The 108147-nt window shown below is 60.5% G+C and carries 121 protein-coding genes and 1 pseudogene (1 of these 122 only partly in view); 58 read left to right on the forward strand and 64 right to left on the reverse strand.

The features are described from left to right. Window positions 1-201 (forward strand): hypothetical protein (locus CAF90_RS29615; RefSeq protein WP_218191700.1); only part of this gene is annotated, 201 nt, incomplete at its 5' end. A 215-nt stretch (window positions 202-416) separates the two neighbouring features. On the opposite strand, the gene infA is transcribed toward CAF90_RS29615, so the two are convergent. The 3 genes from infA to aat all read right to left on the reverse strand — a co-directional run bounded on the left by infA (window position 417) and on the right by aat (window position 2194). Continuing rightward, window positions 417-635 (reverse strand): translation initiation factor IF-1, encoded by a 219-nt coding sequence (gene infA / locus CAF90_RS00010; RefSeq protein ID WP_002553999.1) that lies wholly within the window; start codon window positions 633-635, stop codon window positions 417-419. A gap of 112 nt (window positions 636-747) precedes the next feature. After that, entirely contained in the window at window positions 748-1455 is a 708-nt protein-coding gene (locus CAF90_RS00015; RefSeq protein ID WP_007958178.1) for an arginyltransferase, read from the reverse strand. Between the two features lie 58 nt (window positions 1456-1513). Then, window positions 1514-2194: a leucyl/phenylalanyl-tRNA--protein transferase gene (gene aat / locus CAF90_RS00020; RefSeq protein WP_085602530.1), complete on the reverse strand. Its 681-nt coding sequence runs from the start codon at window positions 2192-2194 to the stop codon at window positions 1514-1516. A gap of 521 nt (window positions 2195-2715) precedes the next feature. Between aat and CAF90_RS00025 the strand changes: the two genes are divergently transcribed. From CAF90_RS00025 to cysG, 6 genes are all read left to right on the forward strand, one after another. After that, entirely contained in the window at window positions 2716-5124 is a 2409-nt protein-coding gene (locus CAF90_RS00025) for a DNA translocase FtsK (protein WP_045121862.1), read from the forward strand. Window positions 5125-5202: 78 nt separating this feature from the next. Then, complete coding sequence (lolA, locus tag CAF90_RS00030; protein WP_007958184.1) at window positions 5203-5823, forward strand: outer membrane lipoprotein chaperone LolA; 621 nt, start codon at window positions 5203-5205, stop codon at window positions 5821-5823. A gap of 24 nt (window positions 5824-5847) precedes the next feature. Then, the gene (locus CAF90_RS00035; RefSeq protein WP_064597723.1) at window positions 5848-7170 is read left to right on the forward strand and encodes a replication-associated recombination protein A; all 1323 of its coding nucleotides are present in this window, start codon (window positions 5848-5850) and stop codon (window positions 7168-7170) included. After that, on the forward strand, window positions 7170-7547 hold the full coding sequence (crcB, locus tag CAF90_RS00040) for a fluoride efflux transporter CrcB (protein ID WP_085602532.1): 378 nt from the start codon (window positions 7170-7172) through the stop codon (window positions 7545-7547). Before CAF90_RS00035 ends, crcB begins: the two co-directional genes overlap by 1 nt. Before the next feature lie 12 nt (window positions 7548-7559). After that, a complete protein-coding gene (gene serS / locus CAF90_RS00045; RefSeq protein ID WP_007958190.1) occupies window positions 7560-8840 on the forward strand; it encodes a serine--tRNA ligase in 1281 nt (426 codons plus the stop codon). Next, window positions 8841-10235 (forward strand): siroheme synthase CysG, encoded by a 1395-nt coding sequence (cysG, locus tag CAF90_RS00050; RefSeq protein ID WP_085602534.1) that lies wholly within the window; start codon window positions 8841-8843, stop codon window positions 10233-10235. 45 nt (window positions 10236-10280) lie between these two features. Here the strand turns inward: cysG and CAF90_RS00055 are convergent, their stop codons facing one another. The 8 genes from CAF90_RS00055 to CAF90_RS00090 form a co-directional block, all read right to left on the reverse strand. Beyond that, a complete protein-coding gene (locus tag CAF90_RS00055) occupies window positions 10281-11282 on the reverse strand; it encodes a glutathione S-transferase family protein (protein WP_085602536.1) in 1002 nt (333 codons plus the stop codon). 91 nt (window positions 11283-11373) lie between these two features. Then, window positions 11374-12375 carry a glycosyl transferase family protein gene (locus CAF90_RS00060; RefSeq protein WP_085602538.1) on the reverse strand — a complete coding sequence of 334 codons (1002 nt, stop codon included), beginning with the start codon at window positions 12373-12375 and terminating at the stop codon, window positions 11374-11376. Next, window positions 12372-12707, reverse strand: a complete 336-nt coding sequence (locus CAF90_RS00065) for a TusE/DsrC/DsvC family sulfur relay protein (protein WP_085602540.1) — start codon at window positions 12705-12707, stop codon at window positions 12372-12374. Before CAF90_RS00065 ends, CAF90_RS00060 begins: the two co-directional genes overlap by 4 nt. Further along, a complete protein-coding gene (gene tusB / locus CAF90_RS00070) occupies window positions 12704-12997 on the reverse strand; it encodes a sulfurtransferase complex subunit TusB (protein ID WP_085602542.1) in 294 nt (97 codons plus the stop codon). The genes CAF90_RS00065 and tusB overlap by 4 nt, the downstream gene beginning before the upstream one ends. Next, window positions 12997-13353, reverse strand: a complete 357-nt coding sequence (gene tusC, locus CAF90_RS00075; protein WP_085602544.1) for a sulfurtransferase complex subunit TusC — start codon at window positions 13351-13353, stop codon at window positions 12997-12999. Before tusC ends, tusB begins: the two co-directional genes overlap by 1 nt. 1 nt (window position 13354) lies before the next feature. Beyond that, window positions 13355-13747 carry a sulfurtransferase complex subunit TusD gene (gene tusD / locus CAF90_RS00080; RefSeq protein WP_045121864.1) on the reverse strand — a complete coding sequence of 131 codons (393 nt, stop codon included), beginning with the start codon at window positions 13745-13747 and terminating at the stop codon, window positions 13355-13357. Window positions 13748-13847: 100 nt separating this feature from the next. Beyond that, entirely contained in the window at window positions 13848-14549 is a 702-nt protein-coding gene (locus tag CAF90_RS00085; RefSeq protein ID WP_007958213.1) for a YoaK family protein, read from the reverse strand. Window positions 14550-14573: 24 nt separating this feature from the next. Next, on the reverse strand, window positions 14574-14903 hold the full coding sequence (locus tag CAF90_RS00090; RefSeq protein ID WP_007958215.1) for a DUF6388 family protein: 330 nt from the start codon (window positions 14901-14903) through the stop codon (window positions 14574-14576). Window positions 14904-15038: 135 nt separating this feature from the next. Between CAF90_RS00090 and CAF90_RS00095 the strand changes: the two genes are divergently transcribed. Next, a complete protein-coding gene (locus CAF90_RS00095; protein ID WP_007958217.1) occupies window positions 15039-15389 on the forward strand; it encodes a hypothetical protein in 351 nt (116 codons plus the stop codon). 62 nt (window positions 15390-15451) lie between these two features. Here the strand turns inward: CAF90_RS00095 and CAF90_RS00100 are convergent, their stop codons facing one another. After that, entirely contained in the window at window positions 15452-15877 is a 426-nt protein-coding gene (locus tag CAF90_RS00100) for an N-acetyltransferase (protein WP_085602546.1), read from the reverse strand. A 137-nt stretch (window positions 15878-16014) separates the two neighbouring features. Here CAF90_RS00100 and CAF90_RS00105 point away from each other — a divergent pair, with 137 nt between their 5' ends. The 4 genes and pseudogenes from CAF90_RS00105 (at window position 16015) to CAF90_RS00120 (ending at window position 19112) form a co-directional block, all read left to right on the forward strand. Next, window positions 16015-16452, forward strand: coding sequence for a hemerythrin domain-containing protein (locus tag CAF90_RS00105; RefSeq protein WP_085602548.1), 438 nt, complete (start codon window positions 16015-16017; stop codon window positions 16450-16452). A gap of 223 nt (window positions 16453-16675) precedes the next feature. Further along, window positions 16676-17311, forward strand: a complete 636-nt coding sequence (locus tag CAF90_RS00110; RefSeq protein ID WP_085602550.1) for a lytic polysaccharide monooxygenase auxiliary activity family 9 protein — start codon at window positions 16676-16678, stop codon at window positions 17309-17311. Between the two features lie 40 nt (window positions 17312-17351). After that, window positions 17352-18377, forward strand: a pseudogene (locus CAF90_RS00115) (chitinase); the annotation flags it as partial. Between the two features lie 144 nt (window positions 18378-18521). Further along, entirely contained in the window at window positions 18522-19112 is a 591-nt protein-coding gene (locus CAF90_RS00120; RefSeq protein WP_074688922.1) for an NUDIX domain-containing protein, read from the forward strand. Here CAF90_RS00120 and CAF90_RS00125 read toward each other — a convergent pair. Continuing rightward, window positions 19109-19624, reverse strand: a complete 516-nt coding sequence (locus tag CAF90_RS00125; RefSeq protein WP_085602553.1) for a methylated-DNA--[protein]-cysteine S-methyltransferase — start codon at window positions 19622-19624, stop codon at window positions 19109-19111. The genes CAF90_RS00120 and CAF90_RS00125 overlap by 4 nt on opposite strands. 136 nt (window positions 19625-19760) lie before the next feature. Here CAF90_RS00125 and ggt point away from each other — a divergent pair, with 136 nt between their 5' ends. From ggt to CAF90_RS00140, 3 genes are all read left to right on the forward strand, one after another. Next, window positions 19761-21488, forward strand: coding sequence for a gamma-glutamyltransferase (ggt, locus tag CAF90_RS00130; protein WP_085602555.1), 1728 nt, complete (start codon window positions 19761-19763; stop codon window positions 21486-21488). A 66-nt stretch (window positions 21489-21554) separates the two neighbouring features. Then, window positions 21555-22088, forward strand: coding sequence for a cysteine hydrolase family protein (locus CAF90_RS00135; RefSeq protein ID WP_085602557.1), 534 nt, complete (start codon window positions 21555-21557; stop codon window positions 22086-22088). A gap of 109 nt (window positions 22089-22197) precedes the next feature. Beyond that, entirely contained in the window at window positions 22198-23217 is a 1020-nt protein-coding gene (locus CAF90_RS00140) for a lysozyme inhibitor LprI family protein (RefSeq protein ID WP_085602559.1), read from the forward strand. 9 nt (window positions 23218-23226) lie between these two features. Here the strand turns inward: CAF90_RS00140 and CAF90_RS00145 are convergent, their stop codons facing one another. Continuing rightward, window positions 23227-23868, reverse strand: a complete 642-nt coding sequence (locus tag CAF90_RS00145) for a TetR/AcrR family transcriptional regulator (protein WP_041475350.1) — start codon at window positions 23866-23868, stop codon at window positions 23227-23229. 124 nt (window positions 23869-23992) lie between these two features. On the opposite strand from CAF90_RS00145, the gene CAF90_RS00150 reads away from it, so the two are divergent. After that, the gene (locus CAF90_RS00150) at window positions 23993-24451 is read left to right on the forward strand and encodes a GNAT family N-acetyltransferase (RefSeq protein WP_085602561.1); all 459 of its coding nucleotides are present in this window, start codon (window positions 23993-23995) and stop codon (window positions 24449-24451) included. 122 nt (window positions 24452-24573) lie between these two features. Further along, a complete protein-coding gene (locus CAF90_RS00155; protein ID WP_085602563.1) occupies window positions 24574-25188 on the forward strand; it encodes a hypothetical protein in 615 nt (204 codons plus the stop codon). Between the two features lie 52 nt (window positions 25189-25240). Here the strand turns inward: CAF90_RS00155 and CAF90_RS00160 are convergent, their stop codons facing one another. Continuing rightward, window positions 25241-25786, reverse strand: a complete 546-nt coding sequence (locus CAF90_RS00160) for a hypothetical protein (protein WP_085602565.1) — start codon at window positions 25784-25786, stop codon at window positions 25241-25243. Between the two features lie 77 nt (window positions 25787-25863). Continuing rightward, window positions 25864-26160, reverse strand: a complete 297-nt coding sequence (locus CAF90_RS00165; protein WP_085602567.1) for a hypothetical protein — start codon at window positions 26158-26160, stop codon at window positions 25864-25866. Window positions 26161-26335: 175 nt separating this feature from the next. Between CAF90_RS00165 and CAF90_RS00170 the strand changes: the two genes are divergently transcribed. Further along, window positions 26336-27781 (forward strand): SulP family inorganic anion transporter, encoded by a 1446-nt coding sequence (locus CAF90_RS00170; RefSeq protein ID WP_085602569.1) that lies wholly within the window; start codon window positions 26336-26338, stop codon window positions 27779-27781. Window positions 27782-27907: 126 nt separating this feature from the next. Here the strand turns inward: CAF90_RS00170 and CAF90_RS00175 are convergent, their stop codons facing one another. Then, window positions 27908-28432 (reverse strand): carboxymuconolactone decarboxylase family protein, encoded by a 525-nt coding sequence (locus CAF90_RS00175; protein WP_085602571.1) that lies wholly within the window; start codon window positions 28430-28432, stop codon window positions 27908-27910. A 134-nt stretch (window positions 28433-28566) separates the two neighbouring features. Between CAF90_RS00175 and CAF90_RS00180 the strand changes: the two genes are divergently transcribed. After that, complete coding sequence (locus CAF90_RS00180; RefSeq protein ID WP_085602574.1) at window positions 28567-29388, forward strand: AraC family transcriptional regulator; 822 nt, start codon at window positions 28567-28569, stop codon at window positions 29386-29388. 3 nt (window positions 29389-29391) lie between these two features. Here CAF90_RS00180 and CAF90_RS00185 read toward each other — a convergent pair whose 3' ends face one another. Further along, window positions 29392-30285: a DMT family transporter gene (locus tag CAF90_RS00185; RefSeq protein WP_085602576.1), complete on the reverse strand. Its 894-nt coding sequence runs from the start codon at window positions 30283-30285 to the stop codon at window positions 29392-29394. Window positions 30286-30374: 89 nt separating this feature from the next. Here CAF90_RS00185 and CAF90_RS00190 point away from each other — a divergent pair, with 89 nt between their 5' ends. After that, window positions 30375-31706, forward strand: coding sequence for a PLP-dependent aminotransferase family protein (locus CAF90_RS00190; protein WP_085602578.1), 1332 nt, complete (start codon window positions 30375-30377; stop codon window positions 31704-31706). Between the two features lie 55 nt (window positions 31707-31761). Further along, window positions 31762-32145: a c-type cytochrome gene (locus CAF90_RS00195; protein WP_085602580.1), complete on the forward strand. Its 384-nt coding sequence runs from the start codon at window positions 31762-31764 to the stop codon at window positions 32143-32145. Window positions 32146-32197: 52 nt separating this feature from the next. On the opposite strand, the gene CAF90_RS00200 is transcribed toward CAF90_RS00195, so the two are convergent. After that, entirely contained in the window at window positions 32198-33082 is an 885-nt protein-coding gene (locus CAF90_RS00200) for a LysR substrate-binding domain-containing protein (protein WP_085602582.1), read from the reverse strand. A 160-nt stretch (window positions 33083-33242) separates the two neighbouring features. Between CAF90_RS00200 and CAF90_RS00205 the strand changes: the two genes are divergently transcribed. From CAF90_RS00205 to CAF90_RS00215, 3 genes are all read left to right on the forward strand, one after another. After that, window positions 33243-34544, forward strand: coding sequence for an FAD-binding oxidoreductase (locus CAF90_RS00205; protein ID WP_085602584.1), 1302 nt, complete (start codon window positions 33243-33245; stop codon window positions 34542-34544). Window positions 34545-34595: 51 nt separating this feature from the next. After that, a complete protein-coding gene (locus CAF90_RS00210) occupies window positions 34596-35684 on the forward strand; it encodes a polyamine ABC transporter substrate-binding protein (RefSeq protein WP_085602586.1) in 1089 nt (362 codons plus the stop codon). A gap of 102 nt (window positions 35685-35786) precedes the next feature. Further along, window positions 35787-36122: a hypothetical protein gene (locus CAF90_RS00215; protein WP_007958271.1), complete on the forward strand. Its 336-nt coding sequence runs from the start codon at window positions 35787-35789 to the stop codon at window positions 36120-36122. A 74-nt stretch (window positions 36123-36196) separates the two neighbouring features. Here CAF90_RS00215 and CAF90_RS00220 read toward each other — a convergent pair whose 3' ends face one another. After that, the gene (locus CAF90_RS00220) at window positions 36197-36559 is read right to left on the reverse strand and encodes a hypothetical protein (RefSeq protein WP_085602588.1); all 363 of its coding nucleotides are present in this window, start codon (window positions 36557-36559) and stop codon (window positions 36197-36199) included. Between the two features lie 268 nt (window positions 36560-36827). On the opposite strand from CAF90_RS00220, the gene CAF90_RS00225 reads away from it, so the two are divergent. Further along, window positions 36828-37304, forward strand: coding sequence for an Hcp family type VI secretion system effector (locus CAF90_RS00225; protein WP_085602590.1), 477 nt, complete (start codon window positions 36828-36830; stop codon window positions 37302-37304). 61 nt (window positions 37305-37365) lie between these two features. On the opposite strand, the gene CAF90_RS00230 is transcribed toward CAF90_RS00225, so the two are convergent. Further along, window positions 37366-37806: a phage infection protein gene (locus tag CAF90_RS00230; RefSeq protein WP_085602592.1), complete on the reverse strand. Its 441-nt coding sequence runs from the start codon at window positions 37804-37806 to the stop codon at window positions 37366-37368. Between the two features lie 126 nt (window positions 37807-37932). Then, window positions 37933-38502, reverse strand: coding sequence for a chorismate mutase (locus CAF90_RS00235; RefSeq protein WP_085602594.1), 570 nt, complete (start codon window positions 38500-38502; stop codon window positions 37933-37935). Between the two features lie 66 nt (window positions 38503-38568). On the opposite strand from CAF90_RS00235, the gene CAF90_RS00240 reads away from it, so the two are divergent. The 4 genes from CAF90_RS00240 (at window position 38569) to CAF90_RS00255 (ending at window position 41634) form a co-directional block, all read left to right on the forward strand. Beyond that, the gene (locus CAF90_RS00240) at window positions 38569-38895 is read left to right on the forward strand and encodes a low molecular weight protein tyrosine phosphatase family protein (RefSeq protein ID WP_085602596.1); all 327 of its coding nucleotides are present in this window, start codon (window positions 38569-38571) and stop codon (window positions 38893-38895) included. Window positions 38896-38952: 57 nt separating this feature from the next. Then, entirely contained in the window at window positions 38953-39513 is a 561-nt protein-coding gene (locus tag CAF90_RS00245) for a nucleotidyltransferase family protein (RefSeq protein ID WP_170929400.1), read from the forward strand. Between the two features lie 116 nt (window positions 39514-39629). Next, the gene (locus CAF90_RS00250; RefSeq protein WP_085602601.1) at window positions 39630-40985 is read left to right on the forward strand and encodes an MATE family efflux transporter; all 1356 of its coding nucleotides are present in this window, start codon (window positions 39630-39632) and stop codon (window positions 40983-40985) included. 91 nt (window positions 40986-41076) lie between these two features. Continuing rightward, complete coding sequence (locus CAF90_RS00255) at window positions 41077-41634, forward strand: YceI family protein (protein ID WP_085602603.1); 558 nt, start codon at window positions 41077-41079, stop codon at window positions 41632-41634. A 6-nt stretch (window positions 41635-41640) separates the two neighbouring features. On the opposite strand, the gene CAF90_RS00260 is transcribed toward CAF90_RS00255, so the two are convergent. Next, window positions 41641-41868 (reverse strand): YXWGXW repeat-containing protein, encoded by a 228-nt coding sequence (locus CAF90_RS00260; protein ID WP_039767335.1) that lies wholly within the window; start codon window positions 41866-41868, stop codon window positions 41641-41643. 182 nt (window positions 41869-42050) lie between these two features. Here CAF90_RS00260 and CAF90_RS00265 point away from each other — a divergent pair, with 182 nt between their 5' ends. Next, complete coding sequence (locus tag CAF90_RS00265; RefSeq protein ID WP_085602605.1) at window positions 42051-42737, forward strand: GNAT family N-acetyltransferase; 687 nt, start codon at window positions 42051-42053, stop codon at window positions 42735-42737. 71 nt (window positions 42738-42808) lie between these two features. Here CAF90_RS00265 and CAF90_RS00270 read toward each other — a convergent pair whose 3' ends face one another. Beyond that, entirely contained in the window at window positions 42809-43249 is a 441-nt protein-coding gene (locus tag CAF90_RS00270) for a hotdog fold domain-containing protein (protein WP_085602607.1), read from the reverse strand. A 160-nt stretch (window positions 43250-43409) separates the two neighbouring features. On the opposite strand from CAF90_RS00270, the gene CAF90_RS00275 reads away from it, so the two are divergent. Beyond that, window positions 43410-44036, forward strand: coding sequence for a TetR/AcrR family transcriptional regulator (locus tag CAF90_RS00275; RefSeq protein ID WP_085602609.1), 627 nt, complete (start codon window positions 43410-43412; stop codon window positions 44034-44036). Window positions 44037-44229: 193 nt separating this feature from the next. On the opposite strand, the gene CAF90_RS00280 is transcribed toward CAF90_RS00275, so the two are convergent. Continuing rightward, a complete protein-coding gene (locus CAF90_RS00280) occupies window positions 44230-44862 on the reverse strand; it encodes a TetR/AcrR family transcriptional regulator (RefSeq protein ID WP_085602611.1) in 633 nt (210 codons plus the stop codon). Between the two features lie 100 nt (window positions 44863-44962). On the opposite strand from CAF90_RS00280, the gene CAF90_RS00285 reads away from it, so the two are divergent. After that, a complete protein-coding gene (locus CAF90_RS00285; protein ID WP_085602614.1) occupies window positions 44963-45547 on the forward strand; it encodes an NAD(P)H-dependent oxidoreductase in 585 nt (194 codons plus the stop codon). A gap of 18 nt (window positions 45548-45565) precedes the next feature. On the opposite strand, the gene CAF90_RS00290 is transcribed toward CAF90_RS00285, so the two are convergent. Together CAF90_RS00290 and CAF90_RS00295 are read right to left on the reverse strand one after the other, a co-directional pair. Next, entirely contained in the window at window positions 45566-46684 is a 1119-nt protein-coding gene (locus CAF90_RS00290) for a P1 family peptidase (RefSeq protein WP_085602616.1), read from the reverse strand. Between the two features lie 39 nt (window positions 46685-46723). After that, window positions 46724-47827 (reverse strand): polyamine ABC transporter substrate-binding protein, encoded by a 1104-nt coding sequence (locus tag CAF90_RS00295; protein ID WP_085602617.1) that lies wholly within the window; start codon window positions 47825-47827, stop codon window positions 46724-46726. A 112-nt stretch (window positions 47828-47939) separates the two neighbouring features. On the opposite strand from CAF90_RS00295, the gene CAF90_RS00300 reads away from it, so the two are divergent. Continuing rightward, on the forward strand, window positions 47940-48713 hold the full coding sequence (locus CAF90_RS00300; RefSeq protein ID WP_085602619.1) for a helix-turn-helix transcriptional regulator: 774 nt from the start codon (window positions 47940-47942) through the stop codon (window positions 48711-48713). Window positions 48714-48719: 6 nt separating this feature from the next. Here the strand turns inward: CAF90_RS00300 and CAF90_RS00305 are convergent, their stop codons facing one another. After that, on the reverse strand, window positions 48720-49661 hold the full coding sequence (locus CAF90_RS00305; RefSeq protein WP_085602621.1) for a class I SAM-dependent methyltransferase: 942 nt from the start codon (window positions 49659-49661) through the stop codon (window positions 48720-48722). 188 nt (window positions 49662-49849) lie between these two features. On the opposite strand from CAF90_RS00305, the gene CAF90_RS00310 reads away from it, so the two are divergent. Both CAF90_RS00310 and CAF90_RS00315 read left to right on the forward strand, forming a co-directional pair. After that, window positions 49850-50263 (forward strand): response regulator, encoded by a 414-nt coding sequence (locus tag CAF90_RS00310; protein ID WP_085602624.1) that lies wholly within the window; start codon window positions 49850-49852, stop codon window positions 50261-50263. 63 nt (window positions 50264-50326) lie between these two features. After that, the gene (locus tag CAF90_RS00315) at window positions 50327-50995 is read left to right on the forward strand and encodes an HAD family hydrolase (protein WP_085602627.1); all 669 of its coding nucleotides are present in this window, start codon (window positions 50327-50329) and stop codon (window positions 50993-50995) included. Here CAF90_RS00315 and CAF90_RS00320 read toward each other — a convergent pair. Further along, on the reverse strand, window positions 50989-51648 hold the full coding sequence (locus tag CAF90_RS00320) for an isoprenylcysteine carboxylmethyltransferase family protein (protein WP_085602629.1): 660 nt from the start codon (window positions 51646-51648) through the stop codon (window positions 50989-50991). The two genes, CAF90_RS00315 and CAF90_RS00320, sit on opposite strands and share 7 nt — an antisense overlap. A 132-nt stretch (window positions 51649-51780) precedes the next feature. Here CAF90_RS00320 and CAF90_RS00325 point away from each other — a divergent pair, with 132 nt between their 5' ends. Further along, complete coding sequence (locus tag CAF90_RS00325) at window positions 51781-52698, forward strand: pyridoxal-phosphate dependent enzyme (protein WP_085602631.1); 918 nt, start codon at window positions 51781-51783, stop codon at window positions 52696-52698. Window positions 52699-52806: 108 nt separating this feature from the next. After that, window positions 52807-53406 (forward strand): DinB family protein, encoded by a 600-nt coding sequence (locus CAF90_RS00330; protein WP_085602633.1) that lies wholly within the window; start codon window positions 52807-52809, stop codon window positions 53404-53406. Here CAF90_RS00330 and CAF90_RS00335 read toward each other — a convergent pair. Both CAF90_RS00335 and CAF90_RS00340 read right to left on the reverse strand, forming a co-directional pair. After that, window positions 53321-54247, reverse strand: a complete 927-nt coding sequence (locus tag CAF90_RS00335) for a LysR substrate-binding domain-containing protein (protein ID WP_085602635.1) — start codon at window positions 54245-54247, stop codon at window positions 53321-53323. The two genes, CAF90_RS00330 and CAF90_RS00335, sit on opposite strands and share 86 nt — an antisense overlap. A gap of 63 nt (window positions 54248-54310) precedes the next feature. Next, window positions 54311-55204, reverse strand: coding sequence for a LysR substrate-binding domain-containing protein (locus CAF90_RS00340; protein WP_085602637.1), 894 nt, complete (start codon window positions 55202-55204; stop codon window positions 54311-54313). Between the two features lie 112 nt (window positions 55205-55316). Between CAF90_RS00340 and CAF90_RS00345 the strand changes: the two genes are divergently transcribed. Genes CAF90_RS00345 through CAF90_RS00355 form a run of 3 tightly spaced genes read left to right on the forward strand, consistent with a single transcriptional unit; the run spans window position 55317 to window position 57569 of the window. Continuing rightward, complete coding sequence (locus CAF90_RS00345; protein WP_085602639.1) at window positions 55317-56339, forward strand: aldo/keto reductase; 1023 nt, start codon at window positions 55317-55319, stop codon at window positions 56337-56339. After that, window positions 56336-57133 (forward strand): SDR family NAD(P)-dependent oxidoreductase, encoded by a 798-nt coding sequence (locus CAF90_RS00350; RefSeq protein WP_085602641.1) that lies wholly within the window; start codon window positions 56336-56338, stop codon window positions 57131-57133. The genes CAF90_RS00345 and CAF90_RS00350 overlap by 4 nt, the downstream gene beginning before the upstream one ends. A gap of 25 nt (window positions 57134-57158) precedes the next feature. Further along, window positions 57159-57569, forward strand: a complete 411-nt coding sequence (locus tag CAF90_RS00355) for an SRPBCC family protein (RefSeq protein WP_085602643.1) — start codon at window positions 57159-57161, stop codon at window positions 57567-57569. Window positions 57570-57706: 137 nt separating this feature from the next. Here the strand turns inward: CAF90_RS00355 and CAF90_RS00360 are convergent, their stop codons facing one another. Next, the gene (locus CAF90_RS00360; RefSeq protein WP_085602644.1) at window positions 57707-59101 is read right to left on the reverse strand and encodes a HAMP domain-containing sensor histidine kinase; all 1395 of its coding nucleotides are present in this window, start codon (window positions 59099-59101) and stop codon (window positions 57707-57709) included. After that, window positions 59079-59762 (reverse strand): response regulator transcription factor, encoded by a 684-nt coding sequence (locus CAF90_RS00365; RefSeq protein ID WP_007952956.1) that lies wholly within the window; start codon window positions 59760-59762, stop codon window positions 59079-59081. Before CAF90_RS00365 ends, CAF90_RS00360 begins: the two co-directional genes overlap by 23 nt. Window positions 59763-59952: 190 nt before the next feature. Between CAF90_RS00365 and CAF90_RS00370 the strand changes: the two genes are divergently transcribed. Both CAF90_RS00370 and CAF90_RS00375 read left to right on the forward strand, forming a co-directional pair. Further along, window positions 59953-60261, forward strand: a complete 309-nt coding sequence (locus tag CAF90_RS00370; RefSeq protein WP_085605082.1) for a hypothetical protein — start codon at window positions 59953-59955, stop codon at window positions 60259-60261. A gap of 193 nt (window positions 60262-60454) precedes the next feature. Continuing rightward, the gene (locus CAF90_RS00375) at window positions 60455-61393 is read left to right on the forward strand and encodes a hypothetical protein (protein WP_085602646.1); all 939 of its coding nucleotides are present in this window, start codon (window positions 60455-60457) and stop codon (window positions 61391-61393) included. Window positions 61394-61558: 165 nt separating this feature from the next. Here the strand turns inward: CAF90_RS00375 and CAF90_RS29055 are convergent, their stop codons facing one another. Further along, window positions 61559-62581: a hypothetical protein gene (locus tag CAF90_RS29055; protein ID WP_139834497.1), complete on the reverse strand. Its 1023-nt coding sequence runs from the start codon at window positions 62579-62581 to the stop codon at window positions 61559-61561. A gap of 48 nt (window positions 62582-62629) precedes the next feature. Next, a complete protein-coding gene (gene uppS / locus CAF90_RS00380; RefSeq protein WP_170929399.1) occupies window positions 62630-63382 on the reverse strand; it encodes a polyprenyl diphosphate synthase in 753 nt (250 codons plus the stop codon). A gap of 310 nt (window positions 63383-63692) precedes the next feature. On the opposite strand from uppS, the gene CAF90_RS00385 reads away from it, so the two are divergent. The 4 genes from CAF90_RS00385 to hcnC all read left to right on the forward strand — a co-directional run bounded on the left by CAF90_RS00385 (window position 63693) and on the right by hcnC (window position 67450). After that, on the forward strand, window positions 63693-64232 hold the full coding sequence (locus tag CAF90_RS00385; protein ID WP_085602650.1) for a hypothetical protein: 540 nt from the start codon (window positions 63693-63695) through the stop codon (window positions 64230-64232). 245 nt (window positions 64233-64477) lie between these two features. Next, window positions 64478-64792, forward strand: a complete 315-nt coding sequence (gene hcnA, locus CAF90_RS00390) for a cyanide-forming glycine dehydrogenase subunit HcnA (protein WP_085605085.1) — start codon at window positions 64478-64480, stop codon at window positions 64790-64792. Beyond that, the gene (gene hcnB, locus CAF90_RS00395) at window positions 64789-66198 is read left to right on the forward strand and encodes a cyanide-forming glycine dehydrogenase subunit HcnB (protein WP_085602652.1); all 1410 of its coding nucleotides are present in this window, start codon (window positions 64789-64791) and stop codon (window positions 66196-66198) included. Before hcnA ends, hcnB begins: the two co-directional genes overlap by 4 nt. After that, window positions 66191-67450: a cyanide-forming glycine dehydrogenase subunit HcnC gene (hcnC, locus tag CAF90_RS00400; RefSeq protein ID WP_085602653.1), complete on the forward strand. Its 1260-nt coding sequence runs from the start codon at window positions 66191-66193 to the stop codon at window positions 67448-67450. Before hcnB ends, hcnC begins: the two co-directional genes overlap by 8 nt. A 157-nt stretch (window positions 67451-67607) precedes the next feature. Here hcnC and CAF90_RS00405 read toward each other — a convergent pair whose 3' ends face one another. Then, window positions 67608-69416 carry a monovalent cation:proton antiporter-2 (CPA2) family protein gene (locus CAF90_RS00405; RefSeq protein WP_085602655.1) on the reverse strand — a complete coding sequence of 603 codons (1809 nt, stop codon included), beginning with the start codon at window positions 69414-69416 and terminating at the stop codon, window positions 67608-67610. 164 nt (window positions 69417-69580) lie between these two features. Here CAF90_RS00405 and CAF90_RS00410 point away from each other — a divergent pair, with 164 nt between their 5' ends. Then, window positions 69581-70495 carry a LysR family transcriptional regulator gene (locus tag CAF90_RS00410; protein ID WP_039767273.1) on the forward strand — a complete coding sequence of 305 codons (915 nt, stop codon included), beginning with the start codon at window positions 69581-69583 and terminating at the stop codon, window positions 70493-70495. Here CAF90_RS00410 and CAF90_RS00415 read toward each other — a convergent pair. From CAF90_RS00415 to CAF90_RS00435, 5 genes are all read right to left on the reverse strand, one after another. Further along, entirely contained in the window at window positions 70485-71255 is a 771-nt protein-coding gene (locus CAF90_RS00415) for a substrate-binding domain-containing protein (RefSeq protein ID WP_085602657.1), read from the reverse strand. The two genes, CAF90_RS00410 and CAF90_RS00415, sit on opposite strands and share 11 nt — an antisense overlap. Before the next feature lie 10 nt (window positions 71256-71265). Then, complete coding sequence (locus CAF90_RS00420) at window positions 71266-72558, reverse strand: MFS transporter (protein ID WP_085602659.1); 1293 nt, start codon at window positions 72556-72558, stop codon at window positions 71266-71268. Window positions 72559-72701: 143 nt separating this feature from the next. Then, a complete protein-coding gene (locus tag CAF90_RS00425) occupies window positions 72702-73862 on the reverse strand; it encodes a M48 family metallopeptidase (protein ID WP_256578409.1) in 1161 nt (386 codons plus the stop codon). Then, the gene (locus CAF90_RS00430) at window positions 73792-74838 is read right to left on the reverse strand and encodes a M48 family metallopeptidase (protein WP_085602663.1); all 1047 of its coding nucleotides are present in this window, start codon (window positions 74836-74838) and stop codon (window positions 73792-73794) included. The genes CAF90_RS00425 and CAF90_RS00430 overlap by 71 nt, the downstream gene beginning before the upstream one ends. A gap of 24 nt (window positions 74839-74862) precedes the next feature. Continuing rightward, a complete protein-coding gene (locus CAF90_RS00435) occupies window positions 74863-75459 on the reverse strand; it encodes a LemA family protein (protein ID WP_039767265.1) in 597 nt (198 codons plus the stop codon). Window positions 75460-75663: 204 nt separating this feature from the next. Here CAF90_RS00435 and CAF90_RS00440 point away from each other — a divergent pair, with 204 nt between their 5' ends. Then, on the forward strand, window positions 75664-75972 hold the full coding sequence (locus CAF90_RS00440) for an RcnB family protein (protein WP_007952935.1): 309 nt from the start codon (window positions 75664-75666) through the stop codon (window positions 75970-75972). Window positions 75973-75980: 8 nt separating this feature from the next. On the opposite strand, the gene CAF90_RS00445 is transcribed toward CAF90_RS00440, so the two are convergent. Next, the gene (locus tag CAF90_RS00445; protein WP_085602665.1) at window positions 75981-77057 is read right to left on the reverse strand and encodes a sensor domain-containing diguanylate cyclase; all 1077 of its coding nucleotides are present in this window, start codon (window positions 77055-77057) and stop codon (window positions 75981-75983) included. A gap of 160 nt (window positions 77058-77217) precedes the next feature. Here CAF90_RS00445 and CAF90_RS00450 point away from each other — a divergent pair, with 160 nt between their 5' ends. Next, entirely contained in the window at window positions 77218-77556 is a 339-nt protein-coding gene (locus tag CAF90_RS00450) for an FKBP-type peptidyl-prolyl cis-trans isomerase (protein WP_007952931.1), read from the forward strand. 72 nt (window positions 77557-77628) lie between these two features. Here CAF90_RS00450 and CAF90_RS00455 read toward each other — a convergent pair whose 3' ends face one another. From CAF90_RS00455 to CAF90_RS00480, 6 genes are all read right to left on the reverse strand, one after another. Continuing rightward, entirely contained in the window at window positions 77629-77919 is a 291-nt protein-coding gene (locus CAF90_RS00455) for a hypothetical protein (RefSeq protein ID WP_256578410.1), read from the reverse strand. A 43-nt stretch (window positions 77920-77962) separates the two neighbouring features. Next, a complete protein-coding gene (locus CAF90_RS00460) occupies window positions 77963-78202 on the reverse strand; it encodes a pyocin S6 family toxin immunity protein (protein ID WP_085602667.1) in 240 nt (79 codons plus the stop codon). A 15-nt stretch (window positions 78203-78217) separates the two neighbouring features. Further along, on the reverse strand, window positions 78218-79441 hold the full coding sequence (locus tag CAF90_RS00465) for a colicin E3/pyocin S6 family cytotoxin (RefSeq protein WP_085602669.1): 1224 nt from the start codon (window positions 79439-79441) through the stop codon (window positions 78218-78220). A 209-nt stretch (window positions 79442-79650) separates the two neighbouring features. After that, window positions 79651-79932, reverse strand: coding sequence for a hypothetical protein (locus tag CAF90_RS00470; RefSeq protein WP_085602671.1), 282 nt, complete (start codon window positions 79930-79932; stop codon window positions 79651-79653). A 9-nt stretch (window positions 79933-79941) separates the two neighbouring features. After that, window positions 79942-80313: a DUF6124 family protein gene (locus CAF90_RS00475; protein WP_085602673.1), complete on the reverse strand. Its 372-nt coding sequence runs from the start codon at window positions 80311-80313 to the stop codon at window positions 79942-79944. Window positions 80314-80748: 435 nt separating this feature from the next. Further along, on the reverse strand, window positions 80749-81849 hold the full coding sequence (locus CAF90_RS00480; RefSeq protein WP_085602675.1) for a cytochrome P450: 1101 nt from the start codon (window positions 81847-81849) through the stop codon (window positions 80749-80751). Between the two features lie 79 nt (window positions 81850-81928). Here CAF90_RS00480 and CAF90_RS00485 point away from each other — a divergent pair, with 79 nt between their 5' ends. Further along, a complete protein-coding gene (locus CAF90_RS00485) occupies window positions 81929-82690 on the forward strand; it encodes a helix-turn-helix transcriptional regulator (protein WP_085602677.1) in 762 nt (253 codons plus the stop codon). Here the strand turns inward: CAF90_RS00485 and CAF90_RS00490 are convergent. After that, a complete protein-coding gene (locus CAF90_RS00490; RefSeq protein ID WP_085602679.1) occupies window positions 82687-83430 on the reverse strand; it encodes an SDR family NAD(P)-dependent oxidoreductase in 744 nt (247 codons plus the stop codon). The genes CAF90_RS00485 and CAF90_RS00490 overlap by 4 nt on opposite strands. A gap of 262 nt (window positions 83431-83692) precedes the next feature. On the opposite strand from CAF90_RS00490, the gene CAF90_RS00495 reads away from it, so the two are divergent. Together CAF90_RS00495 and CAF90_RS00500 are read left to right on the forward strand one after the other, a co-directional pair. Further along, window positions 83693-84913 (forward strand): putative DNA modification/repair radical SAM protein, encoded by a 1221-nt coding sequence (locus CAF90_RS00495; RefSeq protein WP_085602681.1) that lies wholly within the window; start codon window positions 83693-83695, stop codon window positions 84911-84913. Next, window positions 84910-85749, forward strand: a complete 840-nt coding sequence (locus CAF90_RS00500; protein ID WP_085602683.1) for a TIGR03915 family putative DNA repair protein — start codon at window positions 84910-84912, stop codon at window positions 85747-85749. Before CAF90_RS00495 ends, CAF90_RS00500 begins: the two co-directional genes overlap by 4 nt. Window positions 85750-85801: 52 nt before the next feature. On the opposite strand, the gene CAF90_RS00505 is transcribed toward CAF90_RS00500, so the two are convergent. From CAF90_RS00505 to CAF90_RS00525, 5 genes are all read right to left on the reverse strand, one after another. After that, entirely contained in the window at window positions 85802-86821 is a 1020-nt protein-coding gene (locus CAF90_RS00505) for a branched-chain amino acid aminotransferase (RefSeq protein ID WP_085602685.1), read from the reverse strand. A gap of 236 nt (window positions 86822-87057) precedes the next feature. After that, the gene (lpdA, locus tag CAF90_RS00510) at window positions 87058-88431 is read right to left on the reverse strand and encodes a dihydrolipoyl dehydrogenase (RefSeq protein ID WP_085602687.1); all 1374 of its coding nucleotides are present in this window, start codon (window positions 88429-88431) and stop codon (window positions 87058-87060) included. 4 nt (window positions 88432-88435) lie between these two features. After that, window positions 88436-89716, reverse strand: coding sequence for a dihydrolipoamide acetyltransferase family protein (locus tag CAF90_RS00515; RefSeq protein WP_085602689.1), 1281 nt, complete (start codon window positions 89714-89716; stop codon window positions 88436-88438). After that, window positions 89717-90775 (reverse strand): alpha-ketoacid dehydrogenase subunit beta, encoded by a 1059-nt coding sequence (locus CAF90_RS00520; RefSeq protein WP_007952909.1) that lies wholly within the window; start codon window positions 90773-90775, stop codon window positions 89717-89719. A 1-nt stretch (window position 90776) separates the two neighbouring features. Beyond that, the gene (locus CAF90_RS00525; RefSeq protein ID WP_007952906.1) at window positions 90777-92012 is read right to left on the reverse strand and encodes a 3-methyl-2-oxobutanoate dehydrogenase (2-methylpropanoyl-transferring) subunit alpha; all 1236 of its coding nucleotides are present in this window, start codon (window positions 92010-92012) and stop codon (window positions 90777-90779) included. Window positions 92013-92197: 185 nt separating this feature from the next. Here CAF90_RS00525 and bkdR point away from each other — a divergent pair, with 185 nt between their 5' ends. Next, a complete protein-coding gene (bkdR, locus tag CAF90_RS00530) occupies window positions 92198-92686 on the forward strand; it encodes a Bkd operon transcriptional regulator BkdR (RefSeq protein WP_085602691.1) in 489 nt (162 codons plus the stop codon). Between the two features lie 14 nt (window positions 92687-92700). Here the strand turns inward: bkdR and CAF90_RS00535 are convergent, their stop codons facing one another. Both CAF90_RS00535 and CAF90_RS00540 read right to left on the reverse strand, forming a co-directional pair. After that, on the reverse strand, window positions 92701-93561 hold the full coding sequence (locus CAF90_RS00535; protein WP_085602693.1) for a tyrosinase family protein: 861 nt from the start codon (window positions 93559-93561) through the stop codon (window positions 92701-92703). A 127-nt stretch (window positions 93562-93688) separates the two neighbouring features. Further along, a complete protein-coding gene (locus tag CAF90_RS00540; RefSeq protein WP_085602695.1) occupies window positions 93689-94552 on the reverse strand; it encodes an MBL fold metallo-hydrolase in 864 nt (287 codons plus the stop codon). A 98-nt stretch (window positions 94553-94650) separates the two neighbouring features. Here CAF90_RS00540 and CAF90_RS00545 point away from each other — a divergent pair, with 98 nt between their 5' ends. From CAF90_RS00545 to CAF90_RS00555, 3 genes are read left to right on the forward strand one after another with little or no spacing between them, the layout of a single operon-like run. Next, complete coding sequence (locus CAF90_RS00545) at window positions 94651-94989, forward strand: helix-turn-helix transcriptional regulator (RefSeq protein ID WP_007952897.1); 339 nt, start codon at window positions 94651-94653, stop codon at window positions 94987-94989. A gap of 38 nt (window positions 94990-95027) precedes the next feature. After that, window positions 95028-96272, forward strand: a complete 1245-nt coding sequence (locus CAF90_RS00550) for an FAD/NAD(P)-binding oxidoreductase (protein WP_085602697.1) — start codon at window positions 95028-95030, stop codon at window positions 96270-96272. Between the two features lie 9 nt (window positions 96273-96281). After that, on the forward strand, window positions 96282-97082 hold the full coding sequence (locus CAF90_RS00555) for a sulfite exporter TauE/SafE family protein (RefSeq protein WP_085602699.1): 801 nt from the start codon (window positions 96282-96284) through the stop codon (window positions 97080-97082). A gap of 47 nt (window positions 97083-97129) precedes the next feature. Here the strand turns inward: CAF90_RS00555 and CAF90_RS00560 are convergent, their stop codons facing one another. The 7 genes from CAF90_RS00560 to CAF90_RS00590 all read right to left on the reverse strand — a co-directional run bounded on the left by CAF90_RS00560 (window position 97130) and on the right by CAF90_RS00590 (window position 104382). Next, complete coding sequence (locus tag CAF90_RS00560) at window positions 97130-98410, reverse strand: TRAP transporter large permease (RefSeq protein WP_085602701.1); 1281 nt, start codon at window positions 98408-98410, stop codon at window positions 97130-97132. Then, window positions 98410-98937, reverse strand: coding sequence for a TRAP transporter small permease (locus CAF90_RS00565; protein WP_085602703.1), 528 nt, complete (start codon window positions 98935-98937; stop codon window positions 98410-98412). Before CAF90_RS00565 ends, CAF90_RS00560 begins: the two co-directional genes overlap by 1 nt. A gap of 78 nt (window positions 98938-99015) precedes the next feature. Next, on the reverse strand, window positions 99016-99987 hold the full coding sequence (locus tag CAF90_RS00570) for a TRAP transporter substrate-binding protein (protein ID WP_085602705.1): 972 nt from the start codon (window positions 99985-99987) through the stop codon (window positions 99016-99018). A 61-nt stretch (window positions 99988-100048) separates the two neighbouring features. Next, window positions 100049-100942 (reverse strand): SMP-30/gluconolactonase/LRE family protein, encoded by an 894-nt coding sequence (locus CAF90_RS00575; protein ID WP_085602707.1) that lies wholly within the window; start codon window positions 100940-100942, stop codon window positions 100049-100051. A 47-nt stretch (window positions 100943-100989) separates the two neighbouring features. After that, window positions 100990-101814 (reverse strand): NAD(P)-dependent oxidoreductase, encoded by an 825-nt coding sequence (locus tag CAF90_RS00580; RefSeq protein ID WP_085602709.1) that lies wholly within the window; start codon window positions 101812-101814, stop codon window positions 100990-100992. 149 nt (window positions 101815-101963) lie between these two features. Continuing rightward, window positions 101964-103259, reverse strand: a complete 1296-nt coding sequence (locus tag CAF90_RS00585; protein WP_085602711.1) for an OprD family porin — start codon at window positions 103257-103259, stop codon at window positions 101964-101966. Between the two features lie 172 nt (window positions 103260-103431). Continuing rightward, entirely contained in the window at window positions 103432-104382 is a 951-nt protein-coding gene (locus CAF90_RS00590; protein WP_085602713.1) for a polysaccharide deacetylase family protein, read from the reverse strand. Window positions 104383-104578: 196 nt separating this feature from the next. Here CAF90_RS00590 and CAF90_RS00595 point away from each other — a divergent pair, with 196 nt between their 5' ends. Together CAF90_RS00595 and CAF90_RS00600 are read left to right on the forward strand one after the other, a co-directional pair. After that, window positions 104579-106234, forward strand: coding sequence for an MFS transporter (locus CAF90_RS00595; protein WP_085602716.1), 1656 nt, complete (start codon window positions 104579-104581; stop codon window positions 106232-106234). Beyond that, the gene (locus tag CAF90_RS00600) at window positions 106231-107373 is read left to right on the forward strand and encodes an HlyD family secretion protein (RefSeq protein WP_007952890.1); all 1143 of its coding nucleotides are present in this window, start codon (window positions 106231-106233) and stop codon (window positions 107371-107373) included. Before CAF90_RS00595 ends, CAF90_RS00600 begins: the two co-directional genes overlap by 4 nt. 2 nt (window positions 107374-107375) lie before the next feature. Here CAF90_RS00600 and copD read toward each other — a convergent pair whose 3' ends face one another. Then, window positions 107376-108147 carry the 3' portion of a copper homeostasis membrane protein CopD gene (gene copD / locus CAF90_RS00605; RefSeq protein WP_085602718.1) on the reverse strand. Its footprint extends 86 nt past the window's final position, so the window shows 772 of its 858 coding nt (coding positions 87-858); the start codon falls outside the window, past its right edge; the stop codon is at window positions 107376-107378.

Genomic DNA, 108147 nt, shown 5'->3' on the forward strand with positions numbered 1-108147 from the left:
GAGCTAACGCTCATCGTGTTGCGTGGTGAGGAGCGGGGGCTCTTGATCTGGCTTTTGCTTTGGCTTTTGATTTTGATTTTTTGCCCCTTCGGCAGGCCGAGCGGAGGTGTTCATCAGGGGGTAGGCGCGCAGCGCCGTGCGGCGAAGCCGCATACATCGAGAGGAGGTGCAGCGAAGCAAACCGTAGGCGATGCCCCCTGATGGACACCGTAGCGAGGGAACACTGAGCCTAAGCGAAGTGCCGTACGCCGGGGCTCAGCCTTTTTGGTTACTTTTTCGGCGTTTGGAAAAAGTGACCCGCCGTAAGGGCGGAACCCTAAGAAGCCGTTACCGCAGCAACGGATATACACCCAAAACCAAAAAACACACAGATACAAAAACGCCCGGCATATGCCGGGCGTCTTGTATTGACTTGATTAGCGAGCGCGGTAAGTAATACGCCCTTTGCTCAAGTCATAGGGCGTCAGCTCGACGCGCACTTTGTCACCGGTAAGAATACGAATGTAGTTCTTGCGCATCTTGCCGGAAATATGCGCGGTTACGACGTGCCCATTTTCCAACTCCACACGAAACATGGTGTTGGGCAGGGTGTCGACGACAGTGCCTTCCATTTCGAAGCTGTCTTCTTTCGACATGCAGTAAAGCCCTCGGTATCCAATGAATGGCCCGGTGCAACTGCGCCAGGCAAAAGCGGCGTGCATTGTGCCCGAAAAATGGGGTTTACGCCAAGGGGTTTAGGGTTTGCGTTTAGTTCAGGATGACCCAGCGCTGATTGATCAGCAGTTCGATAGGCCGATATTGGGTCTTGTAGTTCATCTTTTTGCAGTTTTTGATCCAGTAACCCAGGTACACCGCCTCAAGCCCCAGGCGCTGGGCTTCGGCGATTTGCCAGAGGATCGCGTAGCGCCCGAGGCTGCGGCGTTCTTCCTGCGGTTCGTAAAAGGTGTAGACCGCCGACAGGCCGTTGGGCAGCAGATCGGTCACGGCAACTGCGAGCAACCGTCCGTCGAGCCGGAACTCGTAAAAGCGTGAGAAGGGCAGGTCGCGTACCAGAAAAGTCGAGAATTGATCGCGGCTCGGCGGGTACATGTCGCCGTCGGCATGGCGCTGTTCGATGTAGCGCTGATAGAGGTCGAAGTACTCTTCGCTGAACGCCGGCTTGACCGGGCGCACCTGCAAATCGATGTTGCGCTTGAAAATGCGTTTCTGCTGCCGGTTGGGGTTGAACTGCGCCACAGGAATGCGCGCAGGCACGCAGGCATTGCAGTTCTGGCAATGCGGGCGGTACAGGTGATCGCCGCTGCGACGAAAGCCCATTTCTGACAGGTCTGCGTAGACATGCACATCCATGGGCTGGCTCGGATCGAGAAACAGGGTCGTCGCCTGTTCCTCGGGCAGATAACTGCAAGAGTGAGGCTGAGTGGCATAAAACTTCAACCGCGCCAACTCGGTCATGATCAACCCTCAAGGGTAAGCTGGTGAATTAAGTGTAAGCCACGCGCGCAAAAGTCGCTCAGCAAACCCAGGTCGCATGATGGGGTTGATCGAGGTGCCGGGCCAGATATTCAGCGAATGCAGAGCGGGAAATCGCCCGGGCGCCAAGGCTGTGAAGGTGGTCGGTCGGCATCTGGCAGTCGATCAGCACGAAACCCGCTTCTTTCAGATGTTGCACCAGCGTGGCAAAGCCGTACTTGGAAGCATTGTCCGCGCGGCTGAACATCGACTCGCCGAAGAACAGTTGCCCCATCGCCAGGCCGTACAGGCCGCCGACCAGTTCGCCCTCATCCCAGACTTCCACCGAATGGGCAAAGCCGCGTCGATGCAATTCGATATAGGCGTCCTGCATCGCTTCGGTGATCCAGGTGCCATCGGCGTATTCCCGGGGAGCGGCGCAGGCGTGGATTACGGCGTCGAAATCCTGATCGAAGGTCACTTGATAACGCTGTTTGCGCATCAATTTGCCGAGGCTGCGCGAGACGTGCAGTTCGTCGGGAAAAAGCACGGTGCGCGGATCCGGCGACCACCAGAGAATCGGCTGACCTTCGGAAAACCATGGAAAGCAGCCGTGACGATAAGCCTGGATCAAGCGATCGGCGGAAAGGTCACCACCGGCCGCCAGCAATCCGTTGGGATCGCGCATGGCCTTTTCCAGTGGCGGGAAAGTCAGTGAATTGCGTTGTAACCAAGTCAGCATGGCGTCCAGGCTTGCAGAAGGGGAGGGCGGTGGGCGCTGGGCCCGCGGTAAAGTGTGCCGGGAAATGACGCGAATGTCCTCCGTTGCAGTGCGGCTTTTGCGTAGCTGCAACTTGAGCATTCGGATGCGGTCGTAATCGGGCGTTGCGCCTTTGCGGGCAAGGTTGCCGATGCCAATGTGTGGCACTCAGGGGAAATGAGGCGCGAATGCTTCGCTACGTTCATCAAATACACCTCATAAGCCTTTGTCACAAAAGGTAATGCATGCTCAAATTGGACGCCGGGTGTTGTGCGTTTGGCTATGCTTGAACCTGGGCCTGGAAGCATGGCATCGAACGCGCAAACCCGTACAATGCCGGGCTGTTACAGAATATCCGCCGCGTGCCGTGTTTATAAAAGGCGGGGCGCAGTGTTAAAAGTAGTCTCCGTTGCGCCCGTCAATTTTTTTACCTGCCTGGATTGGGCAGTTTTTTATCGTCATTCAATAGATGGACGCGCCTCTGGCGCAGGAAAAGAAGCGTTTTGAAGAAATCCACGGAAGCACCAAAAACAGTCGTTCCGCTCTGGCGTCAACAGTTGCACTACCGGCTCAAGGAAGGTGCATTGATCGCCATCGGCGCCTTGTGCCTGTTCCTGATGATGGCGTTGCTGACCTACGGCAAGGACGATCCGGGCTGGAGCCACAACAGCAAGATCGACGACGTGCAGAACTTCGGCGGTCCGGCGGGCTCCTACAGCGCCGACATCCTGTTCATGGTGCTGGGTTACTTCGCGTACATCTTCCCGTTGCTGCTGGCGATCAAGGCGTATCAGATCTTCCGTCAGCGTCACGAGCCGTGGCAGTGGAGCGGCTGGCTGTTTTCCTGGCGCCTGATCGGCCTGGTGTTCCTGGTGTTGTCCGGTGCCGCGCTGGCGCACATCCATTTCCATGCTGCCACCGGTTTGCCGGCTGGCGCCGGTGGTGCGCTGGGCGAAAGCCTTGGTGATCTGGCCCGCAATGCCCTGAACATTCAGGGCAGCACATTGCTGTTCATCGCACTGTTCCTGTTCGGTCTGACAGTGTTCACCGACCTGTCGTGGTTCAAGGTGATGGACATCACCGGCAAGATCACCCTCGACCTGTTCGAACTGTTCCAGGGCGCGGTCAACCGCTGGTGGTCGGCGCGCACCGAGCGCAAGCAACTGGTCGCGCAACTGCGTGAAGTCGACGATCGCGTGCACGACGTGGTTGCACCGACGGTCACCGACAAGCGCGAGCAGGCCAAGGTCAAGGAACGTCTGATCGAGCGCGAGCAGGCTCTGAGCAAGCACATGTCCGAGCGCGAGAAACAGGTGCCGCCGGTCATCGCGCCGGCCCCGGTCAAGGCGCCGGAGCCAAGCAAGCGCGTGCAGAAAGAGAAGCAGGTGCCGTTGTTCGTCGACAGCGCCGTGGAAGGCACCTTGCCGCCGATCTCGATTCTCGATCCTGCAGAAAAGAAACAACTCAATTATTCGCCTGAATCCCTGGCGGCGGTCGGCCACTTGCTGGAGATCAAGCTCAAGGAATTCGGCGTCGAAGTCACCGTGGATTCGATTCACCCCGGCCCGGTCATTACCCGTTACGAAATCCAGCCTGCTGCGGGCGTGAAGGTCAGCCGTATCGCCAACCTGGCGAAAGACCTTGCACGTTCGCTGGCCGTGACCAGCGTGCGGGTGGTCGAAGTAATTCCGGGCAAGACCACGGTCGGTATCGAGATCCCCAACGAAGACCGCCAGATCGTGCGCTTCTCCGAAGTGCTGTCGACGCCTGAGTACGACAACTTCAAATCGCCGGTCACCCTGGCCCTGGGCCACGACATCGGCGGCAAACCGGTCATCACCGACCTGGCGAAGATGCCTCACCTGCTGGTGGCTGGTACCACCGGTTCCGGTAAGTCGGTGGGCGTGAACGCGATGATCCTGTCGATCCTGTTCAAGTCCGGTCCGGACGACGCCAAGCTGATCATGATCGACCCGAAAATGCTCGAACTGTCGATCTACGAAGGCATTCCGCATCTGCTGTGCCCGGTCGTGACCGACATGAAGGACGCCGCCAACGCCCTGCGCTGGAGCGTTGCCGAGATGGAGCGTCGCTACAAGCTGATGGCGAAGATGGGCGTGCGAAACCTGTCCGGCTTCAACGCCAAGGTCAAGGAAGCCCAGGACGCCGGCGAGCCGCTGAGCGATCCGCTGTACAAACGCGAAAGCATCCACGACGAAGCACCGCTGCTGCAGAAACTGCCGACCATCGTCGTGGTCGTGGACGAATTCGCCGACATGATGATGATCGTCGGCAAGAAGGTAGAAGAACTGATCGCCCGTATCGCGCAGAAGGCGCGTGCGGCCGGTATCCACCTGATCCTCGCGACCCAGCGGCCGTCGGTGGACGTGATCACCGGTCTGATCAAGGCCAACATCCCGACGCGGATGGCGTTCCAGGTATCCAGCAAAATCGACTCCCGGACCATCATCGACCAGGGCGGCGCCGAACAACTGCTTGGTCACGGTGACATGCTCTACATGCCGCCGGGCACCAGCCTGCCGATCCGTGTTCACGGCGCCTTCGTGTCCGACGATGAAGTTCACCGGGTGGTGGAAGCCTGGAAACTGCGCGGCGCACCGGAATACAACGACGACATCCTCAATGGTGTCGAAGAGGCGGGCAGTGGTTTCGAAGGCAGCAGCGGCGGTGGTGACGGCGACGATCCGGAAGCCGACGCGCTGTACGACGAAGCCGTGCAGTTCGTGCTGGAAAGCCGTCGCGCCTCCATCTCCGCTGTACAGCGCAAGCTGAAGATCGGCTACAACCGTGCCGCGCGCATGATCGAAGCCATGGAAATGGCCGGGGTCGTGACGTCGATGAACACCAACGGTTCCCGCGAAGTCCTGGCCCCTGGCCCGGTACGCGACTGATTCGATACCCTGATCCAAATGCAATGGACGGTGCATGAAGCGCCGTCCACTTTCCCACGAGTATTCAAGAGGACTCCCATGCGTCTTATCCGCATGTTGCTGCCGGTACTGGCTCTGACCACCCTCACGGCTCACGCCGATGACAAGGATGTGGCTCGCCTGACCCAATTGCTCGAAACATCCAAGACCCTGACTGCCAATTTTTCCCAGCTGACCCTCGATGGTAGCGGCACCCAGTTGCAGGAAACCACCGGCGACATGACGCTGCAGCGTCCGGGCCTGTTCTACTGGCACACCAATGCGCCAGCCGAGCAGACCATGGTGTCCGACGGCAAGAAAGTCACCCTGTGGGACCCGGATCTGGAACAGGCCACTATCAAGAAGCTCGATGAGCGCCTGACCCAGACGCCAGCCTTGTTGCTGTCCGGCGACGTTTCGAAGATCAGCCAGAGCTTCGACATCAGCGCGAAAGAGGCGGGCGGCGTGATCGACTTCACCCTGAAGCCGAAAACCAAGGACACCCTGTTCGACAGCCTGCGCCTGTCGTTCCGCAACGGTCTGGTCAATGACATGCAACTGATCGACAGCGTCGGCCAGCGCACCAACATCCTGTTTACCGGTGTGAAGGCCAACGAAGCGGTCCCGGCATCGAAGTTCAAGTTCGACATCCCGAAGGGTGCCGATGTGATCCAGGAATAAACACAGAGGTTTCAACGGTACGTGATGGATCTGTTTCGCAGTGCACCGATTGCCCAGCCACTGGCCGCCCGTTTGCGGGCGACCAATCTGGATGAGTACGTCGGTCAGGAACACGTGCTCGCTCGCGGCAAGCCTTTGCGCGAAGCGCTGGAGCAGGGTGCCCTGCATTCGATGATCTTCTGGGGCCCGCCGGGCGTGGGCAAGACCACGCTGGCGCGGTTGCTGGCGGAAGTTTCGGATGCGCACTTCGAAACGGTCTCGGCGGTGCTGGCCGGGGTCAAGGAGATCCGTCAGGCGGTGGAAATCGCCAAGCAGCAGGCCGGCCAGTACGGCAAGCGCACGATCCTGTTTGTCGACGAAGTTCACCGCTTCAACAAGTCTCAACAGGACGCCTTCCTGCCGTATGTTGAAGACGGCACGCTGATTTTCATTGGCGCCACCACCGAAAACCCTTCGTTCGAACTGAACAACGCATTGCTGTCGCGGGCACGGGTCTACGTACTCAAGAGCCTCGACGAAGCGGCGTTGCGCAAACTGGTGCACCGCGCGCTCACCGAAGAGCGTGGTCTGGGCAAGCGTCATCTGACTCTCAGCGATGAAGGCTTCCAGATGTTGCTGTCCGCCGCCGACGGTGATGGCCGGCGCCTGCTGAACCTGCTGGAAAACGCCTCGGACCTGGCCGAAGACCACAGCGAGATGGGCACCGAGCTGCTGCAAAGCCTGCTCGGCGACACTCGCCGGCGTTTCGACAAGGGCGGCGAAGCGTTCTACGACCAGATTTCCGCGCTGCACAAATCGGTGCGCGGCTCCAATCCGGACGGCGCGTTGTACTGGTTTGCGCGAATGATCGACGGCGGCTGCGATCCGCTGTACCTGGCTCGGCGCGTGGTGCGCATGGCCAGTGAAGACATCGGCAACGCCGACCCGCGCGCACTGAGCCTGTGCCTGGCCGCGTGGGAAGTGCAGGAGCGTCTCGGCAGTCCGGAAGGTGAGTTGGCAGTGGCTCAGGCCATCACCTATCTGGCCTGTGCGCCGAAAAGCAACGCGGTGTACATGGGCTTCAAGACCGCGCTGCGCGCCGCCGCCGAACACGGTTCGCTGGAGGTGCCGCTGCACCTGCGCAATGCGCCGACCAAATTGATGAAGCAATTGGGCTACGGCGACGAATACCGTTATGCCCACGACGAACCGGACGCCTACGCGGCCGGCGAAGACTATTTCCCGGAAGAACTCGACCCGATTCCGTTCTACCAACCGGTGCCCCGTGGCCTGGAGTTGAAGATCGGCGAAAAGCTCAATCACCTTGCCCAACTTGATCGTTTAAGCCCCCGGCAGCGGAGAAAATAGTGGTTCCATTGATCGTTGCAGTCTCCGTCGGCGGGATTGCCGGCACCTTGTTGCGCTTCGCCACCGGCAATTGGGTCAACGCCAATTGGCCGCGGCACTTCTATACCGCGACGCTGGCCGTTAATATCGTGGGCTGTCTGCTGATTGGCGTGCTGTACGGCCTGTTTTTGATACGCCCGGAAGTACCGATCGAGGTACGTGCCGGGTTGATGGTCGGCTTCCTCGGGGGGCTGACGACTTTTTCATCCTTTTCACTGGATACGGTGCGCCTGCTGGAAAGCGGGCAAGTGCCGCTGGCCCTGGGCTATGCGGCCATCAGCGTATTCGGCGGGCTGCTCGCGACGTGGGCCGGCCTGTCCCTGACCAAACTTTCATAACGAGAAACCGACATGCTCGATTCCAAACTGTTACGTAGCAACCTTCAGGACGTAGCGGACCGCCTGGCTTCCCGTGGCTTTGCCCTGGATGTCGCGCGCATCGAAGCGCTGGAAGAACAGCGCAAGACCGTCCAGACCCGCACCGAAGCACTGCAGGCTGAGCGTAACGCGCGTTCCAAATCCATCGGTCAGGCCAAGCAGCGCGGCGAAGACATCGCGCCGCTGATGGCGGACGTCGAGCGCATGGCGGGCGAACTGAGTGCCGGTAAAGTCGAGCTGGACGCGATCCAGACCGAACTGGATTCGATCCTGCTGGGCATTCCGAACCTGCCGCACGAATCGGTACCGGTCGGCGAAGACGAAGACGGCAACGTCGAAGTCCGCCGCTGGGGCACGCCGACCGCGTTCGACTTCCCGGTTCAGGACCACGTGGCCCTGGGCGAGAAGTTCGGCTGGCTCGACTTCGAAACCGCCGCCAAGCTGTCCGGCGCACGTTTCGCGCTGCTGCGTGGCCCGATTGCCCGTCTGCACCGCGCACTGGCGCAATTCATGATCAACCTGCACGTCACCGAGCACGGCTACGAAGAGGCTTACACGCCTTATCTGGTTCAGGCCCCGGCGCTGCAAGGTACCGGTCAACTGCCGAAGTTCGAAGAAGACCTGTTCAAGATCGCTCGCGAAGGCGAGGCCGATCTGTACCTGATCCCGACCGCCGAAGTGTCGCTGACCAACATCGTGGCCGGTGAAATCGTCGATTCGAAACAGCTGCCGATCAAGTTCGTCGCTCACACTCCGTGCTTCCGCAGCGAAGCCGGCGCGTCGGGTCGTGACACTCGCGGCATGATCCGTCAGCACCAGTTCGACAAAGTTGAAATGGTCCAGATCGTCGAGCCGTCGAAGTCGATGGAAGCGCTGGAAGGCCTGACCGCCAACGCCGAGAAAGTCCTGCAACTGCTGGAGCTGCCTTACCGCACCCTGGCGCTGTGCACCGGCGACATGGGCTTCAGCGCGGTCAAGACGTACGACCTCGAAGTGTGGATTCCGAGCCAGGACAAGTACCGTGAAATCTCGTCTTGCTCCAACTGCGGCGACTTCCAGGCCCGCCGCATGCAGGCGCGTTTCCGCAACCCGGAAACCGGCAAGCCTGAGCTGGTGCACACCCTGAACGGTTCCGGTCTGGCGGTCGGTCGTACCCTGGTGGCCGTGCTGGAAAACTACCAGCAGGCCGACGGTTCGATCCGCGTGCCGGACGTGCTGAAACCGTACATGGGTGGCCTTGAGGTCATCGGCTAAATGAAATATCTGCCGCTGTTTCACAACCTGCGCGGCAGTCGTGTGTTGGTCGTCGGTGGGGGGGAGATTGCCTTGCGCAAGTCCCGCCTGCTGGCCGATGCCGGTGCGCTGCTGCGGGTGGTCGCACCTGAAATCGAAGCGCAACTGCGCGAACTGGTTGCCGCCAGCGATGGCGAATGCCTGCTGCGTGGCTACGCCGAAACGGATCTGGACGGTTGCGGGCTGATCATTGCCGCCACCGACGACGAAGCGTTGAACGCGCAAGTCTCCGCCGATGCCCATCGGCGCTGCGTGCCGGTCAATGTGGTCGATGCGCCGGCGCTGTGCAGCGTGATCTTCCCGGCAATTGTCGATCGTTCACCGCTGATCATCGCGGTTTCCAGTGGCGGCGATGCGCCGGTGCTGGCCCGGCTGATCCGCGCCAAGATCGAAACCTGGATTCCCTCGACCTACGGCCATCTGGCCGGGCTGGCCGCGCGGTTTCGCGATCAGGTCAAAGGCCTGTTTCCCGATGTACAGCAGCGTCGCGGTTTTTGGGAAGACGTGTTCCAGGGGCCGATTGCCGATCGCCAACTGGCTGGGCAGGGCGCCGAGGCCGAGCGTCTGTTGCAGGCGAAAATCGACGGCGAAGCGAGTGTTACCACTGGCGAGGTGTATCTGGTGGGCGCAGGGCCGGGCGATCCGGATCTGCTGACTTTCCGCGCCTTGCGCCTGATGCAGCAAGCCGATGTGGTGCTGTACGACCGCTTGGTGGCGCCCGCGATTCTTGAGCTGTGCCGCCGCGATGCCGAGCGTGTCTACGTCGGCAAGCGTCGCGCCGATCACGCTGTGCCGCAGGATCAGATTAACCAGCAACTGGTGGATCTGGCCAAGGCCGGCAAGCGTGTGGTGCGGTTGAAGGGCGGGGATCCGTTCATCTTCGGCCGTGGCGGCGAAGAGATCGAGGAGCTGGCGGCCCATGGCATTCCGTTCCAGGTGGTGCCGGGCATCACGGCAGCCAGCGGTTGCGCGGCGTATGCCGGGATTCCGCTGACCCATCGCGATTACGCGCAGTCGGTGCGTTTCGTCACCGGGCACCTGAAGGACGGTTCCACCGATCTGCCGTGGGCCGACCTCGTCGCGCCGGCGCAGACGTTGGTGTTCTACATGGGCCTGGTGGGGTTGCCGATCATCTGCGAGCAGTTGATCAAACATGGTCGTGCGGCCGAAACCCCGGCCGCGCTGATCCAGCAGGGCACCACGGTCAATCAGCGGGTCTTCACTGGCACGCTGGCCGACCTGCCGCGTCTGGTGGCGGAGCATGAAGTGCATGCGCCGACGCTGGTGATCGTCGGCGAAGTGGTGCAACTGCGCGAGAAACTGGCGTGGTTCGAGGGCGCTCAGGGTCAGATCTGACGACTCTGAGGGGATCGTTCCCACGCGGTGGGAACGATCCGGCTTTCAACCTCTGCGCCATACCCCTTTCCCGCCCAACCGGTTCCGGTCATGGGCCACAGTGAAATCCTGTTTCGGCCCCTTCGGCACAACGCCGGTCGGGTTGATGGTCTTGTGGCTGCCGTAGTAGTGATTCTTGATGTGCTGGAAATCCACGGTCTCGGCAACGCCCGGCCACTGGTACATCTCACGCAGCCAGTTCGACAGATTCGGATAATCGCAGATCCGCCGCAGATTGCATTTGAAGTGCCCGTGATACACCGCGTCGAAACGAATCAGCGTGGTGAACAAGCGCACGTCGGCCTCGGTCAGGTATTCACCCGTCAGATAACGGTTGGCGCCCAGCACTTGCTCCAGATGATCCAGTTCGGCAAACACGTCGTCGAACGCTTCTTCATAGGCCTTCTGCGAGGTCGCGAAACCGGCGCGGTACACACCGTTGTTCACGGCAGGGTAGATCCGCTCGTTCAGCGCATCGATCTCGCTGCGTAATGGCGCCGGATAGAAGTCCAGATCGTTGCCGGTCAAGTCATCGAAGGCGCTGTTGAACATGCGGATGATCTCCGCCGATTCGTTGCTGACGATGCGCTTGAGCTTCTTGTCCCACAGCACCGGCACGGTGACGCGGCCGGTGTAGTCGGCGGTGTCGGCGGTGTAGCGCTGGTGCATGAAATCGAAGTGGTCGAGTTTGTCGCCGGTCGAACCGAGGTTCTGGTCGAAGGTCCAGCCGTTTTCCAGCATCAGCCAGCTAACGACGGAAACATCGATCAGGCTTTCCAGGCCTTTGAGCTTGCGCAGGATCAGCGTGCGATGCGCCCATGGACAGGCGAGGGAGACGTAAAGGTGATAACGCCCGGCTTCGGCGGCAAAACCGCCTTCACCACTCGGGCCCGGCTCGCCGTTGCGAGTGACCCAGTTGCGGCGCTGCGCCTGTTCGCGCTGGAACGCACCGTCCTTGCTGCTTTCGTACCACTTGTCCTGCCAGCGGCCGTCGACGAGTAAACCCATGATCAAGACTCCAGAAACCAATATTCGTTGGAGCCGAGTCTATTCCGATGAGTTCGAACAAAAAGCGCAAAGATCGGGCGTTAATGATCGGTTAAATCGATTTGTCCCGCGCAGCCCAGTATTGCTCGGCGGTTTCGAAAGCCTGTTCACGGCTCTGACCGAGGCCGCGCAGTGCCAGCGCCATGGTCGAAATCAGCGCCATTTGCGGATAGCTGTCGACCACATCGCCACGCCAGACGGCCTTCAAATGCTCGATATCCAGCGAAGAAGGTTTGACGTGACGCTGCGCCGACAGCTGCGGCCACTCCTCGTCCCAGCTCTCGCCGCCGGTGGTGCCGTACAGGTGGCTGTCGGCATCCGGGTTGATCTCGATTTCGCCGCCGTCGCCCTTGATCACGATGGCCGTGTCGCCAAGCAGGCCGCTGGCATCGCGGTGCACCGCTTGATAGCCAGGGTGAAAAATACTCTGCAAACCGCAACGCGCGCCCAGCGGATTGAGGATCCGCGCTAGCGAGTGGATCGGCGAGCGCAGACCGAGGGTGTTGCGCAGGTCGATCATCCGTTGCAGCTGCGGCGCCCAGTCCAACAGTGGCATGAACGCCAGACCGCCGTTGTCCAGCGCCGCGCCGACCTGTTGCCAGTTGCGGCACAGTGGGATGTTCAGTTCACCGAGCAGTTGTTCGGAGTACAAGCGCCCGGCGGTGTGCGCGCCGCCGCCGTGCATGAAGATGCGCACGCCGTTCTGCGCCAGGCACTTGGCCGCCAGCAGATACCACGGCAGGTGACGCTTCTTGCCGGCATAGGTCGGCCAATCCAGATCGACCTTCAACTCTGGCGCCTGCAAGCGTTCGCGCAGGGCTTCGGTGAAGCCGGCCATTTCCTCGGCGCTTTCTTCCTTGTGCCGCAGCAGCATCAGGAAAGCGCCAAGCTGGGTTTCTTCGACCGCTTCGTCGAGCACCATGCCCATGGCTTGCCGGGCTTCCTCGCGGGTCAGGTCGCGGGCGCCGCGCTTCCCCTTGCCGAGGATGCGCACGAACTGGGCGAACGGGTGTTCGGCGGGCGTTTCGAGGGTCAGCGCTGGATAGTCGGTCATAGGCAATTCGTCGGTTTGGGCAGGCCCGCCAGTTTCGCGGCGAGTTTGGCAGGGGTGCCTTTGAACAGTCGGTTCAGGTGCAGGCTGTTGCCTTTCTCCGCGCCGAGCTTGAGCGCGGTGTACTTGATCAGCGGCCGGGTGGCCGGGGACAACTGGAATTCGGCATAGAAGCTGCGCAGCAGCTCGAGGACTTCCCAATGTTCGGCGCTCAGTTCGATGTCTTCGGCAGCGGCGAGGGCGCTGGCGACTTCCGCCGACCAGTCGTTGAGGTCGACCAGGAAGCCGTCCTTGTCCAGTTCAATGGCGCGGGCGCCGACGGTCAGCGCACTCATAGCCAGCTGTTGACCTTGTCGTGGTGGATCGACAGCTCGACGAAGGCCGGGTAATCGATGGCTTCGGCCCAGTCCGGAACCTGTACGGCACGGGCTTGCGCGTCTTCGGCCAGCACGAACAATTTCACCTTACGCGATTCCAGCGCACTGAACGGCGCAGTGCCGGGTTGCAGCGCATAAGCGGCATCGCCAGACAGCAACAGCGCATCGGCAGAACCGAGCAGGCGCAGGCAACTGGTCAGGCGTTCGTCGCCGAACGGGGAGTGGGACAACACATGCAAAGTCGACATCAGAGGGTGATCACCTGGTCGTAACGGTCAATAAGGGCGGTGATTTGTTCGGCGGCCAAAGGCTGCGCCTCGTCCAGCGAACGATCGCCGAGGCCGCGAGCACTGGCGCTGTCGGCGCAGTAGAACAGCTCTTCGACGCCGAACATCGGCAGTGCTTGCAGGTTGGCGCTCAGGTCTTTCTGTTGCAGGGCATTGGCGTTCTGCCCGGCGGCCAGTTGCAGCACGCCGTCGTCGAGAAACAGCAGACCGATCGGCAGATCGAAGGCGCCGCCGGCCAGCACGATGTCCAGCGCTTCGCGGGCGCCGGGGCCGGACCACGGCGATTGGCGGCTGATAATCAGAAGGGACTTGGCCATGTCATGCGCCTCCGAAACAGATGAGGCGGTCGGCATCCTGCACCGCATCATGCAACTGGCCGAGGCCGGACAATTCCCACGGTGCGCTGACGGCCACGGCGTCACGTTGATAACGCCCGGCTTCCTCGGTATTCAACACGCCACGGCGCAGGGCGGCGGCGATGCACACCACGCCGTCGAGGTTTTGTTCGGTGATAAAGGTTCGCCACTGTTTGGGCAGGTCCAGTTCGTCCTGCGGCGTGACCACGGCGTCGGACGCGTTGTGGACTCCGTCCTGATAGAAAAACAGCCGGACAATCTCATGCCCGCCGGCCAGCGCGGCCTGAGCGAACAGCAGGGCGCGGCGCGAGGAGGGCGCATGGGCGGCGGAAAACAGCGCAATGGCGAACTTCATGACGGACTCGATCAGCAAAACTGCGGCCATGATAAAGCTTTCTCGGTGGGGCGGCGAAGCGGATGTTTCCCGCGCCCGTTTCGATGCAAGCAGGTGTCCGTCAACGCGGCATGTAGCCCAACTGCCAACGCCGCGGAATCTTCAGGGTCAGCAGCCCCAGTACGGCGGCAAACAGTCCGCTGACCAACATCGCCTTGAGCCCCAGATGATGTTCCAGCACTGCCCCCAGAATGGCGCCGACCAGCATCCCGCTCCACGGCACCAGTTGCACCCGCCAGCCACTTCGCCGTTCGCCGAGCACCCACCGTCCCAATCCACGGCCGAATCGGGACAGGGCGCCGGTGACGTACGTCAGCCCGACCGGCAGACCGTTCACCTCTTCCACCGCTGCGTTGAGCATGCCCATCGCAATGATCGCCGCCAGCAAAGCTGGCAGTTGCGTGTCAAAGGGCCAGGCTGCCAAACAGAGCAGAGCGGCGATGGACAACAACAAGGGCAGCGCCCGCCGACCACCCAGCCGACTGACGACGACACCCAAGGCATTCCCGACAATGAACGTGGCGACCAGCAGGATCAGCCTTAATGTCAGTGCGCTGTCGCCATCACTGATCGCCACGGCCAGCCGCGTGGTGTTGCCGCTCATGAAGGAAACGAAATCGCCGCTGGCCATGAAGCCGATAGCGTCGGTCATGCCGGCCAGTACCGACAGGCTGGCAACCAGCGCCAGGCCTACACGGCCGCGCCATTTCTGTATGTGAAGATGTCCGGGGCTGGCGCGGTGGGTCGAGGTGGAAGGCAGCATCGAGGCAGCGTCCTTGAGCGGGGTTTACGGTTCTATGCCATACAGATCGCAATATTCCAGCCAGTCCATCCCGGCCATTTCCGCCACTTCGCGATGCACTTCCAGGCGTTGCGCCTGATACTCCTCAGGCGTCGCGGCGGTGAGCTGCAACGTCAGCTCCCAGGCAAACAACCCTTGGCTTTCGGCCTCGGCTTCGAAGGCTTCGTGCAGGCGTTCTTCGCGGTACTGCGCCTGGGTTTCGCCCTTGGCCTGGGCCAGTAGCGGGTTGAGGTGATCGAGTGCTTCGCGCAGTTCCGGGCGCGCATCGAGAAACAGTTTCAGGGCCTGTTCGTGTCGCTGGTCAGTAGGCGCCATGGGCTTTCCTTGTAAGGCTGATGACCGTTAATGTGCCGCAGCGGCCGGCATGTGTCGCGCTCTAAATGCAGTAAAGCAGAACGATTTTTGGCGTTGCGGTGATACAGTCCGGTTTTTTCCGAATGAGCGAATGCAATGCGAATGCTGATGGTAGCGCTGGCGGCAACCCTGCTGGCCGGTTGCGCGGGTTCGGCGATGGAAGACGCCCGCACGCAAACCCCTTACAAGACCCTGAATTCGGACAAGCCCGAAAAAGTCGTGGCCCAGTGCGTGCAATTCGCCTGGCAGGACGAAGCGGTGTTCGGCGTGGACGCGGCGGCGTATCTGCAACCGGGCAAGAAGGGCGGTTCGACGGTCTATACGCGCTCGGCGGAGTCGTTCGTCGACTTGACCACGGATGCGTCCGGCACCGTGCTGAATTACTACGCGCAGAAGGATGATTTTGTGGCCAAGCGCCGCTTGGCGGCGCTGGCGACCTGTCTGTAACGGGCAGCTGAATGCGTTGAAATTTGCGACCCTCGCCAGCCTGCGGGCGGGGGTCGCTGAATTCAATCAATCAAACGCTTCTGGAAAAAATGCCGCTTGTGCCCCAGCGGATAATCCACAATCTCGCCACACTCGGTATATCCCAGTTTTTTGTAGAACCCGGGCGCTTGAAAATCAAAGGTATCGAGCCAGATCCCCACGCAGTCTTTTTCCCGGGCGAATTCCTCGACCATGTTCATCAGCTTCGAGCCGATGCCCTGTCCCCGGCCTTCTTCCGGCACCGCCAGCAACTCGATAAACAGCCACCGATAGAACGTGTGCCCATAAAGGCCACCGAGGATCGCGTCGTTATCGTCGCGCACCAGCAACGCGACCGGTTCGTACAGCGAAGGCCCGGCTTTGGCGATGTTATGGTCACGCAGGGGCGCCAGGATGGCTGCGCGCTGTTCTTCGGTGGGGTCCTGTGACAGCTCGATCCGCAACGTCATGTTGTCTTCCTTGTAGTAATGAATCGGCAGCCTATCGCGCCGCAGCCGATTGAAGCAATCGCTTGGAACCGTCGCTCCTGCGCCGGGGTCTAGCCCTTTAGGGCGTCCATCCGGAACGCGTTTGCCTGGGAGATTCCATGAACATTTTCGAAGCCCTGCGTGAAAGCCACGATCGTCAGCGGACCTACGCGAAATCGTTGATCAAGACCAGCGGTGACACCCCGGAAAGGGTCGAGGCCTACAAGCAACTGAAGGCTGAGCTTCAGGCCCACGAAACGGCCGAAGAGCGCCACTTCTATATCCCGCTGATGGAGTTCGACAACGGTGTCGATCTCAGCCGCCATGCCATTGCCGAACACCATGAAATGGACGAAATGATGGAGGAACTCGACGAGACCGAGATGTCCAGTCCGGCCTGGTTGGCCACGGCGAAAAAGCTTTCGGAGAAGGTCCATCACCACTTGCAGGAAGAAGAGCAGAAATTCTTCCAGATGGCCGGCAAGTTGCTCGATGACAAGCAAAAGGTACAGCTCGCCGGGCAGTATCAAAAGGAGTTCGAGGCGCAGCTTCCCTGAACCGGTAAATGCGGGTTTTTGTAATGACGCGGTGTAGTCCTTTTGCCATGCGTCGGGTGAGCGTCGTCGCAATGCACTGTGTTTATATACAGTGTTTTCGGCATTTTTCGAGTTTCGCCGAGGCAGACTGCGACAAAACCGCCGATGGACAAAAAATCCCCCTCCGTTAGCTTGAAGGCCTCTCCTCGGACAGGAGAGTTCTTAAATCAACGGAGTGAAAAACATGAACCAACCACAAGCTCAAACCCAACTGCGACACGGTCGCGTCATTTCCCCTGCAAGCCGCGGCGCGGTGGCCATCGAACAAGGATTGCTCGGTGGCTGGCAGGTCAATGAAATGGAAGGCGGCAAGAACTTCCCGGCACTCGCGGCCGGTCCGTTCCCGGCGCCATTCGAGAGCGACAACCCGAGCGTCGTACCGCCGGCTGACGGCTATATTCTCAGTGGCGGCAAGAACGACGCACGTGACTGTGTGAACTTCACCGCAGAAGAAATGAGCAAGAAACTCGGGCGTCCGTTCTCCTGGCCGCTGCTCAATGTCACCCCCGGCCAAACCCTTGAGGTCAAGTGGGAGTACACCGCGCCGCACACCACCCGCGGTTACCGCTGGCTGATCACCAAGGATGGCTGGGACCCGAAACAACGCATCAGCCGAGCGCAACTGGAGGCGCAACCGTTCGCCGAGGATTTCTATCCGCAAGTGCCGTACTACAGTCATTCGGCGGAATTGAAAGCCAAGGTCAATCACGCCGTGAAACTTCCGGGCAACAAGCAGGGTCATCACGTCATCGTCCTGATGTGGATCGTCGCCAATACCGGCAACGCCTTCTATCAGGCCTTCGATGTGGACTTCAAATAAGCCCGCAACGTCAAACCCACACGTTCTGAAGGATTAGAACATGTCAAACATCGACTTCACCCTATTGAAAAACCAGGCCAGCGACGCGGCGTCGCTGATGCCGACTCTTGCCGGCAAGAAGATCCTCATGGGCTTCTGGCACAACTGGCCGGCCGGCCCGAGCGATGGTTACCAGCGCGGCCAGTTCGCCAACATCGCGCTGGAAAACGTACCGAAGGAATACAACGTGGTCGCGGTGGCCTTCATGAAGGGCAGCGGGATTCCGACCTTCAAGCCGTTCAACGTCTCTGATGCCGAGTTCCGCCGTCAGGTCGGCGTGCTCAACAGTCAGGGGCGGGCCGTGCTGATTTCCCTGGGCGGTGCCGATGCGCACATCGAGTTGCGCGCCGGTCAGGAGCAACCGCTGGCCAATGAAATCATCCGTCTGGTGGAAACCTACGGCTTCGACGGCCTGGACATCGATCTTGAACAGAGCGCGATTGATTTCGCTGCCAACAAGACCGTCCTGCCGGCCGCGCTGAAACTGGTCAAGGATCACTACGCCGGCCAAGGCAAGCACTTCATCATCAGCATGGCGCCGGAGTTTCCGTACCTGACCACCTCCGGCAAATACGTCGGTTACCTGCAGGCGCTGGAAGGCTATTACGACTTCATCGCTCCGCAGTTCTACAACCAGGGCGGCGACGGGGTCTGGGTGCCGGAAGCCAATAACGGCAACGGGGCGTGGATCGCCCAGAACAACGACGCGATGAAAGAGGACTTCCTCTATTACCTGACCGAGAGCCTGGTGACCGGCACTCGCGGGTTCACGAAGATCCCGGCGGACAAGTTCGTCATCGGCCTGCCGGCCAACGTCGATGCCGCCGCCACCGGTTACGTGATCGACAAGACCGTGGTCGGCAACGCGATGAAACGCCTGGCGGTAAAAGGACATCCGATCAAGGGCCTGATGACCTGGTCGGTGAACTGGGACAACGGCACCAGCAAGGATCGCGTGCCGTACAACTGGGAATTCAGTCGGCGTTATGGACCACTGATTCACGGGGCGCCGTCAGCGGCGCAGGGCACTGATGCCGCAACGGTGAACGTCGCTCATCAGTAGTCAGTGAAGGAAAAGCCCGGTAGCGCTGCCGGGCTTTTTTTTCGTCGGCGGTTCGCATCATTTCACCTACCATGGCCATCTTCCGATGACAAAAAAGGATCAGACGTCATGTCCAACACAGCCGAGCGGGTCAACATCGTCGATACCCAGGTGTTGTCCCACGACTGGTATCTGCTGAAGAAAATCACCTTCGACTATCACCGCAACAACGGTGACTGGCAGCGTCAGACGCGCGAGGTCTACGACCGTGGCAATGGCGCGGCGATTCTGCTGTTCAACCGCGAACAACGCACCGTGGTGCTGACCCGGCAGTTCCGCCTGCCGGTGTTCGTCAACGGTCACGACGGTTTGCTGATTGAAGTGGCGGCCGGACTGCTTGAAGGCGCGGCGCCGGAGCAGCGCATCCGCGACGAAGCAGAGGAAGAAACCGGTTACCGCGTGCATGACGTGAAGAAGGTCTTCGAGGCCTACATGAGCCCCGGCTCGGTGACCGAGAAACTGCACTTTTTCATCGCCGAGTACGATGCCTCGTCAAAGGTCAGTGAAGGGGGCGGTCTGGAAGAAGAAACCGAAGAACTGGAAGTGCTGGAGTGGCGTTTCGACGACGCGCTGGCGGCATTCCAGCGAGGCGAGATCTGCGATGCCAAGACCATCATGCTGCTGCAATACGCGGCGATGAATAACCTGTTTGGCAGTTAAAACAAGTCACCGGTTTTACCGATGTCCGACCTCTGGCCACCTTCCAGGGTCAGCAGACGCTCCTTGGCTTCGAGGCCTCCGGCAAAACCGGTCAGTTTTCCTGAGGCGCCGATGACTCGGTGGCACGGCGCAATGATCGAAATCGGATTGCGCCCGTTCGCCGCGCCGACGGCGCGCACCGCACTGGGGTGGCCGATCTGTTCGGCGATCTGGCTGTAGGTGCGGGTTTCACCAAACGGAATGGTCAACAGCGCGGCCCAGACCTTTTTCTGGAACTCGGTGCCGGCAAAGTCCAGCTCCAGATCGAACGCGTTTCGCGTTCCTGCAAAATATTCTTCCAGTTGTCGCGCGGTTTTCATCAACACCGGATTGTCCGGTGCTTCGATCATCGGTCCGAGGCGCACCCGGTTCGGTTTGTCGTTTTCCCAGAGGATGGCGGCCAGACGTGAGCCGTTCGCGACCAGCTTCAACTCGCCGACAGGCGAGGGCAGGGTGATGAACGTATAGGCCATGGGAAAAACTCCGGTACGGGGGCGAAAACTGCGCCCAGCATACTGCCGGATCGGGGAGGCGCAAACCGTAATCGCGGCCATACTGGCTGATGCTCTTGAAGCGCTTTCCTACCTTATAAAAAGAAGAGACCGACTCATGAAGTACGAACCTTTTGCCAAATCGCTGATTGCGACCTCATTGGCGCTCAGCTGCCTCATGGCCCACGCCGCCTCGGTTGCCCCGGTCGCCGCCGAAAACGGCATGGTGGTCACCGCCCAGCACCTGGCCACTCACGTGGGTGTCGACGTGTTGAAAAGTGGCGGCAACGCGGTGGATGCGGCGGTCGCCGTGGGCTATGCACTGGCGGTGGTTTACCCGGCGGCGGGCAACCTCGGTGGTGGTGGTTTCATGACCATTCAACTGGCGGACGGACGCAAGACCTTCCTCGACTTCCGCGAAAAAGCCCCGCTGGCCGCGACAGCCAACATGTACCTCGACAAGGACGGCAACGTCATTCCGGATCTGAGCACCCGTGGCCACCTCGCGGTCGGCGTTCCGGGCACTGTGTCCGGCATGGAGCTGGCGCTGAGCAAGTACGGCACCAAGCCGCGCAAGGAAATGATTGCCCCGGCCATCAAGCTGGCCGAAGACGGTTTTGCGCTGGAACAGGGTGACGTCGAGCTGCTGGAATACGCCACTGACGTGTTCAAGAAAGACATCAAGGATTCCGGTGCGATCTTCCTGAGCAACGGCGAACCGATGCAGGTCGGGCAGAAACTGGTGCAGAACGACCTGGGCAAGACCCTGCGCACCATTTCCGAAAAAGGCGCCGACGGTTTCTATAAAGGCTGGGTGGCCGACGCCATCGTCACCTCCAGCCAGGCCAACAAGGGCATCATCACCCAGGCCGACCTCGACAAATACAAGACCCGCGAACTGGCCCCGGTGGAGTGCGACTATCGCGGCTATCACGTTGTGTCCGCACCGCCGCCAAGCTCCGGCGGGGTGGTGATCTGCCAGATCATGAACATCCTCGAAGGCTATCCGATGAAGGATCTGGGCTTCCATTCGGCCCAGGGCATGCACTACCAGATCGAAGCAATGCGCCACGCGTACGTGGATCGCAACAGCTATCTTGGCGACCCGGATTTCGTGAAGAACCCGATCGAGCACCTGCTGGACAAGAACTACGCGACCAAGCTGCGTAACGCGATCCAGCCGCAGAAGGCCGGTGTGTCGGCAGAACTCAAACCCGGCGTCGCCCCCCATGAGGGCAGCAACACCACGCACTATTCGATCGTCGACAAATGGGGCAACGCGGTCTCGGTCACCTACACCCTCAACGACTGGTTCGGTGCGGGCGTGATGGCGAGCAAGACCGGGGTGATTCTCAACGATGAAATGGACGACTTCACCTCCAAGGTCGGCGTGCCGAACATGTACGGCCTGGTGCAGGGCGAAGCCAACGCCATCGCTCCCGGCAAGGCACCGCTGTCCTCGATGAGCCCGACCATTGTCACCAAGGACGGCAAGGTGGTGATGGTGGTCGGTACGCCGGGCGGCAGTCGCATCATCACCGCGACCCTGCTGACCATGCTCAACGTCATCGACTACGGCATGGGCCTGCAGGAAGCGGTCGATGCGCCACGCTTCCACCAGCAGTGGATGCCGGAGGAAACCAACCTCGAAGACTTCGCCGCGAGCCCCGACACGAAGAAGATTCTCGAGAGCTGGGGCCACAAGTTCGCGGGCCCGCAGGACGCCAACCACATCGCCGCGATTCTGGTCGGTACACCGTCGTTGGGTGGCAAACCGGTCGGCAAGAACCGTTTCTACGGCGCCAACGATCCACGGCGCAACACCGGGTTGTCATTGGGTTACTGAGCAGAGTAAAAAGGGGGCGGGCACATGTCCGCCCCTGTCTCAAGGACCGATCAAGGAAGGCTCACCATGACCACCGCATTGCTGATCATCGATGTCCAGCGCACCCTGTGCACAGGCGAATACGAGTGCCACGACATCAAACGGGTGATCGATACCATCAACGGCCTCAGCGCCCGCGCGCGCCAGTCGGGTGTGCCGGTGGTGCTGATCCAGCACAACGAAAAGGACAGCCCGCTCGCCCACGGTGCCGAAGGCTGGCAACTGGCTGACGGCCTGGCCACCGCGCCCGGCGATCTGCGCGTCGACAAGACCGCCAACGACTCGTTCTACCAGACCAACCTGCAGAAACTGATCCCCCGGGAAGACTTCGACCGCCTGGTGATCTGCGGCCTGCAAACCGATTACTGCGTCAACGCCACCGTGCGCCAGGCCCATCAACTGGGCTACGACGTGGAACTGGCGGCCGATGCGCACTCCACCGTCGACAACGGCAACATGAGCGCCGAAGACATCATCGCCGAACACAACAAGGACTGGGCGCACCTGACCGGTTCCGTGGCGCGGATCGATGTGAAGCCGGCGGCCGGGATCACATTCTGACTCTTTCTTGCGCAAGAGCCCGGTTGTCCGCCAGCAACCAGTGAAAAATCCAGAGCATCGACAGCCCGGGCCCGGCATACTGCCGCCGCCTCAGGAATGGAATCTGTCGATGCTCGCTTTCAATCTCCGTCACGCCTTGCTGCTGACCTCTCTCGTATTTGCTACCTCCTCGCACGCTGCCAGTTTCGACTGTGCTGGCGCTTCCAGCCCGGTTGAAAAAGCCGTTTGTGCGGATCCGTATACCTCGAGTCTCGATGAAAAACTCGGGGCGCTCTGGCGGACAGCGGTGGTGCAGGTTGCTGATCCGCAAGCGCTCAAGGCTGATCAGCGTTCATGGTTGAAACAACGCAATCAATGTGCCGCCAATAGCTCCTGCCTGCGCCGTGAATATTTGATGCGTCTGAAAGCGCTTGAATACGTGGCCAAGCCTTTCAGCTGGGATGCCACCTGGCAGATGATTCCGTGGGGCGTTTCATCGGCGGCAGAAGTCACAACCAAGCGGGTGGACGCCACGCATATTGCCTTTGATGTTTCTGCGTCAAATGGTGGCAACTCTGGTGACATGGAGGGTGTGGCCACAATTGACGGTGCCGTAGCGCATTTCGCTGAAGGCAACTGCACCCTGAAGTTCAGCGCGCTCAACGGTTTGCTGGATGTGGATTCCGATGGAGGTGAGGGGGCTTGTGGTGGCGGGATGGGCGTTTACTACGATGGAAGGTATGTGGCATCTGACCAACCGATCGCGATTGAATACGACTTGCTGAGCCTTGGCGTTGTACGTACGCAGCAAGAAGATCAGGCATTACGCACGTTGCTAAAAAATGACTATCAGACGCTGCTGCAAAATAGTGGCTCAATGGCAGCCGGCGAGACCTCTGGTGATGTGCCGGGGGGGCAGGTCAATGAGTTCTGGCTGCGAGGCCTGGCTTCCAGCAACGCGGCGATTCTAATGAGCGCGCCGGGCGGCCGAGTTTGGCTGGTGTTATTGGTTTTCGATGAGCAACGCAAAGTCAGGGCGCGGTATTACACCAACGTTCCCAAATGGAAAAAGCGGGTGCCTGATGTCCTGCTGGCATGGCGTGAACGTTTGGCGGGGGATGCGACACTACCTCTGGACCTGATGCCCTGACTCTCCCGTTCAGGTCGCAAACATCAACCTGCGAACATCACTCACCGGCTCGGACACCGCACCGCTCAACACCAACCGCGTAATCGTCTCCGCCGCCACCGCATAATCCTCATCCTGCGGCACCTCCCGTCCGGTGATGCGCCCCATCTGCCAGCCAATGTTTGTGTAGGTGCGCGTCGCCGACCAGATGAACAACATCAAGTGCTCGGGATCCACCGGCGCCAGCAGCCCGCGGTCGATCCAGCTGCGCAGGCACTCGACATTGCGCCGTGCCTCACCGTGCAGCAGGTCGCGGCATTCGTCGGGCAACTGGCGGCCACCGAGCAGCAACTCTCCGCTGAAAACCTTGGCGATCGCCGGGTGCTCGCGGGCGATGCGGATGCGGGCGGCGACGTAGGCGCGCAGGCCGATCAGTGGGTCGTCGCTTTCGCGCAGCACCGCCGAGGCTTCCAGCAACGGTTCGACGAAGCCGAGCAGCACTTTGCCGTAGAGGTTTTCCTTGCTCTGGAAGTAGTAATAAAGATTGGCCTTGGGCACACCGGCGCGGGCGGCGATGTCGCGGGTCTGGGTCGCGTCGAAGCCGTTGGCGGCGAATTCTTCACTGGCGGCGGCCAGGATCAGTTGCTGGTTGCGTTCGCGGATGCTGCTCATGGACGGCATGGAGGGTCTGGCCATTTCGGGCTCGCAATATACAAAACTATATAGCGAATAAGCCAGCGAACTCGCTCCTCAGCGCTATGCTGGTTTCAATTTCAGTTACATCAGGAAAATCACAATGACCCTTCAGGCACTGCGCGCCACGACGATTCACCTCGACGCGGTGGCGAAGCTGTTCGACGGCTATCGCGGTTTCTATGGCCAGCCATCGAATCTCGAGCAATCACGGACCTTCATCGCCGAACGCATGGCCGGCAATGAATCGGCGATTTTTCTGGTTGAGGATGAAAGCGGCGAAGCGCTGGGATTCGTGCAGTTGTACCCGACGTTTTCTTCGATAGACGCCCATCGCACATGGCTGCTCAGCGATCTGTTCACTACGCCGGCCGCCCGTGGTCGTGGGGTCGGGCGATTATTGATGAACACCGCCCGCGACTTTGCCGTCGAAACCGGCGCCAAGGGCCTGGTGCTGGAAACCGCCACCGACAATTTCACCGCCCAGGGATTGTACGAATCACTCGGCTGGGTGCGCGATACGGGCTACTACACGTACACCCTCGATTTGCGCCAAAGCTGAGTCGGCGCGAACTTTTTCACGGTTTTCCCGAATCAGGTCTTTTCCCGGACGTAGACGATCACTAGAATCCGCCCCGGCGCTCCGCAATGGAGGCTCTTTGATATCACTTTAGGGACGACATCATGCAATTCGGGAAAATCCTTGCGCTGGGTCTGGTGCTCGCGCTGGGCGGCTGTGCCAGTTTCACCAAGGACGAAGTGGCCCCGGTCACGCTGCCATCGATGGCCAGCTACGCCAACAAGCCAAACGTCTATGTCGATTTCGACTTTTACCAGGGCGAGCCGAAAAGCGCTTCAGCCGTGGAAATGCCACAAGCTCGTGACATGCTCAAACCGCAACTGCAAACCGTCCTGAAGGATTCCGGTTTGTTCGGTCGTGTCACCTTCGACAAGTTCGAGAAGCAGCCCGGTGACTACAGCCTGCGCCTGAAAATGTACAACCATCCACCGAATGGCGGTCAGATGGTGCTGGCGTTCATCAGTGGTCTGAGCATGACGATCATCCCGGCCTATGCCACCGACCAGTACACCATGAGCCTGGAAACCCTCGATCAGCAAGGTCAGCCGCTGTCCACCGCGAGTAACCACGACGCGGTCGGCACCTGGATGGGCATCTGGTTCCTTCCGCTGGCGTTCAATACACCGAAAGCAGCAGTGACCGATACGTTCACTCGGCAGGTCAATGCGTTGCTCAAGGAATGGGCCGACAGCAACCGTCCGAAATATTCGGGTATCTGACTCACTCCAGCAGCAAAAAAAAGAGCCGCAATCGCGGCTCTTTTTTTTGCCCTTACTTCAGGGCCTGAATGAACTGTGGATCGCTGTACAGATTCTTCAGCAAGTCCTGCAGCATCGGGTTGTAAGCGTTGGTCGCGTTGGGAATCGCGATAACACCGAAAAAGCTGCTGTCCCACTGATGGCTGACATCTTTGGTGGCGTCGTACACCACATCGTTGCCATTGCGCAGGGTGAAGCGCGCAGCGATGGTGCCGTCACCTGTGCCCATACCGGCGTTCAACTGGTTCTTCACCACCAGCACTTGCAGATGACGGGTCGCCTGCGGGTCGAGCAGACCGGCCTTGCGCAGTTCTTCGGTGATCGCGTCCTGGATATGCGCCGGGATGCTGCCTGTCGGCGACTTGATCGGGTTGGCGCGGACCATCAACGAGCCTTCACCCGACTCGGCGGTAACCTGTGGATTGCTGATCGCGTGCAGCGGCGGGGTTTGCTTGAGCTTCTGAACGTTGTCGAAGCTTGGCTCGTAACGGGTCATGGTCATGCCACAGCCTTGCAGGAGCAGAGCAAACAGCGGGACCAACAGCAGCGATTTTTTCACGGCAGTTCCTTGCGCGTTGAGAAGGGGGGCGAATTATGGGCAGAGTGCCATCATTGGGCAACTCTGTTTGCCGTCCATCATTCACGTTGACGCAACAAACCCTCGATCTGCGCCAGCTCCCAGGTACTCAGCAGACTGACCGGGTCGGTGCCGAAACGCTGCCGGGTGTCGAGCGTCCACTCGCGACCGTCCGGGCAAAGACAATCAGCGCAGTGATGCAAGCGCCGGCCGTCGAAGTCCAGGTGCAAACGCCAGCCTTCGATGTCGACCGCAACCCGATCCGCTCGCGCGTCCATCACCCGCAAGGCACACACGCCCAACGCGGCATCGCGCAAGCGCTGGCACACTTCGCGGCTGGTCAGTTCGGTCGACATCCGGTGCTCCAATGGCTTAAAACAGCGCGCCAGCATAGAGCGAACGCCAACGGTTGTCAGCGATCACTGGCCCACGCCGGCGCATTTGCGTAGCATCTGCAACCCTCTTTTTCCGCGGCGCTCTTTTGCGCAAATGCATGCGGCCGCGCCCGTCGGCCGCTCTGTCAGGTAAGCCATGAAACCGATTCGTCTGCGCGCCGATGTCCTGGCCGGACTCACCACCTCGTTTGCCCTGTTGCCCGAATGCATTGCGTTTGCGCTGGTGGCTCACCTCAACCCCCTGATGGGCCTGTACGGCGCCTTCATCATTTGCACGCTGACTGCGTTGTTCGGTGGCCGACCGGGCATGGTCTCCGGCGCGGCCGGTTCGATGGCGGTGGTGATCGTCGCGCTGGTGGTGCAACACGGCGTGCAGTACCTGCTGGCGACGGTGTTGCTCGGCGGCTTGATCATGATGGCGTTCGGGCTGTTGCGGCTGGGCAAACTGGTGCGCATGGTGCCGCACCCGGTGATGCTCGGGTTCGTCAACGGTCTGGCGATCATCATCGCGCTGGCGCAACTGGAGCATTTCAAGAGCGGTGAACAGTGGCTCAGCGGCACGCCGCTGTACCTGATGACCGGGCTGGTGCTGCTGACCATGGCCATCGTCTACATCCTGCCGCGCCTGACCCGCGCCGTGCCGCCGGCGCTGGTGGCGATCCTCGGCGTCGGATTGCTGGTCTACCTGTTCGGCCTGCCAACCCGCACCCTCGGCGACATGGCGCACATCGCCGGCGGCCTGCCGACGTTCGCGCTGCCGGACATCCCGTGGACGCTGGACACCCTGCGCATCATCGCGCCCTACGCGATTCTGATGGCGTTGGTCGGCCTGCTGGAAACCCTGCTGACCCTCAATCTCACCGACGAAATCACCGAAACCCGTGGCTATCCGGATCGCGAATGCGTGGCGCTGGGCGCGGCGAACGTGGTTTCCGGTGCGTTCGGCGGCATGGGTGGTTGCGCCATGATCGGACAGACCGTGATCAACCTGAGTTCCGGCGGGCGCGGGCGTTTGTCCGGGGTAGTGGCCGGGGTTTTGATTCTGCTGTTCATTCTGTTTCTGTCGCCGCTGATCGAGCGGATTCCGCTGGCGGCGCTGGTGGGAGTGATGTTCGTGGTGTCGCAGCAGACCTTTGCCTGGGCTTCGCTGCGGGTGCTGAACAAAGTGCCGCTCAACGATGTGCTGGTGATCATCGCGGTAACCACCATCACCGTGTTTACTGATCTGGCCACGGCCGTGCTGTGCGGGATCATCATCGCCGCGCTGAATTTTGCCTGGCAGCAAGCGCGCGAACTGTACGCCGATGAGCATATGGAAGCGGACGGCAGCAAACTCTATCGCCTGCACGGCACGCTGTTCTTTGCCTCGACCACACCGTTCCTCAATCAATTCGACCCGGCCAGTGACCCGCAACGGGTGACGCTGGATTGCCGGCACCTGAGCTTTGTCGATTACTCGGCCATCGCCGCGCTGAAAACCTTGCGCGAACGCTACGCCAAGGCCGGCAAGCAGTTGCAGGTGTTTCACCTGTCCGAGCGCTGCAAGAAGTTGTTGAAACGCGCCGGGGTCGATCACGACTGACGCGTCCGACGCAGTACAAAATTCAATGTGGGAGCGAGCTTGCTCGCGATAGCGGAGTATCAATCGACAAAGATGCTGACTGATCCACCGCCATCGCGAGCAAGCTCGCTCCCACTGTTTTTTGCATTACGCTGGATTTTCGATTGCGGGGAAGTCGATGTCGGTCAGCGCCACGTTGTTCAGGTAGTTGGTCAGGGTTTGCGCGGCGACGACGGCGATCACTTCGATGATCTTCTTGTCGTCGATGCCGGCGGCGCGGGCGGCGGCGATCTGCTCATCGCTCAGATGACCACGGGTTTCGGTCAGTTGATGGGCGAGGGTGGCAAAAGCATTCAGCCGACCGTGACGCGCTTCGATGATTTCTTCTGCAGCCAGCCCGGCCTTGCTGGCGAACAGGGTGTGCGCCGCCAGGCAATAGTCGCAACCGTTGACCTGCGAGGTGGCCAGATACACCGCCTCTTTTTCCTTGGCGCTCAGTGAAGTCTTGCCCAATGTGGCGGAGATTTGCACGTAGGCATCCAGCGCAACGGGCGCAGTGGCCAGGGTCGTGAACAGGTTCGGCAGGAAACCGATTTTTTTCTGCACGCCTTCAAGTGTCGGGCGAGTGGCGTCGGTAGCGGTTTCGAGGCTGAGAGGGGCGATGCGGCTCATGGTGATTCTCCGAAAGTCCGGTGCAAAGTGCGCCGGGGATGGAGTGAATGCTACGGAGCGCGACTGGTGCTTTGGGTGCAAATCGTCGAGGATATGCGACAGATCGTCCAAACCTGTCCTTGCGAAAATCAGTCATGGATCGCCTTTCTACGTTGCTCAGCCATTTCGGCGTCAATGCCGGCACCTTTCACAGCGGCACGTTCTGCGGGGTGAGCGCCTACGGCGGCGATCAGGTGTGCGGGCATGTGCACCTGTTGCAGGCGGGGGAGTTGTTGCTCAAACCGGGTAATGATCCCGAAATCTCACTCAACGAACCGACCCTGATCTTTTTCCCGCGCCCCATGGCCCATCGCTTGTTCGCCAACGAAGCCATGGGCACGCAACTGGTGTGCGCTTCTCTGACCTTCGACGGCGGCGCGGGCAATGCTTTGGCGGCGGCGCTGCCGGATTATCTGGTGCTGAAACTCGCCGACCTTCCGGAAATGACCAACACCCTGGAGTGGCTGTTCAAGGAAGCCTTCGATGGGCACTGCGGGCGCGAAGCGGTGATGGATCGGCTGTTCGAATTGCTGGTGATTCTGCTGCTGCGCCACCTCATCAGCAGCCGAAACCAACAGCCGGGGATGATGGCGGGGCTAGCCGATCCGAAGATTTCCCGAGCCTTGAACCTGATGCACGACCAACCGGCCAAGGCCTGGAGCGTCGCTGAACTGGCGAGCGCCGCCAACCTGTCCCGCGCCGGTTTCGCCGAACACTTCCGGCGGGTGGTGGGGCAGACGCCGGTGGATTATCTGGTGAGCTGGCGGATCAGCCTCGCGCAAAAACGCCTGCGCGAGGGACGGCCGATTGCCCTGATCGCCGAAGAGGTCGGTTATGAAAGCCCTTCGGCGCTGGCCCGGGCGTTTCGGCGTAAGACCGGGCTCAGCCCGCGAGAATGGAAATCCGGTGCGAGCTGAAAACTATTTGGCGAATTTCTTCGCCCCGGCCACGCACAGGATCACCCCCAGGGTGACCACGAGCATGCCGACGCTGACATGTTCATGCAGCAAGGTCGCGGCCAGTGCCAGGCCAAAAAACGGTTGCAGCAATTGCAGCTGCCCGACCGCCGCAATCCCGCCCTGAGCCAGCCCGCGATACCAGAACACGAAACCGATCAGCATGCTGAACAGCGAAACGTACGCCAGACACACCCACGCCGACACACTGATACCGCTGAACGAGGCGGGCGCCAGCCACACGCTCAGCACGGCCATCACCGGCAGCGACAGCACCAGCGCCCAACAGATCACCTGCCAGCCGCCGAGGGTGCGCGACAGTTTTGCGCCTTCGGCGTAACCGAGGCCGCAGGCGAGAATCGCCGCCAGCATTAGCAGATCGCCAGTGGGCGAGGCGGTCAGGCCTTGCGAGATAGCGAAGCCGACCACCAGCGAACTGCCCAGCACCGAAAAAATCCAGAACACCGGACGCGGCCGTTCACCGCCGCGCAACACGCCGAAAATCGCCGTCGCCAGCGGCAGCAATCCTACAAACACAATGGAATGCGCTGACGTCACGTATTGCAGCGCCAAAGCCGTCAACAACGGAAAACCCACAACCACGCCCAGCGCGACGATCAGCAACGACAACCACTGATCCCGCGCCGGACGCCGTTCGCGAAACAACCACAGCAAGCACAACGCCAGGGCGCCGGCGATGGTCGCGCGGATGACGGTGAGAAATACCGGGTCGAATTCCAGCACCGCCAGCCGCGTGGCCGGCAGCGAGCCGCTGAAGATCACAACGCCGATGAAGCCATTGATCCAGCCGCTGGTTTTTTCCAGGGCCGGGGTGCCGAGTTGGGTGGTTCGTTCCATACGCGTTGCGCTCAGAGGTGGGTTGCGTTGAAGCAATCCTAGGGACGAGAATCAGGACAATCAAAGAATTGTCATGGATACAGCCCGACATGCCGCGCTCCCGTTACAAGACCCTCGTCGACGCCTATGCCGCCGACATTCGCGAAGGCCGACTGCTGCCCGGCACGCGTTTGCCGACCCACCGGCAACTGGCGGCCAGCGAAGGGCTGGCGCTGGTCACGGCTTCGCGGGTGTACGCCGAGCTTGAGGCCATGGGGCTGGTCAGCGGCGAAGCCGGGCGCGGCACGTTTGTGCGGGAAACGTCGTTGTTGCCGGGGCAGGGCATCGACCAGAAAGACGTCGCGGTCGGCATGACCGACCTCAACTTCAACTACCCGTCATTGCCGGGGCAGGCCGAGCTGCTGCGCACCGCGTTGCGGCAACTCGCGTTGTCCGGCGACCTTGAAGCGCTGCTGCGTTATCAGCCCCACGCCGGTCGCCAGCATGAGCGGGCCTCGGTGGCGCGGCATCTGCAAATGCGGGGTTTGAGTGTCGAGGCCGAGCAGGTGCTGATCGTCAACGGCGCCCAGCAAGGGCTGGCGGTGACGCTGATGGCGCTACTCAAGCCCGGCGATGTGATCGCTGCCGACGCGTTGACCTATTCGGGATTCAAAGTGCTGGCCGAAGCGCTGCACCTGGAAGTGGTGGCGATTCCCGTCAATGAGCAGGGCCCCGATCTGGCGGCCTTAGACAAACTCTGCCGCCAACGCCCGGTGCGTGCGGTTTACAGCATGCCGACCCTGCACAACCCACTGGGCTGGGTGATGCCTTTGGAGCAACGTGAGGATTTGATCGAGATTGCCCGCCGGCATGATCTGACGATCATCGAGGATGCGGCCTACGCCTTTCTGGTCGATAACCCACCACCGCCGTTGGCCGATCTGGCGCCGGAACGCACGGTCTACGTGTCGGGCCTGTCGAAAAACATCGCCACCGGCCTGCGTGTCGGCTTCATCGCCGCGCCGGTCGAGCAGGTGGCGGCGCTGGAGCGGATCATCCGCGCGACCACCTGGAACACCCCCGGCGTGATGACCGCCATCGCCTGCGGCTGGCTCGACGACGGCACCGTCACCTTGCTCGAAGCACAAAAGCGCAGCGACGCCCGGGCCCGGCAAGCTCTGGCTACGCAGATTCTGGAAGGCCTCCCAACCGTGGGCCATTCCTCTTCATATTTCCTTTGGTTGCCGCTGCCGGAAGATGTGCGGGCCGACCACATCGTGGTCGAATTGATGCAGGAACAGGTTTCCGTTACCACCGCCGAACCTTTCACCGTGTCTACCCATGTGCCCCACGCGATTCGTCTGGCGCTGGGCTCGGTGGACATGCTTGTCCTGCGTCAAGCCTTGCTCAAAGTCCGTCAGGTCGTGGGCGCCTACCTGTAGCGCAACTGGCCGCGCGCGATTACCCTTGGCGCCGCCGACGATCTGGAAAACCCTGATGAAAAACGCTGCATTAACGTTCGCCCTGATTCTCAACGCAGGCCTGTTCAGCACGCCGACACTGGCTGCCGGTGACGCCGAGGCTGGCGCCAAAGTCTTCCCGCGCCTGTGCGGCGGCTGCCACCAGGTCGGCGAATCCGCCCGCCCGGGATTCGGCCCCGAACTCAACGGCATCATCGGTCGCCCGGCGGGGACGTCGGCGAATTACGTGTACTCCGACGCGATGAAAAACTCTGGCCTGACCTGGAACCGTGAAACGCTGACGGCGTATCTGAAGGACCCGAAGGGCGTGGTGCCGGGGACGCGGATGATCTTCTGGGGACTGAGTGACGAGGAGAAGATCGATAATCTGTTGGCGTATTTGCAGACGTTCTCTGAGTAATGAAGATCCGGTGCGGGAGCTGCGCAAGGCAGCTCTCGTGTGAAGTCCGGGTTCAAACTTGGCGCTCGGCTTGCCCGGCAAACCACCCCATCACCACCGCACAAGCCGGATGCGCAGCCGCCGACGGCTGCAAGCACAACGAATAAATCCCTCCGGTTTTCAGCGGTTGCCCGAACGGCACCACCAGCACGCCACGCTCGATGGATTCCGCCGCCAGCGTCATGTCTGTCACTGCCACACCCAATCCCCGTGCCGCCGCGTCCAATGCCAGTTCATCGAGGTTGAACGGGATGTGCCGGTAATCGTCCAGCGGTTGGCCGTCGTTCGCCGCCAGCCATTCGATCCACGCCTGACGATCCGCCGAGCGATGCAGCAGCGGGAAGCGCAGCAGTTCTTCCACTGAGCGCGGCGCATCGGCAAGGCTCGGGGCGCAGACCGGCACCAGCGTTTCCTGAAACAGAGTCAGGCAATCCGGATCGCTCGATGCCGTCGGCAGGTAAAGGATGTAGGCGTCGCTGTCCCTGGTCGGTTCGACGATTTCGGTGGCGACGGTTTCGATCGCCAATGAAATCTCGGGATGGCGCAGGTAAAAGTCGCTGAGTTTCGGCAACAACCAGCGCACCGCCAACGACACATGCATGCGAATCCGGAACGGGCGTTTCTGAGGAGTGAGGCGTTCTTCGAGGGTTTTCAGCTGCTCGAAAATGCTCCGCGCGCTCGCTAAAACCTGCTCGCCTTCCGGAGTCAGGCGCAGGCTGCGGCTGGTACGCAAGACCAACGGAACGTTGAAATGGCTTTCTAGCTGCTGGATCTGCCGGCTGACGGCGCTTTGGGTCAGGCACAGCTTCTGCGCGGCCTGGGTGAAGCTGCCGGAGCTGGCGACTTCCACCAGCGCCTGCATGGCTTGCAGCGACGGGGAGTGGCGAATTTTATCCATGCGTTTTCCGAATGGCTCGATGATTTCTTAGCGTTGGTGAGGCGTTCGAAGACCTTATAGATTCTAGCTCTGGCGGTGGTCTTTACCACGTTGGCATGCGATTCACGCATGGCCACGGTTGGAAGGCAAGCCGCCGAACGACCGTCGAATGAGGTGATGCATGGAAAATGTCTGTGGCTGGATCGCGCAAACCGCAAGCGCTGCGCAGCGGGATCGCCTGAGCGGCGCGCAAAAGGCCGATTGGCTGGTGATCGGCGCCGGGATTACCGGTCTCAGCGCTGCCCATCATCTGGCCGAGATGCACCCGCAGGCACGGATTGTCGTGGTTGATCGTCAGCGAGCGGCGCAGGGCGCTTCGGCGCGCAACTCGGGTTTTGTCGTCGCCCATGAACATCCGGCGGACAGCGAGTTGATCGGCGGGCAGGGCTTTGCCGGATTTGAAGTCGACACGATGATTTCCCGCGCGGCCAGTGAAGAAGTCCTACAACGCATTGCCCGTCACGCCATCGATTGCGACTTGCGCGACAGCGGCTATTTCTTTGCGGTCAACGATCCGGCCAAGCTCAATCAGGTCGATGCCAAACTGGCCACGCTGCGGGTGCTCGGTGCCCGCGCGGAGTTTCTGCAAGGCGAAGAACTGAGCCGCAAACTCGGTACCCGTCACTATCAGGCAGCGATCTGGTGCGGCAACGGCAACGCATTGCTGCAACCGGCCAAATACGTGAAGGGCTTGCTCGATGCACTACCGGCCAATGTCAGCGTGTACGAAAACACCGACATCACGGGGCTCGAACGTTTGAGTCAGGGACGAATTCGGGCCAATTCACTTGATGGCAGCATCGAGGCAGGAAAAGCACTGGTCTGCCTGAACGCCTTCATTCCACGGGTCGGCATCGAAGACAGCGCCACGTTCCCGATGGAGCTGAGCGCCAGCCTCACGCGCCCGCTCACGGATCAGGAGTTCGCCGCCATTGGAGCCGTTGAACCGTGGGGCGTGCTGTCGACTCGTCCGCTGGGCGCCACGGTCCGGCTGACGCCGGATCGCCGGGTGATGATCCGCAACACCGCCGAATACCGCACGCGGGACCTCTCCAACAGCGAACTTGCGCTGCGTCGGCAACACCATGTCCGGGGTTTGCAACCGCGCTTTCCGTTCCTCGGCGAGCACGACATCCAATACACCTGGACCGGCCATTTGAGCGCGACCCGCAGCGGTCAGGCGTATTTCGACCAGGTGGAAGAGGGCGTGTTTGCCGTGGCCGGTTGCAACGGCTCGGGCGTGGCGCGCGGAACCTTGTGGGGGCGACTGCTGGCGGAACTGGCATGCGGCGTCGATTCGCCACTGCTGCAATCGGTAAGGCAACGGGCCCAGCCCGGCTGGCTGCCGCCGCGACCTTTCTTCGACATCGGTGCCATGCTGCGCATGCGCGTGGAGGCGGTCAGGGCCAGAACAGAAATCTGAAAATTCGCACATCCCACAAGAACAAAAGCCACTCAATTCAGGTGACAGAACATGCGCGTCCACACACTTTCCCTGGCGGTCTTGCTCGCCACCGGTTCCGGGTTCGCCCTGGCCGATGAAACCGTCAACATCTCCAACTGGAGCAGTTACATCGCCGACGACACTCTGGCGAACTTCACCAAAGACACCGGCATCAAGGCCACTTACGACATCCACGACAGCAACGAAGTGCTGGAATCGAAGTTGATGACCGGCAATACCGGTTACGACGTAGTGAGCCCTTCGAACCACTTTCTGTCGCGGCTGATCAAGGCGGGCGCCATTCAGAAACTCGACAAGTCGCAACTGCCGAACTGGAAGAATCTCGATCCGCAGTTGATGCAGAAACTCGAAGTCAACGATCCGGGCAATCAATACGGTTATCCGTACATTTGGGGCACCGCCGGTATCGGTTACAACGTCGAGAAGATCAAGGCGATCTTCGGCAACACCGATGTCACGCGTTCGTGGAAGCTGTTTTTCGAAGAGGACAACATCAAGAAGTTGAGCCAGTGCGGTGTAGCGATCATCGACAACCCGACCCAAGTGTTGCCGATCACCCTCAACTATCTGGGCTTGCCGCCACACAGCCACGAACCGGCGGATTACAAAAAGGCCGAAGCGGCATTGTTCAAGATTCGCCCGTATGTGCAGTACTTCCATACGTCCAAGTACATCAGCGATCTGGCCAACGGTAATGTTTGCGCAGTGATCGGCTTCAACGGTGATGTCGTGCAGGCGGCTGCCAGTGCCCGGGAAGCGAAGAACGGTATCGACATCGCTTATTCGATTCCCGAAGAAGGCACGACCCTGTGGTTCGACATGGTGGTCATGCCGAAAAACGCGCCCCACGAAAAGAACGGCTACGCCTACATGAACTATCTGCTTGAGCCGAAGGTGATCGCCAACATCAGTAACAGCATTCACTACGCCAACCCCAACGCGGCAGCCGATGAGTTTCTGACGCCGGCGGTGAAACAGGATCTGGCGATCTATCCACCCAAAGCGGTGATGGACAAACTGTTCACTGTGGAAGAACTGCCAGCGGCGATTGCCCGGCTGACGACGCGCTTGTGGACCCGGCTTAAAACCAACACCTGAATGTGAAACATGGCCTGGGTTGATACTAATGCGCCATCACTTGCGGTAAAGTGCGCGCCGCCCGAGAGACGGATCCCGGGCGTTTTCCCATGGAGTCTTGAAGTGAAATACCTCAGCAAAGTCGTCGCCGCCGCCCTGATCGGTGCGGTTCTGGCAGGTTGCACCGGCACCCCGATGAATACCAGACAATATGACAGCAGCCAATACACCGTGATTGGCCACAGCGAAGCCACCGCCACCGGCCTGCTGCTGTTCGGCGTCATCCCGATCCAGCAGAACAACCGCTTCGTCCGCGCCCAGACTGCCGCGATCAAAGCCAAGGGCGGCGACGCCATGATCAACACCCAGGTTCAGGAAAACTGGTTCTGGGCATGGGTCCTGACCGGTTACACCACCAAGATCTCCGGTGACGTGGTCAAACTGAAACCCGCGCAATAAGCGCTGGTTTGGACGTGAAAAAGCCCGGCTGATCAGGCCGGGCTTTTTGTTTGTGCAGCGGTAGAGCGTTTGACTCATGCGACGCGGCGTTCGATCAGACGGTCGGAACCACCTTCAGCGACGCGGCGTTCGATCAGACGATCCGAACCACCTTCAGCAACGCGGCGTTCGATCAGACGATCGGAGCCACCTTCAGCGACGCGGCGTTCGATCAAACGGTCGGAACCACCTTCAGCGACGCGGCGTTCGATCAAACGATCGGAGCCACCTTCAGCAACGCGACGTTCGATCAAACGATCCGAACCACCCTCAGCCACTCGACTTTCAATCAACCGGTCCGAACCGCCTTCGGCGATCATGGTGTGGGCGGGTTTGGCTGCAAAAGCGTTGACTGCAAGAACCGAGAAAGCGATGCCGAGAAGGATTTGGCGTTTCATGATCGTGTGCTCCGGGGTTTTGTTTGTTGGGTATGGAGCCGATGTTACGCCGGGGATTTTTTATGAGAACTTCATTGAGCTGATGGTGACTATCGACGCAGGCGATGCAGCGAAATCGATAGTAAACAGTTGAACGATGTCGCGGTTAAAACACGCTTGAAGTTATGGGAAGTGTCTGTCAGTTAACGACTTTCACTTTCGCAAGCACCCTACATAAAGTGATGGCCACCTCCACTAATCTGTTGCTCTTGCACAAGGAGTGACAGGTATGGCCAATCACAGTTACATGACCATCGAAGGGAAAACCCAGGGGCTTATCTCGGCAGGGTGCTCGACACCGGACACTCTGGACAACAAAGGTCAGGTCGGACATGACGATGAAATCAGAGTGTTGGCCTTTGCCCACAATCGAATGAGTACCGACAAACTGATCCACAGTCCTGTCGCAATCACCAAGTGGCTTGACCCGTCCTCGCCCTTGCTGGCGCGGGCACTCTCCAACAGAGAGGAAATCGACTGCTCTGTCAGCTTCTATAGAACTTCGCCGTATGGCATCGAGGAAAAGTACTTCACGATAAAGATCGGCGGGGGAGTGATTGCAGACATCACCCTGGACGTTCCCCATGCCATCCAGCAAAAAGACGTCGCCCCTCAGGAACGCCTCGCCATCCGCTATCGCGATATCACCTGGACCCACCATCTGGCCGGCACCAGTAGTTACAGTTTCTGGGACGCCGAGGAGTGAATAAGGCAGACAAAGAAAAGCCCGGCTGATCAGGCCGGGCTTTTCTATATGCGCTGCTTGCTTATGCAACGCGGCGTTCGATCAAGCGATCGGAACCACCTTCAGCGACGCGACGTTCGATCAGACGATCGGAACCACCTTCAGCAACACGGCGTTCGATCAGACGATCAGCACCACCCTCAGCCACACGACGTTCGATCAGACGATCCGAACCACCTTCAGCAACGCGGCGTTCGATCAGACGATCAGCACCACCCTCAGCCACACGACGTTCGATCAGACGATCCGAACCACCTTCAGCAACGCGGCGTTCGATCAGACGATCCGAACCACCTTCAGCCACACGACGTTCGATCAAACGATCCGACCCACCCTCAGCCAAACGACTTTCAATCAACCGGTCCGAACCGCCTTCGGCGATCATGGTGTGGGCGGGTTTGGCTGCAAAAGCGTTGACTGCAAGAACCGAGAAAGCGATGCCGAGAAGGATTTGGCGTTTCATGATCGTGTGCTCCAGGGGTGTTGTTTGTTTGGTATGGAGCCGATGTTACGCCGCGGATTTTTTATGAGAACTTCATTGAACTGATGGTGACTATCGACGCCAGCAATGAATGCCAAGACCCTTGTTCTAGGGCACCAGCGACCGAATGCACAGCTCTCCGGTGGCGCGGGTCAGGGCTAGATCATGCAGCGCATCACGGGTCAGACCGGTGCGCGCCTTGGCCAGCCACGCCGGGCAGTTCCGGTCGTGGCGATAGGGCGTGAATTCGGCGTATTGCTGCAGCAGACGGGTTTGCAACTCATCCAGACGCGGTCGAATCTGCTTGCCCAGATCCGGGCGCGGCGTGTCCGGCGCGGCACCGGCTGCCTGCCATTGTGCGAGCAAACCGTACTGCACCAGTTTGTTGGCCTCCATCTGCGCGGCTATCAATTGCGCGACGTCTTCCGGGTCGAGCTTGCGTTCGGCGGCCAGCTTGCGGGCGTTGTCGATGACCTGTGCTTCACGGGGACTGTCCTGGATCGGCTTGCCGCTGTCCCATTTGGTCAGGGCAACGAGATCGCCGATGTTCAGGCGTTCGTTCAGGGTTGCCACTAAAGGTTGCAAGGATTCGGGTGCGGCACCCGTTGTGGCGGCTTGCGTGGTGTTGGTGGCCAGCACCAGGAGCGTACAGGCGAGCAGGCGTGGAGATTGAAGCATGATAAATTCTCGAACGTTTTAGAGTTGGAAGAGCGTCATGGTCGAGTATTGGCATGGAGTCAGCCGGTGTTGAAAGTACTTTTTATTTGTAGCCAGAATCGTTTGCGCAGTCCGACAGCCGAACAACGGTTCGCTGATTGGCCCGGCGTGGAAACTGCGTCGGCGGGTACCGATCGCGAGGCAGATGTCCCGGTCAGCCCTGAACTGTTGCATTGGGCTGATCTGATTTGTGTGATGGAGCCAGCCCATCGCAAAAAGCTTTCCAGCCGATTTCGCTCGGCACTGGCGAACAAGCATATTGTTTGTCTGCACATACCGGATGAGTATGAGTATATGGATCCTGCGCTGATCAAATTACTGGATGAGAGCGTTATTCGGTATCTACCCGCTTGAATCTCAACTCAGGCACCCATTCATACCGAGCTTCGTCATGACGACCGCAGAAACCCAATGATGCTAAAAGCCAATCTTCATGCACTCATGGCAAGTGATCGCGCACGCATGCAAATTCTTGAGATTGTAAGAGGATTGCAGCTGCCTGATTGCTGGGTCGCCGCTGGATTCATACGTAGTCTGGTCTGGGATCATCTTCATGGACGGGCGTTCTCTGCATTGCCTTCTGATGTAGACGTCATTTGGTACGACGCGGATGACGCAAGTCCAGAGCGGGACGCGCAGTTGGAGTCATTATTAATGACGCTGGACAGCAGCATAAGTTGGTCGGTCAAGAATCAGGCAAGGATGCATCAGCGTAACGCCGATCAGCCCTATGCTTCTGCAACCGAAGCAATGATGTTCTGGCCTGAGACGGCTACAGCCATAGGCGTCAGACTTGGTGCCAACGGCATTATTGAAATAGCTGCACCGTTGGGCCTGCAGGATCTGTTTTCCCTCGTTGTCCGCCCTACGAGCAGGTTCCTCGCCGAGAAACATTCGATCTATCTGGAGCGCGTCCGCGCCAAGTGCTGGCATCTTGATTGGCCGCTTTTGCAGATCATGATGGAACGATGAACTCAGCTTCGTCCGCTATTAATCAGACAGAAAAATCTTCACCGCTATTACCTCCGACAAGTCTCAAAACATCTAGCGTAATATCCAGGCAATCCTCCACCCGAGACGGACCCTCAATGCAAACCCCCGCTCAATCCCCCCTCTGGAAAACCTACCTGCTGTTCCTGGCCCCGATGGTGCTGTCGAACTTCCTGCAATCGATGTCGGGCACGGTCAACAGCATTTACATTGGCCAGATGCTCGGCACGCAGGCGCTGGCGGCGGTGTCCGGCATGTTTCCGATCATCTTTTTCTTTATTGCGCTGGTCATCGGTCTGGGCGCCGGGGCAGGGGTGTTGATCGGTCAGGCGTGGGGGGCGCGTGAGTCGCATATGGTCAAGGCGATTGCCGGGGCGACGTTGTTGCTGGGGGTGTTGATCGGGCTGGTGGCGGCGGTGCTGGGCAGTGTGTTTGCGCGTCAGGCCTTGCAGGGTTTGGGCACTCCGGCGGATGTGCTGGATGACGCAGTGGCCTATGCCCGGGTGATGATGTGGACCTTGCCGGTTGTGCTGGTGTACGTGCTGTTCACCCAGTTGTTGCGCGGGGTGAGCGACACGCTGTCGCCGATGCTGGCGCTGTTGCTGTCGACCGTGGTCGGGCTGGCGCTGACCCCGGCGTTCATTCGCGGCTGGTTCGGCTTGCCGCAACTGGGGATTCAGAGCGCGGCGGTTGCAGGTCTGGCCGGTACGCTGACGTCGATGGCGTGGCTGTCATGGAGCCTGATTCGCAAGGGCCATCCGCTGGCGCCGGATCGCGAGTTCTTCGCGGCGCTGCGTCTGGACGGCGCTATTCTCGGCAAGGTGTTGCGCATCGGTCTGCCGACCGGGGTGCAGATGATCGTGCTGTCGCTGTCGGAGCTGGTGATTCTGGCGCTGGTCAACCAGCACGGCTCGCAGGCGACGGCGGCGTATGGCGCGGTGACGCAGATCGTCAACTACGTGCAGTTTCCGGCGCTGTCGATTGCGATCACCGCGTCGATCCTTGGCGCCCAGGCAATCGGTGCCGGACGGCTGGAACGGATGGGCCCGATCCTGCGCACAGGATTGTGGATCAACGTGTGCCTGACCGGTGGTTTGATCCTGGCGGGTTACCTGTTATCGCACTGGTTGCTAGGGCTGTTCCTGACTGAAGACTCGACCCGGGCGATGGCCGAGCACCTGTTGCACATCATGTTGTGGAGCCTGCTGATCTTCGGTTTCCAGGCGATCATCGGCGGCATCATGCGCGCCAGCGGCACGGTGCTGGTGCCGGTGGGCGTGGCGATCATCTGCGTGCTCGGCGTGCAGTTGCCGGCGGCCTACTGGCTGGACGGGCAGTTCGGTTTGCAGGGCGTGTGGATGGCGTTCCCGATTGCGTATCTGGGGATGCTGGTGTTGCAGACGCTGTATTACACACGGGTGTGGAAGCATCAAAAGATCGAGCGGTTGGTGTGACGGACTGATCCGGGTGGGCGTTGGCGGAACTGGCGCAAGTGATGGATGTTTGCTTAAGTCATTCGAGACCCATCGGGCGCCGGAGCATTCCATGTCGATTCGATTGTTGTTGGCTGCCGCGTGTTGCCTGATTGTCGTCCCTGCTGCAAATGCGGTGGAGTACACCCGGGTCAACACCACCGCCAGCCAGATCAGTTTCACCTACAACCAGATGGGCTCGCGGATGTACGGCACGTTCGGCAAGTTCGACGCGACGCTGGATTTCGACACCGACAACCTCGCCAGTGCCCGCACCACGCTGCATATCGACCTGACCAGCATCGACGCCGGCAGCGAAGACGCCAACACCGAGCTGGTGAAACCGGCGTGGTTCGACACCGATAAATTCCCGGTGGCGGTGTTCGAATCGACCCGCTTCAGCCCGGCCGGCGACAACCGCTATCTGGTCGACGGCCACCTCACCCTCAAAGGCATCACCCGTGAGGTGCAGGTGCCGGTGCAACTCAAACCCGACAGCAGCATCGGCATCTTCGACGGCGAACTGGTGCTCAAGCGCGACGAGTTCGGCCTCGGCGCAGGGGAGTGGGCGGACACCGTGGTGTCGAAGGACATCGACATCAAGTTCAAGGTCGTTGCCCCCGCGCAGTGACCGGCCTCAATACGCCCGCCAATGTCCCGGCATCCAGCGCCATTGGTTACCGGCCCAGCGGTAATGTCCGGCAACCCAGTGATAACCCGGCGCAGGCATGACCGGAACCACCTCAACGATCGGTGGTGGCCGATGCGGGCGAACCGGTTCGACGACACAACCCGAGAGGGTGATCGCTACCAGCGCGGCAGCGAGCAAGGATTTGATGGTTTTCGCGGAACGCAGAACGTTCATGGCAACTCCTCAAGGCGTGCGTCGGGAATGAACGCAGCTGAAAAATTGGACGCCAAATCGGCGAAAGATCCGTTCTCGGGCAGATGAAATTTTTGTCAGGCGTGCACAAGGTATGATGTCGCGGTTCGCCGGTCGCTCAACTCGCCCGGCAACCTGTGTTTTACCGTTGGAGTCCGCCCGCCATGCCCCGCATCACCCACTACAAATCTCCATGCCCCGAGGGCGTCAACAGCCAGATTTTGCAGATGGTGGTCGACAACCTGACCGACATCAGTGCCATCGGGCTGGGCCCGAGCAATCTGCTGTACAACGTCTATCAGTACGCGGTCGGCTACGAGGTGCATCTGTATCTGGAGGCGTTGAACGGCGAGAAGGGCACCGAGGTGGAACTGCTGGTGGCCACCGACGACGATGATCCGGAGCAGGTGCTCGGCTTCCTGTTGTACCTACCGGTGCAGGGTGATTGGGAGGCGTGCAACGTGGCCTATCTGGCGGTGCGCGAGGGGCATCGGCGTCAGGGCGTGGCCCGTTCGTTGATCGCGGACATGGTGGCTCGTTACCCACATGCCGAGCTGACCTGCAGCGTCGGCAAGGTGCCGTATTTCGAGGCGCTGGGCTTTGAAGTGCTGGGCCAATTGGAGACGCAAGTGCTGATGAGCACCCGGCACTACCGCAGCAACGGGCTGCGCGGTTTCATCGACACGACGCCGATCTACCGTTCGCTGGAAGTGCAGCAGATCCACACCTACCTGCTGCAAAAGCACGGCAAGCGGGCGATGCTCGATGCCGAGAAACAGCGCGACCGGCATCTGGATCAGGTCACTCGCCGTACCGAAGAATTTGTCCGCCAGCGCCTGACCGTTCACTGATCCCTTCTCTTTGAAACGACAAAAGCCCTTGATGCGATCAGCGCAGCAAGGGCTTTTTTGTGCCGGTGATTTCAGGACAGTTTCACGTTCATGGTGATGCGCGCCGTGAACACTTTCTTGCCTTCGGCGTCGTGGACATCCACTGGCACGATCTTGTCGCCTTCGGTCTGCCAGTCCAGCGCTTCGCCATTGGCCACGGCGGTTACGTCGGTCTTGGCCTTGGCCAGGTATTCGACGGTCATGCCTTTTGGAATCCACCGTGCGCCGGCGGGAATCGACACGTCAGTCATCATCCCTGCCGCCAGTTCAGCGGCATTGCACAGGGCGATGGCGTGGACGGTGCCGAGGTGGTTGGTGATCTCGCGGCGGAACGGCACTTGCACCTGCGCGGAACCTGCCCGCAACTCGGTCACCAGCGGATTGATGGTGCTGAAGTACGGTGCGACTTGGCAGGCCATCTGGCTGAACGCCTGGGAACCGACGCTGTTGAACATGCTGAGAAACTGACTCATGGGTGAAGCCTCGCGGTTAGGGGGGGGGGTTACAGAATCATGTTCCGTTACAGAATATTGTTCTGTAACGGAACGGTATTCTGTCCGCGGGAAATCTGTCAACCTGTGCGTGTTTCGATCATCGGCACGGACGTGCCCTTTACCCGGATTTTCAAGGCCCATGAACACCGCAGATCTACTCGAACGCAGCTACCCCGGCCGCCGCGCCGAACTCAAGCGCGACATCTTTCGCAAGGCCCTGCGCCTGTTCAACGAGCAGGGCATCGAGGCCACTACCATCGAAATGATCCGTGCCGAGTGCGACACCAGTGTCGGGGCGATCTACCACCATTTCGGCAACAAGGAAGGGCTGGTGGCCGCGCTGTTTTTCACCGCGCTGGAGGATCAGGCACGCCTGCGCGACGCTTATCTGGCCGACGCGATGACCACCGAAGAGGGCGTGCAGGCGCTGGTCTACAGCTACGTGGATTGGGTCGAGAACCAGCCGGAATGGGCGCGGTTCCAGTATCACGCGCGTTATGCCGTGACCCGGGGCCCGCACAAGGATGAACTGGCCGAGCGCAACAAGACCCGCAATCTGGGCCTGCGTACCTGGCTGGCCGAGTCCGGGCGCGTGGCTGAACTCAATGAATGCCCGGCCGAGCTGTTGCCGTCGCTGATCGTCGGGCAGGCCGACAGCTATTGCCGCGCGTGGTTGTCCGGGCGAGTGCAGGGCAGTCCGAAGGCTTATCGCGAATTGCTGGCGCAAGCCACGTGGCGTTCGATCCGCCGCGAACCCGAACGCTGATTTTCAGAGACAAAAAAAGAGCCTCAAGACTCTTTGATGGGGAGGAAGTAGAGCCCGCGAGGCTCAAGATGCGCATGAAGCCAGGTGCGGGCTTGATTGGGGTTCAGAGCACCCGCACCTACGCAACGGCTTGGCGGACCAAGCGACTGCGTAGTTCCATCGTAGGAAGGTGGGAGGACGCGCTCAAGTACCGTCAGTCACCTGCCTGGGGGGCGCGGGCGGTGGCTCTTTCGACCATCGCAATGATGGTTGCCAACAGCTCGTCACGCGCCTGTTCGGCGCTGATTTCGCTGGTGGCCGCCGCTTGCGACAAGGCTTCGGCGGCGCCGAGCATGGCACGTAATCCTGCCTGACCGATCTCTGCGCCGTCAGCGAAAGGCGACAGCACATTGCGGCATTTCTCCAGGAAAATCGCCTCGTATTCGCGCTTGATCCTCTCCAGTTCCGGCGTGCTTGCCAGGGCGGCAATCACCCCCGGAATCTCGTTGCCCTGAGTCATCACGCAATCGACGTACGCCGTGGCAATCACCGTCGCGGTGCCGCTCAAGGTCGCTTCGGCATTGGCCAGCGCCGCGTCCATCAGCGCCGTCTGGCGCTTGTCGAAATCCTGATACAGCGCCGCGAGCAAACCGGCGCGGGTGGTGAAATGGTCATAGACCACCGGTTTGGTCACGCCGGCCTTTTCCGCCAGATAACCGAGGGTCAGGGCATCGGTGCCTTCTTCGCGAATCAGTTGCCAGGCCATGTCGAGCAACTGGCGCTGGCGGTCTTCCCGGGACAGGCGGCGACGGGGTTGTGCGGAATCGGGGATTTCAGTGGTTGACATTGCTTATATACCAAACGTAACTTACTGATGGTAACTTACCAATCGTAGCTTATCGAAAGGATAAGCCCTTGGTCAGCAATCACCAACCGGAGATTTCCCCATGCACGCACTGATTGTTGTGGCTCATGACGACCCCCGTTCGCTAACTCATGCGCTGGCGCAGAATATTGCCAAAGGTCTTTCGGAAAGCGATCCATCCAACACCTTCGAAATCGCCGACCTGCACGCCGAGGAATTCGACCCGCGCTTTGGCGTGGCCGACTGGGCGGTGCATCACCGCGAATCCCTGCCACCGGCGGACGTGCTGGCCGAGCAGGCACGCATCGACCGCGCCGATGCGCTGGTGCTGGTCTATCCGGTGTTCTGGTGGTCGATGCCGGCGCTGCTCAAGGGCTGGATCGACCGGGTATTCAGCAATGGCTGGGCGTACGATTTCGACGGTGACAAGACGCTGAAGAAGCTCGGACGATTGCGGGTGCACTTGGTCGCGCTGGGCGGGGCGGATGCGCGCACTTACGAGCGCCACGGCTACGGCGCGGCGATGAAGACGCAGATCGATCACGGGATTTTCGATTACTGCGGGGCGACGGTGGCGGGCTCGGCGTTGTTGCTGGAGTCCGAGTCGAGCGATCCTGCGATGCAGTTGCAGGCGGCGCGCGAACTCGGACAAGGGCTGTTTCGCTAAAACTTTTTGGGAACAGTCTCAGCGAGCACCCGGCCAGCCAGCCTTTTCGAGGGCCGCGAGCAGGGTGGCGGCATCCAGCCCCGGCACCGAATGCCCGTTGCCTTCGGTGCTGTCGCTGGCCAGCAAGGCGTTGATGATCGCTTCTTCCACCGCCTCGGTTGCCGCCAGGAACAACTCGCTGATGTGATCGTTGTTGACCATCCGCAAGCCGTCGCAAGTCGATGCACCTTTGCCTTCGTAAGCGGCGGGCGGGATATGACCGTTGCCGGTGGCGAAGGCGATGAAGATGTCACCGCTGTGATCCTCATTGCCGCCGCCAGTGCGCGCCAGACCGAGACTCGCCCGTTGCGCCAGTCGCGTGCATTGATGTGGCAACAGCGGTGCATCGGTGGCGAGGGCCACTACGATCGAGCCCATGCCCGGATGCGGCAACGAAGCCCGCAGGAACGGCGAGTCCACCTGTTCCATGTAGCGCCCGACCGGGTAGCCGTCGACCCGCAACTCGCTGCGAATCCCGTGGTTGGCCTGCACGATTGCGCCTACTGTCCAGCCGCCCTGAGTCTTGCTCAAGCGGCGCGACGCGGTGCCGATCCCGCCCTTGAATTCATGGCAGATCATGCCGCTGCCACCGCCCACCGCGCCTTCCTGCACCGGGCCGTCAACGGCATTGCTCATCGCTTCGGCCACATGCTTGGGCTTCACATGAAAGCCGTTGATGTCGTTGAGCAATCCATCGAAGGTTTCCAGCACCACCGGCATGTTCCAGTAGAGCCGACCGTCGTCCGGTTGCTGCGCGCGATCCAGTTCGATCAAGGCATCGCGCACCACGCCGAGGCTGTGGGTGTTGGTGAAGGCGATCGGGCTGGTCAGCAGGCCGGCTTCGCGAATCCACTCCAGTCCTGTGGCATCACCGTTGCCGTTGAGTACGTGGACGCCGGCGAAACACGGTTGTGCGTTGGTCGAACCGGCGCGGGGTTCGATCAGGGTGACGCCACTGCAGATGTCACGACCGCTGGCGCTGCGGCCGCGCACGTTGCTGTGGCCGACCCTTACGCCGGGTACGTCGGTGATGGCGTTGAGCGGGCCGGGTTGCAGTTGACCGATGCGGATATGGAGATCGCGGGCACGTGGTTTCATTGATGTTCTCTCTGTTGAAGGCAGTGATTCGAAGGGTTGTTACTGACCGTTCTTGACCTTGCTCCACACCCGCGTACGCACCCGTTCGGTGGCTTTGGGCAAGGGTTCGAGGGTATACAAAGTGGCCATCGCCGTGGCTGACGGGTACACCGCCGGGTTGTCGCGGGTGGCCTGGGCAACCAGCGCCGTGGCGGCGCGATTGCCGTTGGGGTAGGACAGGTGATCGCTGACCGGCGCAATCACATCGGGCCGCAGCAGGTAGTCGATGAACGCCAGGCCTTGGGCCGGATGCGGTGCGTCCTTGAGCAAGACCAGCGTGTCGAACCACACCGGCGCGCCTTCCTTCGGCAGGCTGTACTGGATTTTCACGCCGTTGCCGGCCTGCTCGGCGGTGGTCTTGGCTTCGAGCATCGCGCCGGACCAACCGACCGCCACGCAGATGTTGCCGTTGGACAGATCGCTGATGAATTTCGAGGAGTTGAAGTAGGCAATGTGCGGGCGCAGTTTCAGCAGCAGCGCTTCGGCTTTCTGATAGTCCTCGGCGTTGGTGCTGTTCGGCGGCAGGCCGAGATAATGCAGCGCGACCGGGAGCATTTCCGACGGCGAGTCGAGCATCGCCACACCGCATTCGCCGAGCTTGGCCAGGTTCTCTTCCTTGAACACCAGGTCCCACGAATCCACCGGGGCCTTGTCGCCCAGCACGGCGCGCACCTTGTCGACGTTGTAGCCGATGCCGTTGGTGCCCCACAGATACGGCACGGCGTACTGGTTGCCGGGGTCGTTATTGGCCAGTTTGTTCAGCAGGTCGTTGTCGAGGTTCTTCCAGCCCGGCAGTTGATCGCGGGGCAGCGGGGCGAGGGCGCCGGCCTTGATCAGGGTCGGCAGGCTGAAGTTGCTCGCCACCACCACGTCGTAGCCGCTGCGACTGGTCATCAGTTTGCCTTCCAGCACTTCGGCGCTGTCGAAGGTGTCGTAGACAGGTTCGATACCGCTGTCACGCTTGAAATCATGCAGGGTGTTCGGGCCGATGTAGTCGTACCAGTTGTAGACATGCACGCTCGGCGCATCGGCCGCCTGCGCACTCAGCGCCGCGGACAAAACGCCCATCAGACCCAGGTTGATATACCCACGATGACCACGCATGATGCGGCACTCCTGGCCTGTTGGCAGGCCGGTGATGAACAGGAGTGGTCAGCCTATCGGGCGGGCCGCGCCGCACCCATTCCCATCATGGGTTACTCAAAAGGGGTAGAGCGTGGACGCGTTGCTGCAGGAATTGCCGGTGCATCAGAGCCTGTCGCGAGTGTTCGCCACGGTGGGGCAGGACGGTTTCTGGCGGGCGCTGGTCGATACGCTGCGGTTGCTGGTGCCGTTGGACAATGCGCTGGTGGCGGTGATGCAGACGGGGCGGCCGCCGCAATTGCTGATCGACTTCGACAGTCAGGGCCGTGCCGACGAGCAGGAAGAACTGGCCGGTTACTGTGCCGGCATGTACCTGCTTGATCCGTTCTATCAGGCCGCCGTCGCCGGGGTTGCCGACGGTTTGCACAGCCTCGCGTCGGTTGCGCCGGACCAGTTTCTGCACAGCGAGTACTACCAGAGTTACTTCCGCTCGGTGGTCGGCGCGGATGAGCTGCAATTTCTGGTCAACCTCGACGACGGCGTGCTCGGCTTGTCGATGGGCCGCTCGACGGCGTTCGGTTTGCAGGAGCAGGGGCGCCTGCTCTGCGTGCGGGATTGGGTGCTGTCAGCGATGCGTCGACATGTGCAGTTGATGCCGCCGCAAGGCGCGGCGGTCGAGGCGCCAGTCGGCGATATTGCGGCGCTGCTCGACCGCTTCGACGCCCGGCTGACCGTGCGCGAAATCGACACGGCGCGCCTGATTCTCCAGGGCTTTTCCAGCAAGGCCATCGCCCAGCACATGCACATTTCGCCGGAGACCGTGAAGGTGCACCGGCGCAATCTCTATCACAAGCTCAACGTCACCGGGCATGGCGAGTTGTTTGCGCTGGTGTTGCGGCCGCGCTGACCGGAATCAGCGGATCTGCTTGAACAGCAGCGCCTTCAGACCGCTTTCCGGGTCGATATCCGGAAACTCCGGCGGGTTCTCCAGCCGTTGCTCGAAGCGCAGGCTCGGTGCTTCCTGGGTCACGCCGTCGATCAGGAAGTCGGAACCGAACGAAGGATCGTTCATGCAGGCCAGCACCGTGCCCTGCGCCGTCAGCAGTTCCGGCAGACGGCGCAGCACGCGCTGGTAATCCTTGGTCAGCAGAAAACTGCCTTTCTGGAACGACGGCGGGTCGATGATCACCAGATCGTATGGGCCGCTGTTGATTACCTTGCCCCAGGATTTGAACAGGTCGTGGCCGAGGAAGCTCACCTTGCTCAGGTCATGCCCGTTCAGTCGGTGATTGTCGCGGCCCCGGCTCAGCGCGGCGCGGGACATGTCGAGGTTGACCACGTGGCTGGCGCCACCCTCGATGGCCGCCACCGAGAAGCCGCAGGTGTAGGCGAACAGGTTCAACACCCGTTTGCCCGCCGCTTGTTCACGCACCCAGTTGCGCCCGTAACGCATGTCGAGGAACAGCCCTGCGTTTTGCTTGCGGCCCAGATCCACGCGGTATTTCAGCCCGCCCTCGACGATGGTCATTTCGTCGATTTCTTCACCCAGCAGCCATTCGGCGGTGCTTTGCGGCAGGTAACGGTGCTGGATCAGCAAAGTGTGGGCGCCGGACTGCTGCCATGGCGCCGAACCGGTGATCTCCAGCAGCAGGCGCTTGAGGTCTTCCAGCTGCGAAGCCTCGGGCTCCTTGAACAACGACACCAGCACCACGCCTTGCAGCCAGTCCACGGTGACTTGCTCCAGCCCCGGCCAGCAGCGCCCACGCCCATGGAACAGGCGCCGGGTTTCGGCCGGTGCCGAAGTCAGCGCGGTGAGCAGGTGGGCATGGAGAACGGCGAGGGCTTGAGGGTTCATCAATCAGGATCGGCCAGCAAAAGGGCGCGCATTTTAACCGCAATTACGCGCCGGCGACTGCCCGTCGAACGGGTGTTATCGAAAAGACCTGTATCAAAAATGAATTTCTGTAGAAGGCGCTGCTCATACCAGATAAGCAGCGGGATCAAGCCGCTAAATCGTTCATGCAATTCAGGGAGTGCCAGTTCATGTGTCCAATTCCGACGTCGAGCGCGCACCTTCCTGGCGGGTTGATTCTGGTAGTCGAGGACGATCCGTTGATTCTGGAGTTTCTGTGCGAAATTCTTCAGGAGGAAGGTTTCAAGGTCGAGCCGCAGACCAGTGCCGATGCGGCTTCGCAATATCTGGAGAAGCACGCGCCGGAAGTCGCGCTGCTGCTCACCGACATCACCATGCCCGGCACCCTTAATGGCGCGGACCTGGCCAATCTGGTCGGCGAGCGCTGGCCGGACAAACCGGTGATGGTCATGTCCGGTTATGAAACACCGGAAACCTCGGGCGTGAAGCATCCGGTGGCGTTCATCAAGAAGCCGTGGGCCATCGGCCAGTTGCTCGATTGCGTGGACGGTGCGTTCAAATCCAAGGCGCCGCGTCTGCACTGAGGCGTCCCGCAAGTGCTACATTGCCGGGCATCGTTGCCCGGCCCCTTGCGAGGAAGTGATCTTTTGTCTGCTCACGATGCTGTTTTCAACCGCGCGTTCGGCGCGTTCCTGTTCGACATGGACGGCACCGTCCTCAACTCCATCGCCGCCGCCGAGCGGATCTGGTCCGCCTGGGCCGTGCGCCACGGGGTGAACGTCGAAACGTTCCTGCCGACCATCCACGGCGTGCGCGCCATCGACACCATCACGCGTTTGAACCTGCCGGGCGTGGACGCCGAGGCGCAAGCTGCGTTCATCACCGAGGCGGAAATCGAAGACGTCGAAGGCATTGTCGAGATTCCCGGCGCAGCGGCGTTTCTCAAATCGTTGCCGGCGGATCGCTGGGCCATGGTGACCTCGGCGCCACGGGATCTGGCGCTGCGGCGGATGGCGGCGGCGGGGATTCCTGAACCTGCGGTGATGATCACCGCTGAAGACGTGACCGCCGGTAAACCGGATCCGGCCGGCTATCGACTGGCGGCCAAACGTCTGGGCCTGGAACCGGCGGACTGCCTGATTTTCGAAGACGCCACCGTCGGCATTCAGGCCGCTGAAGCCGCCGGTGCGCCGCTGATGATCATCACCACGACTCACCAGCATCCCCTTGAAACCGCCCACGCGACCATCGCCAGTTACCGCGACATTGCGCTGAGCATCGACAGCGACGGCCAGTTGCGTCTGCAACCTCAATAAACCCCGGGCAACAAGCGCCAGCTGCGGGCGCAATAGGCGTCGTATTCGGCGCCGAACTGCGTGCGCAGCAGGGCCTCTTCGGAGTGGATGCGGGCGATCAGCGGGATCAGCGTCAGCGCCGTCAGCAACAGGCCCACCACCGAGCGAAACGCCAGGGCCCAACCGATCGCATTGATCACCAGCCCCAGATAACTGGGGTTGCGCAGATGCCGGTAGATGCCTTCGGTCACTAGCCGATGTCCCGGCTGAATCGCCACCAGCCCGCTGAACCGATGGCCCAGCACAAACACCGGCCATAAACGCAATCCGCCGCCGACGATAAACAGCAACGCGCCCAGCCAACGGGTACCTTCGCGGCCGACGGTCCAGAAACCGATGCGGTCGCAGTAAGCCGGCAGAAAGGCACTGACCAATCCAATGACCGCGAACGCCGGAATCACCCAGCGATTGGCCCGGTCCTCGCGCTCGCCGGTGCTCAGGTTCACTTCCGTAAACAACGACGCCACCACCATGGCCAGCGTGGCCAGGGCCACCACGACCAACGCGCCGTGAGAAAAAAACACCGCCACGCCACCAATGCCCCACATCGCCAGGCCCAGATAGGCGAGGGTGGCGAGCACTGCGACCACGGTCATTTGCGCAGACATTTTCATAGGCACCTCACAGCTGTTCCGTTCAGTGTAGATCCCGGCACGATCCCCGGCGTTTAACCGCCGGCAGGGGCGTGGACTAAACTTCAGGCAGAGACGTTCCGATCATCCGATCCGCCGCTTCGGGAGTCCGCCATGCTGCACGTCCGCACGCCGCTGATCCTCCATCCGACCCTGTCGACCGCGTCCCGGCGCATCTGGCTGAAGCTGGAAAACCTGCAACCGTGCGGCTCGTTCAAGTTGCGCGGGATGGGCTTGTTGTGCAGTCAGGCAGCGGCGCAGGGCAAGCGCAAGGTCGTGTGCCCGTCCGGCGGCAATGCCGGGCTGGCCACGGCGGTGGCAGCGGTCAGCCTCGGCCTGCAAGCCTGCATCGTGGTGCCGCACACCACACCGGAAGCGACCCGCGCACGTATTCGCCGCACCGGCGCGGAGGTTATCGTCCACGGCAAAGTCTGGGACGAAGCCAATCAGAGGGCCCGGGAACTGGCCAGCGCGGCAGACACCGAATACGTGCCGGCCTTCGACCACCCGGTACTGTGGGAAGGGCACAGCTCGATGGTCGACGAAATCCTCGACGACTGCCCGCAGGTCGATACCGTGGTCACATCGGTCGGCGGCGGTGGTTTGCTGGCGGGCATCCTCACCGGGCTGCTGCGCCATGACCGCCGAGACTGCCGCATCGTCACCTGCGAAACCACTGGCGCCGCCTCGTTCGCTGCGGCCGTCCAGGCCGGTCACCCGGTGCGCCTGAGCCGCATCGACACCGTCGCCACCTCCCTCGGCGCCGCGCAGGTGGCGGCTTGGCCGGTAGAGCATATCGGCGAGTTCGATCATGAATGTCTGGTGCTGTCGGATGACGACGCGATCATGGGCGTGGTGCGTTATGCCAGTGATTTGCGGCAATTGGTGGAGCCTGCGTGCGGGGTTTCGCTGGCGGTGGCGTACCTTGATCATCCGGCGCTGGCGGGGGCTCGGGATGTGGTGGTCATTGTTTGTGGTGGGGTGAGTATCAGTGCGCAGTTGGTGGCGGGGTGGGCGCGGTTGGGGGCTTGAGCGAAAGTGGAGGTTATTACTCTTCGACCAATAGTCAGCACCACCGCCATTCCCGCGAGAGAGGTCTATCCTAGGCGGAGCCCTTTTTCGTGCCTACGGTGACCCGCGATGATCAATCTGGCCACGGCCCATCTGCTCACGGACTACAAGACCTGGGCCAATCAGCGTCTGTTCGACAGCCTGCAAGCGCTGCCGGCGGGGGAGACGACGAGGGAGCGCAAGACGGTTTTCAAGAACATGATCGGTACGCTGAACCACATCTACGTGGTCGACCGGATCTGGCAGGCGCACCTCGAAGGGCGCGAGCACGGTTTCACGACGTCCCATGATCTGGTGCACGCCGACCTCGGCGAGTTGCGCCAGGCCCAGCAGGAAGTCGACGGCTGGTATCGCACCTGGAGTGCGCAGCAGACCGAAGCGTCGCTGAACCGCTCGATCGATTTCAAATTCGTCTCCGGCGATGGCGGCACCATGAACGCCGGGGCGATCCTGATGCACGTGATCAACCACAACAACTACCACCGTGGCTGGGTTGTGCAGATGTATTTCGAGATCCCGCAGATGCCGCCGATGACCGACCTGCCGGTGTATCTGCGCGAGGTCGATCCGGGGTTCAAGCCGGTCAGTGCGCCTGCGGCGGAAGAGGCGCCGACATGTGATGGGCAATCAGCGAGCGCAACCAGCGTTCCGCCGGATCGTTGTCGTTGACCCCGTTCCAGACCATCGACAGCTCCGACGGCACGATGTCGAACGGCGGGTCGTCGGCGCGCAACACACTGCTGCCTTCGACCAGCGCGCAGGCGGCGAAGTCCGGCACGGTGGCGAGCATGTCGGTGCCGGCCAGAATCGCCCGCAGCGGGGCGAATTGCGGCACCGCCAGCACCACGCGACGCGCGCGGTTGATCCGCGCCAGGTCGTTGTCGATGGCACCGCCCAGATCCCCGGAAAACGACACCAGCGCATGGGGCCGTTCGCAGTATTCGTCGAGGGTCAGTGCGCCGGGACGATCATCGCCGCGCAGGATCTTGCAGCGCAGGTCCCGCAGCTTTTTGCGTTTGGCATTGGCCGGCAATTCGGTGGTGTAGCTCACGCCGACGGAAATCTCCCCGGACGCCAGCATCGACGACATCAGCAGGAAATTCACCCGGCGAATCACCACCACCACGTCCGGCGCTTCCTCGCGCAATTGCTTGAGCAGCGGCGGCAGCAGGCCGAACTCGGCGTCGTCCGACAGACCGATGCGAAATACGTCGCGGCTGCTCAGCGGGTCGAAATCCTTGGCCCGGCTGACCGCACCGGAAATGGTGTCCATCGCCGGCTGCAATTCCTTGAGGATCGCCAGCGCCCGCTGGGTCGGCTCCAGCACGCGGCCGTTGCGCACCAGCAACGGGTCGTCGAACAGGTCGCGCAGTTTCGCCAGTGAAGCACTGACGGCGGGCTGGCCGAGGAACAGTTTTTCCCCGGCGCGGGTCAGGTTCTTTTCGAACATCAGGGTTTCGAAAATCACCAACAGGTTCATGTCCACGCGACGCAGGTCATTGCGGTTCATGCCGGAAGGCTCGCTGGTTTTTTGAGTCTTCTCAGTAAAGCAGCAAAGTCTTGGGCTGTCGGGTCACTGGGCGGGATCGACCCCGGTCAAAACCTTGCGAAACGTTTCCACCAGCGGCCGCAGGTTGATCCGGTGCCACGCTGCCCACAACGGCGTGGTGAACGCCAGCCACGGCACTTCCCGCAGCACCACGCCCGGCGGCGCGTTATGGCTCAGACCTTTCTGGATCATCGCGATCCCCAGTCCCGACGCCACCAGCCCCAACGCGGTAAACGGCTCGGTGGCCTGCATCCGTACATCCGGGGTGAAACCTGCGCGGATGCAGGCGCTGACGAATTCATCGTCAGCGCCTTGGCGAGGCTGCACGCCGATCCATTCCTGATCGGCCAGATCCGCCGGGGTCAGCGATGGCAGTTGGTTCAGCGGGTGATGTTCCGGCAGCGCCAGCAGCATCGGGTCGTCCAGCACCTGAAAGCCCAGCAGGTCGGGGTCGTCGATCGTCGGCGGCTCACTGACCAGCGCGATATCGAGGCTACGCTGACGCAGGCCTTCCAGTTGTTCGGCGGAGCTTAAGTTGTACAGCGCGACATGCACGTTGGGCCGATCGACTCGCAGCACGCGCAAGGCGTTGGGCAAGACCCCGGCGTGCATGGCGTTCTCGATGTAGCCGATGCACAGGCCGCCTTCTTCGCCACGGCCCAGGCGTTTGCCGAGGGATTCCAGGCGATTGGCGTGGGTCAGCAGGGCGCGGGTTTCGGCGAGAAAGGTCTGGCCGTCGCGGGTCAGGCGGATGCGCTGCTGGCTGCGTTCGAACAGGGTCAGGCCCAGACGTTCTTCGAGCTGGGCGATCTGCCGGCTCAGGGGCGACTGGGAAATGTGCAGGCGCTCGGCGGCGCGGCCGACGTGTTCTTCCTCGGCGACGGCGACGAAGTAGCGCAATTGGCGGATGTCGATCATGTCAGACCTTAAGGGACTCAAGTGCTGTGGATTATGTCTTGGACGGTCTGAGTGGCGCAATCTAGGATCTGCTCAACGGTCAACACCGACTACGAACTACGAGGACAGCATCATGAGCTTGAAAGACAAACTCCCCGGCCAACTCGGCTTCGGCACCGCGCCACTGGGCAACATGTTCCGCGCCATTCCTGAAGAGGAAGCGCAAGCCACCGTGCACGCAGCCTGGGATGCCGGCGTGCGTTACTTCGACACCGCGCCGTTTTACGGCTCGGGCCTTTCGGAAATCCGCCTCGGCGAAGCACTGTCTCGCTACAAGCGCGACGACTATGTGCTCAGCACCAAGGTTGGCCGGGTGATTCTCGATGAAGTCGAAGACGCCGCCGCCCGGGATATGGGCGAGAAAAGCGGAGTGTTCGAACACGGTCGCCCGAACAAGATCGTCAACGACTACAGCGCCGACGCCACCTTGCGTTCGATCGAAGACAGCCTCAAGCGTCTGAAAACCGATCGCCTCGACATCGTCTGGGTCCATGACATCGCTCAGGATTTCTACGGTGATCAATGGCTGGAGTACTTCAATCAGGCCCGCACCGGCGCCTTCAAAGTCCTGACCCGCCTGCGCGAAGAAGGCGTGATCAAGGGCTGGGGCCTGGGCGTGAACAAGGTCGAGCCGTGCGAGTTGACGCTGGACCTGACCGAGGCGCAGCCTGACGGCTTCCTGCTGGCCGGCCGCTACACCTTGCTCGACCACGACCGTGCCCTGCAGCGCTTGATGGATTCGGCGCGGGCGCAGAACGTTGAAATTGTGGTCGGCGGCCCCTACAGCTCGGGGATCCTGGCCGGCGGTGCGCACTTCGAATACCAGAAGGCCAGTCCTGAAATCGTTGCCAAGGTTGAGCAGATCAAACGCATCGCCGCGGCCCACGGCGTCGATGTCAAAGCGGCTGCACTACAATTCTCGCTGGCCAATCCGGCCGTGGCGGCAGTGATTCCCGGCGCGAGCAAACCGGGGCGGATCGCTGAAGATGTGGCGGCGCTGTCGGCGGTCATTCCGGCCGGTTTCTGGCAGGCCATGCGTGAAGCGAAACTGGTGTCCGAACGTGCACCATTACCCATCGACGAGGTGAAAGCATGAAGATCGATCTGAGCGGAAAACTGGCGATTGTCAGCGGCAGCACGGCGGGCATCGGTTTGGGCATCAGCCAGTCGCTGGCCGAAGCGGGCGCCACGGTGGTGGTGATCGGTCGCGATTCGGCCAAGGTCGAACAGGCGCTGGCAAGCATTCGAGACAAGGTGCCGGGCGCGCAACTGCGCGGTCTGACGGCGGATCTGGGCACGGCCGAAGGCGCGCAGAAACTGTTCGCCGCCGAACCGAAAGCCGACATCCTGGTGAACAACCTCGGCATCTACAACGCCGTGGACTTCTTCGACGCGCCGGACGATGAGTGGACGCGCTTCTATGAAATCAACGTGATCTCCGGCGTGCGCCTGTCGCGGCATTACGTGCCGGCGATGGTCGATCAGGGCTGGGGCCGGGTGATCTTCCTGTCTTCGGAATCCGGCGTGGCCACCCCGGCGGACATGATCAACTACGGCGTGACCAAAAGCGCCAATCTCGCGGTGTCCCATGGCCTGGCCAAACGCCTGGCGGGCACCGGGGTTACGGTCAACGCGATCCTGCCGGGGCCGACCTTCACCGACGGTGTCGAGGAAATGCTCAAGGATGCCGCCGCCGAGTCTGGCCGCAGCCTGCGTGACGAAGCCGACGCCTTTGTGCGCCGGGCCCGTCCGAGTTCGATCATCCAGCGCGTCGCGGATGTCGAAGAAGTCGCGCACCTGGTTACCTACATCGCTTCACCGCTGTCTTCGGCCACCACCGGCGCCGCTTTGCGGGTCGATGGCGGCGTAGTCGACAGCCTGACAATCTGAATTTATCGAGAGAGACTTTTTATTTATGGCAACAGCATCAGCAACGATCGACATCCCGGCTTCGGCCGATCAGGTCTGGCAATTGATTGGCGGCTTCAACACCTTGCCGGACTGGCTGCCGTTCATTCCCAACAGCGAACTGAGCGAAGGCGGGCGCGTGCGCACTTTGCAAACCGCTGACGGTGCAGTGGTGGTCGAGCGTCTGGAAACGTTCGATAACGCGGGCAAAACCTACAGCTATTTGATTCTGCAGGCACCGTTTCCGGCCACCGATTATCTGGCGACGATTCGTGTGGAAGCCCAGGGGCAGGGCGCGAAGGTGACGTGGTCGGGACGCTTCACGGCCAAGGGCGTGAGCGATGAGGAAGTGGTGGCGCTGTTCAGCGGGATCTATCAGGGTGGCCTCGAAGCGCTGCGCGCTAACTACCCCGCTTAAGTTGATGATCGTTCCCACGTCGAGGCGTCGAACCGTCCGCGTGGGAATGCAGCCCTGGACGCTCCGCGTCCCTTCCAGAGCTGGAACGCGGAGCGTCCCTTGAGGCATTCCCACGCAGAGCGTGGGAACGATCTATCTCAAGATTGTGAAATCAGGCTCTGCCGACAATCCAGCACCAGCTTCGCCCCGCCCAGATCGCTGCGTCCCACCTCAAGACTGAACCCGTGCAGGTTGACGATCGCCGCGACGATCGACAGTCCCAGGCCAAAGCCATTCTGCAGTTGCCCGCCCTCGGCGCGATAGAAGCGCTGGAACACCGCCTCCCGTTCCGACTCGGGAATGCCCGGCCCGGAATCGTGCACTTCGATCCGCGTATGTCCCGCATCATTGACCCCGCGCAACACCACCGTGCCACCGGCCGGGGTGAACTTGATCGAGTTGCTCAACAGGTTCGCCAGCGCTTCAAACAGCAACGCCCGATCACCGTTCAGCATGGGTAGGGTTTCCGGCATGTTCAGCTCGAAACGCAGCTCGTCGTCTTCAGCCAGCGGCAGATAGAACTCGTGCAGTTCCTGCAGCAACAACACCGGATCGAGCTCGACAAACCCCGAACGCCGCTGACGATCCTCCAGTTCGGAAATCCTCAGCAACCCGCGAAACCGCGCCATCAGCGTATCGGCCTCGGCCAGCACCAGATCCAGTTGCGCCGCTTCCGGCGAGCCTTCGCCAGCCTGCTGTTGCATGCGATACAACTGCGCGCGCAAACGGGTCAGCGGGGTGCGGAGGTCATGGGCGATGTTGTCGCACACGCCTTTGACTTCATTCATCAGGCGCTCGATGCGATCAAGCATGGCGTTGACGATGGCGGCGAGCATGTCCAGTTCATCGCGGCGATTGGACAGCGGCAAACGGTGCGTCAGGTCGCCAGCGACAATCGACTGGGCGCTGGCCTGGATCGCCCGGATTCGCCGCAGCGGCCGACGACGCAGCAAATGCCAGCCGATGATTCCCGGCACAATCGTCAGCGAAACGCCCCAGAGCAAGGCATGCAGAATGATCTTCGTCACCGCGAACAGCGAACCGTTGTCGCGCAACAGCACCAGCCAGCGGCCGTCGCGGGTCGGGGTGGCTACCGCGTCGCAGCTGTCGGTGGGCAGGGTCGGGTCGTCGGAGTCGGCGCATTCGCTGAGCATGTGGATCTTGCCGTCCAGCGGCAGGCCCTCGGGGATTTTCTGCAACGCGCCACCGAGGTAGCGGTGCTGGGCGTCAAACAGGCCGTAGGCGTCGATGCCGCGAATGTCGAAGGTCATGCTGGCGGCGAGCGCGTCTTCCAGCTGATCGCCGCGAAAGTGCGAAAACAGATGCTGACGTTGCATCAGCGAGTGTTTGGCCAAATTGTCGAGATAACCGGACACCTCGAAGTACATGACCCCCATGAGGATCGCACTCCAGGCCACGAACAACGAACTGTACAGCGCCAGCAAACGGCTGCTGGAAGAGCGCCAACCGTCAGACGGGTTCGGCAATGACATAACCCGAGCCTCGCACCGTGCGGATCAGCGGGACATTGCCCGGCGGGTCGATCTTCTTGCGCAGGCGGCCGATGTGCACGTCGATCAGGTTGGTGCCGGGGTCGAAGTGATAGCCCCAGACCTCTTCGAAAATCATCATCCGCGACAGGATCTGGCCGCTGTTGCGCATCAGGAATTCAAGCAACTTGTACTCGGTCGGCAACAGCGTCAGCACCTGCTCGGCGCGGCGGGCTTCGTGGCTGATCAGGTCGAGTTGCAGATCCGCCACCTGCAACGTGGTCGGCTGGGCGCCGTTGCTGTTCTGGCGACGCAGCAATACTTCGACCCGGGCAGCCATTTCATCGGTCGCGAACGGTTTGGTCAGGTAATCATCGCCGCCGGCGCGCAAGCCGCGCACACGCTCGTCGACATCGGAGAGGGCGCTGATCATCAGGATCGGCGTCGCCACGCCCATGGTGCGCAGGGTGGTGACGATGGCCAGGCCATCAAGCTCCGGCAGCATGCGGTCGAGGGTAATCAGGTCGTAGTTGCCGCTGACAGCGCGGTCCAGGCCTTCACGGCCGTTGTCGACCCAGTCCACGTCGAGGCCGTGGCTGCTCAGTTCGGCGACAATTTCCCGGGCGGTCACGGCGTCGTCTTCGATGGTGAGGATGCGAGTCATGGTGGGCCTGCTGGTCTGTTCAAACGCAATGGCAGCATTTTGCCAAGATTTTGCGCGGGCGCTTTAAATTAACTTTCATGTTTTAGCCGTCGTTAGTCGCCGTCGCCGAATTATTTTGTGAAACGTTGATATCATCTGGCCACATTTTTCAAGGAGTGATGCCGTGAGCCGGTTGATTCGTGGTGGCTGGATGCCGATGGCCGGGATGTTGCTGGCGCTGCTGAGTGCTTCGGCACTGGCCGCCAACACCCCGTGTTCCGGGAAGAAGGGCGGCATCGCTCGCTGCGACGGCGATCTGTTCCTGTGCAATGACGGCTCCATCAGCGGCTCGAAAAAGAGCTGCGCTGCCATGTTCGGCAGCCGCGAACAGGCGCGACCGCAGCAATTTCTGCAAAGCAACGATGGGTGTGATTGCGGCACCGGCTCGTTCTGCACCGGGCCGCGCGGCGGCGTGTATTGCCTGACTCCGAGTGGCAAGAAAAGCTACAAACGCAAATGACCGGGGTTTTGTGCCAATGCATAAAACCCGCTGTTATCGACCCGTTGTTGCAATTTGCATGGTCCTAGGAAGTTCAGACTTTTTAACTGATTGAATTCAAACGATTTATTTAATGTTGGCGACTGGCACGGTCACTGCAATTCCTCTGATGACGAGTTGTAACACCATTTTTCATGCCTGGAGCACTACAACAATGAATAGATCCTCTGATGGGTTTTATCCTGCCTACGAAGGAGAGTCGAGCAACGTCTCAGGGGTGTCCTGGGGCGCGATCTTCGCAGGGGCTGCCGCTGCAGCGGCACTGTCGCTGATTCTGGTGCTGTTGGGTTTCGGTCTGGGCTTTTCCGCTGTTTCACCGTGGGCCGGGGAGGGCGTCAGCGCCAAGGGCCTGGGCATTTCAACGATCATCTGGCTGGCCGCCACACAAATCATCGCCTCGGGACTGGGTGGCTACATCGCCGGTCGCCTGCGGGTGAAATGGGCCAACATGCACGGTGACGAGGTGTATTTCCGCGACACCGCTCATGGCTTCCTCGCCTGGTGTGTGGCGACGCTGGTCACCGCGACGCTGGTGGTTGGCTCGGTCAGCAGCATCGTCAGCGGTGGTGTACAGGCCGGTGCAAGCGTTGCCGGTGGCGCAGCCAGTGCGATGACACAAGCAGCCGGCACTGCAGCGGCCAACACTGACAGCGATCAGTACGGCTACTTCGTCGACAGCCTGTTCCGCGACGATCGTCCCGCCGCCGTCAGCGATGACGCCGCTCGTGGCACCGTGACCCGAATCTTCGCCCAGAGCCTGGCGAACGGTCAGCTCAGCGCCGAAGACCGCACCTACCTAGCGCAACTGGTCGCTCAGCGTACCAACCTGACCCAGGCCGACGCCGAACGTCGGGTCGATGAAATCTACGCCCGCACCCAGAAGGCAATCGCCGACGCCAAGGTTAAAGCGCAACAAGCCGCCGACACTGCCGCCAAAGTCGCTGCCCTGACCTCGCTGTGGATGTTCATCGCGCTGCTGGCCGGTGCGTTCTTCGCCAGCCTTTCGGCCACCTTCGGCGGTCGCCGCCGGGATGCGGTCGAGTACGTCGAAGTCGAAACCTACACCACGACCACGCTGCCGCCAGTCCGTTAATCAAGGAGAACCACCATGCGCTCACTACTGCTGTTTTTCCTCGGCGTTCCAATCCCGATCATCATCCTGATCGCCCTGTTCGTGCACTGATTCCTTGAGGCACATGCCTTGGCCGCTTCCACCTTCGGGTTGAAGCGGCTTTTTCGTCGAGCATGGGCGGACGATCTAACCAACGTTAGCGTAGTGCTTTGAGAGGGCATACCGAGGAGAGTTGAGTGCCCAATCGTAATGCCCTCTCAACTCTGAGCGCATGGCATTAAGAAAATGAAGACATTGCAGGCTTGCATGCTGGCTGCAAGTTTGTTCCAGGTGTAAAAATTCCGCCATCAGTTTGTTATGGCTATCAGCTGCGAAGTTTATGGCGTCCTGTGCATCAAGTCCTTTGTGGAAAATTAGAGTGGCAGGGTAGTTGAGAGATAATGTATGAGGCTCGTCCCGTTCCTTTGGAAAAGAAAAAATGTCATTGCAATACGCCGTCAAACTGGTAGTTATTGCAATCAGTTTGCGAATTTCTTTGCTTTGGTATTCTTCAGAAGGTACTTCGCTTTGCATTGCTACGTCTTGAAGTGCAAGTCCAAGGGGTGTGGCTGTCGTAAATTTTCTTCCACTAAGATATTCGTTCGGTGTTGGGAGTTTATTTGCCTGGTGCCACCCGGCCTCCCATATAAGACCGAGGAAATAGTAGCTGGCTGCTTCAGCGCAGCGCATATATTGAGTGGCTGAGCAAAAATTTTCTAAACGCTCCCATAGATCAGCGGTTGCGTCTCCCAAAGTATTCAAAAGCGCTATTTGATCCGATGGGTAAATCGAAAAGTCGAAAGTTTTTCTGTCGAATGTTCTTGGTGCGTCCATTATTTCACGCAGCCAAAGCTTAACGCGGCAAAGCTCTGCAGGTTGTTTTCCGAGAAAACCACAGTCAGCAATGATGTCGTCGATAACGAAAAGCCATCCGAATACATAGGTTATGAGTTGCAATCCATCAGCTGTGGCGTTGGGATATTCTCTCGCGGCAAATTCACCGAAGCGACCATGGTGAACGGCAAATGCAAGTTTTTCATTTTCTAGTAATTTGTGCAGGGACAACCACTCGATCATTTGTGTATCGACTAATTCTGCTGACGGATGTTTTTCGGATGGGAAAGGATAATTCAGGAAAGGGAAATCAAGATGGTTTTTTGTCGAGAACATAACGCGCGGCCCCTTGAAGTTATCATTGTCGATGGATAATTTTTATAGTTAATAACCAATACGACGCTGCCGTATTGCGAAACTTTGCAGTGCTAGATCAAAATCCTCACGGCTGAAGTCTGGCCAGTAAGCAGAGCAAAAGTGCAGTTCGCTATATGCGCATTGCCACAGCATAAAGTCGGAAAGACGTTGCTCTCCTGAAGTTCTAATTACCAAATCCGGATCGGGATTTGCTGCGCTGTATAAGTTATTTTTTATTTCATCGATTGAGATTTTATAGTTCGGCGTCCTTGGCGAGTTTTTATGAATGCGTGTAGCCAGTATTTCTTGAAGTGCGTGAATGATTTCCAGTTTTCCGCTATATGCCACGCCTATGTTGACGCGAGTTCCACTGATTGTTCGGGTGCTTGATTCCGCATCAGAGATGATCTTGATCAATTTTTCTGGAAGAACACTTTTCTCGCCAAAAAAAGTCAAACGCCATTTGCGGCTGTCGACGAGTTGCTCAATCACTTCGGCGATGGTTGTCAGTAGATCCTCAACTTCGGAAGGTTCACGTTTCAAATTGTCTTTAGAGAGAGGCCATAATGTAACCAGGGGAATGGAGTTTTCTTCACACCATGAAAGCAGCCTGTGTACTGCCTCACCTCCTTTGCGATAACCCTCTCGCGTGGACACTCCATTCGCTCGTGCCCAGCGTCTGTTTCCGTCGAGAATGACTGCCAGATGCTGAAGCCGCTGATTGGTTGAGTTGAGAGAAAGATTCAAAATTTCTGAAGGCTTTTGGCTCGCAGTATTCATCATCGATCGTCCTTGATTTCTGTCTTGTCCAGGTGGGACGAGGAGGTTAGGCGCCACTCAGGATGCGGGCTTTTCAAAAAGTGCATAACTGTAAGAAATACCAATCTTTTATATCGTTATTGACTAAAGAAGACGTGATTTGAACCTTTTTTGATGGATGTCGTGATGTCTTGGTCAGCTGATACGAATCGCGGGGATAACAAATTATCCCGCGTGCATCTGAGGTTTTTGCTTTCTGGTAGGTAAGCGGCGATTATCTCGCGGCAGAAGTGGGATGGCCGTTTCTGTCTTTTATTTAAGGATGAAGACGTTGGACAAGAAGGAAATCAAACGCCAGCTGGATGAGATGCTCGATGCAGGACGCTCGAAAAACGAAACCTTCAAGGCGTTTTCCGGTGGAGCGGTCAAGGATCGGGTCCTGGCTTACTGGATCGGTTCGCGAATTGACCCTCAGCTGCGCCGGCAGCATGCGCGCAAGGTCACGATCCTGATCGTCCTGACCTGTATTCAGGCACTGCTCGGCGCGCTCGCCGGTTTTTTCATGGGGCTGGACATCGGTGTCGGATTTGCCCTGGTATTCACGCTGATCGCCGCCGGTATTCCGCTGCTGTTTGCCTGGGGCTTCTATAAATATTCCGCTCAGGCTTACACCATTTACGTGATCCTCACGCTCAGTCAGATTTCTCGCCTGTTCAAAGGCTATTCCGAGGATCCGGTATCCACCCTGATCGGTGCAGGCCTGACCTTGGCGATGGTGTTTTTTGTCGCGTGGCTGAAAACCAAACTGTTCCCCGACCTTGGTTTCATCGGGTCGAAAAAGATCAAGGGCCAGTTCGTCTTCTCCAACTGATCGGCGGCAGAACCGCACAGTCATTTCCATGGCCTGGATCAATATTCGTCGGCGCAATATCCCCTACCGTGAAATTTCCAGGCCCTTGCCGCTGGATCGACTACATTGCTTGCGCGCACTTTGCTGCGTGAGCGGAACCAACCTGCCGGCCCGATAGAGAGCGATAACCCCCACGAGCCGGCGAGGTGTAGTGCAGCAAGGAGCTGTTTCAACCTCACCTGAACTTTTCACGGATGATCATCGCAATGCACTGCCTAGAAAGAACCTTCGATATCCAGCCTTTGACGCAGGCGGATATGACTGTCCACATCAACGGCCAGCCGGTCACCGCCGCCATCGGCGAAACCGTGCTCAGCGTCATTCAGTCCCTCGGCGTGCGCCAGGTCGCGCGCAACGATCACAACCAGATCAGCGGTGCCTATTGCGGCATGGGCGTGTGCCAGTGCTGCCTGGTGAAAATCAACGGCCGGCACAAACGCCGCGCCTGCCAGACCGTGGTGCGCGAGGGCATGCTGATCGAAACCCAGGTCAATCGTATTCACGGGCAGGAGGTGGTATGAGCCTGCATCCGGTGATCGTCGGCGGTGGCCCGGCGGGAATGGCCGCGGCCATCGAACTGGCCCTGCACGGGGTGCGCTGCACCTTGCTCGAAGAGGCCTCGCGTTTGGGTGGCGTGGTCTATCGCGGGCCGCTGCGTGACGGTGTGCAGCTGGATTATCTGGGGCCGCGCTATTCCGAGGCGTTGGGCAAACTGCACGGTGATTTTCAGGAGCAATCCGGGCTGATCGACGTGCGCCTCAACCACCGCGTGGTCGGCGCCGAAGGCACGCGCTCGCTGGTAGTGCTGGACGGCGACGAGCGTCTGCACGAAATCGAATACCCGCAATTGCTGCTGGCCGCCGGTTGCCACGAACGCAGCGTACCGTTTCCCGGCTGGACGTTGCCCGGCGTGATCATGCTTGGCGGCCTGCAATTGCAGATCAAAAGCGGCGTGGTCAAACCGCAGGGGCCGGTGGTGATCGCCGGCACCGGGCCGTTGTTGCCGCTGGTGGCGACCCAGTTGCATGCGTCGGGCGTGAGTGTGGCCGGGGTCTACGAGGCCTGCGCGTTTGGCAAGATCGCCAAGGAAAGTCTGGCACTGCTGAACAAGCCGCAGCTGTTCCTCGATGGCTTGAGCATGCTCGCCTACCTGAAATTGCACGGCATCCCGATGAACTACGGCTGGGGCGTGGTCGAAGCGCACGGCGAAGGCGAACTGAAAAGCGTCAGCGTGGCGCCGTACTCGGCAACGTGGGAACCGGACATGAGCCGCGTCGAACGCTTCGAAGCGAAGACGCTCGCGGTCGGCTACGGCTTCATTCCGCGCACGCAACTGAGTCAGCAGATGGGCCTGGATCATGGCTTCAGCGACGACGGTTACCTGCGCGCCAACGCCAATATCTGGCAGCAGAGCAGCGAGCCCCACGTGCATCTGGCCGGTGACATGGGCGGGATTCGTGGCGGTGAAGCGGCGATGCTGGCCGGCAAGATCGCCGCCACTTCGATCCTGCTGCAACGCGGTGTGCTGGAAGAAGAGCTGGCGCGCGTCCGTCGCGACCGTTATCTGGGCAAACTCAAAGCCATCGTACGATTCCGCGCGGCGGTGGATCGCTACACCGAACGCGGCGTCGGACAGACCGCATTGCCGGCTGCCGACACGGTGATCTGCCGCTGCGAACACGCGACCCGCGCCGACATCGACCGCGCGCTGGAGCAGGGCGTGCAAGACATCGCCAGCCTGAAAATGCGCACCCGCGTAAGCATGGGCGACTGTCAGGGACGGATGTGCGTCGGCTATTGCAGCGACCGCTTGCGTCAGGCCACCGGGCGCAAGGATGTCGGCTGGCTGCGGCCACGTTTCCCGATTGATCCGATTCCTTTTTCCGCGTTCCAGTCCCTCGGCACGGAGGCCGTTTCCCATGAGTAAGTTCTATGACGTGGTCATCGCCGGCGGCGGTGTGATCGGCGCGTCCATCGCCTATCAACTGTCCAAGCGCAAAGGCCTCAAGGTCGCGCTGATCGACGCCAAGCGCCCGGGCAACGCGACCCGCGCCTCGGCCGGTGGTCTATGGGCGATTGGCGAGTCGGTGGGCCTCGGTTGCGGGGTGATTTTCTTCCGCATGATGTCGGCCAATCGCAAGCGCGAAACTCAGGGCGCGGCGGTGGCGGTGGACTCCAGCACGCCGCACATCCTTCCGCCGTCGTTCTTCGATTTTGCCTTGCAGTCCAACGCGCTGTACCCGGCGTTGCACCGCGAGCTGCGCGACAACCACGGGATGGATTTCAAGTTCGAAAAGACCGGGCTCAAATTCGTGATTTATGACGATGAAGACCGGTTGTACGCCGAGCATATCGTCGGCTGCATTCCGCACCTGGCCGATCAGGTGCGCTGGCTCGATCAGGCTGCATTGCGCGAGTCCGAGCCGAGCGTCAGCCATGAAGCGCGCGGCGCGCTGGAATTTCTCTGCGACCATCAGGTCAGCCCGTTCCGCCTGGCCGACGCCTACGCCGAAGGCGCCCGGCAAAACGGCGTGGACATGTACGTCAACACCAACATCACCGGCGTGCTGCATCACGGTATGCGGGTGACTGGCGTACAGACGGCCGAAGCCGGGGTGTTTCACTGCAAGACCCTGATCAACGCGGCAGGGGCGTGGGCAGCGGACTTGAGCGAGTGGGCCACGGGCATCCGGATTCCGGTGAAACCGGTGAAAGGCCAGATCCTGCTCACCGAGCGCCTGCCAAAAATCCTCAACGGTTGCCTGACCACCAGCGATTGCTACATGGCACAGAAGGACAACGGCGAGATCCTGATCGGCAGCACCACCGAGGACAAGGGCTTCGACGTCACCACCACCTGGCCGGAAATCGCCGGGCTGGTGCAGGGCGCGGTGCGTTGTTTGCCGGAACTGGCGGACATCAACCTCAAACGCACCTGGGCCGGGCTGCGGCCGGGCTCGCCGGACGAGTTGCCGATTCTCGGGCCGATGGCCGGGGTGGAGGGTTATCTCAACGCCTGCGGGCATTTCCGCACTGGTGTGCTGACGTCGGCGATTACCGGGGTGTTGCTGGACAAACTGGTCAACGATGAACCGCTGCCGCTGGACATCACGCCGTTTCTGGCGGACCGGTTTGAAGTGGCGCCCGTGCAGGAAGAGCGGGCGCTGGAGATGGCCTGAACCTGTGGGAGTTTCCCACCTGATCGTTCCCACGCTCTGCGTGGGAATACCTCAAGGGACGCTCCGCGTTCCAGCTCCGGAACGGACGCGGAGCGTCCCGGGCTGCATTCCCACGCGGACGGTTCGACGCCTCGACGTGGGAACGATCAGCAAGAACTCAGGACTTGCCCGATTGTTCTTCCAGTTGATCCGACTCGAACAATCGGGCCAGTTCCGCCCGCGCTTCCTGCGCGGTCTGCAGCACTTTGGCCGCGTCGTCGTACACCGCGTGTTGAGCTTCCAGCACCTGTTCGTCATGGTGCTTGAAGCGCTTGATCCGCGCATCGGCCTGGGCCTGGGTCAGACCGAGGCCAACCAGCGTGCGGCGGCTCATTTCCAGACTTGAGTAATAGGTCTCCCGGATCGGATCGGCCCCCACATCCACCAGCCGATGAACGTGCTGACGGTTACGCGCCCGGGCTATGATTTTCATGTGCGGGTAGAGCTTGCGCACGATCTCGGCGGTCTTGATGTTGGTCTCCGGATCGTCCGTGGCAATCACGAAATATTCCGCCTCACCGACCTTGGCCGCGCTTAGGATTTCCGGCCGCATCGGGTCACCGTAGAACACCGGCACACCACCGAAACTGCGCGACAGTTCAATGGTTTCCACCGAGGTGTCCAGCGCCACGAACTTGATGTTCTGCGCCCGCAGGATCCGCGCCACGATCTGACCCATCCGGCCCATGCCGGCGATCACCACTCGTGGGGTTTCGGTTTCGATCTGGCGGAATTTCTCCGGCACTTCCACCGGCTGCACCTTCGGGCTGACCAGTCGTGCGCAGATCAGCAGCAACAACGGCGTGACCGCCATCGACAGGGTGATGGTCAGCACCAGCAAGTCATACAGACGCGGTTCGAACAGGCCCTGATCGCGGCCGATCTTGAACACCACGAACGCAAATTCACCGCCCGCCGCCAGCACGATGCCGAGGCGAATTGCACTGACCTTGTTCAATCCACCGGCCAGACGCCCGACCACAAACAGCAACGGCAACTTCAGGGCGATCAACAACAGCGTCAGGCCCAGCACCGTGATCGGCGCGCTGAGCAGCAGACTGAGGTTGGCGCCCATGCCGACGCTGATGAAAAACAGCCCCAGCAGCAAACCCTTGAACGGTTCGATCTGCGCTTCCAGCTCATGGCGATATTCCGAATCCGCCAGCAGCAGGCCGGCGAGAAACGCGCCCAGCGCCATCGACACGCCCACCATGTCCATCAGCCACGCGGTACCGATCACCACCAGCAACGCGGTGGCGGTGGACACTTCCGGCAGACCGGTTTTCGCCACCACGCGGAACACCGGGCGCAACAGATAACGTCCGCCGATCACCACCACGGCGATGCTGCCGAGCACCTGCATACTGTGGCGCACGTCGTCGGCGGTGCTGGTGTGGTGATCGACGCCCGCGAGCATCGGCACCAGCGCGATCAGCGGAATCGCGGCGATGTCCTGGAACAGCAGAATCGCAAACGCCAGGCGACCGTGGGGGCTGGTCAGCTCTTTGCGCTCCGCGAGGCTTTGCAGGCCGAAAGCGGTGGACGATAGGGCCAAGCCCAGGCCCAAGACAATCGCGCTGTTCAACGGTTGGCCGAACACCGACAGCGCCAGCACGCCAATCACCGAACCGGTCAGCAGCACCTGCGCCAGACCCACGCCAAACACCGATTTGCGCATCACCCACAACCGTCGCGGCGACAGCTCGAGACCGATGATGAACAGCAACAACACCACGCCCAGTTCCGAAATGTGGCTGACACTTTGCGGATTGCCGATCAGGCCCAGCACCGACGGGCCGATGATCACCCCGGCAAACAGATAACCGAGCACCGCACCCAATTGCAGGCGCTTGGCCAGGGGAACGGTGAGCACGGCGGCCAGGAGAAAGACGACGGCGGCTTGCAACAGATTGCCTTCATGGGGCATGAGCGGAACTCCAGTAACGCGGTACGGCGGGGGGCGACAAGAATAAAGGCTGAAATGATTGCAGATCTACCGCACAGCCTGCTTGAGCAGATGTGCTTCTGTAATAATTTGCATCAATTGGTTACATTTATAGCCTCAGCGAATCAATTCCTCCCGAGTCCTCCATGGCCATCAACTTCGACCTCAACGACCTGCAAGCCTTTCGCGCCGTGGTCGAGCAGGGCAGTTTCCGCAAGGCCGCCGACACCGTGCGCCTGTCGCAACCGGCCCTGAGCCGGCGCATCGAAAAGCTCGAAGACGCCCTCGGCGTGAAGCTGTTCGAACGCACAACGCGCAAGGTCAGCCTGACCCAGGCCGGACGCGGTTTCATGCCCAGCGTCGAACGCTTGCTCGACGATCTGGACGTCGCGTTGCTCGGCATCAGTGAAGTCGCCTCTAATCGGCAGGGCCATGTAACCGTCGCCTGCGTGCCGTCGGCGGCGTATTACTTCATGCCGAGCGTGGTCGCGCGCTATCACCAGCAGTTCCCGCGAATCAAAGTCAAAGTCCTCGATTCCAGCGCCCACGACGTGCTGAGCGCGGTGGTCAACGGCGAGGCGGATTTCGGCCTGAGTTTCATGGGCACCCAAGAGGCGGGCGTGGATTTCGAGCCGCTGGTGCAGGAGAGCTACGTGGTTGCCTGTCGCCGCGATCATCCGTTGGCCGGGCGCAGCAGCGTGACCTGGGACGAGTTCTACCGGCAGGATTACATCTCGCTCGACAAGACTTCGGGCAACCGTTTTCTGCTGGATCAGGCCTTGGCCAAAGTGGTGCCGCAGCGCCCGAGCATCTGCGAGACGCGGCATGTGACGACCATGATCGGTCTGGTGGAAGCGGGGTTGGGCGTGGCGGCGGTGCCGCTGATGGCGATGCCGGCGGCGGATCATCCGATTCTGACGCGGGTGCCGCTGACCGAGCCGCAAGTGATGCGCAGCGTCGGCATCATCAAACGCCGGGGTCGTACGCTGACCCCGGCGGCACTGGAACTGGAGCGGCTGGTGGTGGAAATGAAGGTCCAGCCGCCGACGGTCAGCGCTTGACCGAATCCAGCCCGGTGGCCTGTACGTCAGGCTGGGCGGCGGGTGCGGCGAGGTATGCGAGCAACGCCTTGGCTTCCTGCGGGTGCTGCGCACCTACCGGAATCCCCGCTGCAAATCGTGTCACCGACTGCACCGATTCAGGAATCTTTGCCACAAAACTCACACCCGGCACCGGCAGCAATTCGCTGACCTGCTGAAAACCCAGTTGATAGTCGCCAGTGGCGACCACCGAGCCCACCGGGATTTTCGGGATCATCTTCGCCTTGGGTTTCAGCTGATCTTCGATGCCGAGTTTCTTGAACAGTTGCTGCTCGATGTACACGCCACTGGCGCTGTCGGAGTAGGCTACCGATTTCGCATCAAGCAGGGTTTTCTTAAGGTTGTCGACGTTGCTGATGTCCGGTTTCGGCGCGCCTTCGCGCACCACCAGGCCAATTCGCGAATCCGCCAGTTCCACCCGCGACGCCGGATCGACCTTGCCTTGCTTGATCAGATCATCGAGGGCGTAGCCGACCATGATCACCACGTCGGCCTTTTCACCACGGGCGAGGCGATTGGGGATTGCCTCCGGCGCCTTGCCCATCGACGGGCCGAGTTGGGTGTCCAGCGTGTTGCCGGTGGCGGCGGCGAATTTCGGCCCGAGGATCTTGTAGGCGGCAGTGAAGCCTCCGGAGGTCATGACTCGCAGTTCTTCGGCCTGGGCCGCAACGTTGAACGCAAGACCGGCGAGCAGGGCTGTAACGGTAAACAGTTTTTTCATGGTGATGTTCTCAGGCAGTAACAGGTTGCAGACGACCGCCGGCCCGGCGATACAGATAAAGCGTCGCGCCCAGTGCGCAGAGCGCGCCGATGCTCATCCAGTAACCCGGTGCGGCTTTGTCGCCGGTGTACTGGATCAGGAAGGTCGACATCGCCGGGGTGAAGCCGCCGAACACCGCCGTCGCCAGGCTATAGGCCAGCGAGAAACCCGCCACCCGCACTTCCACCGGCATGGTCTCGGTCAGCGCCGGAATCATCGCGCCGTTGTACAGGCCGTAGATAAACGACAGCCACAACAGCGACAGCAGCATGTGGCTGAAGCTAGGCGCCTGCACCAGGTACGACAGCGCCGGATACGTGGTGGCCAGGGCCAGCAACGCCATGGCGATCAGCACCGGACGGCGGCCGACGCGATCGGACAATGCGCCGCCAATCGGCAGCCAGAAGAAGTTGGAAACACCCACCAGCAGCGTCACCAGCAACGCATCCGATGTGCTCAGGTGCAGCACGGTTTTGCCGAAGGTCGGTGCGTACACGGTGATCAAGTAAAACGCGGTGGTGGTCAGGGCGACCATCAGCATCCCGCCCAGTACCACGCCCCAGTTCTGACCGAGGGTGCGGAACACTTCCTTCATGCTCGGACGATGTTTGCGAGCAGCAAACTCTTCGGTTTCCGCGAGATTGCGCCGCAGAAAGAAGATGAACGGAACGATCATGCAGCCGACGAAAAACGGAATCCGCCAGCCCCAATCGGCGACCGCTTCCGGCGCCATCCATTGGTTCAAACCGTAACCGAGCGCTGCTGCGACGACGATGGCCACCTGCTGACTGGCCGACTGCCAGGCGGTGAAAAAGCCTTTGCGACCGGGCGTGGCGATCTCCGAGAGATACACCGAAACCCCGCCCAGTTCGGCACCGGCGGAGAAGCCTTGCAGCAGCCGCCCGATCAACACCAACGCCGGGGCGAACAGGCCAATGGTTTCGTATCCGGGCACCAGCACAATCAAGATCGTGCCGCTGGCCATGATCGACAGGGTGACGATCAAACCTTTGCGCCGACCGACGTCATCGATGTAAGCGCCGAGCACGATAGCCCCCAGCGGACGCATCAAAAAGCCTGCGCCGAACACCGCAAAGGTCATCATCAGGGACGCGAACTCACTGCTCGCCGGAAAGAACACCGCCGCGATCTGCGTGGCGTAGAAACCGAACAGAAAGAAGTCGAACTGTTCGAGGAAGTTACCCGAGGTCACCCGGAAAATGGCGCCGGCCCGCGAGCCGCCGTGTGGGATTGAGGCTGTCATCGAAAAATACTCCACCGCTTTTATGACGTGCGCGACGGGGAGGCGGCGCACGGTTCTTATTGGGGCGGATAGTGGCGCGCAGGGATCGATTTGTTAATTGCATTGTTGGCATGGATTGATGTGTCAAGCGGATCAATGGCGTGCTATGGCAGCTCCTTGGTCGGCGCTGCCCGCACGGTTCTGGCTACCATCGAGTCTTGCGCAGGTGCGGCGATGTTCACAAAAATCCCGTCCCAGTCAGGGTCTATCCTGCGAATGCGTTCACGCAGATCCGGATGACCCGAGAGCAGATGAGAGCTTGTAGTGCCAGGGCCGAAAAACAGGTGGCTGAACTCGGCGGCGCGGGCGGCCTTGAGGGTCGAGCCCATTTTGTACCCGCCGATTTTCTTCAGTGCCCCGGCGATACTGTCGGGGTTGCGGGTGTATTGCACGGCGGTCGCATCGGCCAGGAATTCGCGTTGCCGGCTGACCGCAGCCTTGATCAGGTTGCCGAAGAACGTCCCGGAGAATCCGACAATGCACAGCGCGGTGCCAAACATGCTGACCAGAATGGTCGGCTGCTTACGATTGGCAGATGAGTGTGGCGTGTCCTCAAGACCGCGCAAGAGATGGTTTCCCGCCAGCCCGATCACCATGATCCCGTGGACGACCGCGACCAGTTGAGTGTTCAGGCGCATGTCGCCGTTATAGATATGGCTGAATTCGTGGGCGATCACGCCTTGCAGTTCATCGCGTGACAAAAGGCTTATCGCACCTTGAGTGACGCCGATCACTGCATCCTGAGGGGTGAAACCGGCGGCAAATGCATTGATGCCCTGATCCGGCAACAGGTACACGCAAGGAACGGCGGTGCCAGAGGCCAAGGCCATTTCCTCCACCACGTTGACCAGGCGGCGCTCTTCCAGAGTCCGCGCGTCATGGTTGATCAGACGACCACCCAAACGGCGCGCGACCACTTTTCCGCCCCCTGTCAGTTCGACGTATTTGACCAGCCCGCCGAGCAACACAACAGCCGTTACCAGCGCTGCAATGATCGCGAAAAACTGCCAGTTTTCCGCCAGATCCTCGAGCGTTTTGCCGTACGAGATCGGCAGAATCAGGAGCATGAAGGACACGAGAATCAAGCCGAGTACGGCGAGAAACATCAAGATCACGAGCTGCACCGAGCGACGTTTGGCCCGGCACTGTTGTTCAAAGAAATTCATCTGACCATCCGTGGACGTGGAGGCTGAATCAATCCGCGGTTGCCGCCATCTGATCTGGCACCGGTTTGCCCGCTGCGGCAGCCGTCGTAAAACTACCATCCCACTGCGGATCGATCCGACGAATCCGCACGCTCAGATCAGGGTGGGTCGCAAACATCCGGCTCAGCCAACCTGATCCGCCTGTGCTGAAGAACAAATGACTGAATTCGGCGGCACGGGGGGAGTTGATGATGGAGCCTTGTTTATGGGCGCCGATTTTTTTCAGGGCGCCGACAATGCTTTGCGGATTGCGCGTGTATTGCACCGCGCTCGCATCGGCGAGGAATTCACGCTGGCGACTGACAGCCGCCTTGATCAAATTCCCATAGAGATTTCCGATAAATCCGGCCACGCACAGTGCGAAACCGAGCGCAAAAACCACCAGCATCAACCGCGCGTCGCGTTTGTCGCGCTTGAGCAGGCTGGCCATTATGTAAGTGCCAGCCAGCCCCAGCACCAACAGGCCGTGCACCACCGCTACTAACTGCGTATTGAGGCGCATGTCACCGTTGAAAATGTGGCTGAATTCGTGGGCGATCACCCCTTGCAGTTCTTCTCGGGTCAGTAGTTTCACTGCGCCACGGGTCACACCAATGGCCGCGTCCTCCGGTGTAAATCCGGCCGCGAAGGCATTGATGCTTTCGTCGGGCAACAGATACACCGCTGGCATGCAGGTGCCGGAGGCAATCGCCATTTCTTCGACGACGTTCATCAACCGCTGCTCGTCCAGGGTTCGCACATTGCCATTAAGCAGGCGACCACCCAGTTTCTCCGCGACGACTTTGCCGCCCGCGCGCAGTTGCCGGTATTTCAGCAGACCGCCAATCACCACGATGCTGCTGATGAACGATGCGATAACGGCCATTGCCAGAAACGCGTCCGCCAGCGTGCCAGTCCCGCTCAGGTAATCCTCAAAACCATTGAAGACGAAGGGCAGGCTGGTCATCCCGATCAGCATGACAATCGCCAGAATCATCATGCACACCAGCCGTTGCGTCTGGTTTCGGGCCTGGGTTTGTCGTTCGAAAAAGTTCATCGAGCCATCCATGGAGAGAAGAAGTCAGAAAGAAACGTTGGGCGCGGTCTTGATGGCCAGCGTATCGGCAAACTTCAACGGAACCGCATCCTCGCGATGGCCAAAACTGGCCGCCAGCAGCACCGCCGGAAAGCTCTGCTTGAGCGTGTTGTAGGCCATCACCGCGTCGTTGAACGCCTGCCGCGCGAAGCTCACCTTGTTTTCGGTGCTGCTCAGCTCTTCGCTCAGTTGTTGCATGTTCTGCGAGGCCTTGAGTTCCGGATAAGCCTCCAGCGTCAGGTTCAATCGACCCACCGCGCTGCTGAGTGCGCTGTCCGCCAGCCCCAATTGCGCGATGTTCTGAGCGCTGCCCGGTTTCGCCTGTGCAGCTTCAAGTCCGGCCACGGCGGCATTGCGTGCGGCGATCACCGCTTCAAGGGTTTCGCGCTCATGGGCCAGATAACCCTTGGCGATGCTGACCAGATTGGGGATCAGGTCATAGCGGCGTTTAAGCTGCACTTCGACCTGGGCAAATGCGTTCTTGATCTCGTTGCGCCGGGCAACAAGTTTGTTGAAAAGACTGACAGCGTAGAGCCCCAGAAGCGCCAGCAACACCAGATTGACGATGAGATAGATTTTCACGGTGATGTCCTTGTTCACTCTGTGGGGGCGCGCGATCTTATCGCAAATGGATGCCGTTGACTGTATTCACCCGGTGGCGGGCGAGCCCGGATCGCGTTTCGGGGCACGGCTACAATCTCCGGTTCAGCATCATCAAAAAACAAGGAATGATTCCAGAACCCCGCAGTCGGAGTTCAGGTATCACAAATCTCAGGAGGTTCACCGATGAACAACAAGACCCTAATCGCCAGCCTGGCCCTCGTCGCCGGCATCGCCGGGATCAGCCCTCTCGTTCAAGCGGCGCAAACCTCGACCTCTACCGTCGAACATTCCCCCGTCGACGGCCGCGAACTGCAAGTCAACGACCGCGCCCCGGACATTTATCAGCGCAGCGAAAAAGCCCTGACCAACTGGAAACAGAAAGGCCTCAAGCAACCGGAGCCGCAGGCGCAGTGGGTGCAGATCAATGACAAGTACGTGATGGTGATGATTACCAACGGGACGATTGTGGCGATTCAGCCGGTGGAGAAATAGCGTCGGGCTCAATCAGCCCGGCCATGACTGAGCGTCTGCCCGCCGCCCAATCGATACTGATTGTTCCCGCTGCGCTTGGCCTCGTACATCGCCAGATCCGCAATGTGCAGCAAGCGATCCATGGTCGGTGCGTGGTCGGGGAAGACGGCGACGCCGAGGCTGGTGCCGATGTGGCGTTGTTCGTTGCCGATGGGGATTGGCGGGGACAGTTCGATGAAGATTTTCTGGCAGATGCTGCGCGCTTCGTCCTGCAGGTTCAGGCCGGGGGCGAGGCCTTGCAGGATGACCACGAATTCGTCGCCGCCGATCCGTGCGACGGTGTCGCTGACCCGCAGGATGCGTTTCAGGCGCGTGGCGGTGGTGATCAGAACGCGGTCGCCGGCGGCGTGACCGTAGCGGTCGTTGATCGCTTTGAAACCGTTGAGATCGATAAATACCAGCGCCACCCGCGTCTCGGTCATGCGCGCATGTTCGAGTGCTTCCGATAGCCGTTCTTCCAGTACCAATCGATTGGGCAGGCCGGTCAACGGGTCGAAATGAGCGAGGTGCTGGAGGTAGCTGGCCGAGGCCTTTTCTTCGGTGATGTCGCGCACCACGCCCATCATCTTGATCACCGCGTCGTGATCGTTGCGCACCACATTGCCGGTTTCCCGCAGCCAGCGAATCGTGCCGTCGGGCCAGACCACGCGGTATTCCTCATCGTGGTTTTCACCGGTCTCCAGGCAACGCAATTCCCCGGCGCGCACCCGGGCGCGGTCGTCGGGGTGTACGCAGGAGCAGAACAGTGCGTAGGAGGGTGTCACTTCGCCGATCTTGAACCCGAACATGCCGAAGATCGCGTCCGACCAGTAGAGCCGGTCGGTGTCGACCTCCCAGTCCCAGGTGCCGATCCGGGCGAAATACTGGCTGCGCTTGAAGCGGTCGGCGTCGCCATCCTGCCGGATGTTCTGGCCCTCGGCCGCACGTGTGAGCAGTTCGCGATACTCGGCGAGTTGCTGACGAAGCTCGCGCACTCGGCGGATCAGAACGGCGATCACGACCATCAGCACAACGACAATGGCGAAGCTGATCCAGAGTTGAGTCATTCAAGCGTCGCTGTCATGGCGTATCGATCCGGGAGTGATGGCGTGTCGCTATCTTAATTCACGGCCAATGCCGGAAACAGCGGCAACCTTGGGTCAAACGGTTGCCAATGGCCGGCATTTCTGGGAAAACGGCGGCCAGCGGAACAATAGAGCGAATGTTATGAATGATGAACTGCAGATAATCGATCTTCAGCCCGGTGACGGAAAAGCCGCCGTCAAAGGCGCGTTGATCACCACCCAATACACCGGTTGGCTGGAAGACGGCACCGAATTCGATTCGTCCTGGAGCCGGGGGAAGCCGTTTCAGTGTGTGATCGGTACGGGCCGGGTCATCAAGGGTTGGGATCAAGGGATCATGGGCATGCAGGTGGGCGGCAAGCGCAAGCTGCTGGTGCCGGCGCATCTGGGTTACGGCGAACGGACGATGGGCAAGATTCCGCCGAATTCGAATCTCGTGTTCGAGATTGAGTTGCTGGAGGTTTTGACGCGGGAGGATTGAAGCTCGTGGGGGAGTACGTTGTGATGAGGGGCGTTCCTGATCACAACGTCCTGCATGCAAGGGCCCGATGAATCAGGTAAATGCCTCAATGTCGTCAAGCGTGTCTGCGATCACGCCTTCCAGGGAGGGGAATCTTGTCTTTGCTTCTTCCAGGGCCGCGAAGGCAATGTCTTTGTCCAGTTTGCCGTGCCTTCGAGCAATGTGGCCCAAAGCGGTAATGGCAGATGCGACAAGCGACTCATTGCTGCTGGCGAAATACTTCAGGCAGGTTTGCTGAGCCCAGATTCTGTCTGATTCGTTCAAGCCAATAGAAATCAATCCAGCGACAACATTCCTTTCCACGCCGCTTTTAAGAATCCTCACTGCTTCATCGTGGTTCTGTTGGTTCTTGATAGAAAAGACTCAACTATTCCCGAACCCCGATAAAAAGATCTAGTTCAGTTGGTAGGTGTTCATTAAGGACTGACGCAATTTGCCGGACCTGACCGTCATTCAATATCCATTCTCCGGCCTCGCTTTCTTCCAGGCTTTCCCAACCCAGCAACGCTAAAACCGCAGCTTCTGCCTCAGGCTTCACCGTCAGTTCAAACTTCAAAGAGTCGTCCTCTTCATCACCTTTCAAAAAGCCACTTATCCATAAAAACATTAAAAGCCTCCTGTATTACTTCGGGGTAGATCTCTCGGGATCTGCGGGATCTATTTGTTCACCGGTTTCGTGGTTGAATTCACCAAGGTGTTTGCCTTTTTTGTTGTAAAGCTCAATAGCGCCAGTCTTGCTATCCCATTCATATATTCGCCCCTTCCGGTCCTTCCAGCGGCTTCGCTTGCCTCCTCCACCCTGAACGCTGCTTTTTGATTTGACTGGTTGGGCATCCGGGAATGCGGGCAGTGTGCGTGGGGGCCTGTGGTATTTGATATCACCGCCCAGTGCTGGCCTGGAGAGCACAACATACAGAGGCTGCACACCGGAGTCAGCCGGAAACACAAGGATGAAATCCTCGTACTCCGGCGGATAGATCGGGTTGACGATGATTTTGTCTGCTTGCTCAGTCGGCGGATAAATCCAGATAGTCTGAGTTTGTGGGGCACCTTCCAGCGGTGGGATACCCGAGGTGCTGGATGAATCGACGGCAGGCGTCCAGGTCAACGTGACGCCATTGCCAAAGTCAGCCACTTGGCGAGAGCCTTGGGCGGTGAACTGCACAACCGGAATCATCTCCCAGTCAGGGCGCTTTTGAGTGTTGTACCCGTACCCTTTGAGACTGCCATCGGGCTGTTGCTCTACCTGTAGTCGAATACGTGTTCGGCCTTCCTTCAGCGATCTGAGCTGTTCTTCGGTATAGAGTGAACTGTCACCAAGATTGGATGGCCACAAAAGTGCAACCATGCCCGCCAAAGCACCTGCGGCAACACCGCCCGTGATTGCGCCCACACTGGATATGGCGCTTGTGCTGGTGCCAATAGAAGCCGAGCCTCCCAAGAGAAGCGTGCCTATAGCAGACGGTAACTTGGCACCACCTATTCTTTTGAGGGTGATATTTCCCGCCGCGTCTAATTCGCGGCCACCGAGCAAGGTGAATGCTCCAAAGTCAGCCAGTCGTTCGACCGGGATAAACCCTGCGGGGCTTTCATGGTTGATGACGCCGTCGGGGAGGTTGCAGCTCTTGGTAAATACACACCCTAGGGGGCTGTGTTGATTCGGTTGTTGAGACTGCCGAAGAAAGCGATCTTCGTAGGCTTGTTGCCTGGCCTGCATCTCGTCGTACTTTTTTTGTCTGGCGTTCTGCTCTGCCAGTTCGGTAGCAGTCATGTAGCGGGTAGTGATGTGGTGCCCGTCGCCTGAGGGGGGATTTTGTATTCGGGGAATATCTGATTTTCGAGCCATGAGCGTCCTTGTTCCAACTTTTAAAGCGTTGGGAACGCTATCTGAATGTGCATTTGAAAGATGTAGGACGGTTCTGAAGCTCAAGCGGTTGTTACAAAATGACGCTCTCGGCAAGATCCGTGGAGCGATTTCTTATGAGTTGTAAACACAAAACCCGCTGCCTCCCTCAACGGAGGCAGCGGGTTTTTTCTTGCCTTATGCCCCAGTTGTTACGCAGCCATCGCCATCTCATCCAGCGTCGCGGCAACCGTGCCGGTCAGGCTTGGAAATCTGCGTTTTACGCTGGTGAGTGCCGGCAGCAGGCGATTGCGGTCCAGTTCGCCATGGTCACGGGCGAGTTGGGTGAGGGCGGTGAGTGCGGCGCTGACGATGGATTTCCGTTCGCTCTCGAGCAGTAGCAGACAGGCTTTTTGGGCCCATTGGCTGTCTTTCTCATTGAGGCCGATGGTGATCAGGGCGGCGACGATGTGTGCATCGGATTTGCTTTCCATGGGTGTTCCTCAGGTCGTGGCATCGAGAGTGTCCAGCGCGCGGTTCACAGCCAGTTCGCCACACATCACCACTTGGGCGATGCCCAGCACGGTGCTGCGGTAGGGCGGGTCTAGCAGCGCGGCGAAGTCGCTGAGCATCACGCTGGCCGAAGTCATCGATTCGCAGGCGTGGGCCAGCAGGGCATGTTGATCCAGGTCGGGGGCGACCAGGAACATGCGGCCGGGGCAGTGTTGTTTCGGGGCGGTGGGTTTCAGGTAATGGTCGAGGGCGCGCTCGGCGGCTTCGTGGAGTTTTTTTGAGTCGGTGGAGGAGTAGGGCGAAGTTGGGTCTGATTCGGACGGTAAGTCTGTTTCCGGTGGATTAGGCGTTGGCTTGATCATTTGCTCAGAGTCTCCAGTAATGCTGGCACCCATTTCGCGACTAAACGATTGGGTGGCAGCCATGCGCAGGTTAGTCGACCGGGACTCCAAGCTTTACCGGCGCACCCGAAGGCGCCCTGCGCACAGCTACCATTGAGCGCAGGCACAAAAGCACCTGTCTGAATGACTGCATGCGAAGTTGGAGAACACCGAGCGACTAAACCCGTTCACTGACCATTCAGTGATGCGAATCAAGTTACGGGTAGGCTCCAAACTGCACAAGCCGGCGGACTCTGGCGTAGTTGTAGGCAAAGGCGCAAGGCGATGTAGCCTCTCGGATGGGGGCAAAATGATGCTTCATTTTTCAGTCCGCCATCGCGAGCAAGCTCGCTCTCACAGGGTTGTGCGTTCTCTCAAATTCCCTGTGGGAGCGAGCTTGCTCGCGATGGCAAATGTTCATGCACCGACAATGCTGAACATCGGAATTCTCCCGTTCAGCGAAGGCCGGTAGTGCCACGCGAGTCTTCCCGGATCAATGTCGCGGGCGAGGATTTCGGTGAGCGTGGCGCTGGCGATCGTCATTGCCAGCATCTGCCCGGGACATTGATGCCGACCGCTGCCAAACGTGAAACTGCGGCGATTCGGGCGATCAGGCATGAAGCGATCCGGGTTTTCATTGAGTGCCGGGTCGCGATTGGCCGAAGCCAACAGCACTAGAATCACGTCGCCGGTTTCCAGCCGCACGCCGTCGATTTCACAGCTGTTTGCCACAAATCGGCGGGTGTTCTGTACCGATGGATCGAAGCGTTGGACTTCAGCCAACAACGAATCCACTGACGCGTTGCGTAATTCAGGCTGACGCTGCAACGCCACCAAAGCATTGCCGATAAGCCCGGCGGTGGCCTCGAACGTCTGCGAGCAGAGGCCGATCAGGTTGGCGAGCAGCACGTCCTCATCGCCGACGAATCGCTGTTGGATGTCGGCGAGAAACGGGTTCGGGTCCGCCAGCAACTCAATGAAGTACCCGCGCAATTGCTCCGCCGCCCGATGCGCTGCCGCCAGTTGCAGTTCATTGCTCAGCGGCGACAGGCACGCTGCGAAATCCGCCGTCATTTCACTGATGACCCGCGCCTGTGCCGGGGTGAATCCGAGCAGTGATGCAACCACGCACACCGGGCCGCGAAACATGGCTTTATAGAGGCCGTCGGCATCGTTCGTTATCAGCCGCGCGGACACCAGAGCGCCGACTTCTTCCCGATCAATCAACCCCAGCGGCGGCTCGATAGCCGAACGCGGGCAACGCTGAGCTTCGCTGTCATTCATACGCATCAAAAGGCCAAACACCTTGCCCGCCATTCCAGCGACGATAGCTTTGGGCACCGGTTCCTGCACCGGGCGCACCCGGCAATCCGGATGCGCCAGCACTGCGCAAACCGCCCGGGCGCTGCTGGCCACCCACAGTTTCAGCCCGTGATGAAAGGTCAGCCCGCCCGCCGCGCGCAGTTCGGCGTAGTAGGGGTAGGGATCGGCGTGAATCGCAGCGATGATCGGGTCCATGGATCGCAACCTTGTCGGTGGGGAAAGTGTTGCTACTATCTCCAGTCCTTGAGGGCGATGATTCGTCCGGGAGCGAAATATGCACGCAGAACATCAAGACATCGGCGTCTCGCAAGTGGCCGCCGCCATCGCGGAGCCGGCACGGACCAAAATGCTGTGCTCGCTGATGGACGGCCACGCCCGCACCGCCACAGAGCTTGCAACCCTCGCCGACGTCAGCGCCTCGACCGCCAGCGCGCACCTGGCCAAGCTCAAGGATTTAGCGCTGGTGCGCCTGCATGTGCAGGGCCGCCACCGTTATTACAGCCTCGCCGACAAACGCGTGGCTCAGGCGCTCGAAGCGTTGATGGTGATCGGCCAGAACCCCGCGCCGACCTTCAAGCCGCACACGCCGGATCGCCTGCAATTCGCCCGCACCTGCTACGACCATATGGCCGGGACGCTCGCGGTGTTGCTGCATGACCGCCTGCTGGAGAGCGGTTGGCTGGTGGAAACCGACGAGCAGGTTTATCGCCTCAGTGACAGCGGCGAGGCGTTTTTTGAGGGGCTGGGCATTGAGGTCAAGGATCTATCGACGTTGCGTCGACGGTTCGCCTGCCCATGTCTGGACTGGAGCATGCGTCGGCCGCATCTGGGCGGTTCGCTCGGGGCGGCGTTGTTGCAGGCGGCGTTGAAGCGCAAATGGGTGACGCAGGATCTGGACAGTCGCGCGCTGACATTGACGGTGCAAGGGCGCCGAGAATTTGCGTCGCGCTGGGGTCTGGTTTTGCCGGAGTCCGGGCGGGATTCGTCAGGTCGCCAGTTAGCTGATTCCACGCCCGGATCGGTGCATGCGCGTTAGCTCAAGGTGTATCCGCTGTCGACCACCCAATCCTGACCGATGACGCCGCGTGCGCCATTGCCCAGCTGGAAAAGAATGACGTCGGCCACTGCCGCAGGTTCGAGGAATTGTCCGCCCAATAGTCGTTTGTTGACGCCTTGGGCGACGTCGCCGAGCGCTTCGTCACTCAGACCCAGTGTCGACCAGATCGGCGTAGCGGTCGGGCCGGGGGAGACGCAATTGATGCGCACGCCATGGGGTGCCAGCTCGACCGCGAGGGTCCGGGCATGGGCGATCAACGCCGCTTTTGATGCGATGTAGGCGGCCAGCCCCGCGAAACTGATTTGGGCCAGAAAAGTACCGATGAACACCACCGAAGCGCTGTCTGCAAGGTGCGGGCGCAGGGCGGCCAAGGTGTTCAGGGCACCTGCGCCGTTCACCGCCCATTGGCGATCGAACGCCGAGCTGTCGAGCCCGTCGGCGAGTTCTGCGATACCGGCATTGGGCACCACGAAACTCACTGGGCCCAGACTCGCAGCCTGCTCGGCCAAGGAGGCAAGGTCAGAGGCTTGAGTGACATCGCCGGGTTGCCAGACCAGTTGTTGCGGATACCGCTCAAACAGTTCGGCCAGTGCGCCGAGTTTTCGCGACATGGCCAACACGCGTGCGCCTTGATCCAGCAGGCGTTCGGTAGCAGCCAGGCCTATGCCCGAACTGGCACCGGTGATGACGGCAAGCTTGCCCTGAAAAACATGATCCATGTTCGACTCCCGTTTTTGGTCTTCAGCCAAATGGCTACGGGGAGTCAGTCAATTTTCGGGCCATGCCGGACAGCCTTTAATATCAAGGGCTACGCAGGGTTGATAGTCATTATGACGCTTGTGGAATCTAGTCAATCTGACTGCCTTTGAGTCAAATTGACCTGACTGCTGCGGCGCGACATTCCGACGAAGAGCGGCATTGCGCCTTGTGTGAGCCAATCGCTGTCTATACTGTATATGCGAACAGTATCGAGTCCGTGCCATGCAAATCATCGACAAGCTCAGCATCCTCGCCGACGCCGCCAAGTACGACGCCTCCTGCGCCAGCAGTGGCGCGCCCAAGCGCAGCTCCGAGGGCAAGAGCGGGCTGGGTTCGACCGATGGCATGGGCATCTGCCACAGCTACACGCCTGACGGGCGTTGCGTGTCGCTGCTCAAGGTTCTGCTGACCAATTTCTGTCTCTACGACTGCCAATACTGCGTCAACCGCCGCTCCAGCGACGTGCCGCGTGCGCGTTTCACGCCCGAGGAAGTGGTGACGCTGACGCTGGATTTCTACCGGCGCAATTGCGTCAGCGGGTTGTTCCTCAGTTCGGGGATCATCCGTTCGGCGGACTACACCATGGAGCAACTGGTGCGTGTCGCGAAGCTGTTACGCGAGGAGCATGAATTCCGTGGCTACATTCATCTCAAGACCATTCCCGATGCGGATCCTGCGCTGATCGAAGAGGCCGGGCGTTACGCCGACCGCTTGAGCGTCAACATCGAATTGCCCACCGATGCCAGCCTGCAAACCCTGGCGCCGGAGAAGCACATCGGTTCGATCAAGCAGGCGATGAACACCATCTACACCGGTGTGCAGACCGTACTCAATGAACCTCGCGCACCGAAGTTCGCCCCGGCCGGGCAGAGCACGCAGATGATCGTCGGTGCCGATGACACCGACGACAGCACCATCCTGCACAGCGCGCAGGCGCTTTACGGCAACTTCCGACTGCGCCGGGTCTATTACTCGGCCTTCAGCCCGATTCCCGACAGCCCGAAAAGCGTGCCGCTGGCCGCACCACCACTGATGCGCGAGCACCGCTTGTATCAAGCTGATTTCCTGTTGCGCGGTTATGGCTATACCGCCGGTGAGTTGCTCACGGGGCCGGGCAATCTGGCGTTGGACATCGACCCGAAACTGGCCTGGGCGCTGCAGAATCGTGAGGTGTTTCCGCTGGACCTCAACCGCGCTGAACCGGCGTTGATCTCACGCATTCCCGGCATTGGCTTGCGTACCACCGAGCGTCTGGTGGAACTGCGACGGCAGCGGCGTATCCGCTACGAAGATGTGGCGCGCATGCGTTGTGTGCTGGCCAAAGCCAAGCCGTTCATCATCACCAGCGATTACCACCCGCAGCAGGCGGAAGTCACCAGTCAGATGCTTTATCAGCAACTGCGCGACCGGCCGATGCCGCAACAGATGGGGTTGTGGGGATGATTAACCTCGATTGCGACGACCTGTTCGACACCTGGCGCCAACAGGCGCGCTGGCTGCTCAGCCATGAAATCGATCCGAGTCTGGTGAGCTGGGCGTCGGAAGGGGTGAGTGATTTGTTCGCCAGTGACGTGGCTGTGCCCGAAGGGCAGGGGCCGTTTCAGGCGCGGATTCCGCGTGCGTTGCTCGACACCCTGGAACAAGCATCTCGTTACCGGGGCGATCAACGCTGGAGCCTACTGTATGAAGTGCTGTGGCGGGTCAGCCACGGCGACCGCACCGCAATGATGGCCGGCGACAAACTGGGCAGCGAATTGCAGCGGCGGATCAAGCAGGTGCAGCGCGAAGCCCATCATCTGCATGCGTTCGTGCGTTTCATCGAGCGCCCGCCAGAACTGCCGGGCCCGCAATACGTCGCGTGGCACGAACCGGCCCATGACATTCTGCACAGCGCCAGCGAACACTTCATCGGACGCATGGGGCGGCATCGTTGGCTGATCGCCACGCCCCGCGACGGGGTTTATTACGATGGCGAACAACTGATCCATCAACGCGAGTGCCCGGTGGAATGGCAGCAACTGGCGCAGAACGTCGACGATCCCCACGGTGACTTATGGCTGACGTACTACAGCCACATCTTCAACCCGGCGCGGCTGAACGAGAAAGTCATGCAAGGGCATTTGCCGACGCGGTTCTGGAAGAACCTGCCAGAGGGGGAACTGATTCCCGGATTGATAACCCAGGCGCGAATGGGCAAGCAGCAGAACGGACAGGCGAGCGGGATTGCCGGTCGCGCGGGCAAGCGGATTGCCATGAAGGCCAGCGAGCGAGGCGAATGAAAAAGCCCCCATCGATTTCTCGATGGGGGCTTTTGTGCATCTGGCCGTCAGATCAAACCTTGACGATCCAGCCTGCTGGCGCTTCAACGTCGCCGGTCTGCACGCCGGTCAGCTCTTTGTAGAGCTTCTGGGTCACAGGGCCGACTTCGGTTTCGCTGTGGAACACGTGCAGGTGGTCGTTGTAGCTGATGCCGCCGATCGGGGTGATCACCGCAGCGGTACCGCAAGCACCGGCTTCCTTGAAGTCCGACAGCTTGTCGATGAACACGTCGCCTTCGACCACTTCCAGGCCCAGACGGGACTTGGCCAGTTCGATCAGCGACAGACGGGTGATGCCCGGCAGTACCGACGGCGAGTTCGGGGTCACGAACTTGTTGTCGTGGGTGATCCCGAAGAAGTTGGCCGAACCGACTTCCTCGATCTTCTTGTGGGTCAGCGGATCCAGGTAGATGGCGTCAGCGAAGTGCGCTTTCTTGGCCTGGGAGCCCGGCATCAGGCTGGCGGCGTAGTTGCCACCGACCTTGGCGGCACCGGTGCCTTGTGGCGCGGCGCGGTCGAAGGTGGAGATCTGGAAGTTGTGCGGGGTCAGGCCGCCCTTGAAGTAGGCGCCAACCGGGATCGCGAATACCGAGAAGATGAACTCCGGTGCGGTACGCACGCCGATGTTGTCACCTACGCCGATCACGAACGGGCGCAGGTACAGCGCGCCACCGGTGCCGTAAGGCGGGATGAAGCGCTCGTTGGCGCGAACCACGTCCTTGCACGCTTCGATGAACTGCTCGGTGGACACATGCGGCATCAGCAGGCGGGCGCAGCTGCGTTGCATGCGCGCGGCGTTCTGGTCCGGACGGAACAGGTTGATCGAGCCGTCCTTGCAACGATAGGCCTTCAGGCCCTCGAAGCATTGCTGGCCATAGTGAAGGGCAGTGGAGCCTTCGCTGATGTGCAGCACGTTGTCTTCGGTCAGGGTGCCTTTGTCCCACTCGCCATTGCGAAAGTACGACAGATAGCGTTTGTCGGTCTTGATGTAGTCAAAACCCAGCTTGTCCCAGTTGATGCTTTCGTTACCCATGACACCCTCTATCACTGAACAACCGCCGAAGCGGTTCAAGGCTTCTGACGTTTTTTTGGATGGGCACAACAATACTTCATTCTTGAGCGGTTTCGCAGCCCGAAATCTCAGCCTTTGATCGTTCCCACGCTCTGCGTGGGAATGCAGTCCGGGACGCTCTGCGTCCCAACAGCCGAACGCGGAGCGTCCGTGGAGGCATTCCCACGTGGAGCGTGGGAACGATCTGCGACCGAGAGTTACAGGTGCAACGCGTGCCCAAGCGCACGCAACGCCGCTTCCTGCACCGCTTCACCCAGGGTCGGGTGCGCGTGGATGGTGCCGCCGATGTCTTCCAGTCGCGCACCCATTTCCAGGCTTTGCGCGAACGCAGTCGACAGCTCAGACACCCCGACACCCACCGCCTGCCAGCCGACAATCACATGATTGTCCCGACGAGCGACTACCCGCACGAAGCCGGTTTTCGATTCCAGCGTCATCGCCCGGCCATTGGCCGCGAACGGGAAGTTCGACACGATGCAGTCAAGTCCCGCCGCCTTGGCCTCGTCCGGGGTCTTGCCGACGACCACCAGTTCCGGGTCGGTGAAGCACACGGCAGCGATGGCGGTGGGGTTGAATTCGCGGGTCTTGCCGCTGATCAGCTCGGCAACCATCTCGCCCTGAGCCATGGCGCGGTGGGCCAGCATCGGTTCGCCGCTCAGGTCGCCGATGGCGTAGACGTTGCGCATGCTGGTCTGGCAGCGGCTGTCGATCTTGATCGCCGAGCCGTTCATGTCCAGGTTCAGCGCTTCGAGGTTCCAGCCCTGAGTGTTGGGTTTGCGACCGACGGCCACCAGCACCTGATCGGTTTCCAGGTTCAGGGTGTCGCCGTTCGGATCGCGCACCTGCAACGTGCCGTCGAAGCCCAATACGCTGTGCTTCAGGTACAGCTTCACGCCCAGTTGCTTCAGCGCATCGTGCACCGGTTGGGTCAGTTCGGCGTCGTAGGCCGGCAGGATCCGATCCTGCGCCTCGACCACGCTGACCTCGGCACCGAGCTTGCGATAGGCTATGCCCAGCTCCAGACCGATGTAACCACCGCCGACCACGATCAGACGTTTCGGTACCGACTTTGGCGCCAGCGCTTCAGTGGACGAAATGATCGGCCCGCCAATCGGCAGGATCGACAGGTTGACGCTTTTCGAACCGGTGGCCAGCACCAGGTGTTCGCACTGGATGCGGGTGTCGCCGACTTCCACGGTCTTGCCGTCGATGACCTTGGCCCAGCCATTGATGACCTGAACCTTGTGCTTCTTCAGCAACGCGGCGACGCCGGTGGTCAGGCGATCAACGATGCCGTCCTTCCACTCGACGCTTTTGGTGATGTCGATGGTCGGCGCCGAAACGCTGATGCCCAGTGCCGAATGCTGGTTGTGGTGTTGAGTCTGGTGAAACTGTTCGGCCACATGAATCAGCGCTTTCGACGGAATGCAGCCGACGTTCAGGCAGGTGCCGCCCAGCGATTCGCCCTCGACCAGAATGGTCGAAATGCCCAGTTGCCCGGCGCGAATGGCCGTCACGTAACCGCCGGGGCCGCCGCCGATGATCAGCAGCGTGGTGTTCAGAGTTTGCATGCCATCACTCCACAAACAGGGTCGCGGGTTGTTCGAGCAGGCCACGAATGGCCTGGATGAAGAGCGCCGCGTCCATGCCGTCGACCACACGGTGATCGAAGGAGCTGGAGAGGTTCATCATCTTGCGGATCACCACCTGGCCTTTGACGACCATCGGGCGTTCGACGATTTTGTTGACGCCGACGATCGCCACTTCCGGCAGGTTCAGCACCGGGGTGCTGACGATGCCGCCAAGGGCGCCGAGGCTGGTCAGGGTGATGGTCGAGCCGGACAGTTCATCGCGGCTGGCCTTGCCATTGCGGGCAGCGTTGGCCAGGCGGGAGATTTCTGCCGCGCTGTCCCACAGGCTGCGCGCTTCGGCGTGACGCACCACCGGCACCATCAGGCCGACATCGCTTTGGGTAGCGACGCCGACATGCACCGCGCCGAGGCGGGTGATGACCTGGGCTTCGTCGTCGTAACGGGCGTTCATTTGCGGGAAGTCGCGCAGGGCGACGACCAACGCGCGCACCAGGAACGGCAGCAAGGTCAGCTTGCCACGGCTGGCGCCGTGTTTTTCGTTCAGGTGTGCACGCAGTTCTTCAACCGCGGTGACGTCGATTTCTTCGACATAACTGAAGTGCGCGGCACGCTGAGTGGCGTCCTGCATGCGCTGGGCAATCTTGCGGCGCATGCCGATAACCTGAATCTGTTCTTCATCGTTACGCTGGGCGTACGCGGCAGCGACCGGCGCCGAAGCGTTCGACTGACCCTGCGCCAGATAGGCCTCTAGGTCTTCGTGCAATACGCGACCGGCCGGGCCGGAACCGCGCACCAGACGCAATTGAATGCCCAGGTCCAGCGCATGTTTGCGCACGGCCGGCGAGGCCAGCGGACGCTCATCGGCTTCGCGAGCCATTATCGGGCCCTGGCAAACGGCAGCCGCCGGACGCGCTGCGGCAACAGCAGGTTTGCTTTCAACGACAGCTTCAACTTTGGGGGCGACAGGTGTTTCTTTCGCCGCAACAGGCGCCGGTTTGTCCGACTCCTTCAGATTGCCTGCGCCTTCAACCTCGATGCTGATCAGAATACTGCCGACCGCCATCACTTCACCCGGCTGACCACCGAGTGCAATCACCTTGCCGTGGACTGGCGACGGAATGTCGACCATCGCCTTGTCGGTCATCACATCCGCCAGCACCTGATCTTCAACGACCAGATCGCCGACCTTTACGTGCCACTGCGACAGTTCTACTTCTGCGATGCCTTCACCGATGTCCGGCATCTTGATAACGTGCGTGCCCATTCAGACCTCCATGACCCGTTTCAGCGCCGCGCCCACTCGGGACGGCCCAGGGAAATACGCCCACTCCTGCGCGTGCGGGTAGGGGGTGTCCCAACCGGTGACGCGTTCGATCGGCGCTTCCAGGTGGTGGAAGCAATGCTCTTGCACCAGCGACACCAGTTCGGCGCCGAAACCGCAGGTGCGGGTGGCTTCGTGAACCACGACGCAACGGCCGGTTTTCTTCACGGATTTGACGATGGTTTCCAGGTCCAGCGGCCACAGGCTGCGCAGGTCGATGACTTCAGCGTCAACGCCGCTTTCTTCGGCGGCGACTTGCGACACGTAAACGGTGGTGCCGTAGGTCAGGACGGTCACGTCCTTGCCCGGACGGGTGATCGCGGCAACGTCCAGCGGCACGGTGTAGTAACCGTCCGGAACTTGCGCGGCCGGGTGTTTCGACCACGGGGTTACCGGGCGGTCGTGGTGGCCGTCGAACGGGCCGTTGTACAGGCGTTTCGGCTCGAGGAAGATCACCGGATCATCGTTTTCGATGGAGGCGATCAGCAGGCCTTTGGCGTCATACGGGTTGGAAGGCATGACGGTGCGCAGGCCGCAGACCTGAGTGAACATCGCCTCGATGCTCTGGCTGTGGGTCTGGCCGCCGTAGATGCCGCCGCCGCAAGGCATACGCAGGGTCATCGGCGCGGTGAACTCGCCGGCCGAGCGATAACGCAGGCGCGCGGCCTCGGAAATGATCTGGTCAGAGGCTGGATACACATAGTCGGCGAACTGAATCTCGGCGACCGGACGCAAGCCATAAGCACCCATGCCCACGGCGACACCGACGATGCCGCTCTCGGAGATCGGCGCGTCGAACACCCGCGAGGTACCGTACTTGGTCTGCAGGCCTTCGGTGCAACGGAACACGCCGCCGAAGTAGCCGACGTCCTGGCCGAACACCACAACGTTGTCGTCACGCTCAAGCATCACATCCATGGCCGAGCGCAGGGCCTGGATCATGGTCATGGTGGTCGTGGTCATGGCGGTTTCCAACTGAATATTGTTGTTGTGATCGTTCATGTCAGATCCCCAACTGCTGACGCTGGCGCTTCAAGTGCTCCGGCATCTCTTTGTAGACGTCTTCGAACATGGTCGCGGCGCTTGGAATCTGGCCGCCGGCGAGGGTGCCGTACTGTTCGGCCTGTTTCTGTGCGGCGATCACTTCGGCTTCGAGCTCGGCGCTGACAGCGGCGTGCTCTTCTTCCGACCAGTGGCCGACCTTGATCAGGTGCTGTTTCAGACGGGCGATCGGGTCGCCCAGCGGGAAGTGGCTCCAGTCGTCGGCAGGACGGTATTTGGACGGATCGTCGGAGGTCGAGTGCGGGCCGGCGCGGTAGGTGACCCATTCGATCATGGTCGGACCGAGGTTGCGGCGAGCGCGTTCTGCAGCCCAGGCGGACGCGGCGTAGACCGCGTAGAAATCGTTGCCATCAACCCGCAGCGAGGCGATGCCGCAACCGACGCCGCGTCCGGCGAAGGTGGTGGCTTCACCACCGGCGATGGCCTGGAAGGTCGAGATCGCCCACTGGTTGTTGACCACGTTGAGGATCACCGGCGCACGGTAAACGTGAGCGAAGGTGAGGGCGGTGTGGAAGTCCGATTCGGCGGTGGCACCGTCGCCTATCCAGGCCGAGGCGATTTTGGTGTCGCCCTTGATCGCCGAGGCCATGCCCCAGCCCACGCCCTGAATGAACTGAGTGGCGAGGTTGCCGGAAATGGTGAAGAAGCCCGCGTCCTTGACCGAGTACATGATCGGCAACTGACGGCCCTTGAGCGGATCGCGCTCGTTGGACAGCAGCTGGCAGATCAGGTCGACCAATGGCACGTCACGAGCCATCAGGATGCTTTGCTGGCGGTAGGTCGGGAAGCACATGTCGTCGATGTTCAAGGCCAGGGCCTGGGCGCTGCCGATGGCTTCCTCGCCAAGGCTCTGCATGTAGAACGACATTTTTTTCTGACGCTGGGCGACCACCATGCGGTTGTCGTAGATCCGGGTCTTGAGCATGGCACGCATGCCTTTGCGCAGGATCTCGACCGGCACGTTTTCGGCCCATGGGCCGAGCGCGTTGCCCTGGTCGTCAAGCACGCGGATCAGGCCACGGGCCAAGTCGGCGGTGTCGGCGGGTTCTACGTCGATGGAAGGTTTGCGCACCGTACCGGCATCGGTCAGATGCAGGTAGGAGAAGTCGGTTTTGCAGCCTGGGCGGCCCGAGGGTTCAGGGACGTGCAGACGCAGCGGTTCATACGCTTGGGTCATGGCTTCTACGCTCGATCTTGTGAATTTCTTGTAGTGAGCTGGCAGTCATTCTTCGATAAAAGAAATCTTGTCCTACAACAATCATAGGCCCGGGCAAGAAGAATATTTCTCTCTGTTTCGTTGCGCTGGAGATCATTTGCAGATAGAAATTCTGCATAAACATAAAAAACAGGTGGTTTTGTCTCATGCGCAAACTGGACCGTACCGACATCGGCATTCTCAACAGCCTTCAGGAGAACGCGCGCATCACCAACGCCGACCTGGCCCGCTCGGTCAATCTGTCGCCGACACCGTGCTTCAACCGGGTCAAGGCGATGGAGGAACTTGGGCTGATCCGCGAGCAGGTGACCCTGCTGGATGCCGACCTGCTGGGGTTGCACGTCAACGTGTTCATCCACGTCAGTCTCGAGAAGCAGGTAGAGGAAGCGCTGCAGCATTTCGAGGAGGCCATTTCCGACCGCCCCGAAGTCATGGAGTGCTACCTGATGGCCGGCGACCCGGACTATCTGATCCGGGTGTTGGTGCCGACCATTCAGGCGCTCGAACGCTTCATGATGGACTTTCTGACCAAAGTCCCCGGCGTGGCGAACATCCGGTCAAGCTTTGCGCTCAAGCAGGTGCGCTACAAGACGGCGTTGCCGTTGCCAGCGAATGGCCTGATCCTCGGGAGCTGAGTGCTCAGCCCTGATCAGAGATCGGCATAGCCGTAATCCAGACTTGCCGTGTTCAAGGTCTGTTCGACCCTGAAAGGCTGCGGCCAGGGCGCAGGCTCGTTGTCCGGGCTGAACATCAGCGTTGAGCCGAGCATCCCGTGCGGTGCGTTCTCGGGAAACGCGATCACCGGTTCTGTCGGGTGGTTGCGTTTCCAGCGCTCCCAGAGATAGTCGAGATAGCAGTGATGCAGGAAGAACACAGGGTCGTTGGGGGAGGCCGCTTCTCTCATGTTGCCTCCAATCCAGGCATGGACACCGTTGTGCATTGTTTCCATGAGGTTTTCCCATCCGGCCGGTTCGGACCAATACGGCGTTCTGTTCAACACGGACTCGACGTCCTGCGCAGAGGGCAGCGGCGGGGCATCGGCTCCGAAGTTGCGCCGCAAGCCGGCGTCACCCGTCTCACCGTCCCAGACCTTTATGCCGAATAAACGACGCTGAAAGGCAAACGGCCCAATAGTGACCCGCTGGTTTTGCGCCGGGTCGCCATCTCTGCCCATGAAGTCGTCGGTAAAGGGGTCGTCCGCACCACTCATGCTCCAGTTCCAGTACGGCAGCGTGATGGTCGGGTTGTTTGCGGCGGCTTGCAGTTCCAGCTCGAACTGGCGAATCAGGATGCGGTGCCAAGGGAAAAACAAGGGGGTTCCATGAGGGTTGGGAAAGATCGGGTTGCCTCGCCCCATGGAATTCTTGTGGATTTGTACAAAGTCGTCGTAGCGACTTTGCTGGCCAGGGCGCAGAACGCTGGGACTCTGGTTTTTCAGTATCAGAATGGCATTTACGAAGGCGTGCTTCTGTTCCGGCGTCAGGTCGCGATGGTTACGGCGAATATCCATATTGCCAAATCTCCATGAGTTGATTACCCCATGAAGTCTGCCTGTCGGCCGAGATTACGCCCAGTTCATGGGATCCGACGTGACAGGTACGAATCCCCTTGATTTGAATTGCTTTACTGATCTTTTCTTACACGGAGTTGATCGGAATCTTCAGGTAGACAACGCCATTGCCTTCCGCGGGCGGTAAATTCCCCGCCCGCACATTCACCTGAATCGCCGGCAGCAACAACGTCGGCATGCCCAACCCTGCATCGCGCTTGGTGCGCATCTCGACAAACGCGGCTTCATCGACGCCGTCATGCACATGGATATTGCTTTTACGTTGTTCGCCAACGGTGGTCTGGCACTGCGAGTCGCGACCTTGCGGCGGGTAGTCGTGGCAGACGTAAAGCTTCACGCTGGCGGGGAAGGCCAGCAATTTGTGAATCGAGTTGAACAGTTGATGCGCGTTGCCGCCGGGAAAGTCGCAACGGGCGGTGCCGACGTCGGGCATGAACAGCGTGTCGCCGACCAGGATCTGTTCGCCGTCGATCAAATAGGCCATGTCCGCCGGGGTGTGACCGGGGACGTGCAGGGCGGTGGCCTTGAGATTGCCGATTCGGAACGACTCGTTCGGCGCGAATAGATGATCGAACTGCGAGCCATCGACGCGAAATTCCGGTTCCAGGTTGAACAGCGCCTTGAACACGTTCTGCACTTTGCTGATCGACTCGCCAATCGCGATTTTCCCGCCCAGTTCCCGGCGCAGGTACGGCGCGGCGGACAAGTGATCGGCGTGCGCGTGGGTTTCCAGCAGCCACTGCACTTGCAGGTTATGAGCCCGCACGAAGGCGATGATCTTGTCCGCCTGAGCCGTGCAGGTGCGGCCGGCGGCACCGTCGTAATCAAGCACCGGATCGACGATTGCGCACTGCCCGCCGTCGGCCTCGTAGACCACATAGCTGTAGGTCGAAGAGGCGGGGTCGAGGAAAGCTTCAATCAGCGCGGGCATGGACGCGGTCCTGTGCAGGAAGGTGAAAAGTCAGGTTGCAACACTTTATGTAAACACATAATGTCCGCAGCTTAAGTGACGTTGAAGGCATCCTGCAAATGCAATCCAGTCTGACCGAATGTGAAGTCGCCCAACTGCGCGCCTCGGCCTCCAAGGCCTGTTCGCTGCTCAAGGCATTGGCCAACGAAGATCGGCTGCTGATCCTGTGCCAGTTGACCCAGGGCGAGCGCAACGTCGGCGAGCTGGAGAAAATGACCGGCGTGCGTCAGCCGACCCTGTCCCAGCAACTGGGCATCCTGCGCGATGAAGGGCTGGTCGCGACCCGTCGTGAAGGCAAGTACATTTTTTACGGTCTCGCCAGTCACGAAGTGATCCAGGTGATGAAAACCCTTTCCGGACTCTACTGCGGAGCCGTGCTCAAAAGCTGGGCGCAATAGACCCGGCTATCCTTGCGTGCAGCCATAAGGAACAAACAATGAACGATCAACACTGGGGCCCATCCATCAGTGCGGACATCGTGGTCATCGGCGGTGGCACTGCCGGCATCGGTTTTGTCGCGAGTCTGCTCAAGCGCGATCCCGGCCTGAAAATCACGGTGATCGAGCCGAGCACCCTGCATTACTACCAGCCGGCGTGGACGCTGGCCGGCGGTGGCGCCTTTGATGCCAAAGACACCGCCCGACCGATGAACAAAGTGATGCCGCGTCAGGCCACCTGGATTCAGGCAGCCGTGACCGGCATCGACCCCAACCAGCGCCGTCTCACCCTCAACGATCAACGCACCGTCACCTATCAGAACCTGATCGTCTGCCCCGGCCTGCGCCTGGCGTGGGAGAAGATCGAAGGCCTGCAGGAAAGCCTCGGTCAGCACGGCGTCACTTCCAACTACAGCTATCAGCACGCGCAATACACCTGGGATCAGGTGCAGAAACTGCGCGGCGGCAAAGCCCTGTTCACCCAGCCGCCGATCCCGATCAAGTGCGCCGGCGCGCCGCAAAAGGCGTTGTATCTTTCCTGCGATCACTGGCTCAAGCGCAACGTGCTGAGCAAGGTTGACGTCGAGTTCAATCTGGCCGGTGCCGCGCTGTTCGGCGTCCCGACCTTCGTGCCGCCGCTGATGAAGTACATCGAAAAATACAACGCGCGGCTAGCGTTCAATTCCAATCTGGTGAAGGTCGATGGCCCGGCGAAAACCGCCTGGTTCGACGTCAAGGATGCGGACGGCAATGTCACCCGACAGGCCAAGACTTTCGATCTGCTGCACGTCGTCCCGCCGCAGGTTTCACCGGATTTTATCGCGCAGAGTCCGCTGGCCGACGCCGCCGGATGGTGCGAGGTCAACCCGCACACCCTGCAACACCCGCGCTATCCCGAAGTGTTTGCCCTGGGCGATATCTGCGGCACCACCAATGCGAAAACCGCCGCGGCAGTGCGCAAGCAGGTCGTGGTGGTGGCGGAAAACCTGCTGGCGGTGCGCAAGGAGCTGGCGCTGCCGCTGAAGTACGACGGCTACGGTTCCTGCCCGCTGACGGTGGAGAAGGGCAAGGTGATTCTCGCCGAGTTCGGCTATGGCGGAAAACTGCTGCCGACCTTTCCCCTCGACCCAACCGTGCCGCGCCGTTCCGCGTGGTGGCTGAAGGCGACGCTGCTGCCGTGGTTCTACTGGAACGGCATGCTCAAGGGCCGCGAATGGCTGACAAGCCTGTCCAGGGTCGACTGAGAACACTCTATGTTGCTGGCAAGTCTGTTTGGCGTGGTGATGGGATTGATCCTCGGTCTGACCGGGGCCGGCGGCGGGATTCTCGCGGTGCCGGCGCTAGTGCTCGGGCTGGGCTGGACGATGACGCAGGCGGCGCCGGTGGCGTTGTTTGCCGTTGGCAGCGCAGCGGCGGTCGGTGCGATCGACGGTCTGCGCCATGGTCTGGTGCGTTATCGCGCGGCGCTGTTGATCGCGGCGCTCGGCGCGGTGTTTTCGCCGGTGGGCATCTACTTCGCCCATCAGTTGCCGGAAAAGGTTTTGATGATCCTGTTCAGCCTGCTGATGGTGATGGTGGCGTGGCGCATGCTGCGCCGTGAACGCCAGCAAGAAGGACCGAGCGACCATGGCCACGCCAGCTGGGGCCAGAAGAACTGCATGCTCAATGAACAGACGGGTCGTTTCGACTGGACCGCCAAATGCACCGCGACCCTCGCGGCACTGGGCGCGGTCACCGGTGTGGTGTCCGGGTTGCTGGGGGTGGGTGGCGGGTTCCTGATCGTGCCGGCGTTCAAGCAACTGACCGACGTGCAGATGCGCGGCATCGTCGCCACGTCCTTGATGGTCATCAGCCTGATTTCCGCCATCGGCGTGATTGGTGCGTTTCATGCCGGAGTGCGCATCGACCATCTGGGCGCGTCGTTCATCGTCGCCAGCATCGTCGGCATGGTTATCGGCCGCAAACTCTGTGCGCGAGTACCGGCGAGGACGTTGCAGGTGGGGTTTGCCAGCGTATGTCTGGTGGTCGCCGCATACATGTTGCTGCGGGCGTGAGACAAGATCTGTGGCGAGGACCAGGCGCCCTCGCCACAGCGTCAGCGTTACAACACCAGATGCGGTAACCACAGCGACAGCGCCGGAACGTAGGTCACCAGCATCAGCACCAGGAACAGCACGGCGTAGAACGGCAGCAGCGCCTTCACCGTGCTTTCGATACTGACCTTGCCCACCGCCGAACCCACGAACAGCACGGCTCCTACGGGCGGCGTTATCAGGCCGATACCGAGGTTGACCAGCATGATCATGCCGAACTGCACCGGGTCGACACCGATACCGAGAATCACCGGCATCAGGATCGGCGTGAGGATCAGGATCAGCGGCGCCATGTCCATCACGGTGCCGAGCAACAGCAGCATGACGTTGATGCACATCAGGATCACGTAGCGGTTGTCGGACAGGGTCAGGAACAGCGTGGTGATCTTCGCCGGGATCTGCATCAGGGTCATGATGTAGCCGAAACTGGCGGCGAAGCCGATCAGGATCATCACGATGGAAATGGTGCGCACCGTGCGATGCATCAGTTTCGGCAGTTCACTCCACTTGTAGTCGCGGTAGATGAACATGGTGACGAAAAACGCCCACAACACGGCGATGGCCGCCGACTCGGTGGCCGTGAAGATCCCCGAAAGAATCCCGCCGAGAATGATCACCATCGCCATCAGTCCCCACATCGCTTCACCGCAGATCTTCAGGGCTTCACGCAGCGGGATCACTTCGCCCTTGGGATAGTCGCGTTTACGCGCAAAAATCAGGCACAACACCATCAGGCACGCGCTCATCAGCAGGCCCGGCACCACGCCGGCCATGAACAGTGAAGCAATCGAAACGGTGCCACCGGCGGCCAGCGAGTAGAGCACCGAGTTGTGACTCGGTGGAGTCAGCAGAGCCTGCACCGAACCACTGACGGTCACCGCTGTAGAGAATTCCCGAGGGTAGCCCTTGCGCTCCATTTCCGGGATCAGCACCGAACCTACCGACGCGGTATCGGCCACCGACGAGCCGGAAATCGCGCCGAAAAAGGTCGAGGCCATGATGTTGACCAACGACAGCCCGCCCCGCACGAACCCCACCAGGACCCCGGCGAACGCCACCAGCCGTCGCGACATGCCGCCCTCGGCCATGATTGCGCCGGCGAGCACGAAGAACGGAATCGCCAGCAGCGAGAATTTGTTCACCCCGCCCGCCACCTGGATCATCAAGGCCTGAAACGGGATGTCGATCCACCATGCGCCGATCAGCGCCGACAGCCCGAGCGCGTAGGCAACCGGCATGCCGATCAGGATCAGTGCGATAAAACTGCCCAGCAGAATCAATGCGTCCATCAGGCAGCCCCTTCGTTTTCTTCAACCAGGTCGAACCGCACCACGCGGCGATTGCTTTGATCGCCGAGCAAGAGTTTTTCGAACACGAAAATCAGCGTCAGCGCACCACCCACCGGGATCGGCATGTAGGTGATGCCGACCCGCAATGTCGGCAGGGCGCTCATGAACTGGTTCCACGTCGACAGGCACAGCTTGGTGCCCCAGATGGTCATGAACAGGCAGATGGTGCCCATGAGCACTTGCGAAACGATGCTCATGGTGCGGCGCATATTCGGTTGCAGGCGATCGGTGACCATCGCTACCGCCATGTGCGCGCCGGCGCGATAGCTGGCGGCGGCCCCGATGAAGGTGAAGACCATCATCAGCAGGATGGCGGTGGGCTCCGGCCAGCTTGAGCCGGTGCCGAGGACGTAACGGGCGAACACGCCCCAGGGAATGATCAGGGAAATGGTCAGCACCGACAGACCGGCGACCCAGATGCAGGCCATGTAGATCCGGTCATTGATGCGCAGCAGCAAATTCTTCATCGGGTTTCACCGTAACCGGGCAGGCGTGAGCGTCGAGCGACGCCAGCGCTGCCGGGCCTTGTATTGAGGGCAGGGAGGTTACTGAACGGCTTCGATGCGCTTGATCAGGTCGACGTAGGGCGCGCCGTATTTTTCGCGGATCGAAGCGGTGGCCTCGTAGAAGGGTTTCTTGTCGACGGTGATGAACTCGACGCCGGCGGCCTTGAGTTTCTCTTCACTGCTGGCCGACTTGGCATCCCACAAGGTGCGCTCCTGGGCCTGCGCCGCCTTGGCGGCTTTTTTCACCAGCGTCTGCTGATCGGGGCTGAGTTTTTCCCAGGTGATTTTCGACATCACGATGGGCTCGGGCAGGATCAGGTGCCCGGTCAAACTGTAGAACTTGGCGTTCTGGTAATGGTTGTGTTCGAGCAGGGTCGGAGGATTGTTTTCCGCGCCGTCGATGACGCCGGTCTGCAGGGCGCTGAAGATTTCGCCGGTGTCCATGGCAATACCGTTGCCGCCCATGGCGTTGATGGTTTCGATGAACATCGGGTTGCCCTGCACGCGGATTTTCATGCCCTTGAGGTCTTCGAGGCTGCGCACCGGTTTCTTGGTGTAGATGTTGCGCGTGCCGCCATCCATCCACGCCAGCGCCACGAGGTTGAATTCGGAGTTAGTGATCTTGTCGAGGATTTCGTCACCGATTTCACCGTCGATGATCTTGCGCATGTGCGCCTGATCACGGAACACGAACGGCATGTTGAATACGTTCACGTCCGGCACCACCGGCCCGACGATCCCGAGGCTGACGCGGGCCATCTGGATGGCGCCGACCTGGGCCTGTTCGACCACTTCCTTTTCCGAGCCGAGTACACCGCCGGGGAACATCTTGAAGGTCAGCTTGCCGTCACTTTCGGCAACCAGGGTTTTGCCCAACTGTTCTTCAGCGACCACGGTCGGATAACCGGCGGGGTGGATGTCGGCGAATTTGATTTCCAGCGCCTGAGCGGCGCTGCCGAGGGTGAGCGCGAGGGGGAGAGCGGCGGCGAGCAACGTGCGTTTGAAGTCCATGAGGGGGTTCTCCAGTCTTGTTATTTTTTTGTTCAAGGCACAGCAATGCAGCAAGGACGGGTTACAGCAGATCGTCGAACATTGGCTCCGGCAGGCCTTTGACGCCGGGGTTGAGGGCGAACACACCGCCGGCAAGGGACTGCGGATCCTGGTCGTCGCCGGGGCGGATCGAGGTCACGAACAAGGTGTCCATCCGGCTGCCGCCGAAAGCGCACATGGTGGGTTTTTTCACCGGTACCGGCAGCGAGAGGTCGAGCCGACCGTCGGGGGTGAAGCGATGGATCAGGCCGACATCGTTGGCGCAGATCCAGTAACAGCCATCGGCATCCACGGCAGCACCGTCGGGGCGGCCGTAAAAATGGTTCATGTCCACGAACACCCGGCGGTTGGAGGGTGTGCCTGTCTCGGTGTCGTAATCGAAAGCCCAGATCAGTTGGACCTTCGGGTGCGAGTCCGACAGGTACATGGTTTTGCCGTCCGGGCTGAAGCCCAGACCGTTGGGCACGATGAAGCCATCAAGCTGTGCCTCGATCACGCCTGTTTGCCCGGCACCGTAACGATAGAGCCGGCCCTCGGGCAGATTCAGGCCCATGTTCAGCACCATGCTGCCGGCCCAGAACCGACCCTGGCGGTCGCAGCGGCCGTCGTTCAGACGCATGTCCTGGCGGTTGTGTTCCACGGTCGCGAGCAGGTCGCTGTCGAGGCTGCCATCGCCATTCGGTTGTAAATGAAAGAACCCGCTCTCCATCCCGGCAACCCAACCGCCCTTGCTGTGGCGGGCGATGCAGGCAAGCATTTCGGGAGTCTTCCAGGCATGAATGTGGCCAGTGTCGGCGCTCCAGCGCTGCAGGCCGCCGTTGGGGATATCGACCCAGTACAAGGCGTTTTCCTGTGGCACCCACACCGGACTTTCACCCACCGCGTTGCGGGCGTCGACGATCAATTCGGCTTGCATACTCATTCCCTTGGTGTGTTCTTTTGGCGACGGATCAAACGCAGCGATCAATCGCCGAACGGGCCGGCCGCAACGAAGGCGCCGCCCTGATAGATACGCGCCGGGTCATCGCTGGCGGGCATTGGCTGCGCCTCGACCTTGTCGCGAAACACTTCGGACGTATCTCTGGCCTCGAAACCGAGGTGGCTGGCGAAGCGGTTGTCCCACCACACGTCCTTGTTGGCGGACATGCCGTAGACCACGGTGTGTCCGACATTCGGCGTGTACAGCGACTGTTCGAGCAATTGGGTGAGGTCGTCGAAGCTCAGCCACGTGTGCATCATTCGGCGGTTCTGCGGTTCGGGAAACGACGAGCCGATGCGGATGCTGACGGTTTCGATGCCATATCGATCGAAGTAGAAACTGGCCATGTCTTCGCCATAGGACTTGGACAGACCGTAGTAGCCGTCGGGGCGTCGAGCGGAGCTGGCGTCGAGGTGTTCGTCCTGTTTGTAGAAGCCGATGACATGGTTGGAGCTGGCGAAGATCACTCGCTTCACACCGTGTCGGCGTGCCGCTTCATAGATATGGAATACGCCGCAGATGTTGGCGCCGAGGATTTCTTCGAAGGGGCGCTCCACCGAGACGCCGCCAAAGTGCAGGATTGCATCTACGCCTTCGACCAGTTGATGCACGGCGGTTTTGTCGGCGAGGTCGCAGATGACGATTTCTTCGCGATCATCGATGGCCGGGGCGAGGGCGGCGATGTCCGACAGGCGCAGCACATTGGCATAGGGGCGCAGACGTTCACGCAAGACTTTGCCCAGGCCACCGGCGGCGCCGGTCAGCAGCAGGCGATTGAACGGAGTTGGGGTGGTGGGGGTGGACGTCATGGCAATCCCTTACGCGTTGTTATTAGGTTTGTTGTAGGTTGTCGTATGACTGCGCTGAAGTATCGGTAGGGTTTCCGGAACTTGTCAACGCGACTTTCGGTGTAAGTGACGGAAGGCCGATTTACCCTCCGTTCAGCCCATGCCAGGGTTTACAACAACGAAATCGGGTAACTGATGAAGATCCGGTTCTCATCAAATTCATTGGTGCTGAAGTCCCGGCGAATCGTCGCGTTGCGCCATCTGACGTTGAGGTTTTTCAACGGCCCGCTTTGCACGGTGTAGGCCAGCTCCGATTCACGACCCCACTCCTTGCCATCGGTGATTGTGCCGGTGTGTACGTTGTCACCGCTGATGTAGCGGTTCATCAGCGTCAGCCCGGGGACGCCGAGGACCACGAAGTTGTAGTCGTGGCGGATCTGCCAGGAACGCTCCTGCGCGTTGTCGTAACTGGCGTTGTAGCTGTCGTTGGCAAGGGTGCCGCCGCTGGTGCCGTTGACGCGCATCCAGGCATCGTCGCCACTGAGTTTTTGCAGGCCGATGTAGAACGTGTTGCCTCCGTACCGGGCCGAGAGCATGGCGAAAGCGGTTTTGTTGTCGAGGTCGCCGGCCTGGGCGCTGCCATCTTCCTTGCCGGTGAAGAAACCGAGGTTGGCGCCCAGCGTCCAGTCGCCCAGTGGCTGGCTGTGGCTGATGTTGAAGTACTGCTGTTGGTAGATGTCGCTGAGTTCGGCGTACCACAGACCGACAAGCGTGCGTTTGTCGTTGAAGGTGTATTCGCCGCCGCCGAAGTTGAAACGGTCGGAGGTGAATGCGCCTCGGCCGTTCATCGACATGTCTTCCATGCTGGCATCGTTGCGCGGGCTGTTGCCACGGAACTGGCCACCGTAAAGGGTCAAACCATTGATTTCGGTAGAGGTGATCTGGCCGCCGCGAAACGTCTGGGGCAGGGAGCGGCCATCATCCGAGCGCAGGATCGGCAACACCGGCATCCACTCGCCGACCTTCAATTCGGTCTTCGACACCTTGGCCTTGAGCGCCACGCCCAGGCGCCCGAAATTGTCCGCCGGGCGCCCGTCATCGTGGATCGGCAACAGCTGAGTACCGCCCGTGCCTTTGCCTCCATCGAGCTTTTGCGAGTACAGCCCCAGTACGTCCAGGCCAAAGCCGACAGTGCCCTGGGTGAAACCTGATTTGGCGTCGAGGATGAAGTTCTGCGTCCACTCTTCAGCCTTGCCCTGCGGGTAATTCGGGTTGACGAAGTTGCGATTGAAGTAGGCATTGCGCAGGTTCAGGGTGGCTTTGCTGTCTTTGATGAAGCCCTCGGCATCGGCGCTCATCGGCAAGACGAGAGCGAGACTGCTGCAGCCGATTAGGCCCAGGGTGGAACGCGGGCGGGAGGCAGAAAAACGGGACGTGCGGACGGAATTGCAGACGAGTGTGCTCACGGTAACGCTCCCTGTTTCATTTCTTGTTTTTATTAGTTGTTATACGTCGTCGTACAACATGGTTGCGGATAGTTGCGATGTTTTCCGCAAAAGTCAACAGCCAGTTTTGCGATCACATTTCGTGAGCTGGCAGCCCTTTCAGATGCTATGAAGAGGGCTGCTTTCGGCGGTTTTACCGGTTATAGAGCGCCTCGGTGTTGTCGATCAGCGGGTTTTTCTCGGTCAGGACGATCTGGGCAATCTTGTCCTTGCGCATGAATGTCACCTTCGGATGAGATTGCGCATAACGGATAAAACGCTCCATGGCCTCGACCATCGCCGGGGTGCCGCCGATGCGGTCGTGCAGACTCACCGACATCATCCGCCGCTTGCTCGCGCCTTCGGCGTAGAGGCGATCGAATTCCAGCACCAGTTGCTGGTAGAACTGCTCCGCGGAGAAGTGTCGGCCCTCGACCAGCACGATGTCGTTGTTGCGCAGGGTGTACGGCACCACGGCGAATTTTCGCCCGCGAACCATGGTCACGAACGGCTCATCGCGGCTGACGTCGTCGATGTGGTAGGTGAAATTCAGATCCTGCAGCACCTTCAACGTATTGGGACTGCGCCGCAGCCAGTTGGCGTTGTAGCCGACCGAGCGCTGGCCGGTGATTTTCTCCACCGCTGCGACGCCGTCGCCTATGAACTGATTTTCCTGGGCGTAATTCATGTTGTACGAATCGGCCCAGCGCATGCCGTGGGCCGCCAGTTCATGGCCGCGCTCGGCAATCGCCTTGGCCAGTTCCGGGTGCTTGAGCGCCGCTTCGCCGACCACGTGGGAGGTGACTTTGATGCCAGTGCGATCCCACAGATCGAGCATGCGCCACAGGCCTTCCTTGTAGCCGTAATCGAACCAGGTCTGCGCCGGCAGGTCCGGATAACCTTTTGGCAGCGGTGTACCAGAGAATGGGCTTTCAGCGCCTTCGGGCTGGCCGCCGGTTTCGAATTGCATCGACACCGAGATCACCAGTTGCGAGCCATCCGGCCACGGGCGTTCCTGGGCAAAGACGAGGGCGGGCAGCAACAGTGCGGCGGCCAGCAGGTTTTTCAGCAGACGCGGGGAGCGTTGCCAGCGGGGAATGGTCATAACGGGCACCTTGCAGGTTGAGAAGTGCCGCAAGGTTGGCATTCGCCAGGCCCGGGAAAAATCCGCTGCGGGCGAGATGACTTTTAAACAAAATTTACGAATCCACCCCAACCCCCTGTGAGCAGGCAGCCACAGGGATATGGGTTTGCCTGCCGTTTTGCGGCACACTCAAGCCATCACCGTACAAGGCCGATCAATGAACCAATACGCCCCGCGCAACTGGCAGCCGCACGAGAAGCCCAGTCTGCCCGGTTCCCCCTCGACGCCGCTGCACTCCAACCCCAAGCGCCTGGCCTATGCGCTGGTCGGGTTGCTGGTGGCGTTGACCGGTGGCTTGGGCAATTCGTTGGTGGTTGCCAACCTGCCTTACCTGCAAGGCGCGCTCGGGGCGACCACGGCGGAGATGGCCTGGCTGCCGGCAGCGTACGTGATGACCAACGTATCGATGAACCTGCTGCTGGTGAAGTTTCGCCAGCAGTTCGGCTTGCGCGCGTTCACCGAGGTGTTTCTGGTGCTGTATGCGCTGGTGACCTTTGGCCATCTGTTCGTCAATGACCTGAATTCGGCGATCGCCGTGCGTGCGGCCCACGGCATGGTCGGCGCGGCGTTGAGTTCGCTGGGCCTGTATTACATGGTGCAGGCGTTCCCGGCCAAATGGCGGATGAAGGCGCTGGTGCTGGGCCTCGGCACCTCGCAGTTGGCCTTGCCGCTGGCGCGGCTGTTTTCCGAAGACCTGTTGCAGATCGCCGAATGGCGCGGCCTGTACCTGTTCGAATTGGGCATGGCACTGCTGTCACTGGGCTGCGTCTTGATGCTCAAGTTGCCGCCGGGTGACCGGTTCAAGACCTTCGAACCGCTCGACTTCCTTACCTTCGCGATCCTTGCCAGTGGCGTGGCCCTGCTGTGCGCCGTGTTGTCCCTCGGCCGGATCGACTGGTGGCTGGAAGCAGACTGGATCGGCATCGCCCTGGCCGCGTCGATTGTCCTGATTCTCGCGGGGCTGGCCATCGAACATAACCGCAGCAACCCGATGCTGATGACCCGCTGGCTCGGTAGCGGGGTGATGATCCGTCTGGCGCTGGCGGTGATCCTGATTCGCATGGTGACCTCGGAGCAATCCACCGGCGCCGTCGGCTTCATGCAAAACCTGAACATGAGCAGCCAGCAGCTTCATAGCTTGTACGTGGTGATGCTGATCGGCAGCGTCGCCGGGCTGCTGACCAGTGCGCTGACCATCGACCCGAAACACCTGCTGATGCCGCTGATTGTTTCGCTGGCGTTGATGGCCACCGGTTCGATCATGGACAGTTCATCGAACAACCTGACCCGCCCGGGCAACCTGTATTTCAGCCAGTTCCTGCTGGCGTTCGGCAGTACCTTCTTTCTCGGCCCGACCATGGTGCTGGGCACACGCAACGTGCTGACCAATCCGCGCAACCTCGTGAGCTTTTCGGTGTTGTTCGGGATCTGCAACAACCTCGGCGGCCTGATCGGCGCGGCGTTGCTGGGGACCTTCCAGATCGTGCGCGAGAAGTTTCATTCCAGTCACATCGTCGAGCAACTGGTGATGTCCGATCCCCGCGTCGCCGCGCGAGTTCAGAGCGGCGGTTCGGCGGTCGGCTCGCTGATTGCCGATCCGAGCCTGCGCAATCTGCAAGGTATTCGCAGCCTGGCCAACGCCGCCACCCGCGAGGCCAACGTGCTGGCCTATAACGATGTGTTCATGCTGATCGCGGTGATCGCGATCCTGACCATGATCTGGATTTCCATCCGCGCGCTGTGGCTGATCAGCACCACCCGAGCCGTCGCCCCGACACCTTCCGTACCTTCCAGCGGTGCCACTTCTTCATGACCGAACCGACTACCACGACCACCAATGCCATCGCCGCCACCCCTGAAGGCGTGGCGCCGCCGTCATCACCGAACACCGAGCCGCGCTCGTTGCGGGTGCGGATCATCTCGTCGCTGGGCTTCGCCGCGATTGCCATCGTCGGCGTGCTCATCGTGCTTTACGCCTGGCAGTTGCCGCCGTTCAGCAGCGCGGTCGAGACCACTGAAAACGCATTGGTGCGCGGGCAGGTGACGATCATCGGCCCGCAGCTCAGCGGTTATGTGTTTGAAGTGCCGGTGCAGGATTTCCAGTTTGTGAAGGAGGGCGATTTGCTGGTGCGTCTCGATGACCGCATCTATCAGCAACGTCTCGACCAGTCGTTGGCACAACTGGCGGTGCAAAAGGCCTCGCTGGCCAACGTGGTGCAGCAGCGCAACAGCGCCGAAGCCACGATCAAGCTGCGGCAGGCGGTGGTAGCGGACAGCGAAGCGCAGTTACGCAAAAGCGAGGCGGATCTGCGACGCAACAAGGCGCTGGTCAACGACGGTTCCGTGTCCAAGCGCGAGATGGATGTGGCTTTGGCTGCCAATGCACAGAGCATCGCGGCGGTGGCGCAGGCCAAGGCCAATCTGGAAATCGCCCGGCAGGATCTGCAAACGGTGATCGTCAATCGCGGCTCGCTGGAAGCGGCCGTGGCCAGCGCCGATGCCGCGGTGCAACTGGCTCGGATCGATTTGTCCAATACCCGGATCATCGCCCCGCGTGACGGTCAGCTCGGGCAGATCGGCGTGCGTCTCGGCGCTTACGTCAACTCCGGGGCGCAGTTGATGGCGCTGGTGCCGAACCAGAAATGGGTGATCGCCAACCTCAAGGAAACCCAGATGGACAATGTGCGCGTAGGGCAACCAGCGAGCTTCACCGTCGATGGTTTGAACCACCGCAAATTCACCGGCCACGTGCAGCACATCTCGCCGGGCACCGGTTCCGAATTCGCGTTGTTGCAGGCTGACAACGCCACCGGCAATTTCGTGAAAATCGCCCAGCGGGTGCCGGTGCGCATCACCATCGATCCGGATCAGCAGGAGAGCGAGCGCCTGCGGCCGGGGATGTCGGTGGTGGTCAGCATTGATACGGCGGCGGGCGACACCCAGAAACACTGACCTCAAGCGGCGATCATTGGCGGTAGGGTGCCGAGCACGGAAACCGCCGCCACGGCGCCGATCCCCAGCAGCCATTCGAGCATGACGCTGCGTTTGAGGGTGTCGATCCGCTGTTCGCAATCGTTGATCCGCAGGCGATTGAACAGCGCCAGTGCAAGCATGCCGAACACCAGCAGCGCCTTGATCAACAGGATCAGGGCGAACCCCGAGAACAGCGGCGTCGGCCACCATTGGCCGGTGAGCACGCGCACGTTGATCAGCCCGGTGATCAGCAGGCCGGCGACCAGCCCGTAGCCGAGACCGCTGAACCGCTGCAGCACTTCACGCACCTTTTCGCCGGACTGGCGCAGGATCAAAACCAGCATCAGCAGCCCACCAAGCCACGCTCCGACGCAAGTCAGGTGAATCACCTGATTGAGGATCAGCATCTGCCCGCTGAAGCCATCGAGCATCGCCCCGTGTCCGACCGGCGCCAGCGTCATCAGCAGCAGCGCGCTCAGGCCCAACCGCAATGGCCGGTTCGAACGCCACGGCGTAAACAGCAACGCCAGCAACAGCGCATTGATCAATAGATGCCAGCGCCAGACCTGACCGAAAAACGTATGACCGAGGACCAGCTCTACGGTGGCCGGATCAAACGCGGCAGCCGCCGAACCGGCCATGCTTGCGGTAATCAACAACGCCCAGATGACGCCGCTGGCCAGGGCAATCGCCGCCAGCCAGCGAGCCAGTCGCGCGAGGTGCCGATCCAGCGCCGGCGCTTCACCCTTGAGC

The sequence above is a fragment of the Pseudomonas sp. B37(2017) genome, assembly GCF_002112885.1.
Classification (GTDB): Bacteria; Pseudomonadota; Gammaproteobacteria; order Pseudomonadales; family Pseudomonadaceae; genus Aquipseudomonas; species Aquipseudomonas paraglycinae.

Bases quoted from the DNA above. Each gene is read 5' to 3' on its own strand.
- infA (WP_002553999.1), bottom strand. From the start codon at position 635: ATGTCGAAAGAAGACAGCTTCGAAATGGAAGGCACTGTCGTCGACACC.
- CAF90_RS00015 (WP_007958178.1), bottom strand. From the start codon at position 1,455: ATGACCGAGTTGGCGCGGTTGAAGTTTTATGCCACTCAGCCTCACTCT.
- aat (WP_085602530.1), bottom strand. From the start codon at position 2,194: ATGCTGACTTGGTTACAACGCAATTCACTGACTTTCCCGCCACTGGAA.
- lolA (WP_007958184.1), top strand. From the start codon at position 5,203: ATGCGTCTTATCCGCATGTTGCTGCCGGTACTGGCTCTGACCACCCTC.
- CAF90_RS00035 (WP_064597723.1), top strand. From the start codon at position 5,848: ATGGATCTGTTTCGCAGTGCACCGATTGCCCAGCCACTGGCCGCCCGT.
- serS (WP_007958190.1), top strand. From the start codon at position 7,560: ATGCTCGATTCCAAACTGTTACGTAGCAACCTTCAGGACGTAGCGGAC.
- cysG (WP_085602534.1), top strand. From the start codon at position 8,841: ATGAAATATCTGCCGCTGTTTCACAACCTGCGCGGCAGTCGTGTGTTG.
- CAF90_RS00055 (WP_085602536.1), bottom strand. From the start codon at position 11,282: ATGGGTTTACTCGTCGACGGCCGCTGGCAGGACAAGTGGTACGAAAGC.
- CAF90_RS00060 (WP_085602538.1), bottom strand. From the start codon at position 12,375: ATGACCGACTATCCAGCGCTGACCCTCGAAACGCCCGCCGAACACCCG.
- CAF90_RS00065 (WP_085602540.1), bottom strand. From the start codon at position 12,707: ATGAGTGCGCTGACCGTCGGCGCCCGCGCCATTGAACTGGACAAGGAC.
- tusB (WP_085602542.1), bottom strand. From the start codon at position 12,997: ATGTCGACTTTGCATGTGTTGTCCCACTCCCCGTTCGGCGACGAACGC.
- tusC (WP_085602544.1), bottom strand. From the start codon at position 13,353: ATGGCCAAGTCCCTTCTGATTATCAGCCGCCAATCGCCGTGGTCCGGC.
- tusD (WP_045121864.1), bottom strand. From the start codon at position 13,747: ATGAAGTTCGCCATTGCGCTGTTTTCCGCCGCCCATGCGCCCTCCTCG.
- CAF90_RS00085 (WP_007958213.1), bottom strand. From the start codon at position 14,549: ATGCTGCCTTCCACCTCGACCCACCGCGCCAGCCCCGGACATCTTCAC.
- CAF90_RS00090 (WP_007958215.1), bottom strand. From the start codon at position 14,903: ATGGCGCCTACTGACCAGCGACACGAACAGGCCCTGAAACTGTTTCTC.
- CAF90_RS00095 (WP_007958217.1), top strand. From the start codon at position 15,039: ATGCGAATGCTGATGGTAGCGCTGGCGGCAACCCTGCTGGCCGGTTGC.
- CAF90_RS00100 (WP_085602546.1), bottom strand. From the start codon at position 15,877: ATGACGTTGCGGATCGAGCTGTCACAGGACCCCACCGAAGAACAGCGC.
- CAF90_RS00105 (WP_085602548.1), top strand. From the start codon at position 16,015: ATGAACATTTTCGAAGCCCTGCGTGAAAGCCACGATCGTCAGCGGACC.
- CAF90_RS00110 (WP_085602550.1), top strand. From the start codon at position 16,676: ATGAACCAACCACAAGCTCAAACCCAACTGCGACACGGTCGCGTCATT.
- CAF90_RS00120 (WP_074688922.1), top strand. From the start codon at position 18,522: ATGTCCAACACAGCCGAGCGGGTCAACATCGTCGATACCCAGGTGTTG.
- CAF90_RS00125 (WP_085602553.1), bottom strand. From the start codon at position 19,624: ATGGCCTATACGTTCATCACCCTGCCCTCGCCTGTCGGCGAGTTGAAG.
- ggt (WP_085602555.1), top strand. From the start codon at position 19,761: ATGAAGTACGAACCTTTTGCCAAATCGCTGATTGCGACCTCATTGGCG.
- CAF90_RS00135 (WP_085602557.1), top strand. From the start codon at position 21,555: ATGACCACCGCATTGCTGATCATCGATGTCCAGCGCACCCTGTGCACA.
- CAF90_RS00140 (WP_085602559.1), top strand. From the start codon at position 22,198: ATGCTCGCTTTCAATCTCCGTCACGCCTTGCTGCTGACCTCTCTCGTA.
- CAF90_RS00145 (WP_041475350.1), bottom strand. From the start codon at position 23,868: ATGAGCAGCATCCGCGAACGCAACCAGCAACTGATCCTGGCCGCCGCC.
- CAF90_RS00150 (WP_085602561.1), top strand. From the start codon at position 23,993: ATGACCCTTCAGGCACTGCGCGCCACGACGATTCACCTCGACGCGGTG.
- CAF90_RS00155 (WP_085602563.1), top strand. From the start codon at position 24,574: ATGCAATTCGGGAAAATCCTTGCGCTGGGTCTGGTGCTCGCGCTGGGC.
- CAF90_RS00165 (WP_085602567.1), bottom strand. From the start codon at position 26,160: ATGTCGACCGAACTGACCAGCCGCGAAGTGTGCCAGCGCTTGCGCGAT.
- CAF90_RS00170 (WP_085602569.1), top strand. From the start codon at position 26,336: ATGAAACCGATTCGTCTGCGCGCCGATGTCCTGGCCGGACTCACCACC.
- CAF90_RS00175 (WP_085602571.1), bottom strand. From the start codon at position 28,432: ATGAGCCGCATCGCCCCTCTCAGCCTCGAAACCGCTACCGACGCCACT.
- CAF90_RS00180 (WP_085602574.1), top strand. From the start codon at position 28,567: ATGGATCGCCTTTCTACGTTGCTCAGCCATTTCGGCGTCAATGCCGGC.
- CAF90_RS00185 (WP_085602576.1), bottom strand. From the start codon at position 30,285: ATGGAACGAACCACCCAACTCGGCACCCCGGCCCTGGAAAAAACCAGC.
- CAF90_RS00190 (WP_085602578.1), top strand. From the start codon at position 30,375: ATGCCGCGCTCCCGTTACAAGACCCTCGTCGACGCCTATGCCGCCGAC.
- CAF90_RS00195 (WP_085602580.1), top strand. From the start codon at position 31,762: ATGAAAAACGCTGCATTAACGTTCGCCCTGATTCTCAACGCAGGCCTG.
- CAF90_RS00200 (WP_085602582.1), bottom strand. From the start codon at position 33,082: ATGGATAAAATTCGCCACTCCCCGTCGCTGCAAGCCATGCAGGCGCTG.
- CAF90_RS00205 (WP_085602584.1), top strand. From the start codon at position 33,243: ATGGAAAATGTCTGTGGCTGGATCGCGCAAACCGCAAGCGCTGCGCAG.
- CAF90_RS00210 (WP_085602586.1), top strand. From the start codon at position 34,596: ATGCGCGTCCACACACTTTCCCTGGCGGTCTTGCTCGCCACCGGTTCC.
- CAF90_RS00220 (WP_085602588.1), bottom strand. From the start codon at position 36,559: ATGAAACGCCAAATCCTTCTCGGCATCGCTTTCTCGGTTCTTGCAGTC.
- CAF90_RS00225 (WP_085602590.1), top strand. From the start codon at position 36,828: ATGGCCAATCACAGTTACATGACCATCGAAGGGAAAACCCAGGGGCTT.
- CAF90_RS00230 (WP_085602592.1), bottom strand. From the start codon at position 37,806: ATGAAACGCCAAATCCTTCTCGGCATCGCTTTCTCGGTTCTTGCAGTC.
- CAF90_RS00235 (WP_085602594.1), bottom strand. From the start codon at position 38,502: ATGCTTCAATCTCCACGCCTGCTCGCCTGTACGCTCCTGGTGCTGGCC.
- CAF90_RS00245 (WP_170929400.1), top strand. From the start codon at position 38,953: ATGATGCTAAAAGCCAATCTTCATGCACTCATGGCAAGTGATCGCGCA.
- CAF90_RS00250 (WP_085602601.1), top strand. From the start codon at position 39,630: ATGCAAACCCCCGCTCAATCCCCCCTCTGGAAAACCTACCTGCTGTTC.
- CAF90_RS00255 (WP_085602603.1), top strand. From the start codon at position 41,077: ATGTCGATTCGATTGTTGTTGGCTGCCGCGTGTTGCCTGATTGTCGTC.
- CAF90_RS00260 (WP_039767335.1), bottom strand. From the start codon at position 41,868: ATGAACGTTCTGCGTTCCGCGAAAACCATCAAATCCTTGCTCGCTGCC.
- CAF90_RS00265 (WP_085602605.1), top strand. From the start codon at position 42,051: ATGCCCCGCATCACCCACTACAAATCTCCATGCCCCGAGGGCGTCAAC.
- CAF90_RS00270 (WP_085602607.1), bottom strand. From the start codon at position 43,249: ATGAGTCAGTTTCTCAGCATGTTCAACAGCGTCGGTTCCCAGGCGTTC.
- CAF90_RS00275 (WP_085602609.1), top strand. From the start codon at position 43,410: ATGAACACCGCAGATCTACTCGAACGCAGCTACCCCGGCCGCCGCGCC.
- CAF90_RS00280 (WP_085602611.1), bottom strand. From the start codon at position 44,862: ATGTCAACCACTGAAATCCCCGATTCCGCACAACCCCGTCGCCGCCTG.
- CAF90_RS00285 (WP_085602614.1), top strand. From the start codon at position 44,963: ATGCACGCACTGATTGTTGTGGCTCATGACGACCCCCGTTCGCTAACT.
- CAF90_RS00290 (WP_085602616.1), bottom strand. From the start codon at position 46,684: ATGAAACCACGTGCCCGCGATCTCCATATCCGCATCGGTCAACTGCAA.
- CAF90_RS00295 (WP_085602617.1), bottom strand. From the start codon at position 47,827: ATGCGTGGTCATCGTGGGTATATCAACCTGGGTCTGATGGGCGTTTTG.
- CAF90_RS00305 (WP_085602621.1), bottom strand. From the start codon at position 49,661: ATGAACCCTCAAGCCCTCGCCGTTCTCCATGCCCACCTGCTCACCGCG.
- CAF90_RS00310 (WP_085602624.1), top strand. From the start codon at position 49,850: ATGTGTCCAATTCCGACGTCGAGCGCGCACCTTCCTGGCGGGTTGATT.
- CAF90_RS00320 (WP_085602629.1), bottom strand. From the start codon at position 51,648: ATGAAAATGTCTGCGCAAATGACCGTGGTCGCAGTGCTCGCCACCCTC.
- CAF90_RS00325 (WP_085602631.1), top strand. From the start codon at position 51,781: ATGCTGCACGTCCGCACGCCGCTGATCCTCCATCCGACCCTGTCGACC.
- CAF90_RS00330 (WP_085602633.1), top strand. From the start codon at position 52,807: ATGATCAATCTGGCCACGGCCCATCTGCTCACGGACTACAAGACCTGG.
- CAF90_RS00335 (WP_085602635.1), bottom strand. From the start codon at position 54,247: ATGAACCGCAATGACCTGCGTCGCGTGGACATGAACCTGTTGGTGATT.
- CAF90_RS00340 (WP_085602637.1), bottom strand. From the start codon at position 55,204: ATGATCGACATCCGCCAATTGCGCTACTTCGTCGCCGTCGCCGAGGAA.
- CAF90_RS00345 (WP_085602639.1), top strand. From the start codon at position 55,317: ATGAGCTTGAAAGACAAACTCCCCGGCCAACTCGGCTTCGGCACCGCG.
- CAF90_RS00350 (WP_085602641.1), top strand. From the start codon at position 56,336: ATGAAGATCGATCTGAGCGGAAAACTGGCGATTGTCAGCGGCAGCACG.
- CAF90_RS00355 (WP_085602643.1), top strand. From the start codon at position 57,159: ATGGCAACAGCATCAGCAACGATCGACATCCCGGCTTCGGCCGATCAG.
- CAF90_RS00360 (WP_085602644.1), bottom strand. From the start codon at position 59,101: ATGTCATTGCCGAACCCGTCTGACGGTTGGCGCTCTTCCAGCAGCCGT.
- CAF90_RS00365 (WP_007952956.1), bottom strand. From the start codon at position 59,762: ATGACTCGCATCCTCACCATCGAAGACGACGCCGTGACCGCCCGGGAA.
- CAF90_RS00370 (WP_085605082.1), top strand. From the start codon at position 59,953: ATGCCGATGGCCGGGATGTTGCTGGCGCTGCTGAGTGCTTCGGCACTG.
- CAF90_RS00375 (WP_085602646.1), top strand. From the start codon at position 60,455: ATGAATAGATCCTCTGATGGGTTTTATCCTGCCTACGAAGGAGAGTCG.
- CAF90_RS29055 (WP_139834497.1), bottom strand. From the start codon at position 62,581: ATGTTCTCGACAAAAAACCATCTTGATTTCCCTTTCCTGAATTATCCT.
- uppS (WP_170929399.1), bottom strand. From the start codon at position 63,382: ATGAATACTGCGAGCCAAAAGCCTTCAGAAATTTTGAATCTTTCTCTC.
- hcnA (WP_085605085.1), top strand. From the start codon at position 64,478: ATGCACTGCCTAGAAAGAACCTTCGATATCCAGCCTTTGACGCAGGCG.
- hcnB (WP_085602652.1), top strand. From the start codon at position 64,789: ATGAGCCTGCATCCGGTGATCGTCGGCGGTGGCCCGGCGGGAATGGCC.
- hcnC (WP_085602653.1), top strand. From the start codon at position 66,191: ATGAGTAAGTTCTATGACGTGGTCATCGCCGGCGGCGGTGTGATCGGC.
- CAF90_RS00405 (WP_085602655.1), bottom strand. From the start codon at position 69,416: ATGCCCCATGAAGGCAATCTGTTGCAAGCCGCCGTCGTCTTTCTCCTG.
- CAF90_RS00410 (WP_039767273.1), top strand. From the start codon at position 69,581: ATGGCCATCAACTTCGACCTCAACGACCTGCAAGCCTTTCGCGCCGTG.
- CAF90_RS00415 (WP_085602657.1), bottom strand. From the start codon at position 71,255: ATGAAAAAACTGTTTACCGTTACAGCCCTGCTCGCCGGTCTTGCGTTC.
- CAF90_RS00420 (WP_085602659.1), bottom strand. From the start codon at position 72,558: ATGACAGCCTCAATCCCACACGGCGGCTCGCGGGCCGGCGCCATTTTC.
- CAF90_RS00425 (WP_256578409.1), bottom strand. From the start codon at position 73,862: ATGGTAGTTTTACGACGGCTGCCGCAGCGGGCAAACCGGTGCCAGATC.
- CAF90_RS00430 (WP_085602663.1), bottom strand. From the start codon at position 74,838: ATGAACTTTTTCGAACGACAAACCCAGGCCCGAAACCAGACGCAACGG.
- CAF90_RS00440 (WP_007952935.1), top strand. From the start codon at position 75,664: ATGAACAACAAGACCCTAATCGCCAGCCTGGCCCTCGTCGCCGGCATC.
- CAF90_RS00445 (WP_085602665.1), bottom strand. From the start codon at position 77,057: ATGACTCAACTCTGGATCAGCTTCGCCATTGTCGTTGTGCTGATGGTC.
- CAF90_RS00450 (WP_007952931.1), top strand. From the start codon at position 77,218: ATGAATGATGAACTGCAGATAATCGATCTTCAGCCCGGTGACGGAAAA.
- CAF90_RS00460 (WP_085602667.1), bottom strand. From the start codon at position 78,202: ATGTTTTTATGGATAAGTGGCTTTTTGAAAGGTGATGAAGAGGACGAC.
- CAF90_RS00465 (WP_085602669.1), bottom strand. From the start codon at position 79,441: ATGGCTCGAAAATCAGATATTCCCCGAATACAAAATCCCCCCTCAGGC.
- CAF90_RS00470 (WP_085602671.1), bottom strand. From the start codon at position 79,932: ATGGAAAGCAAATCCGATGCACACATCGTCGCCGCCCTGATCACCATC.
- CAF90_RS00475 (WP_085602673.1), bottom strand. From the start codon at position 80,313: ATGATCAAGCCAACGCCTAATCCACCGGAAACAGACTTACCGTCCGAA.
- CAF90_RS00480 (WP_085602675.1), bottom strand. From the start codon at position 81,849: ATGGACCCGATCATCGCTGCGATTCACGCCGATCCCTACCCCTACTAC.
- CAF90_RS00485 (WP_085602677.1), top strand. From the start codon at position 81,929: ATGCACGCAGAACATCAAGACATCGGCGTCTCGCAAGTGGCCGCCGCC.
- CAF90_RS00490 (WP_085602679.1), bottom strand. From the start codon at position 83,430: ATGGATCATGTTTTTCAGGGCAAGCTTGCCGTCATCACCGGTGCCAGT.
- CAF90_RS00495 (WP_085602681.1), top strand. From the start codon at position 83,693: ATGCAAATCATCGACAAGCTCAGCATCCTCGCCGACGCCGCCAAGTAC.
- CAF90_RS00500 (WP_085602683.1), top strand. From the start codon at position 84,910: ATGATTAACCTCGATTGCGACGACCTGTTCGACACCTGGCGCCAACAG.
- CAF90_RS00505 (WP_085602685.1), bottom strand. From the start codon at position 86,821: ATGGGTAACGAAAGCATCAACTGGGACAAGCTGGGTTTTGACTACATC.
- lpdA (WP_085602687.1), bottom strand. From the start codon at position 88,431: ATGCAAACTCTGAACACCACGCTGCTGATCATCGGCGGCGGCCCCGGC.
- CAF90_RS00515 (WP_085602689.1), bottom strand. From the start codon at position 89,716: ATGGGCACGCACGTTATCAAGATGCCGGACATCGGTGAAGGCATCGCA.
- CAF90_RS00520 (WP_007952909.1), bottom strand. From the start codon at position 90,775: ATGAACGATCACAACAACAATATTCAGTTGGAAACCGCCATGACCACG.
- CAF90_RS00525 (WP_007952906.1), bottom strand. From the start codon at position 92,012: ATGACCCAAGCGTATGAACCGCTGCGTCTGCACGTCCCTGAACCCTCG.
- bkdR (WP_085602691.1), top strand. From the start codon at position 92,198: ATGCGCAAACTGGACCGTACCGACATCGGCATTCTCAACAGCCTTCAG.
- CAF90_RS00535 (WP_085602693.1), bottom strand. From the start codon at position 93,561: ATGGATATTCGCCGTAACCATCGCGACCTGACGCCGGAACAGAAGCAC.
- CAF90_RS00540 (WP_085602695.1), bottom strand. From the start codon at position 94,552: ATGCCCGCGCTGATTGAAGCTTTCCTCGACCCCGCCTCTTCGACCTAC.
- CAF90_RS00545 (WP_007952897.1), top strand. From the start codon at position 94,651: ATGCAATCCAGTCTGACCGAATGTGAAGTCGCCCAACTGCGCGCCTCG.
- CAF90_RS00550 (WP_085602697.1), top strand. From the start codon at position 95,028: ATGAACGATCAACACTGGGGCCCATCCATCAGTGCGGACATCGTGGTC.
- CAF90_RS00555 (WP_085602699.1), top strand. From the start codon at position 96,282: ATGTTGCTGGCAAGTCTGTTTGGCGTGGTGATGGGATTGATCCTCGGT.
- CAF90_RS00560 (WP_085602701.1), bottom strand. From the start codon at position 98,410: ATGGACGCATTGATTCTGCTGGGCAGTTTTATCGCACTGATCCTGATC.
- CAF90_RS00565 (WP_085602703.1), bottom strand. From the start codon at position 98,937: ATGAAGAATTTGCTGCTGCGCATCAATGACCGGATCTACATGGCCTGC.
- CAF90_RS00570 (WP_085602705.1), bottom strand. From the start codon at position 99,987: ATGGACTTCAAACGCACGTTGCTCGCCGCCGCTCTCCCCCTCGCGCTC.
- CAF90_RS00575 (WP_085602707.1), bottom strand. From the start codon at position 100,942: ATGCAAGCCGAATTGATCGTCGACGCCCGCAACGCGGTGGGTGAAAGT.
- CAF90_RS00580 (WP_085602709.1), bottom strand. From the start codon at position 101,814: ATGACGTCCACCCCCACCACCCCAACTCCGTTCAATCGCCTGCTGCTG.
- CAF90_RS00590 (WP_085602713.1), bottom strand. From the start codon at position 104,382: ATGACCATTCCCCGCTGGCAACGCTCCCCGCGTCTGCTGAAAAACCTG.
- CAF90_RS00595 (WP_085602716.1), top strand. From the start codon at position 104,579: ATGAACCAATACGCCCCGCGCAACTGGCAGCCGCACGAGAAGCCCAGT.
- CAF90_RS00600 (WP_007952890.1), top strand. From the start codon at position 106,231: ATGACCGAACCGACTACCACGACCACCAATGCCATCGCCGCCACCCCT.